The sequence below is a fragment of the Rathayibacter sp. CAU 1779 genome, assembly GCF_054551755.1.
The window spans coordinates 230,024-345,366 of the sequence record NZ_JBTOLK010000002.1 but is presented as its reverse complement, the minus strand read 5'-3'; the positions used below and the strand labels follow the sequence as shown (position 1 = coordinate 345,366).

The following is a 115,343-nucleotide window of genomic DNA, read 5'->3' as shown; positions in this document are numbered from 1 at the left end:
ACGACGGCGACCACCCGTTCGGATGGCGCGCTCGTGACGCCTTCGTCGTCAGCACGAGCATCCGCACGCTCGGGGTCCGATCCTGACCGCTCGTCGTCGAGCCCCGGCACGCGAGCGACCTTGCCGCCCGAACCGTCCTCCGACGACAATCCCGTTCGAGCGGCCGCCCTGCTTCTGCAGCACCGGTCCGCATGCTTCGCCCGTGCGGATTCCGGATGCCTCACCGACGTCGATCAGGCGGACTCGGCCCTGCTCGCATCGGACATGGCCCTCCTGACCCGGGGAGGGGTGCCGGCGGATACGCCGACGGAAGCCCAACTCTCGCTGACCGAGTCGATGGGAGACACATCCGTCATCGCCGTCGCCCCCGATACGGCGGGAACGACGAAGCCGGCTTCGGTCCTGGTGATCAAGACCGAAGCCGGCTGGCGTCTTCGTGCTGTGTTCGAGGACTGACGACCTCGATGTCGCGCTCTGCGATCGGCGTCAGATTCCCAGGTCGGCGTCGAACGCGGCTTCCTCCAGGCGGTTCTTCACGGCAACGAGGAAGCGAGCGGCGTCCGCGCCGTCCACGATGCGGTGGTCGTAGGAGAGCGCAAGATACACCGTCGAGCGGATGGCGATCGAGTCGGTGCCGTCAGCCTGAACGACCACGGGCTTCTTGGCAACGATGCCGGTGCCGAGGATGGCGACCTGCGGCAGGAACACCAGGGGAGTGTCGAACAGGGCGCCACGGGATCCCGTGTTCGTGACGGTGAACGTGCCACCCGCCAGCTCGTCCGGCTTCAGCTTGTTGTCGCGGGTGCGCTGGGCGAGGTCCGCGATCTGCTGCGACAGCTGGGCGATCGTCAGGCCACTCGCGTTGCGCACGACCGGGGTCAGCAGTCCGCGCTCGGTATCGACCGCGATCGAGATGTTCTCGTGATCCGGGTAGACGATGTTGTCGCCGTCGACCGTCGCGTTGATCACCGGGTACGCCTTCAGTGCCTCGGCGGCAGCGAGCGTGAAGAACGGCAGGAACGACAGCTTGGTTCCGGTCGCCTTCTCGAAGTCGCCCTTCACGCGGGTGCGGAGTGCAGCCACCTTGGTGACGTCCACCTCGACGACAGTCGTCAGCTGAGCGGAATTCTGCAGCGAAACGACCGCACGGTCGGCGACGACCTTGCGGAGACGGGACATGGGCTGCACTGTCCCGCGCAGCGGAGAGGTCTCGAGCTTCGTGCTCACTGGAGCGGCTGCGGCAGCCGCCGGAGCCGCAGAGCCTGCGCTCAGCACGTCCTGCTTGCGGATCCGTCCCCCAACTCCGGTGCCGGTGACGGCAGCGAGGTCGACACCCTGCTCATTGGCGAGCTTGCGGACGATGGGCGTGACGTATCCGGATCCAGCATGGGAGCCGGATACAGCGGGCGCCACGGGAGCAGACGCCTCCGGGGCCGGAGCAGCCGGGGCGGGGGTAGCCGGGGCCGGAGCGGCCGGAGCAGCCGGAGCGGGAGCGGCGGGGGCCGGCGCTGCAACCGGCGCGGCCTGCTCGGGTGCCGCCGGCGGCTGCTCGACCTGGGCCGGTGCGGGTGCCTGTGCGGGCGTCTCAGCGGCGGCCGACGGAACCTCGGCTGTCGGCGAAACCTGCTCCTGCACGGGCTCTGTCGCGGCGACCGGCTGTGCCGGTTCGGCCGGCGCCTCCTGAACGACCGGAGCCTCCTGAGCTGCCGGTGCCGGCTCCGCCGGGGTTTCGGCAGCGGCGGGGGCCTCCGCCTGCGCCTCGGCGTCCGGCGCCTCGGCACCTGCACCCGAGCCGTCACCGATCGTCACGAGCGGAGTCCCGACCTCGACGGTCTCGTCCTCCTGAACGAGGATCTGCTCGATGACACCCGCGACAGGCGACGGGATCTCCGTGTCCACCTTGTCGGTCGAAACCTCGAGCAGCGGCTCGTCGACCTCGACGCGGTCACCCACCTGCTTCAGCCAGCGGGTTACCGTGCCTTCCGTGACACTCTCACCGAGTGCCGGGAGGCTGACGGATTCGCTCATGACTATGTCTCCTTTAAGAATGCGATTCGATACGAAAGCTTATTGCAGTGACCGGCCCGGCGCCGTGGTCACAGCGCGTGCAGCGGCTTGCCCGCAAGGTAGAGGAACGCCTCACCGAGAGCCTCGTTCTGGGTGGGGTGCGCGTGGATGAACGGCGCGATGTCCTCGGGGTACGCCTCCCAGTTCACGGCGAGCTGCGCCTCTCCGATGAGTTCCCCGACGCGCGCACCGATCATGTGGATGCCCACGACAGGTCCGTCGTTGACGCGCACGACCTTGATCGAACCCGTAGTGCCGATGATCTCGCTCTTGCCGTTGCCGGCGAGGCTGTAGTCGTACGACGACACGTTCTCCGCGCCGTACTCCGCCTCGGCCTTCGCCTGGCTCAGTCCGATCGACGCGACCTCAGGGTCGCAATACGTGACCTTGGGGATGTTCACATCCGACACGACGATCGGCGACAGGCCGGCGATCTCCTCAGCGACGAAGATGCCCTGCTGGAATCCGCGGTGCGCGAGCTGCAGCCCGGGAACGATGTCGCCGACCGCATACACGCCATCGACGCCCGTGCGAAGGCGCTCATCCGTGATCACGAATCCGCGATCGATCGTGACTCCTGCCTCCTCGTAACCGAGCCCGGCCGTGACGGGACCGCGGCCGACGGCCACGAGCAGCAGCTCGGCTTCGACGGTGTCGCCGTTCTCCAGTGTCACCACGACGCCGTCGTCGTTCTGCGTCACGCCCTGGAATCGGATGCCGAGGCGGAAGTCGATCCCGCGGCGGCGGAACGCGCGCTCCAGCGACTTGCTGATCGACTCGTCCTCGTTGGGGACGAGGTGGGGGAGCGCCTCGATGATGGTCACCTCGGCGCCGAACGACTTCCAGACGCTGGCGAACTCGACGCCGATGACGCCGCCGCCCAGGACGGCGACCTTCTTGGGAACGAAGTCGAGCTCGAGCGCCTGCTCACTGGTGATGACGCGTCCGCCGATCTCCAGGCCGGGCAGCGACCGGGAGTACGACCCCGTCGCGAGAACAACGTTCGTGCCGATGTAGTCGACGTCGCCGACGCGCACCGTCTTCGGTGCGACGAGGCGGCCCTCACCCTCGACCGTCGTGATGCCGCGCGCCTTGACGAGACCTTGAAGGCCCTTGTACTTCTTCGCGACGATGCCTTCGCGATAGGTGGTGACCCCCGCGATGTCGATGCCATCGAACGTGGTGGTCACGCCGAACTTCGACGACTCGCGCGAGTAATCGGCGACCTCGGCGGCATGCAGGAGCGCCTTCGTCGGGATGCATCCGCGATGCAGGCAGGTCCCTCCGACCTTGTCCTTCTCGATAAGGGCAACAGAGAAGCCGAGCTCGCTCGCGCGCAATGCCGCTGCGTAGCCTCCGCTCCCGCCGCCCAGAACCACGATGTCGAAGTTCTGCTCAGACACCCATTCACTCCTCGGGTCGGGATGGTGGACGTCACCGTCTGCGAGCGATCGGTTTTCGGCTGCAGGCGGCCGTCAGTCGGCAGGCGATTCCTGCCCATACGACCCTACTACCGGGCAGTGAAGTCCTCGGCCACGGCGACGAGCGTTCGCACCAGAACGCCGGTGGCGCCCTTCGCCGTGTAGCCGTAGGGCGACCCGTGGTTCTGTGCCGGTCCCGCGATGTCCAGGTGCGCCCATGGCACGTTCCCGGCTGCCGAATCAGCGGATGCCTTGCCCACGAATTCCCGCAGGAAGACGCCGGCCAGCAGCATCCCGCCCGCTGTGTTGCCTGGCGTGGCGTTCGTGAGGTCGGCGACCTCGGACTTGAGCGTCGCGCGCAGCTCGGCGGGCAGCGGCATCGGCCAGACGAGCTCGTCTGAGCGGGCGGCGGCATCCGTGATCCGGGTCACGACATCGTCGTCGCCCATCACGGCCGAGTACCTGGTGCCGAGCGCGACGACCTGAGCACCGGTGAGCGTCGCGATGTCGATGACGACGTCCGGATGCTCGCCAGACGCCGCCTGCAGCCCGTCCGCGAGCACGAGCCGACCCTCGGCGTCGGTGTTGAGCACCTCGACGCGCGTGCCGCCCTTGATGGTGAGCACGTCGTTCGGACGAATGGCGGAACCGGACGGCAGGTTCTCCGCGATGCACATCCACCCGGTGACGTGCACCGGAAGTCCCAGCCGGGCGACGGCCACGACGGCGGCGAGAACGGATGCTGCGCCCGCCATGTCGTACTTCATGCCGACCATCGAGACCGGGGGCTTCAGCGAGAGGCCGCCGGAGTCGAACGTGATCCCCTTGCCGACGAACGCCACGTGCGAGAGTGCCTCGGCCGGCGCGTAGTCGAGGCGCACCAGCCTCGGCGGGCGGACGGATCCCTTGCCAACGCCCACGATTCCGCCGAATCCGTCCGCCTCGAGTGCGGCTTCGTCCCAGACCCGCACGTCGATGGGGAGGTCCGCCGCCGCTGCGACGGCTGCGTCCGCGAGATCCTGGGGTCCCTGCTCCGACGGGGGCGTGTTCGCGAGATCACGGGTGAGGAAGACGGCGTCCGCGAGCACTCGGGCCCGACCGACGAGCTGCTCGGCGGCATCCGTGGATCCGAGTACGACGATCTCGGCGACGGGCGGACGATCGTCGCCGCGTGTGGAGCGCCCCGCGTACGCGTAGCTCCCGATGGCTGCGCCTTCCAGGACCGCGGTGAGCTGCTCATCCGTGTCAGCACCGGGGTCGAGGATCAGACGCCCGTCTCCCGCTGCCGACCGCGCGGCGGCACCCGCCGCGGCGCGGAGCGATGCCGTGCTGACGACAGGCCCGAGGCCGGAGAGCACGACGGGCAGGTCGTCGAGGACGCCGGCGGGGATCCGGATCACCTGGTCAACTGCTCCCGTCGACCTCACCTGCACGAGGACATCACTCGTGACGTCACGGCCGAGCACGGTCGGCGCCCCACCTCCCGAGCGCACGAAGAGAACGAGGACGTCACCCGCCGCCGCTTCGGGACGAGTGGGGGAGAGCGAGAGAGAAGGAGAAGCCATATCGAGGATGCTACGGCCGGCGCGACCTGTTCGCTGTGGGCATGCACCAGCCTCAGGGAGCGCCGGGGGCTGCTGGCTAGCATGGATTTCATGCAGGATCCTCGCGAGCTCTACGACGTTCGGTCGGCACTCGACGGCGTGCCGACCGGGCTGTACCTCGTTGCCGGACTCACCGGCTTCGCCGACGCAGGAAGCGCCGTCTCGCAGCTGAGCACGTATCTGCTCGAGACGATGGACAACGAGGAGATCGCCCGGTTCGACGCGGATGCGCTGCTCGACTATCGCGCGCGCCGCCCGATCATCACGTTCGACCAGGACCACCTCACCGATTACCGTCCGGCCCAGTTGAGCCTCTACCTGATGCGCGACGAGCTCGGGCAGCAGTTCCTGTTGCTCACCGGATACGAGCCCGACTTCCAGTGGGAGCGGTTCTCCACCGCAGTCCTCGACCTCGTCTCTCTGCTCAAGGTGCGGTCGACGATCTGGGTGCACAGCATCCCGATGCCGGTGCCGCACACGCGGCCGATCGGCGTGACGGTGAGCGGAAACCGTGAGGGTCTCGCCGACTCGATGTCGGTGTGGCGGCCGACGACCCAGGCGCCTGCGACGGCGATGCATCTCGTGGAATACCGCCTGCAGGAGGTCGGCGCCTCCACGATCGGATTCGTCCTTCTCGTTCCTCATTACTTGGGTGACACCGAGTATCCGGCGGCGGCAGTGGCCGCGATCGAGAGCATCAGCACCGTGACGGGATTGATCTTCCCGACCGACAAGTTGCGCGAAGAGGACCGCGAGTTCATCGCGAACATCGACGAGCAGGTCGCGGGCAACCCGGAGCTGGAGCGTCTCGTCGGCGCACTCGAACAACGCCATGACGCATACATGCAGGACAGTCCGGTGAAGTCGCCGCTGACGCACCTCGACGGTGCCGTGCCGTCTGCAGACGAGATCGCCGCGGAGCTGGAGAACTTCCTCGCATACCGCCGCAAGGGCGATGAGGACGCGTCCGGCCGGTAGCCGCCGACGCATCCGCCAGAGAGCCGCAGCCTCGCCTCGTACGGCGACGCGGAATGGCCGCGCGGATGCGGTGTCGGGACGTCGTGCATCCGCACGTAACGTAGAAGAGTGAATTCCGTACGCTCGTGGCTGATCTTCGCCGCGGGCGTCTTCGGATACCTCGTCGCCGTGATGGAGCGGTCGACCATCGGTGTCGCCGGCGTTGCTGCGACGGATCGCTTCCACTCCACCGCGTCGCTGCTGTCGACCCTCGCAGTGCTCCAACTGGTCGTGTACGCCGGCATGCAGATTCCGGTGGGCGTGCTCATCGACCGGGTCGGACCGCGAGCACTCATGCTGGTCGGCACCGCGCTGATGGCGGTCGGACAGGCCACCGTCGCGTTCTCGAGCGTCATCGGCATCGCCGTACTCGGCCGTATCCTCGTCGGCGCAGGCGACGCGATGATCTTCACCTCGCTCATCAGACTGGTGAACTCGTGGTTTTCCGGGCGTCAGGTACCGCAGCTGTCGCAGTGGGTCGGCAACATCGGTCAACTCGGTCAGGTGCTCTCAGCGGTGCCGTTCGCGCTTCTGCTGCACCAATCGGGATGGACCGTCGCCTTTCTCTCAGCAGGCGGCGTGGCAGTGGTCGCCTTCGTCGCGATTCTCCTGGCGGTGCGCAACCGTCCTGAAGGGGCTGATGAGGGCGAGCGCCCTGCGACGTGGCGCCAGTCGTTCCATCAGCTCGGGGTGGCCATCGTGCGCCCGGGTACGCAGCTGGGGTTCTGGTCCCACTTCGTCACGCAGTCCTCCGGCACCGTGTTCGCGCTGATGTGGGGTTTCCCGTTCATGGTGTTCGCCCTCGGCTACAGCGCGACGGAGGCCTCCTGGATGCTGACGATCATCGTCGGTGCCGCTCTCGTTGTCGGACCCCTGCTCGGCATCCTCACGGCACGCTTCCCGCTGCGCCGGAGCAACATCGTGCTCAGCATCGTGATCGCGATGGCTGTCGTGTGGACGCTGATGCTTCTCTGGCCCGGATCGCCGCCGCTCTGGCTCGTCGTGCTGCTGCTCGTGGTGATCGGGGCGGGAGGTCCCGGTTCGCTGATCGGATTCGACTTCGCGCGCACGTCGAACCCCATGCACGCGCTTGGATCCGCGAACGGCTTCGTCAATGTCGGCGGATTCGCTGCGAGCTTCCTGATGATCTACCTGATGGGCGTCCTGCTGGACTGGCACAGCCATCTGGCGGAAACGGGGCTGTACACGGTCGACGGGTTCAAGATCGCGTTCGCCGTGCAATACCTGGTCGTCGGCGTCGGGGTGGTCTTCCTGATCGGCGCGCGCAAACGTACCCGCAAGCGCCTGCTCGACGATGAGGGAATAGAAGTGGGTCCGCTCTGGGTTGCACTGGTTGCACGGTGGAACCGGAGCCGTTGATGGACGGCGCTGCGTGGCCGGTGCTCCAACCGTGCAATAATCGATGATTGGACCCGTTCACCTTCGGAACAGTGCGGCGTTCGAGGATCGGCCAGCGGCCGTCCCGGGCTGCGCGACCAGATTCCGGACTTGACATGGGTCCTCATAGTGTCCGCAAGCGACCCGAACCCCCGCGATCCACACCGCTGCGCGTGTGTATCGGGAGGCTGGAAGGTGAACTCCATGGCAACCAAAACGGCTGACGCCCCCACCGTAGAGGAGCCCACGACCGCCGCCGCGAAGAAGGCGCCCGCACGGGCCGCGTCGAAGACGACAGCAGCGAAGTCGAGCGCTAAGACGGCCGCCAAGCCGGCCGCGAGCAAGGCGAAGCCGAGCTCGAAGGCTTCGCCGGCCAAGGCGTCCCGCAAGGCGTCGCCGACGAAGTCGGACGACGAGGAAGAGCTCGATGAAGACGAGCTCGCGGATGCCGAGCCTGGCGACCTCGAGGAGGCCGATGTGCCCGACGACGCCGAGTCCGGTGACGATTCTGCAGACGCGGGCGACGTGAAGACCACGAAGTCGGCGGATGATTCCGACGGCGACACGGCGCAGTCCAGCGAACCACTGCCCACCGGTGCCATCGTGCTTCGCGCGGTGGACGAAGAGGACGACGTTCCCGTCTACTCGACGCAGATCACCGGCGCGACCGCCGACCCTGTCAAGGATTACCTGAAGCAGATCGGCAAGGTCCCGCTGCTGAACGCGGCCGAAGAGGTCGAGCTCGCGATGCGCATCGAGGCAGGCCTGTTCGCCGAGGAGAAGCTCGGCGGCATGACCGATCAGGAGAAGCGGTCCCAGCTGGGACGCGACCTGGGTTGGGTCGCCCGTGACGGGCAGCGCGCCAAGAGCCACCTGCTCGGGGCCAACCTCCGTCTGGTCGTCTCGCTCGCCAAGCGCTACACCGGTCGCGGCATGCAGTTCCTCGACCTGATCCAGGAAGGCAACCTGGGCCTGATCCGTGCCGTCGAGAAGTTCGACTACACGAAGGGCTTCAAGTTCTCCACGTACGCCACGTGGTGGATCCGCCAGGCGATCACACGCGCGATGGCAGACCAGGCCCGCACGATCCGCATCCCCGTGCACATGGTCGAGGTCATCAACAAGCTGGCCCGCGTGCAGCGGCAGATGCTGCAGGACCTCGGTCGCGAACCGACGCCGGAAGAGCTCTCCAAGGAGCTCGACATGACGCCCGAGAAGGTCATCGAGGTGCAGAAGTACGGTCGTGAGCCGATCTCCCTGCACACTCCGCTTGGTGAGGACGGGGACAGCGAATTCGGAGACCTGATCGAGGACACCGAGGCGGTCGTTCCGGCCGACGCGGTGGGCTTCACCATGCTGCAGAAGCAGCTGGAGAGCCTGCTCGACTCCCTGTCCGAGCGTGAGGCCGGAGTGATCCGCATGCGCTTCGGACTCGGTGACGGCATGCCGAAGACGCTCGACCAGATCGGCGACACGTTCGGGGTCACCCGCGAGCGCATCCGCCAGATCGAGTCGAAGACGATGGCGAAGCTGCGTCATCCGTCCCGCTCGCAGTCGCTCCGCGACTACCTCGAGTAGGCCGGCGCGTGCGGCGTTTCTTCGCGATCCTGCTCGGCCGCCTCGCGCGGTTCGCCACACGGCTCAGAGGGGGAGGGTCCGCCTTTCCCGGCTACCTCGTGCGCAAGATCTGGCCTCGATTCATCGAGGACGTCTCGGCGCAGTGGAGCCACGGAGTCGTGTTCGTGCTCGGTTCCAACGGCAAGTCGACCACGACGCACATGGTCTCTGAGCTGCTGCGCGCACACGGCCTGGGCGTGTTCACGAATCCGAGCGGCGCCAACCTTCCGCAGGGCATCGCCTCGGCGATGCTCTCGGAGGTGACGCTGTCGGGAAAGCTGCCGGCCGACGTGGCCGTGCTCGAAGTCGACGAGGCGTTCGCGGTCGACCTGGCGAAGCTGCTCAGTCCGCGCACGGTGCTGATGCTCAACTGCCAGGTCGATCAGCTCTACCGGTTCTACGAGACCGAGCGTGTGGCGGACATGATGCTGGACGCCTCCGTGCTGGCCACCTCGCACATCGTCACGAACCGTGAGGACCCGCTGCTCAGTCGCGTGCAGGAACGCCTCGGATCGAGGTCCGTGCCCGACGTGTCGTACTTCGGAGTGTCGGATGCCGTGCTCGCCGAGAGCAAGCACGGCCTGTTGAACGCTCCCGACTTCCGCGACGGCGAGGCGACGTCCCGGCCGGTCGCGCTGTCCGAGGTGCGGTCCTTCGGCGGCCGCGAGGCGACGATCGCCTTGGCGGGCTCCGGTGCAGGCGGATTGGGTGCAGAGGAGGACGTCCTCAGCGTCGAGCTGCCCGCCCGCGGGCTGCACTACGCGATCGACGCGGCCGCGGCATCCGCTACCGCGAAGCTGGTGATGGCCGCCGACTTCGACCCGTCGAAGGTGGTCGACGCGTTCGCGAACATGCGGCCGGCGTACGGCCGCGGCGAAGTGATCCCGTTCGGCGACGAGTCGGTCGAGTTCATCATGTTCAAGAACGGTCCGAGCCTGCAGCTGAATCTCGACTCGCTGACCACCCCGCCCGAGCAGGTCATGTTCGCCCTCGACGAGGGGACGCCGGACATCTCGTGGATCTACGACGTGAACTTCGACTCGCTCGACCACGTGGACGTGGTGACGGGGGAGAAGGCCTGGCAGGTCGCCCTGAGACTCGTGTACGCCGGCGTTCCGATCACGGCCGTCGAGCCCGACCTCGAGGAGGCGATCGAGATCATGCGTCGTCTTCCCGCCCCGCGAGACGACCGCAAGCTGTGGTTCGTGAATTACGAGCAGATGATGCTCGCCCGCAAGCACCTCGGATTCCCCGACCTGGAGACTCGCCTGTGACGGACACCACCGCAGGAGTGCGGATCCTTCAGCTGTACCCCGACGAGCTCGGTGTCACCGGTGACGCGGGAAATGTGGACGTGCTGCGCACGCGACTCACACGCTCCGGTGTTCCCGTCACGGTCGAGCGCCACCGTTCAGGAGACGCGCTCGGAGCCGAGCCCGACCTCGTCGTGATCGGCAACGGTCCGCTGTCCGCGCTCCGTCGAGTGCTTCCGGATGCCGCGCTCCACCGTACGACGCTCGCTGACTGGGCGCAGCGCGTGCCGTTCTTCGCGGTCGGCGCCGGCCTCGAGCTGCTCTGCGCGCGCATCGAGGATCCGACCGGAACCCTTGACGGACTCGGGATCGTCCCCGCGACGGCACACCGCGGCCGCAAGCGCCGCGTCGGATACGCGATCGCGGAGACCCCGTACGGTCAGGTCACCGGATTCGAGGACCAGGCGACGGAGCTGTCCGGCGTCGAGACCCCGTTCGCGACCATCGTGCGCGACGCGACGGGATCGGTCTCCCGGCCGGACGGCATCCGCACCGAGACCCTCACCGGCACGCTCCTCCAGGGGCCGTTGCTGCCGCTGAACCCCTCTCTCGCCGACCGGCTCGCAGCGGCCGCCGCCACGCACGCCGGAGTGGAGTACACGCCCGACTCCTCGCTCGCCGAATTCGACCGTTTCGCCGCGCGCTCCACGGAACGCATGCGCACGCACGTATCGTCGGTGTTCACGACGATCCAGTGAGCCGACCGATCCGTTCCGCAACGACGAGGAGCACGACGCCGTGACCGAGGACTCCCGCCGGCTTGCCGTTCGGCTCGACAGGCTCGCCGAGAACGTGCGCCGCTACCGCGCGTCGTCGAGCGACCTGATCGCACGGGTGGACCATGACGGATACGGTCTCGGCCTCGTGCCCGTTGCACGAGAATGCGTCGCGGCGGGAGCCCGGATGCTCGCGGTCGCCGACTTCGACGAAGCGCTGAGACTGCGCGCCGCCGGGATCGGCACGCCGGTGCTCGCGCTGCGCCCCACCGGCGAGCGCGTCGACGGGCTGGGAATCGCCGCGGCGGTCGGCACTGTCGCCGAAGCCCATGCCGCGACCGCAGGGGGAGCGGACGGCATCCACGTGGTCGTCGCCTGTGGCGACGTCAGCCGGGGGATCTCGCCGCACGATCGCGGCGCGTTCGAGGCGATCGCGCAGGCCGCACCGCGCGTGCACGCCATCATGGGCGTGACGGATGCCGCGACATCCGCTTCCGCCACCTCGGCCGCTCTCGAGGTCGCGGCCGGGCTCGCTCCCGGCGTGCCGCGCCACGTGCACGGCACGCGCGGGGTCCTCGCCGGATACGGTGCGGATGACGACTTCGTGCGCGTCGGGCGCGGTCTGTACGGCATCCCGCTGCGCGACGGAACGCCGACCGGCGTGTCCGTCTGCCGCTTGTCCGGACAGGTCGTCACGGTGAAACGGATCGCCGCCGGCGAGGGCGTGTCGTACGGATACATCTACCGCGCGCCCGCCGATGGCACGATCGCCCTTGTCACCTGCGGCTACGCGGACGGCGTTCCTCGGAGCATCGGCAATCACGCGACGGTCATCGTGAACGGCGGCAGCGCGCGCGTCATCGGCCGCGTCGCGATGGACGTGGTCGTGATCGATCTGGGGAATGTGGCAGCGAAAGCAGGGGACGAGGTGGTGTTCCTCGGCGACCCCGAGTCCGGTGAACCGGGAGTCGCGGGCTGGTCTGCGGTCACGGGCCTGGACCCGGTCGAGCTGGCGGCCGGCATCGGCCCTCGAGTCGTACGGAGCTATACCCGATGAGCGAATCGCTCCCTCAGACGTACGCGGCCGTCGATCTGGCGCGGTTCGACGCCAATCTGCAGACTGTCCGGTCGCGGGTTGCACCCGCGGAGACCATGTTCGTCGTCAAGAACGATGCGTACGGACACGGCTCCGATGTGCTCGTCCCGCGTGCGGTCGAGCAAGGGGTGCGCTGGATCGGGGCCCTCGACGTCGAGACGGCGCTGCACATTCGAGGGATCGTGGGCTCCGGCGTGCGCACGTTCGCGTGGTTGCTGAGCGCACGCGACGATCTCGCCGCCGCGGCGGACGCCGGCGTCGACCTCGGCGTCGGCGACCGGTCGGTGCTGGAAGCGGCGGCGTCGACTGCGACGGCGCGGCCGGTGCATGTGCACCTCAAGATCGACACCGGGCTCAATCGCAACGGCGTCCGGGGCGAGGACTGGAGCGCGTTCGTCGCTCGTGCCGCCGAGCTCCAGGATGAGGGCCGCATCCTCGTCGACGGCGTGTGGAGTCACATCTCCGAAGCGTCCGACGATGACGACGACGAGGCGCGACGCCGCTTCGACCTTGCCCTCACCGCTGCCGAAGCAGCAGGGCTCTCGCCGGAGTACCGCCATCTCGCAGCGAGTGCCGCCTCGTTCCTGCGGGCGGAGTTCCGCTATGACATGGTGCGTGTCGGCGCCTTCGTCTACGGCATCTCGCCGGCCGGGGGACCACACGAGAACGAACTCGGGATCAGCCCGATCATGTCGCTGCACACGCACGTGGTGGACAAACGCGCCGACTCCGCGATGCTGCCGCTGGGGGCATGGCATGGTGTGCCGAGCACCGCGGCCGGCCTGGCCAGAGTCGGAGTCGACGGTCGCAGTCTTCCTGTTCAACAGATCGGCACCGACTGGATGACCATCGCCGCCGACGAACACGTGCGCGTTGGCGACGAAGTCGCGATCTTCGGACCGGGGGACGCCGGGGAACCGACGGCGACCGGGTGGGCGGAGCTCATCGACACGATCGGTGAAGAGGTCGTGCTGAAGGTGGACAGGCGCATCCCGCGCATCTACCGCTGACCGTCATCGGTCGACACGGCCCGGCACGACGAAGCCCCACCGCTTTCGCGATGGGGCTTCGGACGATTCGTTCCGCGAGAGGATCAGGCTCGCTGCTCCTCGAACAGCCTGTCGGTCTCGTCGTGCCAGCTGGTGGCGATGCTCGAGAGCTTCTCGTGGTGCTTCTTCGCGTGGTGGGCGCAGAACAGCAGCTCGCTGCCGTTCACGGTCACCCGCACGTACGCCTGAGCGCCGCACGCGTCACAGCGGTCTGCCGCCGTGAGCGCGGGGCCCGAGGGGAGCTCGTCGGCACCGGGGGTGGCGACATGGCCTGCGTAATTCGACATGCTGAGCTCCTTTCTGGAAAACCCGAACCCTTTGCGAGTACTTGCATTCCATACAAGCACGTCGGCATTGCCGGTATGCCCGAATGCACGGCATTTCGCTGTGCGCGTATGCGAACGGACAGGCGCATCCCAGGGGAGGGTGTCGGTGCCCTACGCGTCGGCGCTGCCTCGATATCCTGAGAGACGGCCCGGACGGCACTCGCCCTCCATGACGAGTGGACGCACCCGAGGCGCACCGACTGCACGACAGGAGACTCCGTGGCGACGAACGATTACTCCGCCAGACACCTCTCGGTTCTCGAAGGACTGGAGGCCGTGCGCAAGCGCCCAGGCATGTACATCGGATCGACGGACGCACGCGGCCTCATGCACTGCCTCTGGGAGATCATCGACAACTCCGTCGACGAGGCGCTGGCCGGGTTCGGGACCGACATCGAGGTTCTGCTCCACCCGGACGAGAGCATCGAGGTGCGCGACACCGCCCGCGGCATCCCCGTCGACATCGAACCCAAGACGGGGCTCTCCGGCGTCGAGGTGGTCTTCACCAAGCTGCACGCCGGCGGCAAGTTCGGATCCGGCTCGTACTCGTCATCCGGCGGTCTGCACGGCGTCGGCGCGTCGGTGGTGAACGCGCTGTCCGAACGTCTCGATGTCGAGGTGGACCGCGACGGCAAGACGTGGGCCATGTCCTTCCATCGAGGCGAGCCCGGAGTGTTCGCGGACAAGGGCGAGCCCAGCCCCAACTCGACGTTCACCCCCTTCGAGTCGCGCAGCGAACTGCGTGTGGTGGGCAAGGTCGCCAAGGGCGTCACGGGCACGCGCATCCGCTACTGGGCCGATCGCCAGATCTTCGGCAAGAACGTGGAGTTCAGCGCCGATGATCTCATCGGCCGTGCCCGCCAGACTGCGTTCCTGGTGCCGGGGCTCACGATCGGGATCACGGATACTCGTGGCGACGCACCCGAACGCACCGACTTCCTCTACGAAGGCGGCATCAGCGAGTTCGCCGACTACCTGGCACCAGACACGGCCGTCACGGAGACATGGCGACTCACCGGATCCGGATCCTTTGTCGAGACCGTCCCCGTGCTCAACGAGCACGGTGCGATGCTGCCCACTGAGGTCCAGCGCGAGTGCGAGGTGGACGTCGCGCTGCGCTGGGGCACCGGATACGACACCGTGTTCCGCACGTTCGTCAACATCATCGCCACGCCGAAGGGCGGAAGTCACCAGGTCGGTTTCGACCAGGGTCTGATGAAGTTCTTCCGCCAGCAGGTGGAGCAGAACGCCCGCCGTCTGAAGGTCTCTGCGAACGAGAAGCTGGAGAAGGACGACATCCTCGCCGGCCTCACCGGCGTGCTGACGGTCCGTCTCCCCGAGCCGCAGTTCGAGGGCCAGACGAAGGAAGTGCTGGGCACCCCGGCGGTGCGCGCGATCGTCGCGAAGGTCGTGGCGGACGGCCTGGCATCCCGGTTCTCCTCGTCCAAGCGCGATGACAAGGCCCAGTCGGCTCTGCTCCTCGACAAGGTCGTCTCCGAGATGAAGTCGCGCATCTCGGCGCGGGCGCACAAAGAGACCCAGCGGCGAAAGAACGCGCTCGAGACGTCGTCGCTGCCGTCGAAGCTCGTCGACTGCAGGTCCACCGACGTGGCGAACAGCGAGCTGTTCATCGTGGAGGGCGACTCTGCGCTCGGGACGGCCAGGCGGGCGCGCGACAGCGAGCACCAGGCGCTGCTGCCCATCCGCGGCAAGATCCTGAACGTGCAGAAGGCGTCGGTCTCTGACATGCTGTCGAACGCCGAGTGCGCATCCATCATCCAGGTCATCGGCGCCGGTTCCGGGCGCAGCTTCGATATCGACGTCGCGCGCTACGGCAAGGTCATCATCATGAGCGATGCGGATGTCGACGGTGCGCACATCCGCACCCTGCTTCTGACCCTGTTCTTCCGCTACATGCGACCGATGATCGAGGCCGGTCGCGTGTTCGCGGCCGTGCCGCCGCTGCACCGCGTGATCGCGATCAATCCGGGATCCAAGCCCAACGAGACGATCTACACGTACTCGGACAAGGAACTTCACGCCGTGCTCGGCAACCTGAAGAAGGCTGGACGCCGCTGGCAGGAGCCTCCGCAGCGCTACAAGGGCCTCGGCGAGATGGACGCCGACCAGCTCGCCACGACGACCATGGACCGTACGCACCGTCTGCTCCGTCGCGTGCGTCTCGACGACGCTGAGCGGGCGGCCGAGGTGTTCGAGATGCTGATGGGCAACGACGTGGCGCCGCGCAAGGAGTTCATCATCTCCGGCAGCGACCAGCTGAGCCGCGAGCGCATCGACGCCTGATCCCGCGGCCCCGTGTCGCCCTTGAAACCCGCGCATCCGTCGGGGTCCGAGCCGGGCACCGACGGATGCGCGTCACCTCACGCGCCGACCGAGGGTCGCCGGCTCAACGCACAGGGCCACCGATAGCGCCGATGACCCCGTCGAGCGGAGTTCCCGATGCATCGCGCTTGGCACCGCCTTCCGGCAATGTGCGGGTGGTTCCCTCACCGGACACCGCAAGGGCCGGTGCCTCGCCGACCCAGGCGAGTGCGAGCTGGTCTTCCCCCTTGAGGAACCGCTGTGCACGGACGCCGCCCGTCGCGCGTCCCTTCGGCGGGAACTCGGCGAAGTCGGACACCTTGCCGGTGCCCGGGTTAGTGCCCGCGATCGTGTCCCCACTGGTCGCGACGGTGACCACGACCGCGGATCCCGCCGCTTCCTGAGACACCGCACCGAAGTAGACGGCGCTCGCGCCCTCGCTCAGCTTGATGCCCGCCATGCCGCCGGCACCGCGGCCCTGCGGGCGCACGCTCGACGCGGCGAAGCGCAGCAGCTGCGCATCCGTGGTCACGAAGACCAGTTCGTCGGTGTCAGACGTCTCGCACGCGCCGACGACGACATCGCCCGGCTTCAGGGCGATCACCTCGAACTCCGGCTTGTTGGCCCAGTCACCGGGGGTGAGTCGCTTGACGACGCCCTGCGCGGTGCCGAGCGTGAGCGGGACCGGAGAGTCGGATGCCACGAGCGCCAGCACGTGCTCAGCCTTGTCGGTGAGGCCGACGTAGTCGGACGCACGCACGCCGGCCGCGAGCTGCACGGAGTTCGCCGGAACGGCAGGCAGGTCGACCGGGGTGATCTTGACGATGCGTCCCCTGTTGGTCACTGCGCCGATCTCGGCACGACTCGTCGTCGCGATGGACCACGCGATCGCGTCGTGCTTGCTGCGTCGTGCCGGGGGAGTGATGCGCGGAGTAATGCCCTCCGCGTCCGGCTCGAGGTCGACGCGCACCAATCGTCCCGTGGCCGAGAGGAACACGCGACACGGCACATCGGCAACCTCCAGCACCGCGGATGCCTTGGCTCCCGTCGTCGCGCGGGACGGCCGTGCCGACGTGAGCAGGGTGCGCCGCGGCGTGCCGTACTTCTCCGCCACCTCGCCAAGCTCGTCGGAGACGACGCCCTCGATGCGTGCGTCGCTGGCGAGGATCTCCTCCAGCTCGGCGATCTCCGCCAGCAGTGTGTCGCGCTCGGCCTCCAGTTCGATCAGGGAGAACTTCGTCAGGCGGCGCAGGCGCAACTCGAGGATGTACTCGGACTGTGTCTGGCTGAGGTCGAACACCTGCATCAGCCGACTTCGCGCCTGGTCGGAGTCGTCGCTCGTGCGGATGACCTGGATGACCTCGTCGATGTCGAGGATGGCGATCAGCAGACCCTCGACGAGGTGCAGGCGTTCGCGCTTGCGCGCCAGCCGGTACTTCGAGCGGCGCGTCACGACCTCGATGCGGTGGTCGAGGTACACCCGCAACAGCTCGCGCAGTCCGAGCGTGCGTGGGTTGCCGTCGACGAGGGCGACGTTGTTGATCGAGAAGCCGTCCTCCAGCGGCGTGAAGCGATACAGCTGCTCGAGAACCGCCTGCGGGCTGAATCCGGTCTTGATGCCGATAACGAGACGCAGTCCCCTGCTGCGGTCGCTGAGGTCGGTGACGTCGGAGATGCCGGCGAGCTTCTTCGCGTTGACGCCGTCCTTGATCTTCTCGATCACCTTCTCCGGGCCCACCAGGTAAGGCAGCTCAGTGACGACAAGGCCCGTCTTGCGCGCGGTGATCGGCTCCACGGCGACCTTGGCGCGGGTGCGGAACGTGCCCCGGCCGGAGGTGTAGGCATCCTTGACGCCGTCGAGTCCGACGATGATGCCACCACCTGGCAGGTCGGGGCCGGGAACGAACTCCATGAGCTCGTCGAGGGATGCCTCGGGGTTCGCGAGCAAGTGCCGTGCGGCTCCGACCACTTCAACGAGGTTGTGCGGCGCCATGTTGGTCGCCATGCCGACGGCGATGCCGCTGGCACCGTTCACCAGCAGGTTCGGAATGGCCGACGGCAGTACGTCCGGCTGCATCAGCTGGTTGTCGTAGTTGGGGACGAAGTCGACCTCGTCCTCATCGATGCCGTCGGTCATCGTGAGCGCGGCCGGCGCCAGGCGGACCTCGGTGTATCGGGCGGCGGCAGGCCCGTCGTCGAGAGAACCGAAGTTGCCGTGGCCGTCGATGAGGGGCAGGCGCAGCGTGAAGTCCTGCGCCATGCGCACGAGCGCGTCGTAGATGGCGGAGTCGCCGTGCGGGTGGAGCTTGCCCATCACCTCGCCGGTCACGCGGGCCGACTTCACGTGTGCACGATCGGGACGCAGGCCCATCTCGCTCATCTGGTACAGGATGCGACGCTGCACAGGCTTCAGCCCGTCTCTGGCGTCCGGCAGCGCGCGGGAGTAGATGACCGAGTACGCGTACTCCAGGTACGAGCTCTGCATCTCGGCGGAGACGTCGATGTCTTCGATGCGCTCTGGAGTCGCCGACTCTGCGGCGGGCGTACGGCTTGATCTGCGGTTGTCTGCTGCGCTCACTTCGTGCAATCTCACGGGGGTCCCGACGGGTTCTCCCACGCCGACCCGACGACGGATCCCAGTCGACTCGGGTGTGTCAGACTGGCCAAGTGGGGACAATGCTACCGGCCGGATTCCCGTCCACGACGAGCCTGGCCGACGTTCTGACCAGTTGCCTTGCGGCGATGACAGGTGGTCGACCGACTATCCCGCTTCCGGAGGTCCAGAGGGCCGTCGTGGTCGTCGCGGACGGCCTCGGGGCGCACGCTCTCCGGGCACGATCCGGGCATGCCCGCTTCCTGGGACTTCGTCTCACGAGGTCCTCGACGATCGACAGCGGATCGCCGACGACCACGGCAGCCGCCATCGCCACCCTGTGCACGGGACGGATGCCCGGCGAGCACGGCATCGTCGGCTACCGCGGATTCGACCCCGATTCGGATCGCGTCTTCAACCACCTGAGCGGATGGACCGGGACTCCGGCGCCCGCGACCTGGCAGCGTTGCGACACGGTCTTCGAGCAGGCGGCACCCCTCGGGGTGTCCGCTTACGCTGTCGGCCCCGAGCGCTACCGTGCGTCGTCATACACGGCAGCAGTCCTGCGCGGTGCCGAGTACATCGGTGCGAGCAGCATGCAGCGCCGGGTCGAACTCATACGAGAGCTGTTCGATCGCGGAGGCAAGCGCCTCGTCTACCTGTATGTGCCCGAACTGGACGTCGCTGCCCACGGCCAGGGGTCCGAGTCCAGCTCGTGGCTGATCGCGCTCGAGGAGCTCGACTCGGTGATGTCCATGCTGGCCCGCACTCTTCGCGCCGGCGAGGGAGCGTTCGTCACGGCCGATCACGGCATCCTCGACGTTCCCGCGTCGTCGCATGTGATCTACGACGGCGTGCCTGAGCTGACGGACGGGGTGGCGCACGTCGGGGGAGACCCGCGCATGCTCCAGCTCTACCTCCCGGCGGACGCGACGAACGACGAGGAAGCCGCCCTCGCTGCGGCGTGGCGCGACGCTGAGGGACATCGTTCCTGGATCGCCACCCGAGCCGAGGCCATTGAAGCGGGATGGTTCGGACCCGAGGTGGACGCCGCGGTGGCACCACGCATCGGAAACGTGCTGGTCGCCGCCAGAGCCCGGATCGCGTATTACGACTCGAAGCCCGAGAACGCCAAGGCACGGCTGATGGTCGGTCAGCACGGATCGTTCACACCCGAGGAGCAGAAGGTCCCGCTCCTGCGGCTTGGCGCATTCGAATAGCGCTGGCCGGCTTCGAAGAGAACGTCCTTCCAGACGCTCAGGCCAGGTCGTCGTCCGTGCGCGCGCCGAACACGATCTCGTCCCAGCTCGGCATGGACTTGCGTCCTCGCTTCGAGCCCCGCACGGGACCGGTCTGCGTCTGCCGTTCGTTGGCTGCCGAGGGTGCGGGCGCCTGAGGCAGAACGGGAGCGGCCGGTTCGGGCGCATCGAAGGCATCCAGCGGGATATCGACTGCCTGAGGCTGCGAGTCCCGCAAGCCTGCCGCCTCGCGCTCACCCCGACGCTTGCGCAGTGCTTCGAGCAGGTCCGCCGTCTGGTGCACATCGCGCGGCTCATCGTCGTCCGCACGCTTGATGGCCTGGATGGTGATCCCGTTGTTGATGTTCTGAGGCGTTCGCCCGAAGGGCGGCTCCGGACGAGCGGCGGCCTGCGGCGCGTCGTCGAAGGCGAACGCGCCGCTGTCAAACTTCGACTCGTCGGGCACGGGCACCATGGGCGTCACCGCACGCAGCCGGGGGATCAGCCCCGTCTGGAGCTCGCCCTGCTGGGACAGCGTGTGCGCATCCGTGTTGGTCGGAGCGAGTGCGAGTTTGCGTGGCTCGAAGCTCCAGCGCGCGTCGTGGTCGACCTCGTCGGCGGTGAAGGTGAGCTTGACGAGCCAGCCCGCCTCCGGCTCTTTCCAACTCGTCCACCGTTCGCCGGACGCGCCAATGGATGTCAGCCGGTCGCGAATCACCGAGCCGAACGTCGATCCCTCGCTGAGCGGATCGATGTCGGCACCGGTACGCACCGGCACTGAGAGCGCCGACGAGACGATGTGCTCCCGTTCGGCGATGATCGGCCCCTCGAATCGCTCGACGTAGCCGATGGCAGCGCCAGTGAGCGTCGCGACCTCATCCGCCGACATGCCCGAGCGGATGTGCGCCTGGATCTCGCGCGGCGACACCTTCGGCCCGTTCACAGGCTCCGGCTTGAGCTGACGGAGCCGGGACTGCAACATCTCGTCGATGGCGATGCGGAATCGTTCACCACTGTCGTTCGCGGCGAGCAGTGCGCCGTTCTCGACGCCGATGACCTTCAAATCCTGCATGCGAAACGCCTCTTTCGACCTGGTTGCGTTCGCCCCCCACTTTGCCATGTGCGAGCGCCATTGCCCGGGAATAACCGGGGCGTGCCGCGAGTTGATGGGTGCGCAAAGGCAAGATCCGAAGAACCTGAGGGCTTGTTTGCTATTCCAGGGCGCCTGGTGCAAACTATGCCCGCCGATTTCTTCGGTACGCAGTCAATCAAGAAGTGGATGGGCATGGCAACCGATTACGACGCGCCGCGGAAGACCGACGACGACTCCGAGTCGATCGAGGCTCTGAAGGAGCGAGTGCCGGACAAGATGTCCGGGGTGGTCGACGTCGACGATGCCGACAACCCCGGCGGATTCGAGTTGCCCGGCGCCGATCTCTCCGACCTCGATCTAGACGTCGTCGTGCTTCCTCCGCAAGCCGACGAGTTCACGTGTGTGAGCTGCTTCCTCGTGAAGCACCGCTCTCAGATCGACCACGAGACGAAGCTGGGACCGATCTGCGTGGAGTGCGCGGCCTGACGTCATCAGGAACACAAGTAAGAAGAGCCGGCGACTGGTTGTCGCCGGCTCTGTCGTTAAGCCGATAGCGGAACGGTCATCGGCGACTGAGTCACTCCGCGGGCACGTCGCCCGCCCGGTCGTTCAGCGCGCGGGCGAGTTCCGACGGACGCCTGCTCGAGAGCAGCCAGTACGGCGTCGGGTCGTCCTTGTCGAGGATCGGGACGCGCACCACTCCACTTGCCCAGCCTCGGATGAGAAGCCAGGCACGGGCATCCAGGAGACGTCCGCGCTGCAGGGTCGCCTCGGACCCGTCGAAGGCCTCCGCCATCCCGAGATAGCCGCGCTCGATGTGCGCACGGCCGGCGTGCAACTCGTTCGCCGTGAGCTCGATCGTCGGCGAACCGATGATCAGGCCGACCACGCACCCCGCGTAGAGCACGATGGCCACGATGATGCCTGCGGTCATGTTGATCGGCGCGAACACGATGATGCTGGCGGGGATCACGAGCGCTGTCGCGACGAAAAGCCAGGGGGCGGCCCACAGCCGCTCTCGGTACACGGTCATGGGTCTATTCGACCAGAGTTCTGCACTACCCTCGACACGTGACCGAATCCGTCGACGTGCTGACCACGGCGGCCGAGCCCCCTCGGTATGCCCATCACGACGATGCCGGCGCCGACCTGTGCTCGCGGGATGCCATCACGCTGGCCCCCGGAGAGCGCGCGACGGTGGGTACCGGAGTGGCGATCGCCCTTCCCGAGGGGTACGCCGCCTTCGTCGTCCCGCGAAGCGGTCTGGCAGCACGCCACGGCATCACTATCGTCAACTCGCCGGGCACAGTGGATGCCGGCTACCGGGGCGAGATCCGCGTGACGCTGCTCAACACGGATGCCGCGGAGCCGTACGCGATCTCGGCCGGCGACCGCATCGCCCAGCTGGTGATCATGCCGGTGACCCGGGCCGCATTCGTGCCGGTGGAGTCACTTCCCGAGAGCGTGCGCGGTGACGGCGGATTCGGATCCACCGGATACACAGCACTTCAGTCAGGAGACAACCCGTGAGCGACACAGGCGACATCGCCCCCGACGAGTGGGAGAAGTCGGCACCCGAGGATCGCGAGACCGAGGGCCCATTCGACGACAGCGAGGCCAACCCGGTCCGCCCTTACATCGACCTCGGCGGTGTGAAGGTGCTGCCGCGCGATGGACTTCAGCTCCGCCTCGAGGTCGAGGAGGAGACGGGTCGCGTCGTCGCGGTAGGACTGGACTACGCCGGCTCAACGCTGCAGGTCCAGCCGTTCGCCGCACCGCGATCCACGGGTCTGTGGCACGAGATCCGCGCCCAGATCGCCGATCAGATCCAGCGGCAGGGCGGCCGCACGAGCGAGCGCCATGGCCCGTTCGGACCGGAGCTGGTCGCCGAGATCCCCGTCGCTCAGCCCGGTGTCCCCGGCGAGACCCGCATCGCGCGTTTCATCGGTGTCGACGGACCGCGATGGTTCCTCCGTGGCGTGATCGCCGGCGATGGGGCCATCGACGCGAAGGCCGCTGCCGAGGTCGAGGACCTCTTCCGCAGCGTCGTCGTCGTGCGCGGCGGACAGCCGATGCCTCCGCGTGACCTCATCCCGCTGCGGATGCCGGCCACTCCGAGCGACACGTGAGCGACGACGAGCGTCCCGTGCCGCCGAGGGCGGCATCCGACTCAACGGAGCACGGCGCGGACCAGCGTGTTCCCGGATGGGAGCAGGCGATCGCGCAGGCAGCCGGCCAGTCCGGGCTCGGCGCCCTCGCCGACGAGGAGACGCCAACCGGCAAAGCCCTCTTCGCGGCGATGGGCGGCGTTCGCGGGCTGTGCGAGACGATCCTTCCCGGACTCGTGTTCCTCGTCCCGTTCACGGTGCTCACGAGCATCGACCAACCGTGGGCGCAGCGGTGGGCGATGCCCATCTCGCTGGGAGCCTCCGTGCTCATCGCGCTCGTCTTCACGCTGGTACGGATCATCGGGAAGAGCCAGGTCACGCAGGCCGTCGCCGGCCTGATCGGCGTCGCCGCCTCAGCAATCCTCGCCCTGCTCACGGGCAATGCCGCCAACAACTTCCTCCTCGGATTCTTCATCGACGCCGGATACGCGATAGCGGTGCTCGTCTCGATGCTGGTCAGGTGGCCGCTGCTCGGCCTCATCATCGGCTATCTGATGGGCGACGGGGTCGCGTGGCGGCAGGATCGGCGCAAGCTCCGCGCCATGCAGGTGCTCACCGCGTGCTGGCTCGCACTCTTCGCCGGGCGGCTGGCAGTGCAGCTGCCGCTCTACTTCGCGGGGCTCACGGTCGCCCTCGGCTTCACGAAACTGCTGATGGGCCTGCCGCTCTACGCTTCGCTGGTGCTGGTGTCATGGCTCGTCGCGCGGGCGATCTATCCGCCGAAGAAGCCGGAGCAGGCGCCACAGGGCTGAGCGGAGCGACGCGGGAGCCATGCAGTCTCAGGGGCTGACGTCGGCGGAGGTCGCCGAACGTCACGCAAGCGGACGTGCCAACGTCACCAAGCAGCGCACGTCGCGATCCGTCGCGGACATCCTGCGCGAGAACGTCTTCACGCTCTTCAACGGCATCCTGACCGCGTGCTTCGTCGCGATCGTGCTGATCGGCGACCTGCGCGACGGATTCTTCTTCGGGGTCGTCGTCGTCAACGCCCTGATCGGCATCGTGCAGGAGCTGCGGGCCAAACGCGTGCTCGACAGGCTGGCGCTGCTTGCGGCATCCGAGAGCCTCGTCATACGTGATGGCGAACCGCGAACGGTGCGCATCGACGAGGTGGTCGAAGACGATGTGCTGGTGCTGCGGCCAGGCGACCAGCTGCCGGCGGATGCCCGGCTCACCGACTCGAACGGGCTCGCGGTCGACGAGTCCCTTCTCACCGGCGAGTCGGAGCCGATGCTGAAGGGTGCCGGGGACGAGCTGCTCTCCGGATCCCACGTCATCGCCGGAACGGGCACCGCGACGGTGACCGCCGTAGGAGAGAGGTCCTACTCGGGGCGTCTGACGAGCGAGATCCGGCGCCACTCCCTCGTGTCGTCCGAGCTGCGCAACGCGACGAACCGCATCCTCGTCTACATCTCCTGGATCCTGGGCCCCCTGATCGTCATCACGCTGGCTGGGCGGATCGTGGCGTACGGAGGCTTCCGCGCGATGGCCGGAGCTCACTTCTGGCCGTTCGCCGTTCGCGACGCCGTCGCCAGCGTCGTCGGAATGATTCCCGAGGGCCTCGTGCTGCTCATCAGCCTTGCGTTCGGGGTCGCGGCCATCCAACTGGCGACGAAGAAGGTCCTGGTGCAGGAGCTGGCGGCCGTCGAAGTCCTCGCCCGCGTCGATGTGCTGTGCCTGGACAAGACCGGCACTCTCACGACGGGCGAGGTGGCGTTCGATCGTCTCATCGCGCTCGATCGGGTCTCCGAGCGCGATTCGTCCGCGGCCGTCGCGGCCTTCGCGTCGGATGCCGCCGGCAACTCCACGATCGGCGTGCTCGCCCATCACTTCACGGCGTCCGTCGCCGATCCGACGTCCCGTCTGCCCTTCAACTCGACGACCAAGTACAGCGGCGTTCGCTTCGCACTCGACGGCAGGGAGACCACGTGGCTGCTCGGCGCACCCGAACGACTGCTCGCGGCGCATCCGGCGGATCTGGCCGCCGCCCAGACGCAGGCGAGGTCGGGGCTTCGCGTGCTCGCCCTCGTGCGTTCCACTACCGGTTTCCCGGATGCGACCGCCGGCCCGTCCCTGGACGTCGAGGTCGTGCCCGCCGCGCTGCTCACGTTCCGCGAGACACTCCGGTCGGACGCCGCGGAAACGCTGGAGTACTTCGCGGGTCAGTCGGTCCGCGTCGTGGTGATGTCGGGTGACAACCCGATCACAGTCGCTGCACTGGCCCGCACCCTCGGCATGGACTCCCAGGCGATCGACGCCGCGACTCTCACGGACGCCGCAGCCTGGCGCGAGGCGCTCGCGCACCACGCGGTGTTCGGCCGCGTCACGCCCGACCAGAAGCGCGAGGCCATCGGCATCCTGCATGAGCTCGGACACACGGTGGCGATGACCGGCGATGGCGTGAACGACGCGATGGCCATCAAGGATGCGGACCTCGGGATCGCAATGGGCGGAGCGACTGCGGCCACGAAAGCCGTCTCGCGGATCGTTCTCCTGGACAATCGATTCGGCGGCCTGCCCGATGTTCTGGCTCTGGGGCGCAGGGTGATCGCCAATGTGGAACGCGTGGCGAACCTCTTCCTCGCCAAGACCACCTACGGCATCGTCCTGGCGCTGGTGACGGCGTTCGCGGCGCTGCCGTTCCCCTTTCTTCCTCGACAGCTGACGCTGGTGTCCACTCTCGCGATCGGCATCCCGTCCTTCTTCTTGGCGCTCGCGTCGAATCGGCGGATCTACACGCCGGGGGTGCTGCCACGCATCCTGAAGTTCTCGATTCCGGCGGGCGTCATCGCGGCTGCGACGTGCATCCTGGCGTTCCTGCCGTTGCGGCAGGCCGTAGGGCTCGACGAGGCGCGCAGCGTGGCGACGATCTCGCTCTTCGTGGTGTCGCTCTGGATCGTCGTGGTGCTCGCGCGTCCGTTCAGCGTGCCGCGCGCCATTCTGGTCGCCTCCGTCACCATCGCGGGCGCCCTCGTCTGTGTCGTGCCGTTCACCAGATCGTTCTTCATGCTGGAGGTGCACGGGGATCCGGCGCTCGCATACGGGATCGCCGTCGGCGTCGCCGGGGCGATCGTCATCGAGCTTTTCGCCCGGTTCGCGAAGCGCAGGAGCTTCCTCTTCGACCGCGTCTGAACGGATGCCGACTCTCCTCTCTGCTCGGCCGCACGCCGCTCGCGCCGAGCCTGCCTGCCGCGCGCCCAGGCCGATTCGACGCTTCGACGGAGTGCTACAGTTATCTCGACATCAAGATAAATTCGGGCATTCGGGATGCCCCGCGCACGTCGCGGGTAAGGGCGGCCTTGCTAGAGACTCCGCCGAGCCGATCACCAGAATGTTCAGGGGGCGGGAGTTCTCGATCCCCGTGCCGACGAAGGAGAGGGCAGCGTGTCTGCGGACAGCGTTTCTACAGTGAACAGCTTCGGAGCCCGAGACACCATCACGGTGGGCTCGACCGACTACCAGATCTTCCGTATCGACGCGGTACCCGGTTACGACAAGCTTCCGTTCAGCCTGAAGGTGCTGCTGGAGAACCTCCTGCGCACCGAGGACGGGGCCAACGTCACCAAGGATCAGATCTCGGCGCTCGGCAACTGGGAGCCGACCGCTGAGCCGAACACCGAGATCCAGTTCTCGCCGGCACGCGTCGTCATGCAGGACTTCACCGGCGTTCCCTGCATCGTCGACCTCGCCACCATGCGCGAGGCGGTGAGCGCGCTCGGCGGCGACCCGAAGAAGATCAACCCGCTTGCGCCCGCCGAGCTGGTCATCGACCACTCTGTGATCGCGGATGTCTTCGGCACGCTCGACTCGTTCGAGCGCAACGTCGAGCTCGAGTACGAGCGCAACGGCGAGCGGTACCAGTTTCTGCGCTGGGGTCAGACGGCGTTCGACGACTTCAAGGTCGTGCCGCCGGGAACCGGAATCGTGCACCAGGTCAACATCGAGCACCTGGCGCGCGTGACGTTCACGCGCGAGGTGAACGGAGTGCTGCAGGCCTATCCGGACACCCTCGTCGGTACGGACTCGCACACCACCATGGTCAACGGACTCGGCGTGCTCGGCTGGGGCGTCGGCGGCATCGAGGCCGAGGCCGCCATGCTCGGCCAACCCGTGTCGATGCTCATCCCGAAGGTTGTCGGATTCAAGCTCACCGGCACCATCCCGGCCGGCGTGACCGCCACTGACGTCGTGCTCACCATCACGCAGATGCTGCGCAAGCAGGGCGTGGTCGGCAAGTTCGTCGAGTTCTACGGTGCAGGCGTCGCGCAGGTGCCGCTCGCGAACCGCGCCACCATCGGCAACATGAGCCCGGAGTTCGGCTCGACGGCGGCGATCTTCCCGATCGACGACGTCACCCTCGACTACCTGCGCCTCACCGGACGTTCCGAGGAGCAGGTCGGCTTGGTCGAGGCGTACTCGAAGGCTCAGCATCTGTGGCACGACCCGGAGCGCGAGCCGGTGTTCAGCGAATACCTCGAGCTCGACCTCGGCACGGTCGTGCCATCGATCGCCGGTCCTCGTCGCCCCCAGGACCGCATCGAGCTGAGCCGCTCCAAGGATCAGTTCAACACCGACCTGCACGACTACGCACAGATCGACCACGACATCGTCGACCTCACCATCTCCGAGTCGTTCCCGGCATCCGACCCGGGCGAGCTGTCGCCGGCCGACGCGCACAGCGAGCACTCGCACCACCACCGAAGCCACGCGCCGCACACGGCGTCCCGGCCCACCCCGGTGCAGTACAACGGCGACAAGTTCGTCATCGACCACGGTGCCGTCGCGATCGCAGCGATCACCTCGTGCACGAACACCTCCAACCCCGAGGTGATGCTCGCCGCCGGGCTGCTGGCTCGCAACGCGGCTCAGAAGGGCCTCAAGGCGAAGCCGTGGGTCAAGACCACGCTCGCGCCAGGCTCCAAGGTCGTCACCGAGTACTACGAGAAGGCCGGCCTGACCGGATACCTCGAGGACCTCGGCTTCTATCTCGTGGGTTACGGCTGCACCACCTGCATCGGCAACTCCGGTCCACTGCCCGAGGAGATCTCGGCAGCGGTCAACGAGAGTGACCTCGCGGTCACCGCGGTGCTCTCCGGAAATCGCAACTTCGAAGGTCGCATCAACCCCGACGTCAAGATGAACTACCTGGCCAGCCCGCCGCTGGTCATCGCGTACGCTCTTGCCGGGTCGATGAACTTCGACTTCGAAGCGGATGCGCTGGGCACCGACCAGGACGGCAACGACGTGTTCCTCGCCGACATCTGGCCGGACGCCGCCGAGGTGCAGTCCACGATCGACTCGTCGATCAACCAGGAGATGTTCACCAAGGAGTACGCGAGCGTCTTCGACGGCGACGAGCGGTGGCGTTCGCTGCCGACGCCCACCGGATCCACCTTCGAGTGGGATGCCGTCTCCACCTACGTGCGCAAGCCCCCGTACTTCGACGGCATGACGCTGGAGACCACGCCGGTCTCCGACATCGCGGGTGCACGAGCACTGGCCAAGCTGGGCGACTCGGTCACCACCGACCACATCAGCCCCGCCGGATCCATCAAGGCGGACAGCCCCGCCGGTCGATACCTCACGGAGCACGGCGTCGAGCGCAAGGACTTCAACTCCTACGGCTCGCGACGCGGCAACCACGAGGTCATGATCCGTGGAACCTTCGCGAACATCCGTCTGAAGAACCAGCTTCTGGACGGCGTCGAGGGCGGGTTCACCCGCGACTTCACCAAGGATGACGCTCCGCAGTCGTTCATCTACGACGCGTCCGTCAACTACCAGGAGGCTGGCACGCCGCTCGTCATCCTGGCGGGCAAGGAGTACGGATCCGGATCGTCCCGCGACTGGGCGGCCAAGGGCACCTCGCTCCTCGGCGTGCGCGCCGTGATCGCGGAGAGCTTCGAGCGCATCCACCGTTCGAACCTCATCGGCATGGGCGTGGTCCCGCTCCAGTTCCCGGCAGGCGAGTCCGCAGACAGCCTGGGCCTGGACGGAACCGAGGAGTTCTCGATCACGGGTCTCACGCAGTTGAACGATGGCAGCACACCCAAGACGGTGCACGTCGTCGCGACGCCGACCGCTCACTCCGCTGCAGGCAAGACGCCCGTCGAGTTCGACGCCGTCGTGCGCATCGACACACCCGGTGAGGCGGACTACTACCGCAACGGCGGCATCCTGCAGTACGTGCTGCGGAGCCTGGTGGCGTAGCCGTCAGAGCAAGCGGATGACGGGGCCGGAGGGGAACCTCCGGCCCCGTCATCCATGGGGAGACGAACGCGCCGGACCCTCGCGGAGGTCCGGGCGTTCGGCAGGGTGCCATGCGTAGACTCGTGGGGCAGGAGCGAAAGGCGGCCGGAATGACCCTTCTCGAGACGATCCGAGGTCCTCGCGATCTCGACGCTCTCTCGAAGGAGCAACTCGAGCAATTGGCCTCGGAGGTGCGCGAGTTCCTCGTCGCCAACGTGGCGAAGACGGGCGGGCACCTCGGCCCCAATCTCGGCGTCGTCGAGCTCACGATCGCGTTGCACCGCGTTTTCGACTCGCCGCACGATGCCATCGTGTTCGACACGGGGCACCAGGCGTACGTGCACAAGCTGTTGACCGGGCGACAGGACTTCTCGACGCTGCGTCAGACCGGAGGCCTGGCCGGATACCCGCAGCGCACGGAGTCCGAGCACGACATCGTCGAGTCGTCCCACGCGTCGAGCTCCCTGTCGTGGGCGGACGGCATCTCCCGCGCCTTCACCATGACAGGTCAGCGCGACCGTTACGTCATCGCCGTCGTCGGCGACGGCGCCCTCACCGGCGGCATGACATGGGAGGCGCTGAACAACATCAGCGACGACAACGACCGTCGCCTCATCATCGTGGTGAACGACAACGGTCGCTCCTATGCACCGACCATCGGCGGCATGGCCCGATTCCTCAACACCGTGCGCACCCGCCGCGGCTACAAGAGCCTCTACCTCACGTCTCGGGCGGCGTTCGACAAGCTGGGATCGCCGGGACGCGCCGTCTACCGCGGTATCCGCGGGGGAGTGCACGGGTTCCTGTCGCGCTTCTCGAACAACGAGGCGCTGTACTCGAACCTGGACATCAAGTACATCGGGCCCGTCCAGGGTCACGACATCCTTGCGCTCACCGAAGCCCTCGAACAGGCCAAGGAGTACGACGCTCCGGTCATCGTGCACGCGATCACCGAGAAGGGCCGCGGCTACGAGCCGGCGCTGCGCGACGCGGCAGACCAGTTCCACAGCGTGAACCCGATCGACCCCGAGACGGGGGAGCCGATCGCCCAGGCTGCGGGCGTGATGTGGCCGTCGGTCTTCGCCGACGAGATCGTGCGCCTCGCGGAGAAGGATCACACGCTCGTCGGCATCACGGCAGCCATGCTGCGTCCGGTGGGCCTCCACCGGTTCGCCGAGCGCTTCCCCGGACGCGTGATCGACGTCGGGATCGCCGAGCAGCACGCCGCCACCAGCGCGGCCGGAATGGCATTCGGCGGTCTGCACCCTGTCGTGGCGCTCTACGCCACATTCATGAACCGCGCGTTCGATCAGGTGCTGATGGATGTCGGCCTCCACAAGGCCGGCGTGACGTTCGTTCTCGCCAGCGCCGGAGTGACGGGTCCCGACGGTCCGAGCCACCACGGCATCTGGGACCTCGCGACCCTCCAGGTGGTGCCCGGTATCCGGATCGCCGCCCCGCGCGACGGTGAGCGCCTCCGTGAAGAGCTCGGAGAAGCCGTCGTCGTCACCGACGGGCCGACCGTCGTGCGCTACCCGAAGGGCGTCGTACCGGAGCCCATCACGGCTCTTCGTCGCACGGACGATGGGGTCGACGTGCTCAGCGAGGATCCCGCGCGCGACGTGCTGATCGTCGCCGTCGGCGCCATGGCGTCGACCGCGCTCGATGTCGCCCGGCGCCTCGCGGCTCAGGGGATCGGATGCACGGTCATCGATCCGCGCTGGGTGGTGCCCGTCCCCGGATCCGTCGTCGGCATGTCCGCCGGGCACCGGCTCGTGGTGTGCATCGAGGACGGCATCCGCGTGGGTGGCATCGGCACACGCATCCGGCAGGATCTTCGCGAGGCCGGCGTCGACACGGCCGTCACCGAGATCGGACTCCCTGACGAGTTCCTGGAGCACGGTTCACGTGCCGACATCCTCGAAGCAACGCGGATGACGCCGCAGCACATCGCGCACGACGTCATGGGCATGGTGCTCGGATCGAAGCTGCCGTACGCGCGCGGCGTGTCCAGCGACACCGGCAGCCAGCAGATCATCGCCTCACGCGACTGACGCCTCGCTCTGCAACGTCAGCCAGGTTCAACGGCCGCCGCGACCTCGTATCTGAGCGAGACGGTTCCGTCGCCGTGCTTCACGCTGTCGATCAGCCTCAGGTCGATGTGCTCGCGTGCAGCGAGCACAGGAGCACCACCGCCGAGCACGATCGGAATGATCGTCACCTCGATCTCGTCAAGCCGACCGATGGCGGCGAACTGCGCGACGAGATCGCCACCGCCCAGCAACCAGACATCGCGCTCGCCCGCTGTTGTCAGCAGTTCCTCGACAATCGCTGCGACATCGCCGCTGCGGAACCGCACGTCGTGTCCCGTCGCGGACGGGAGGTCGCGGTGAGTAAGGACCCACGCAGGGACGGTGAATCCCCAGTCCGCGTCGGGTTCGAGTCCGAGCAGGAACTCGTATGTCGACGCCCCCATCACCGCGGCGCCGATTCCGGCGATGAACTCCGGGATCCCCGCCTCCGCGGTGTCATCCGCCTCGACGCCGGTCTCGCGTGAGGTGAGCCAGTCGATCCGGTTGTCGCGGTCGGCGATGAACCCGTCGAGACTGGATGCCACGTAGTACCTGAAGCGCGTCATCCGGCCACCATAGAAGGAACCCCCGACAGAATCTGCCGGGGGTTCTCCTGCGTTCGGATGCTTACGCGCCGACGCCCTTGATCACTGGGTGGTGGAACGTGTCGCCGAACACGCGCTCGCTGGCGCCGACCCGATCGAGATACGGCGTGATACCGCCCATCTGGAACGGGAAGCCGGCGCCGAGGATCATGCACAGGTCGATGTCCTCCGGTGCCGCGACCACGTGGTCGTCGGCCAGCATGCGGTGGATCTCGTCGGCCAGTCCGTCCTGCAGCCGGGTGAGGATCTCGTCCTCCGACAGCGGATTCTTACCCGTCGTGATGACTTTCAGCGCGCCCTTGTCGAAGCCCTTGACGTTCCCCTTCGAGTCCTTCTCGAGCAGCTTCCCGTAGTCGGCCAGCTTGTGCAGGTTCTCACTCCGGTAGAAACGCTCGGGGAAGGCGGCATGGTGCGTGTCGAGCACGTGGGCACCCACCTTGAGGCCGACGAGGTCGAGCAGCACCGACGGCGCCATCGGCAGGCCGAGAGGGGCGATCGCCTTGTCCACGACCTCGAACGGCGTGCCGTTGTCGACCGCGTACATCGCCTCGCCGAGCAGCTTGGCCAGCACGCGGTTGACGACGAATCCCGGGGTGTCCGCGGTGATGACCGCGTTCTTCCGCAGCTTCGCGGCGGTGACCATCGCCGTCGACAGCGTCGCATCATCCGTCGCCGGGGCCTTCACCACCTCGATCAGCGGCATCACGGCGACCGGGGTGAAGAAGTGGAATCCAACGAGACGTTCGGGGTGCTCCAACTTCGCGCCGATCTTCTCCACCGACAGGCTCGACGTGTTGGTGGCGAGCACCGCCTCGGGGGAGATGATCTTCTCGATCTCGGCGAAGACATCCTGCTTCACGCCGAGCTCCTCGAAGACCGCCTCGATCACCCAGTCGCAGTCCGCGAACTCGGTCTTGTCGGTGGTTCCGTGGATCAGGGCGCGCAGGCGGTTCGCGTCGTCACCCGAGATCCGACCCTTGCCCTCGAGCTTGGCGATCTCATCGGTGATGTATGCGACACCCTTGTCGACCCGCTCCTGGTCGATGTCGGTGATGACTACCGGCACCTCCAGGCGACGCAGGAAGAGCAGCGCGAACTGGGATGCCATGTATCCGGCCCCCAGAACGCCGACCTTGGTCACCCTCTTGGCGAGAGCCTTGTCGGGGGCGCCTGCCGGCCGCTTGGCACGCTTCTGCGACAGGTTGAACGCGTAGATGGATGCCTGCAGCTGATCGCCGGCGATGAGGTCGGCGAGGGCGTCGTCCTCGAGTGCGAAGCACGCCTCCTTGTCACCGCTCTTGGCTGCCTTGAGCAGCTCGAGCGCCTTGAAGGGAGACTTCGGCACGGTGCCGAGGCGCGAGGAGACGGTGTCGCGCGCGATCTTGATGGCGATGTCCCACTTCGCCATCCGTTCGATCTTGCCCGGTGTGTTCTTGCGATCGACCTTCTCGGTGCCGTTCAGCACCCCGTCGGCGAAGCGGATCGAGTCCTCGAGAAAGTTGACCGGCGAGAAGATGCGGTCCGCAATGCCGAGGTCGAAGGCGTCCTGCGCCCTCAGCATCCGGTTCTGCTTCAACGGGTTCTCGATGACGACCTTGAGCGCGTTCTCGATGCCGATCAGGTTGGGCAGAAGGAACGTGCCGCCCCAGCCAGGGATCAGCCCGAGGAACACCTCGGGGAGGCCGATCGCGGCGGCCGATGCGTCGACCGTGCGGTAGTCGGCATTCAGCGGCAGCTCCAGACCGCCGCCGAGCGCGAGCCCGTTGATGAACACGAAGCTGGGCACGCCGAACTTCGCCTGCTTGCTCAGCACGAAGTGGCCCAGCTGGGCGAGCTTCTTGGCGATGTCACGGCTGGGAACCTCGGCGACCTTGGACAGGTCTGCCCCGGCGGCGAGGATGAACGGCTTTCCCGTCGTCGCCACGGCGTGGATCTCGCCCTTGGCGGCCCGCTCCGTCAGCTCGTCGTAAACCTTGGCCAGCTCGATCAGACCGACCGGTCCGAACGTGTTCGGACGCGTGTGATCACGACCGTTGTCGAGGGTGACGAGAGCGAGGACCTTGCCTGAGGCGAGGCGGACGTCGCGCACGAAGCTGTGCGTGACCACCTCGTCATCGGCGAAAGCCAGCAGATCGGTGAAATCGATGGAGGAATAGTCGGTCACGCCGATGCTCACTTTCCGTACTTCGCGTGGTGCGGGTTCTCCCAGATGACCGAACCGCCCTGACCGAGTCCGACGCACATCGCCGTGAGGCCGTAGCGGACCTCCGGGTGCTGCTCGAACTGGCGGGCGAGCTGGATCATCAGACGAACGCCGCTGGCCGCGAGCGGATGTCCGATCGCGATGGCGCCGCCCCACGGGTTGACACGGGGGTCGTCGTCGTCGATGCCGAAGTGGTCGAGCAGGCTCAGCACCTGCACGGAGAACGCCTCGTTCAGCTCGAAGAGTCCGATGTCGTCGATCGACAGCCCCGCGTTCTTGAGGGCCCGCTCCGTCGAGGGGATCGGGCCGAGGCCCATCACCTCGGGCTCCACGCCCGCGAATCCGAAAGAGACCATTCGCATCTTGGGCGAAAGGCCGAACTCCTTGGCGGCGCGTGAGGATGTCAGCAGCGCGGCTGTCGCGCCATCCGTCAGCGGCGAAGCATTGCCCGCCGTGACACGACCGTGCGGACGGAACGGGGTCTTCAGCGTGGCGAGGCCCTCCATCGTGGTCTCGGGACGCATGCCCTGGTCCTCGGTCGCCAGACCCCAGCCCTCGTCGGTGCGGTAGGACACGGTCACCAGGTCGGGCTGGATGTTGCCGGCCGCGTACGCAGCCGCGACCTTCTGCTGGCTTCGCATGCCGAACCGGTCGGCGCGCTCCTTCGTCAACGCGGGAAAGCGGTCGTGCAGACGCTCTGCCGTGTTGCCCATGTTGAGCGCCGCGGGGTCGACGAGCTTCTCGGACACGAATCGCGGGTTGGGGTCCACGCCCTGTCCCATCGGGTGGTGACCCATGTGCTCGACGCCTCCGGCGATGACGACGTCGTACTGACCGAACGCGATGCCCGATCCCGTCGTCGTCACGGCCGTCATCGCACCGGCGCACATGCGATCGATCGCGAATCCGGGAACCGTCGACGGCAGGCCGGCGAGGATCGCCGCGGATCGACCGAGCGTCAGCCCCTGGTCGCCCTGCTGCGTGGTCGCGGCGATCGCGACGTCGTCGACGCGATCCTTCGGCAGACCGGGATTGCGCTCGAGGAGTCCGACGATCGTCTTCACCGCGAGGTCGTCTGCCCGCGTGTTCCAGTACATACCTTTGTCGCCTGCGCGCCCGAACGGGGTACGAACCCCGTCGACGAACAGGACGTCAGCTCTTTCGGCCACTTTGCCTCCCATGATCAGGTCTCCTCACGATCCTAGAAACGTGACCTGAGTGCGAGGAATCGATTGAGCAACCCTACGAAGCGGGATCGGGCGGCGAGACGAGCGATTGGTCCGCTTCGACAAAGGATTCCGCCACGGTCTCGGCCGTCGCGGCGATCTGCCACGGACGCGCTTCCGATGCCTGCAGTGCCGCGGCGATTCCCGCTGCGTCGTGCTGCTCCGGCGGCGCCCAGGCGAGACGTCGAAGGGTGTCGGGAGCGAGCAGGTTCTCCACGGGCAGGTGCAGCGATCCGGCCACCTCGGTGAGTGCGGCGCGCGCGATCCGCAGACGTTGGTTCGCCTCGGGATTGCGATCCGCCCATGCGCGCGGCGGCGGGATGCTCTCACCGGTCGAACGGAGCACCGGGAGGTCGTCCGTGGTGCGGCCGCGGGAGATGGCATCCCACCAGCGGTCGATCTCCGTACGACTGGCGCGTCCCGTGAAGTCTTTCATCGCGGACAGCTCGCGCTTGCCGGATGGCATGGCCTTGGCTGCGGCCGTGATCGAGGCGTCGGGGAGCAACCGTCCAGGCGCGACGTCCTTCGTGCGGGCGAGGTCGTCGCGCGCGTTCCACAACTCGCGGGCGACAGCGAGATTGCGCAGACCGCGGATAGAGTGCACGCCGGACAGGCGTCGCCACGGCTCGCTTCGTGCCGCCTTCGGCGCCCGATTCAACTCGAAGGAGAACTCCTGCGCCGCGATGCTCTCCTTGCCGGCATCGGCGAGCAGCTTCTCTTCCGCCTCCATCAGGTCGACGAGGAGTTCCACGTCGAGCGCTGCGTACGTCAGCCAGGGCTGGGGGAGTGGCCGCGTCGACCAGTCGGCCGCCGAGTGCTCCTTGGCGAGATGGATGCCGAGCAGTTCCTCCACGATCGTCGCGAGTCCGACGCGAGGGAAGCCGAGGAGCCGGGCGCCGAGTTCCGTGTCGAAGATGGTCGCAGGATCGAGACCCACCTCGCGGAGACAGGCGAGGTCTTGACTGGCTGCGTGCAGGATCCAGGGAACACCGCCAACGGCCGCCTGCAGCTCGGAGAAGTCGCCGATCGCCGGCGGATCGAAGAGGTACACGCCGGATTCGCGGCGGAACATCTGGATCAGGTAGGCGCGTTGCGAGTAGCGGAATCCGGATGCGCGCTCGGCATCCACGGCCACCGGCCCCGTGCCGGAACTCAACGCGTCAACGGCCCGGTGGTACTTCTCAGGGGTGTCGACGACTTCGTATTCAGTCACGCGGTGCTCTTCGCTGGGTCAGGAGCCGCACCCCGTCGGGGAGCGGTGGAATGCCCGCGAGCATACACAGAAGATCGCCCCACGCGCTCACGTGGGCTCTCATATCGAACCCGGTGGGCGTCCAGGACGCGCGCAACTCGATCTGAGCGCCATCGCCCTGCCTCGCGAGCTCGCCGAATCCCGTGGAGATCACCTTCGTCGCGGTTCCGGATGCCGCCACGTAGTCCGCTCCCCGCTCGTCGAGTGCGTCGATGAGCCACGACCACGTCACGTCGGCCAGGAACGGATCCAGGCCGATGTCGGTCTCCAACGGAGCCTGCGCGAAGCAGACCACTCGAAAGCGTCCGCCCCATTCGTCGGATCCGGCCGGGTCGTAAAGCAGCACGAAGCGACCGGTGCCGAGGTCCGAATCGCGGCCGTGCCGTACGGGTGCGACATCCGCTGCGAGAGCGACCGCATACGGCGCGAGACCGGTCGGTGCGGGGATCTCGTCGACGGTCAGCTCCTGGCGAACGTCGATCCGTCTGACCGATTCCGCGGCCGCGCTGAACTCCGCAGGAATGCCGGGAGCAGCGGGAGTAGGGGACACGTTGGCAGACTAGAGTTTCGCCTCGGGAGTTCGAGGAAGGCACGCCGCATCGTCCGCGTGCCTTCGCGCTGAGGGGAGACGACGTGGGCAACCGAGTGGGGCGGATCCTGGTTCCGATCGGCATCCTGGCCGCGGTGGGGGCTGCGGCTGTCACCGCGTACGTCACGGCGGCGACCATGGTCGCACGCACCGTGGTGACGCCCGCTCGGCGCAGGAAGCAGGATGTCGACATCCTGTCGGTTGCACCCGATCTGTCCGCGGTCACGCTCTCCGGCACTGCCGACGCCCTCGCCGTGCCCGGTCGCTACGGTCTGTGGTTCTCGGACGACCGCGGATATGCACTGCTCGGCGATGTCATCGCCGAGGCCGAAGACGGAACCGTCACCCGGGCGGTGGAAAGCGTGCGCTGGGGTGCATTGGGCGAGGCCCGTCGCGGGCGGCTGGGCGGATGGTTCTACACCTCCCCGGCAGAACTCGGGCTCCCCGTCGAGAGCGTCGACATCGTCGTCGACGACGGCACAGCGCCCGCCTGGCTGTTCCCTGCTGCAGAGCCGTCGGATCGATGGGCGATCCACGTGCACGGTCGGGGCGCGCAGCGGCAGGAGACCCTTCGCGCCATCCCGCTCTTCCGCGAGAAGGGTTACACCAGCCTCGCCATCAGCTACCGCAACGACCGGGACGCCCCGGACAGCACGGACCACCGCTACGGGCTCGGCGCGACGGAATGGCACGACGTGGACGCGGCCATCGCCTTCGCTCTGGCGAACGGCGCGAAGGACGTCGTTCTCGTCGGATGGTCCATGGGCGGCGCGATCGTGCTCCAGACGGCGGTGCGCTCACCGCGTGCAGACAGCATCCGCGGGATCGTGCTCGATTCGCCTGTCATCGACTGGGTAGAGACCCTCGGATTCCAGGCAGACGAGATGCGGCTGCCACGGCCCGTGACCGAGGGCGCGCTCATCCTGTTGGACTCGGCGTGGGCGGCGGGTCTTGTCGGACAGGACGCGCCGATCGGCCTCGCCGGACTTGACTTCACCCTGCGCGCCCACGAACTCGCGGTGCCGGTCCTGCTGATGCACAGTGACGACGACGGGTACGTGCCCGCCGGCGGATCCCATCGCCTCGCGCACCTGCGTCCGGACATCGTCACGTTCGTGCCCTTCGCGCAGGCGAAGCACACCAAGCTCTGGAACTACGATCCGGTGCGCTGGTCGAACGCGATAACGGACTGGCTCGACGAGCTTTCGGCCGAACTCGAAGCGCGGGACGCCGACGAAACGTCGCCTGCGGCACGGAGCGGTGAGGGCCGCTGACCTGACCGGCACGACGCGAGCATGCTCAGCGACGCTTGAGCGTGACCTGGTGCTTCGTGCGGCCGAGAAGGGCCGTCATCCCGCGGACGCGCAGCGGTGACACCGCCTCGTTGAGACCGAGCTCCTGCGGGTAGTCGTCGGGAACGGCGAGTACCTCGCCTGCGGTCAGACCGGCGAGACCCTGCGCCAGAATCGACGCGAAGCCCCTGGTCGTCGGCGACTCGCGCGGGGCCGTTGCGTAGAGATGAACGATGTCGTCGTCATCCACCTCGACGAAGATGAACACGGGGGACTGGCACTCGACGACCCGCTCGAACAGATCGGGGTGATCCCGGTACCGCTCAGGGAGCTCCGGGAGTTCGTTGGAGAACTCCAGAAGAAGCTGGAGCCGTTCTCGCAACTCGAGCGCGAGGAACTCCTCTTTGATCTCCTGCAGAGTGGCGGGAAGCGTGTCAGTCGTCATCAGGCATCCATTTTCGCACGGTGGGCTCGGGAGTATCCGTCACAGAGGGGCGGCGGAGACGTGCCCCGCCGCCCCTGTGATCTGTGGCGGTCAGACCGCGGGAACCTCGCCCCGCTCGGTGCCCTTGATGATCGGGACGCGCACCGCGCTGCCCCACTCCGTCCAGGAACCGTCGTAGTTGCGGACGTTCGAGAAGCCCAGAAGGTGGGTGAGCACGAACCAGGTGTGGCTGGAACGCTCGCCGATGCGGCAGTAGGCGATCACGTCGTCGCCGTCCTGCAGGCCGGCCTCGCCCTTGTAGATGGCGTCGAGATCCGTGCGCGACTTGAACGTGGCATCCGGTGCCGCTGCTCGCGCCCACGGCACGGAGGCGGCAGACGGGATGTGGCCGGGACGCAGTGCACTCTCGGTCGGGTAACCGGGAATCTCCGTTCGCTCCCCGCTGTACTCCTCGGGCGAACGGACGTCGATGAGCGGCCCGTGTCCGAGATGGGCGAGGACGTCGTCCTTGAAAGCGCGGATGACGCTGTCGTCGCGCTGCACCACCGGGTAGGCGACGGGCGTCGGGGTCGGCTGCTCCGTCGTGATCTCGCGTCCTTCGGCGATCCACTTGTCGCGACCGCCGTCGAGGAGACGCACATCCTCGTGGCCGAACAGCGTGAAGATCCACAGGGCGTACGCGGCCCACCAGTTGTTCTTGTCGCCGTAGATGACGACGGTGCTGTCGCGCGAGATGCCCTTCTCACCCAGGAGCTGGGCGAAGCGCTCGGCCGAGACGAAGTCTCGGAGCACCGGGTCGTTGAGGTCGGTGTGCCAGTCGATCTTGACGGCCGTCGGGATGTGGCCCGTCTCGTAGAGCAGTACGTCTTCGTCTGATTCCACCACCACGAGGCCTTCGTCGCCGAGGTGTTCGGCGAGCCATTCGGTGCTCACCAGCCTCTCCGGATGTGCGTACTCGGCGAACTTTGCGGAATCGTCGAATCCCACGCTCATGGTTTCCTCCTTGTTGGCGCGTGCTGCGGGGGCGAATGGGCCGGAGCCTGCCGGTTAAGCTTGACGCCTGTCCCTCACGCGAACTTACGCACGGCCCGGCTGCTGCGCAGGGGGAACAGTAAGACTTCGACACAAAGGAACAGATGTCCGCGAGCCCGCTTCCGGAAGCCGATCGTCTCACCGCGGTGACGCCGTCGATCACGGGTCGCGAGATCGCGGCCGAGTTGGTTCCGCCGCCTCAGTTCCACACTGCCACGTTCGACTCGTATCGACCCGATCGGGATTTCCCCTCGCAAGCCGCCGCGGTGAGCACGTTGCAGTCGTTCGTCCGAACCTGGGCGCCGCAACAGCCAAGCGGATTCTTCGGGTGGGGTCGCAAGAAGGTGGTCGAGCACAAGCCGGGCGTCTACCTCGACGGTGGGTTCGGCGTCGGCAAGACCCACCTGCTCGCAGCTCTGTGGCACGCGGCGCCCGGTCCCAAGTACTTCGGGACGTTCATCGAGTACACCGCCCTGGTCGGTGCGCTCGGCTTCCAGCCGACCATCGACCTCCTGCGCGGGTCTCGCCTCATCTGCATCGACGAGTTCGAGCTCGATGATCCCGGCGACACCATGATGATGACGCGCCTGCTCGGCGCGCTGGTCGCCAGCGGCACTCGCATCGCGGCCACCTCGAACACGCCACCGCAGGCACTCGGCGAAGGACGCTTCGCTGCGTCGGACTTCCTGCGCGAGATCCAGTCGCTCTCCTCGCACTTCGAGACGATCCGGATCGACGGCCTCGACTACCGTCGCCGCGACGTCTCAGGGGAGGCGGCATCCGTGGACGACGACACGCTCGCGCGCGTGGTCGAGGCGATCCGCGGCCGCGGCGAGCACGTCACCGCCGACCGCTTCCGTGACGTCGTCGACCACCTGGCAACGGTGCATCCCTCGAAGTACATCAAGCTCGTCGCGGGAATCGACGTGATCGCTCTCGTCGATGTCGAGCAGCTCCACGACCAGATGGAGGCGCTGCGCTTCGTCGCGTTCATCGACCGCGTCTACGACGCCGAGATCCCCATCGTCGCGAGCGGAGTGCCGTTGAGCGACGTGTTCGACCCCGAGATGCTGCAGGGCGGATACCGCAAGAAGTACCTGCGGGCCACCTCGCGTCTCATCGCGCTCACGTCGGGCGAGCTCCCGCCGCACGACTGACGACGGCGCTGCGGATGCTTGTGCACGGCATCCGCATTCCTCTCGAATGCCCGCACGCGGCATCCGCGGACCGAATCGGCAGCGACCTCACCGCACCCGGAAACACGATGTTTACACCGGGGTGCGCGCCGTAACGGCCCCGAAACAACTCAACCTCTCACGCGAAATCTGCCGGCAGGAGACTGACGGCACCTCACCAAGAAGACCGGCACCCGAGCCGGATGGTGACGGCGACACCGGCTTTCATCGAGAGGGAGACCCTATGTTGCACCACGCAGCCGCGTACGACGCGGCCACCAGCGTGAACTCGCTGTGGCTGCTCGTCGCAGCGGCGCTTGTTCTGATCATGACGCCCGGTGTGGCGTTCTTCTACGGCGGCATGGTGAAGGCGAAGAGCGTCATCAGCATGATGATGATGAGCTTCGGCGCCATCGCGATCGTCGCCGTTCTCTGGGTGCTGTACGGATACGGCCTGTCGTTCGGCAAGCCGCTCATCCCGCACGTGCTGGGCACGCCCGACTGGGGTCTGTCGAGCCTTCTCGGCAAGGACGGCGCCACCCCCGACCTGAACACGCTGGCGTTCGCCGGCTTCCAGGCGACGTTCGCCATCATCACCGTCGCACTGATCTCCGGCGCCATCGCCGACCGTGCCCGGTTCGGTGCATGGATGGTGTTCGCCGGCATCTGGGTGACCGTCGTCTACTTCCCCGTCGCTTACTGGGTGTTCAACCTGCAGGACGGCTGGATCGCCTCGATCCTGCACGTGAACGACTTCGCAGGCGGCACGGCGGTGCACATCAACGCCGGTGCTGCCGGCCTCGCACTTGCGCTGGTCCTCGGCAAGCGCGTCGGGTTCCAGAAGGGGATGAGCAAGCCGCACAACGTTCCGCTGACGCTGCTCGGCGCCGCGCTCCTGTGGTTCGGCTGGTTCGGCTTCAACGCGGGCTCCGAGGCCGGAGTCGACGGAATCGCCGCCCTTGCCTGGATCAACACGCTCGCAGCACCGGCCGCCGCAACCATCGGCTGGCTCATCGTCGAGCGGATCAAGGACGGCAAGCCCACGTCCATCGGCGCAGCATCCGGTGCGGTGGCCGGTCTGGTCGCCATCACACCGGCCTGTAACATCCTGACGCCGTTCTGGGCGATCATCCTCGGCCTGCTGGTCGGTGCGGTGTGCGCCTTCGCGATCGACCTCAAGTTCAAGCTCGGCTTCGACGACTCGCTCGACGTGGTCGGCATCCACCTCATCGGCGGTCTGATCGGAACGCTCTACATCGGCTTCTTCGGTCTCACCCACGTGGACGGCGACGCGAGCAAGCCGTACTCGAGCCTGCTCTACGGCGGAAGCTTCCAGCAGCTCGGCGCCCAGGCCATCGGCGCATTCAGCGTGATGATCTACTCCTTCGTGCTGGCGTACGCGATCGGCTGGGTCATCCAGAAGACGATGGGATTCCGCATCAAGACCGAGGACGAGATCGCCGGCGTGGACACCTTCGTGCATGGCGAGGAGGGCTACGCGCTCGAGAACGCCTGATCAGTTCGATCGGAGTGAAGGGGCGTCGCGAAAGCGGCGCCCCTTCATCGTCGGTTCGGCGCACCGCGCCAGCCCGAATAACGCACCGCGCAGCCCCGAACGATCTGTCTACCCACCGATCGGCTGATCGTGAACCGACCGGAATACGGATGCCGCGGCCACGCTGCCACGGGACCGTAGAAGTATGAACGCTCCATTGAAGACAGCTCGTGTTTTGGTCGCCTGCTACGCAGGCTTGAGCGCGTGCTCGCTCGTCGTACTCATCGCCCTCACCATCGCGAACTCGCCGGTCGCGACCATCGCGGCGTGGATCCGGCTCTGCATCGTCTTCGCCACGTCGCTCCTGATGCTCGCCTTCGCACGCGGCGCGGTGCGCGGCTCCAGCCGTGCGTTGCTGCGCTGGCGTATCGTCGTCGCCATCATGATCGTGGCGATCGCCGTGGTCGTCTCGATTCCCGGGCTGTTCCCGCTCTGGCTACAGCTGGAACAGATCGTGTGCGGGCTTCTGCTCATCGCCGTGGCCGCGCTCATCTTCAGGAGGCAGACGACCGCATGAGCGCCGCGCCGGCGAGCACCTCGCGCCTCGGACCTGCAGTGGTCGCCTACGGACCATACGTGGTGGTCATCCTCGCCTCGATCTTCACGATTGCGACAGTGGCGCCGACGCCGGCCAAGACCGCCCAGCTGGTGCTCCTCGGGGCGGCGGTCGTCTGGATGCTCCTCGGGTACACGTTGCGTCCCGCTGGACGTAGAAGCATTCGGACGATGGCCGTCTTCGTCGCGGTCCTCCTCGCCATCTTCACGTCACTCGTGTTCTTCGCTCCCTGGTACGGGGTGCTCGCCGTCGCCGGCTACATCTACTCGTTCGCCGTCGTCCCGTGGCCCTGGCGACTCCTGTCGGTGTCGGTCTGCGCGGTGCTGGCCGGGACGGCACAAGCATCCGCTGCTCCGAAGAACACAGTCGCAGGGCTTCTCGTCTATGCCGCCGTGGTCGGGCTCAACGTCGTCGCGCTGTGTCTCTTCGCGTGGATCTACTGGCGAGCGGGAGTGCAGAGCGAGCAGCGCCGACTCGCGCTGGAGGAGAACGAGCGACTTCGCGAGCAGGTGGTGGGGCAGGCACGCGAGGCAGGCATCCAGGCAGAGCGCCAGCGCATGGCGGGGGAGCTGCACGACACCGTCGCCCAGGGACTCGTCGGAATCGTCACGCAGCTGGAGGCAGCGGTCCAGGTGCCGTCGGACCGCAGCGATCACGCACGTCATCTCGAAGCCGCGACCGTGCTCGCCCGCTCCAGTCTGGTCGAGGCGCGCAGGGCGATGCTCGCATTGGACCCGGGTGTCGGCCCTGGTGTCAGCCTCGCGAAGGCGCTGGAGGCCGCGGTCGACGAATGGGCGACCACGCACACCGTGCGCGCCGACTACACGGCAACGGGATCCGAGCGGGCATTGAATCACGATGCGGAGCATGCGCTGCTGCGCGTCGTGCAAGAGGCGCTGTCGAATGTGGCGAAGCACGCCCGCGCGAGTCGCGTCGGCGTAACGCTGACCTACCTGGACGATCGGGTACTCGTTGATGTGCGCGACGACGGGGTCGGATTCGACCCCGGCTCGGGATCCGAGCGCAACCCGCTCGACGGCGGTTATGGCCTGCCTGCGATGCGGAACCGCATCTGCCAGATCGGCGGACGCGTCGAAATCGAGTCGGAGCCTGGCCGCGGGACGGCGTTGTCGGTGGCGCTGCCAGTGGATGTGACAGAGCGGACACCCTCCAGTGAGTCGTCGGAAGTGGGCGAGGGGAGCGTTCATGATGCCTGACCAGGCGATCTCAGTGCTGGTGGTGGACGATCATCCCGTCGTTCGCGACGGTCTGATCGGAATGATCGCCTCCGATCCGGGTCTCGTCGTCGTCGGCGAGGCCGGCAACGGGGACGAGGCCGTCGAGGCGTGCGAAGCCCTCCGACCAGACGTCATGCTGCTCGACCTCAGGATGCCCGGCAGCGGGGGAGTGGACGCCATCCGGGCGCTCCGAGAACGAGGCGACGGCGTCCGCATCTTGGTCCTCACCACGTACGACGGCGATCGGGATGTCTCGCAGGCCCTGGAATCGGGCGCCACCGGATATCTCTTGAAGGATGCGACACGTGGCGAGCTGCTGGCGGGCATCCGTGCGACCGCACGCGGCGAGACGACGCTGGCCCCGTCGGTGACCTCGAAACTGGTGGGGCGATTCCGCGGGTCATCGAACGGCAGACTCAGCGAGCGCGAGCTGGACGTGTTGCGTCTCGTCGCCGACGGCCGCACGAACCGGATGATCGCCGATGCGCTTTTCGTCAGCGAAGCCACGGTGAAGAGCCACCTGCTCAACATCTACGCGAAGCTCGAGGTCGCCGACCGCGCAGCCGCCGTCGCGCAGGGGTATCAGCGCGGGATCTTGCGGTGAAAACCGACGCAACGTTCGACGCCTTCGGCGGAGACTTCGCGGTCGGATGGTCCGCGGCCCGCATGGGCAGGATCGTTGAAGATCCGGGGTCGGCACTCTCGTTCAGGCGCCGGCCGCGTTCCGCGATGCCCGGTCAGGCTCAGTGGGTGGCCCGAGTCACACAGCGGTGGTCGACAACCCGGTCACAGTCCCGCGTGAGCGGGTCAGTGGCCGGCCTACGTGTCGCCGATCGTGCGCGGCGAGGGCTCGAGCCGCTTCGTGGGACTCCGCGTTGGTGAGCGGCCCGACATCGGCTGCGCCGGCGCTGACCCCGCGCGTCGCAGTGCCCTCGACCGTTGACCCGACCTCGGAGGGCAGTCGGCTCTCAGGAAGGCTCGGATCGGGCGGAACTCGGGGTCGGCACGTGGTGGCTCGACGAGGCCACGCGCGTGGCCGCGCCACGTGAAGACGAGAGAGCCCCTGGTGCAACCAGGGGATCTCAATGGTGGGCGATACCAGACTCGAACTGATGACCTCTTCCGTGTGAAGGAAGCGCGCTACCAACTGCGCCAATCGCCCGCAGACACTCGATCTCTCGACCGCCGCGGGTACCGATACTAGCGGACGTTCGGACTCCGCCGCACATCCGTATGGACGTCCGGGCGCGTCGAAGTCGACCGACGCGCCCGGGATGCGACCCGCTGGCGCTCGGTTTGAATATCCGCAGGATCATCGGCTACAGTTTCAAAGCACGCAGAAATGCGAAGCAAAATGCGGATGTGGCGCAGTTGGTAGCGCATCACCTTGCCAAGGTGAGGGTCGCGAGTTCGAGTCTCGTCATCCGCTCGAGTGTGAGTCGGCCGCCGGCCGATGCAAGGATGTGGGAAGCCACACACGAACCCACACGGTGGCGTGGCCGAGAGGCGAGGCAGCGGCCTGCAAAGCCGTATACACGGGTTCGAATCCCGTCGCCACCTCCGCTCTCGATCTCGGTCGATACAACAAGAGCCTTCACAGGCGCGATTGGCGCAGCGGTAGCGCGCTTCCCTGACACGGAAGAGGTCACTGGTTCGATCCCAGTATCGCGCACAAGAGAAAACCCCCGGTCAGCCGGGGGTTTTCGCGTATCCGGGGAGCACGTTTCTGTTCAGCTCGTGGGGCTTATCGGCCTGGGGTTATCCGCCAGAACGTGTTGATCGTTCGGGTGTGTCATCCGCGTCCCAGCCAACTGCTGTCGGCGGGGTGCTCGTGGCGTCCAGGCTCGTGTCACAGCGCGAGAGCGCGGGCGTTCTTCGGGTGTGAGTGGGTGCGGGCGTGCTCGTCGCGCGTGCGAACGTTTGCTCGACATCCCGTTCGTAGCGGGCGGGAAACCGCGATGCCGAGATGACCCGCTCCTCTAGGCTGAAGACGTGACACGGGGTGCGCCGTCACGGCGCTGAGATCACACCCGTTGAACCTGCTCTAGTTCGTACTAGCGAAGGGATGTCGCGCATGCGCGTTGACACATCTGCGTCCGTTTCCACATCGGCACCGTCGACAACCGCGGAGGAGACCGATTGGGTCGCCGCTTCGGCCGAGGCACTTGAGCACGTTCGGGCTCGCGCCCCGCTGGTCCAGTGCGTGACCAATGCGGTCGTGACGGGCTTCACGGCGAATGTGCTCCTGTCGCTCGGGGCATCCCCAGCCATGGTCGACATCCAGGTCGAGGCCGGAGTGTTCGCCAGAGTCGCCGACGGTGTGCTGGTGAATCTCGGCACGCCGCATGCGGAGCAGCGAGCGGCGGCACGCGAGGCAGTCGCGTCCGCCATCGATGCGGGAACCCCCTGGGTGCTCGACCCCGTCGCCATCGGCGTTCTCCCTGTCCGGACGGAACTGGCGCGACACCTCGTCGAGAGGCGGCCTTCGATCATCCGCGGAAACGCGAGCGAGATCGTCGCTCTCGCGGGTGCGGGCTCTGGTGGACGCGGTGTCGATGCTGTGGACACGCCCGAGGACGCCGCCGATGCTGCCACGTCGATAGCCCTGGCGTCGCGCTCTGTCGTCGCGATCAGCGGCGAACTCGACCTGATCACCGACGGCGATCGGGTGGTGCGCGTCGGCAACGGCACTCCGCTGCTGACGCGGGTGACCGGCGGCGGATGCGCGCTCGGCGCCGTCATGGCGGCGTTCGCGGGCGTCTGTTCCGATCCCATGGTGGCCGCCGTCGCCGCGACCACCATCTACACCGTGGCCGCCGAGCAGGCGGCGACAGGATGCGCCGGCCCCGGTTCGTTCGCAGTCGGCCTCCTCGACCGGCTCGCCGCGGTATCCGCTGACGACATCCTCGCGAGCGCGGTGCTGTCGTGATCCGGTCCACGCCGGTGGTCGGCCCCTATCTCGTCACCGATACCGCACTGTCCGGTGAGCGAGGCGTGCTCGAGGTGATTCGCGCAGCGGTGGCGGGCGGCATCCGGACGGTGCAGATTCGGGACAAGACGGCGAGCGGCCGCAGCCTGTGCGAGCTGGTCACGGCGGCGGGCCGGATCACGAAAGGGCGCGCGCTGCTGCTCGTGGACGACCGCGTGGACGTCTACCTCGCCGTCCGGGCATCCGGTGGGGACGTGGCGGGTGTCCATCTGGGGCAGGGCGATCTGCCCGTGTCCGCTGCACGTGCCGTCATCGGCCCGGATGCCGTGCTGGGTCTGACGGCGAACACCTCGGAGCAGCTCAGGAAGATCGGAGAGCTGCCGCCCGGGACCGTCGACTACCTCGGCGTCGGGGTGATCCGTCCCACTGCCACGAAGCCGGATCATCCCGCTCCACTGGGTGTGAGCGGATTCGCACGCATCGCATCCGCCACACGACTGCCCTGCGTCGCGATCGGGGGCATCGTCCTCGATGACGTCGCAGGGCTCCGTGCAGCGGGTGCAGCGGGGGTCGCCGTGGTCTCCGCGATCTGCGCGGCTCCCGATCCGGAATCCGCGGCCCGTGCCTTCACAGACACATGGGACTCAGCGAATCCGACGACGGCCGATACGAGCTCTCGCGCGGTGGTGCGATGATTCCCCGAGTTCTCGTCATCGCGGGTTCCGATTCCAGCGGAGGCGCAGGCATCCAGGCCGATCTCAAGTCGATCGCGGCATGCGGCGGGTATGCGATGACCGCCATCACCGCGATCACGGCGCAGAACACTCGTGGGGTCACGCGCGTGCACCCGGTTCCGGCGGAGATGCTGCGGGCACAGCTCGATGCGATCGCCGACGACATCCGGGTGGATGCGGTCAAGATCGGGATGCTCGGCTCGTCCGAGCTCATCGCCACCGTGAGCGAGTGGCTGGTCGAGCACCGCCCGCCGCTCGTCGTTGTGGATCCGGTCATGGTCGCGACGAGCGGCGATCGCCTGCTGGACCCGAACGCGGAGTCGGCGCTCCGCCGCCTGTGCGCCGTCGCCGACCTCGTGACTCCGAACCTCCCCGAGCTGGCCATGCTCGCCGATGAGCCTCCCGCTGAGAACTGGGATGCCGCACTCGCTCAGGCGGTGCGGTTCTCCACACAGACATCCGCGGCGGTCGTCGTCAAGGGTGGCCACCTGGAAGGCGAGGAATGCCCGGATGCCCTAGTCGATGCAGCGTCGCCGACCCGCGTGATCGAGGTGCCGGGGGAACGCATCACGACGTCGAGCACCCACGGCACCGGATGCTCGCTGTCCAGCGCCCTGGCCGTGCTGATTCCACTGCGCAGTGATCGGGCACGGGCCCTCCGCGAGGCGAAAACGTGGCTGGCGAAGGCCATCCAGGGCGGGCCGGCACTGGGCGTAGGGCAGGGCCACGGACCCGTCGATCACTTCGCTGCCGTCCGGGCGCTGCTCCCCGGAGCGGACAGAGAGGCAGAGGGCGCGCGGGACACCTTGGACCCGACGGTGATCGCGGCGCAATGGTGGGAGGACATCACCGACGTCCGTGACGCCATCGATGAACTGCCCTTCGTTCGCAGACTCGCGGACGGGACTCTGTCCGAGGACGTCTTTCGCCACTACCTCCGACAGGACGCGCTCTACCTGCGCCACTACTCGCGAGCGCTGTCCCGAGCGAGCCGACTCGCACCGACCCGAGACGAGCAAGCGTTCTGGGCCGGTTCCGCGTTCGGGGCCCTGGAAGAGGAGTCGCGACTCCACCAGACCTGGCTCGGTGACGAGTCTGCGGCGATCGTTCCGTCCGAGGCGACACGTGCGTATCTCGACCACCTCGACCGAGCGGGAGCGGACTACAGCGTGCTGGTCGCCGCACTCCTGCCGTGTTTCTGGATCTACCAGGATGTCGGCACACGGCTCGCCGCGCACGCGCATGACGCGCACCCCTTCAACGCGTGGCTGCGGACGTACGCGGACCCCGCGTTCGAGGTCGCAACGCATCACGCGATCGAAGTCGTCACCCGGACCGCGGCAGGATCAGGCGCGGAGCGCAGGGCGCGCATGCAACGGGCGTTCCGCAGCTCCAGTCGGCACGAGTTGGCGTTCTTCGCGCAAGAGCCGGGTCCGCTGGGCTCCCGGGTGTTCTGACGAGGGCTCGGTGTTCACCCTGAGAACGGCTATCCGGTGGTGATCGAACTCTCAGCGTCGGGCGCTTCTGGCCACGGCGCTGCGCGACAGACGCGCCGTAGCGTGAGCACCGAGCCGAGAGGGGATCCGGATGGACGCGCTGCTGACCACGCAGATCATCGGCGGACCCGTTCCGTGGGTGCTCAGCGTTCTCTCGGCAGCCCTCGTGCTGGCGCTCGTCCTGCGGCGACCGCATGCCAGGTGGATGACTCTCGCCGGGGCCGGGATCCTCGCCGGGGCAGCGATCGCCCTGGTGCTCGTCATCGTCGCGGATGCCACGGCCGTGTTCGAGATCCCGCTGCCCCTCGACGCCGCCGCCTGGTCGATCGCGACCTTTGCCGCCGTCGGGCTCGGCGTGGTCAGCCTCTGGAAGACGAACTGGTGGCGCCGCACGCTGGCGGTCGTCGGGCTCGGCGTGTTCGTGGTCACCGGGGTGATCCAGGTCAACGCAGCGTTCGACCTCGACCCGACGGTCGGCGATCTGCTGGGGCTCGTGGTGCGACATCCGATCGCCCTGCCGAACAGCCATGGGACGGCTGCCCCCGCCGACGGTCAATCGCTCGCAGCGGGCTGGGTGGCACCGCGCGGCATGCCTTCGCAGGGCAAGACGGGCACCGTCGCCATTCCCGCGACGGTGTCCGGCTTCCAGGCCCGGCCGGCCGGGCTCTACCTGCCGCCGGCAGCCCTCGTGAAGAACGCTCCCCAGCTTCCGCTGGTCATCATGATGATGGGGTACCCGGGCACTCCGAGCCCCGAGCCGATCTCCACGGTGATGAACTCCTTCGCGAGCCGCCATGACGGCCTCGCGCCGATCGTGATCGTCGCCGACCAGATCGGCTCGGGAGGCGATCCCGCCTGCGCGAACTCCACGGCGCGGGGCGACGCGGCCACCTATGTGGAGACCGACGTCGTGAACTGGGCGACAAAGCACCTGCGGATCATCAAGGACCCGCGCTCCTGGACACTGGCCGGATACTCGAACGGCGCGACCTGCGCCGTGAAGTTCGCCGCGGAGAAGCCGGACCTGTTCCGCAACGTGCTCGCGGTCTCTCCGGAGGCGTATCCCGGGATGCACTACACGCAGAGCGTCATCGACTCGGTCTACAACGGCAGCACGTCGGCGTGGACTGCCGACAAGCCGGAGACGATCCTCGCGGCACACGCCGGAACGTACGGCAGTGTCGACGCGGTCTTCACGACCGGTGCGCTGGACACGGCCTTCGGACCCGCGACGCGATCGCTCGCTGCCGCGGCGAAATCCGCCGGCATGCACGTGACGCTGCTCACCCTGCCCGGCGTCGCGCATGTCGGGAAGAACCTCACGACCGGGCTCACCGCGGGGTTCGCGAAGCTCGCACCGACGCTCGGCCTCACGAACGCCTGCGCGCGCTGCTCGACGGCATCCCACTGACGCCGTCTTCTGCGCCCTGCTGCCGTCGGCGGGCGCCCGTTCCGGCGGATAAAGTGGGAAGACATCCCTTTTCCTTCATCGATCCAGGAGTGGACAAGTGCCGGACGGTTTCGAGCTGTTTCCCGACCGTTCCGTTGTCGCCATGCGCGTCAACGGCGAGTTGAAGGATCTGGCGACGACCGTGACGACGACGGATGACGTGATCCCCGTGACCATCGACTCGCCTGACGGGTTGAACATCCTTCGACACTCGGCAGCGCACGTTCTGGCGCAGGCCGTGCAGTCGATCAACCCCGAGGCGAAGCTCGGTATCGGCCCCCCAATCACCGACGGCTTCTACTACGACTTCGACGTGGACGCCTCGTTCACGCCCGAAGATCTGAAGGCGCTGGAGAAGGCGATGGATCGCATCGTCCGCCAGGGCCAGCGCTTCGTGCGTCGCGTCGTCACCGACGACGAGGCACGAGCCGAGCTGGCGAACGAGCCGTACAAGCTCGAGCTCATCGGGCTCAAGGGCGGTTCGGCGTCGTCGGCGAACGACGGTGAGCACGCGCTCGGTACCGACAACGAGAACGTCGAGGTCGGCGGCGGGGAGCTGACGATCTACGACAACGTCAACCCGAAGACCGGCGAGGTGCTCTGGAAGGACCTCTGCCGCGGTCCTCACCTGCCCAACACGCGACTCATCGGCAACGGGTTCGCGCTCACGCGCGTCGCGGCCGCGTACTGGAGGGGCAGCGAGAAGAATCCGCAGCTGCAGCGCGTCTACGGCACGGCATGGCCGTCGAAGGACGAGCTCCGTGCCTACCAGGAGCGGATGGCGGAGGCCGCGCGCCGCGACCACCGCAAGCTCGGCGCCGAACTCGACCTCTTCTCGTTCCCCGACGAGATCGGATCCGGACTGTCGGTGTTCCACCCCAAGGGCGGGATCATCCGCTACGAGATCGAGAACTACCTGCGGTCGCAACTGCTGCGCAACGGGTACGAACTCGTCAACACGCCGCACATCACCAAGGCGCACCTGTACGAGATCAGCAAGCACCTCGAGTGGTATGCCGACGGCATGTTCCCGCCCATGCATGTGGACGAGGAGACGGATGACGAGGGCAACGTCGTCAAGCCCGGCCAGGACTACTACCTGAAGCCGATGAACTGCCCGATGCACAACCTGATCTTCCGTGCGCGCGGGCGCAGCTACCGGGAGCTCCCGTTGCGCCTCGCGGAGTTCGGCACCGTGTACCGGTATGAGAAGAGCGGAACGCTCTCCGGTCTCACCCGCGTTCGCGGTCTGACGCAGGACGACGCACACGCGTACGTCGCGCCCGAGCAGGTCAAGGGCGAGATCGCGACGCAGCTCGAGCTCGTGCTGGAGACCCTGCGCGGATACGGTCTCAGCGACTTCTACCTCGAGCTGTCCACCAAGGATCCCGACAAGTACGTCGGTGACGACGCCGTCTGGGAGGAAGCGACCGAGACGCTGCGCCAGGTCGCGCTCGAGTCCGGACTGGAGCTCGTGGACGATCCGGGCGGAGCCGCTTTCTACGGCCCCAAGATCTCCGTGCAGGCGAGGGACGCCATCGGCCGCACCTGGCAGCTCTCCACCGTGCAGCTCGACTTCTTCGAGCCGGAACTCTTCGAGCTCGAGTACACGGCCGCCGACGGCACCCGCAAGCGTCCGGTCATGATCCACCGCGCCCTGCTCGGATCCATCGAGCGGTTCTTCGCGATCCTGCTCGAGCACTATGCCGGCGCATTCCCGGTGTGGCTCGCACCCGTGCAGGTGATCGGGATCCCGGTGGCCGACGAGTACGCGCCGTACCTGGAGGAAGTGGCACGTCGCCTGCGCGGACACGATGTCCGCGTCGAGGTGGATCGCTCCGACGACCGCATGCAGAAGAAGATCCGCAACGCGACCACGCAGAAGATCCCGTTCCAGCTGATCGTGGGGGAGCAGGACCGCGCAGGCGGCACCGTCAGCTTCCGGTTCCGCGACGGGTCCCAGTTGAACGGCGTGCCCGTCGACGATGCCGTGGAGCGCATCGTGCGGTCCATCCGTGAGCACGAGCAGGTCGTCACGGCATGGCCCGCCTGACGCTCGACTCGTACGAGTCGGGGGAGGGCGACGACCGGGACGCCGTGCAGATCGACGATCCATCGCACCTCGTCGGTGTTCCGGACGAGTTCCAGCGGCTCTGGACGCCGCACCGCATGGTGTACATCCAGCAGGGACAGCAGTCGCCGCACGGCGACGAGTGCCCGTTCTGCGTCGCACCCACACTGACGGACGAGCAGGCACTGATCGTGCACCGCGGAACGCACGCGTACGCCCTGCTGAACCTGTTCCCCTACAACAGCGGTCACCTGCTCGTGTGCCCGTACCGTCACGTCTCGTTGTACGACGACGCGACGCCGGAGGAGACGGAGGAGATCGCGACGATCACGCAGACCGCGATGCGTGTCATCCGCTCGGTCTCCCGCAACGACGGCTTCAACATCGGCATGAACCAGGGCGAGATCGCGGGAGCCGGCATCGCCTCGCACCTGCACCAGCACCTCGTGCCGCGGTGGCGGGCGGACGCGAACTTCCTGCCGATCGTCGCGAAGACGAAGGCGCTGCCCCAGCTCCTCGGCGAGGTGCGCACAGCGATCGCGGACGCCTGGCCCCGCTGATCGGGCGAGCGGATGCGCGACCGCGCTCAGCGCACCTGCGTGACGGCGAACTGCATGCGCGGGTGAGCGTAGAACACCTGCGACTCCACGAGGAGCAGCTCGCGCGAGCCGTTCTCATACGTGTTCGTCAGAAGGTCGAAGACGCTCGAGACCGTGCTTGCGAGCGCGTCGGCAGCACTGCCCGTCGAACGGTAACGGGCCGTGAACAGGGCTGCCGTGACGTCACCCGATCCGTTCGCCTTCATCGGGATGAGCGGCGTCTGCACGATCCAGGCGCCCTTCCCGTCCACAGCCAGCATCTCGATCGTGTCGGCCGGGCGATCGGGGCGCTCCACGCTGGTGACGAGCACGGTGTCGGGTCCGGATGCGCGCAGCAGGTCGACGGATGCCAGCGTCGACTCGAGCGAGTCCGGCTCGGTGTCCGTGAGATACCCCAGCTCGAACTGGTTGGGCGTGACGATGTCCGCGGCGGGAACGACGCGGTCGCGCAGCAGTATGGGGATTTCGGGCGCCACGAAGCATCCGGACTTCGCGTTCCCCATCACCGGATCACAGGCGTACACGGCTGCCGGGTTGGCGGCCTTCACACGGGCGACGGCGTTCAGGATCACGTCACCGATGCCGTCGCTGCCCTGGTATCCGGAGAGCACGGCGTCGATGTCGCCGAAGACGCCGCGCTCCTCGATGCCGGTGATCACGTCGGCGACGTCGGCCGGGGCGATGAGCGGGCCGCGCCAGGCACCGTAGCCGGTGTGGTTCGAGAAGTTCACCGTGTAGACCGGAAGCACCTCGACCCCGATGCGCTGCAGCGGGAAGACGGCCGCGGAATTGCCGACGTGGCCGAATGCGACAGCGGACTGGATCGACAGGATCTTCACCGATCGATCATGTCACGGACGGACGGACGCCTCGATCCGGCCACGTTCGCGGTGGCTGTTGACAACTCCTCGGCTCCGCCCGATGTGATCTTCCTCAGTGCCGTGACGGTACGATCCTTTGCGTGACTGAGAACACCACCGGCCTTGTCGGATCGAGCCGCGTCAAGCGCGGACTGGCGGAAATGCTCAAGGGCGGCGTCATCATGGACGTCGTCACCCCTGAGCAGGCGAGGATCGCCGAGGATGCCGGCGCCGTCGCCGTGATGGCGCTCGAGCGCGTCCCGGCGGACATCCGCGCCCAGGGTGGAGTTGCCCGTATGAGCGACCCCGACCTCATCGAGGCGATCATCGCCGAGGTCTCCATCCCCGTGATGGCGAAGGCGCGCATCGGACACTTCGTGGAGGCGCAGGTCCTGCAGGCGCTCAACGTCGACTACATCGACGAATCCGAGGTGCTCTCGCCCGCCGACTACGTGAACCACATCGACAAGTGGCAGTTCACCACTCCCTTCGTGTGCGGCGCGACCAACCTGGGTGAGGCGTTGCGTCGCATCAACGAGGGCGCTGCGATGATCCGCTCCAAGGGCGAGGCCGGCACGGGCGATGTCTCGGAGGCGACCAAGCACATCCGCAAGATCACCAGCGAGATCAACGCGCTCAAGTCGATGACGAAGGACGAGCTGTACGTCGCGGCGAAAGAGCTGCAGGCACCGTACGAGCTCGTCGCCGAGATCGCGGAGACGGGCAAGCTCCCCGTTGTGCTGTTCACGGCCGGCGGTGTGGCGACTCCGGCGGACGCAGCCATGATGATGCAGCTCGGCGCGGACGGCGTCTTCGTCGGATCCGGCATCTTCAAGTCGGGCGACCCGGCCAAGCGCGCCGCGGCGATCGTCAAGGCGACCACCTTCTACGATGACCCGTCAGTGATCGCGGAGGTCTCGCGCGGCCTCGGTGAGGCGATGGTCGGCATCAACGTGGCCGACCTCGCGGCACCGCACCGTCTCTCCGAGCGCGGCTGGTGACGCTCCGCGACGAATCGGAGTTCTCTGCGGACTCCGGCCCTCGGGTCGGAGTCCTCGCTCTCCAGGGCGACTTCCGTGAACATGCGCGGGTGCTGGCATCCCTCGGTGCACGGGTGTCGCTCGTGCGACGCCCCGAAGATCTCGACGCCGTGGCCGGTCTCGTCATTCCCGGCGGCGAGTCCAGCGTGATGGACAAGCTCGCCCGCACGTTCGGTGTGTTCCAGCCGCTGCGCGACCGCATAGCGGGAGGGATGCCGGTGTACGGCACCTGCGCGGGCCTCATCATGCTCGCAGACCGCATCGAGGACGGCATCGCCGGCCAGCAGACGCTCGGCGGGCTCGACATCACCGTGCGACGCAACGCCTTCGGATCGCAGAACCAGTCGTTCGAGACCGACCTGGACGTGCCGGCGCTGGGCGAGCCGCCCGTGCACGCGGTCTTCATCCGCGGACCGGTGGTGGATGCCGTCGGCCGGCACGCATCGCCGCTGGCGACCCTGTCAGACGGTCGCGTGGTGGCCGTCGAACAGGGCAACCTGATCGGAACGAGTTTCCACCCCGAGATCACGGGCGAGCACCGGTTCCACGAGTACTTCCTCGCGAAGGTCGCCGCGACGACCGCTGAGTAACGCTCTGCCGCTCATCGTGCCCGCACCAGTCCGTTCTCGTACGCGTAGACGACCACCTGCACGCGACTGCGCAGGGCCAGCTTCTGCAGGATCGATCTGACGTGGCTCTTCACTGTCGCCTCGCTCAGATAGGTGGCCGAGGCGATCTCGGCGTTGCCCAGCCCCTTCGCGAGGAGCAGGAAGAGTTCCTTCTCCCGCGCGCTGAGGGCGTCGATGGCGTCCTCGTGCGCTGCCGCCGGCCGCGTGCTCGCCTGCACCAAGCCGATCGGGTCGCCGCCCGTCGTCGTCAACTCGCCGTGGTGCGCATCGCGGATCGCGGTCATCACCTGTCCGGGCGTGGCGTCCTTCGTAAGGAATCCCGCGGCCCCCGACCGGAGAGCGTGATAGACGGCCTCGTCCTGTCTGATCGTCGTGAGCACGATCACCGCTGGCGCGCCGTCTTCCGTCGTGATGCGGCGAGTCGCCTCGATCCCGTTCACGCCAGGCATCCTGATGTCCATCAGCACCACATCGGGCGCGAGCTCGTGCACCAGGTCGACGGCGCCCTCCCCGTCGGCCGCGACGCCGACGCACGTGATGTCCGGCTGTGCTTCGAGCTGCATCCTGAGGCCATCGGCGAAGAGCGGCTGGTCGTCCGCGATGAGCACCCTGATCCGCCCCCGTGTGTCAGGCATCCGCAGCCTCCGCGACTCGCACCGACTGCACGTCGACGGGGATGTATGCGGTCACCAGGAACACGCCGTCCTCCGACGGGCCGGCACTCAGCCAGCCGCCTGCCAGCCGCGCTCGTTCGCGCATCCCGGCGAGGCCGGCCCCGCCTCCCTGGCCGCTTCCCTCCAGGTCGGATCGGGATGCGATGAGCAGCGCGAGCCCCGCACCCCGCCAGTCCGCCGTGACAGTGACGACGGAATCCGACCCGCCGTGCTTGAGCGCGTTCGTGAGCGACTCCTGGGTGATGCGGTAGAGCGCGAGCTGACGGGACGCGGACAGCGGTTGCGCGTCTCCGAGCTCTTGGTAGGCGACGTGCATGCCGAGGCCGCGCATCCGCTCCAGCAATGCCGGGATGTCGGAGGCCGTGGGTTGCGGTCGTTCTGTTCCCGTCTCGTCCTGGATGCGCTCCACCAGCGAGCGGCAATCGATCAGGGCCTCGCGACTGACCTCCGCGATGACGGCGAGCGAACGGGTGGCGGCTTCGCCGTCGGATGCGGCTGCCGCGATCCCGCCCTCCGCCTGAGCCACAACGACGGCGAGCGAGTGCGCGAGCGTGTCGTGCACATCGCGCGCGATCGCGGCTCGTTCCTGCTCGCGGCGCAGTTCGCCGTCGGCGCGACTCAACTGCGCCCTTGTCCAATCGACGGCGCGTTCGACACCGCGGAGGCTGAGCGCCTGTCCTGCCGCCCACGCGAGCAGGTAGAGCACGCTGCCCACGGCGATGAGAAAGAGGGTCTCCCCGATGACGACGGCGTACATCGATGCGGTATCGCGAAGACCCATCGGCTCGAAGATCCGGCCCTGTCCGATCCAGCTCACCCAGCCGTATCTCGGAGACAGCGGGAACCCCGTGAGGGAGGGCGCGACGCCGCCGACCGACGGCGGCCAGAGCGAGTGGGGGAACACCATGTTCATCGCGGCGAGCATCGTGGCCACGATCCCTGTTCCGATCGCGTACGGCCACGCCACGATGTCACGTCGCACACCCGCGAAGAAGCCGACGATGGCGAATGCCTCGTACATGGGCCACGTCGTCGATTCCGGGGGTGGGACCACGCCCAGGAACTGCAGCAACGGAACCAGCACGATGATGGCCAGCGCGATCCGGGGGAGTCGGCCGGCAATGCCGATCGCCAACGCGAGCGCAGCGAACACCACGACCTTCGCGCCGAGTCCGGATCTGCCGGTCTCGGCGAGGATCCAGAGCACGAGATAGACCACGCCGATCACCGGTGGCGCAATCGCCAATGCGATACGGGTCACGCGAGGGCTCCGCTCCGCGAGACTGCTGTGCGCGGCGTCTGGTGTCATGCCGTCACCCTAGGGCGGCTCCGAGCCCCGCGATCCTCGGTTCGAACCGTTTTCATCCGAAGGTATGAGAGGCGCGCGGTCGGCCGCGGGCATCCGTTCGAGGGCAGGTCGTCGCGCGCACCCTACAATTGGTAGGCGGTGCGGCAGAAGCACCCAGGTTTTCTTTCTCGTACGGGAGCACTATGTCCGGGCATTCCAAATGGGCGACCACCAAGCACAAGAAGGCGGTCATCGACCAGCGGCGCGCAAAGTCGTTCGCCAAGCTGATCAAGAACATCGAGGTCGCCGCCAAGATCGGGGGTGCAGACCTCTCCGGCAATCCGACCCTCGTCGACGCCGTGCAGAAGGCGAAGAAGACCTCGGTCCCCAATGACAACATCGATCGCGCGATCAAGCGCGGCGCCGGTCTCACGGGCGAGTCGATCGACTACACGACCATCATGTACGAGGGTTACGGCCCCAACGGCGTGGCGTTCCTCATCGAGTGTCTGACCGACAACAAGAACCGGGCGGCTGCGGATGTTCGCACCGCCATGACCCGCAACGGCGGCACCATGGCAGACCCGGGCTCGGTCTCGTACAACTTCCACCGTAAGGGCGTCATCGTGGTCCCTGGCGAGGGGACGACCGAGGACGACGTGCTCACTGCCGTGCTCGACGCCGGCGCCGAGGAGGTCACCGCCCAGGGCGAGTCCTTCGAGGTGCTGACCGAGGCCACGGATCTCGTCGCGACGCGCACCGCTCTCCAGGAAGCCGGGATCGACTACGACTCCGCCGACGTCGAGTTCGTGCCGCAGGTCAAGGTCGAGGCCGACGCCGAGACGGCCCGCAAGGTCTTCCGGCTCATCGATGCGCTCGAGGATTCGGATGACGTGCAGAACGTCTACACGAACATCGACCTGACCCTTCAGGTGCAGGCCGAGCTCGAGGACGACGAGTAGGTCGAGGACGACGGGCAGGTCGAGGACCGTGCGGGTACTCGGGATCGACCCGGGCCTTACCCGCTGCGGTGTCGGCGTGGTCGATGTCGCAGCCGACCGGCGGGCGACGCTCGTGGCGGTCACCGTGATCCGCACCTCCCCGGATCTCGCGCTGGAGCGTCGGCTCCTGACGATCGGCGACGGTATCGCGGCGCTGATGGACGAGCACCGTCCGGATGTCGTGGCGATCGAGCGCGTCTTCGCCCAGCAGAACGTGCGCACCGTGATGGGTGTCGCCCAGATCAGCGGCGTGGCGCTCCACGCCGCCGCGAAACGTGGCCTGTCCGTCGCCCTGCACACGCCGAGCGAGGTGAAGGCGGCGATCACCGGATACGGCACGGCCGACAAGCGTCAGGTCCAGAACATGGTCGCCAAGGTGCTGGGCCTGGCGGATATCCCGAAGCCGGCCGACGCCGCCGATGCACTGGCCATCGCGATTTGCCACGCGTGGCGGGCGCCGATCGCGACGGCGGGCGAGAATCCAGCCGGGCTGACCCCCGCTCAGCGCGCGTGGCGCGCCGCCGAGAGGGCCTCCGGAAGGTAGGACGCCGCCCCTGTCGCGCCGAAGGACGCTCAGGGGCGCAAACGCCTCGGCGGTTGAGCGCGGGCTCAACCGCTCTCGCCCCTAGGCTTGGACGGTGATCTCCTCCCTCCGCGGAACAGTGCTTCAGGCATCCGACGGCGTCGCCGTCATCGACGTTGGGGGAGTCGGCTACGCCGTGCAGGTCACGCCCGATCACGCCCGGTCGCTTCGGATCGGCGACGAGGCGACGATCCACACGTCGATGATCGTGCGCCAGGAGTCGATCGCCCTGTTCGGATTCCCGGCCCGCGAGCACCTGGGCGTCTTCGAGGCGCTCATCGGCGTCTCGGGCGTCGGGCCGAAGTCGGCACTCGGCGTGCTCGCGGCGCTCGCTCCGGACGAGATCGCGCTTGCCGTCGCATCCGACGACGACACGGCCTTCCGCAAGGTGAGCGGCATCGGTCCGAAGACCGCGAAGCTCATCGTCGTCTCGCTCACGGGCAAGCTGTTCGCACCGGCCAAACCGGTGCAGAACGTCACGCAGATCCCGCGGTCCGACGTCTCGGACAGCGTCGTGATCGCGCTGGTGGGTCTCGGCTGGGCGGAGAAGACCGCAGCAGATGTCGTGCGCGAGCTCGTCGACGAATACGACGAGTCCGAACGCGACACCGTGCAGGGCCTGCTCCGGCTCGCCCTCTCACGCCTCGGCCCGACAGCGAGGCAGCAGGCATGAGCGACGACCTCACGACGCCGGAGGCGCAGCCCGAGGAGCTCGCGTTCGAGGGTGCGCTGCGTCCGAAGTCTCTCGCCGAGTTCGTCGGCCAGTCGAAGGTGCGCGGTCAGCTCCAGCTGCTGCTCACAGCGGCACGGATGCAGGAGCGCACGCCAGACCACATCCTGCTGGCCGGCCCTCCCGGCCTAGGCAAGACCACTCTCGCGATGATCGTGGCGCACGAGAGCGGTCGCACGCTGCGGATGTCGAGCGGACCCGCCATCCAGCACGCGGGCGACCTCGCCGCGCTGCTGTCGTCGCTCGTGCCGGGCGAGGTGCTCTTCATCGACGAGATCCACCGGATGGCGCGCTCGGCCGAAGAGATGCTGTACCTCGCCATGGAAGATTTCCGCATCGACATCATGGTCGGCAAGGGCGCGGGCGCCACGTCGATCCCGTTGGATCTCGCTCCCTTCACCCTCGTCGGCGCGACCACACGCTCCGGCCTGCTCCCGAATCCGCTCCGCGACCGTTTCGGCTTCACCGCGCACCTCGAGTTCTACGACGAGGCCGAGCTGGAGCAGGTACTGACGCGAGCGGCCGTCATGCTCGACTTCGAGATCGACAAGGAGGCGATCGCGGAGATCGCCGGCCGCTGCCGCGGCACCCCGCGCATCGCCAACCGCTTGCTGCGCCGCGTGCGCGACTACGCACTGGTGCACGGAGATCGAGCGGATCGACGCGCCGTGCGTGCCGCTCTCGAGCTCTACGACGTCGACGAGCTCGGACTGGACCGGATCGACCGCGCGGTCGTGCAGGCCATCCTGACGCGCTTCGACGGCGGTCCGGTCGGGCTCAACACGCTGGCGGTCTCCGTGGGGGAGGAGGCGGACACGATCGAGTCCGTCGTCGAGCCGTTCCTCGTGCGGATCGGGCTGCTCTCACGCACTCCGCGCGGTCGCGTGGCGACTCCCATGGCCTGGGATCACTTGGGAATACCAAGGAAGCGTCCGGCCGACGCGCAGCAAGCGCTCTTCACGGATGACCTATAATTCTTTATCAGCCTGCAGCCCCCATGTATGAGGTGGTTGTCCATGCGCCCCCTCATCTTCGGAAGGTATCCCCACGTTGGATAACAACATCCTGACCATCGGCATGGTCGTCGTTCTGGCGATCCTCATCTTCTTCATGTTCCGCAGCAGCCGTAAGCGGCAGAAGCAGCAGTCGGAGCTTCAGAAGCAGGTCGTTCCCGGTGCGTCTGTCATGACCAACTTCGGCGTGTACGGCACGATCGTGTCGATCGACGAGGAGAACAACAAGGTCGAGCTCGAGACGAGCCCGGGCCACATCCTCACCGTGCACCGCCAGACGATCAGCCGTGTGGAGACCTCGCCCGAGGTCGTGGAGGAGAGCGCCGATGCGGATGCCACGGCATCCGACACCAGCGCGGCATCGGTCGACGACAAGCCGCAGTTCGGCGAGCGCATCGAGAACGACGCCGACTCGTCGCCGAAGAAGACCGACGAGTAAAAACCTTCCCCGCGCGACCGCCCATGGCGGCGGTCGCGCGAGCACAGAAAGCTGAGTTCTTCCGTGGCAAAGTCGTCTCCCGTGAAGAGTGCTTCGCGATCGCTGATCTGGCTCGGCGTCATCGTGGTCGCCCTGGTGCTCGTGCTCGGCGGAGGCGTGCTGTTCTCGAACGCCAGCTGGCTGCCGAAGCTCGGCCTCGATCTCGAGGGCGGCACGGAGATCATCCTCACGCCGCAGCTTTCGAACGGCGAGTCCATCAGCAGCGACGAGCTCAACCAGGCCGTCTCGATCATCCGCGAGCGCGTCGACGCGTCCGGTGTGTCCGAGGCGCAGGTCAGCACCCAGGGCAGTGACAACATCGTCGTGTCGATCCCCGGTCAACCTGACCAGGCGACGCTCAACCGCATCAAGTCCTCGTCGAAGATGGAGCTGCGTCCCGTACTGCTGACGGGATCGCCGACCAACACGTTCGTCGGTTCGAACGGCAAGACGACGCCGTATCCGTCGCCGGCACCGACGCTGCAGTCGACCCCGACGTCGAAACCGACGGACGGCAGTGACACTGCATGGGTCACACCTGCTCTGCAGGCGGAGTACGACGCATTCGACTGCTCGTCCTTGAAGAGTGGCGCGACGAACGTCGCTCCGGCAGACCAGCCGCTCATCACCTGTGACGACAACCTCTCGGCGAAGTACCTGCTCGGTCCCGTCGAGGTCGAGGGTTCCGACATCACCAACGCGACAGCCGGCATCGCCACGGACTCGAGCGGGAACACCACCGGCCAGTGGGTGGTCAACCTCACGTTCGACGACAAGGGCACGAAGGCCTTCGCCAAGGTGAGCACGCGTCTCTACGGCTACTACAGCGCCGACTCGACGGATCCGCGTTCCCGTTTCGCGTTCGTGCTCGACGGCAAGGTGCTCGAGGCGCCCGCCATGCAGGGTGCGATCACCAACGGCGAGGCGCAGATCAGCGGAAGCTTCAACCAGACCAGCGCCCAGTCGCTCGCGGACTCGCTGAAGTTCGGCGCGCTTCCGGTGAGCTTCAAGGTGCAGAGCTCCGACACCATCTCGGCGACCCTCGGATCCGCACAGCTGCTCAGCGGCCTCATCGCAGGCGCCATCGGTCTGCTCCTGGTGGTCATCTACACGCTGTTCCAGTACCGTCTGCTCGGCTTCGTGACCATCACGTCGCTCGTGGTGGCGGCGCTCCTCACGTACCTCGTGATCACGATCCTGTCGTGGCGCATCGACTACCGGCTGTCGCTGGCCGGTGTCGCGGGACTCATCGTCGCCATCGGATTCACCGCCGACTCGTTCATCGTGTACTTCGAACGAATACGCGACGAATTGCGCGACGGGCGAAGTCTCGAATCCGCAGTCGAGGCCGGCTGGAAACGGGCGCGACGAACGATCTACGCCTCGAAGTCCACCAACCTGCTCGCTGCGATCGTCTTGTACGTGCTCGCGGTCGGCAACGTGCAGGGCTTCGCCTTCACGCTCGGCGTGACGACGGTGCTCGACGTGCTCATCGTGATCATGTTCACGCATCCCACGTTGCAGTTGCTCGCCCGCACGAGGTTCTTCTCCAGCGGCAACAAGTGGTCGGGCCTCGATCCGACGGCACTCGGCGCCGTGTATCGCGGTGCAGCGCAGTTCCGTACCGCATCGTCCGTGAGCGACTCGAAGCGTGCATCCAGCAGCCGTGAGGCGGCCAAGCGTCAGACCATCGCCGAGCGTAAGCAGGCGGAACTCGTCGCCGCCGGCAACAAGTCCGACAAGGACGAGAAGGAGTCCTGATGGCTGCCACACGCTTCCAGAAGTTCGGCAACGACCTCTACACCGGCGCGCGGTCCATCGACTTCGTCGGCAAGCGCAAGATCTGGTACGCGATCGCCGCCGTGCTGATCATCGCGTCGGTGATCATCCCGATCGCCAAGGGCGGGTTCAACTTCGGCATCGACTTCCGCGGAGGATCCCAGTTCACGGTCTCCGACGTGAAGACCACCGATCAGTCGCTCGCCGAGCAAGCCGTCCACGATGTGAAGCCCAACGCCACCGTGCAGGTCAGCGTGACCCGCGGCACGGGTGGTGACGGCATCCGCGTGCAGACGGATCAGTTGACGACAGACCAGACGAAGTCCGTCGCCGCGAACCTCGGGCGCGCCTACGGCGTCCCGCAGAGCAAGGTCGCTTCCACCTACATCGGACCGAGCTGGGGAGCGGATGTCTCGCGACAGGCGATCCAGGGCCTCGTGGTCTTCCTGCTGCTCGCGTTCATCGCGATGGCGCTCTACTTCCGAACATGGAAGATGTCCGCAGCCGCGATCATCTCGCTCTTCCACGACCTGATCATCACCGCCGGCATCTACGCACTCGTCGGATTCGAGATCACGCCGGCCACCATGATCGGCTTCCTCACGATCCTCGGCTACTCGCTCTACGACACGGTCGTCGTCTTCGACAAGATCCGCGAGAACACGCGACAGGACAAGGAGGCCGTGAACCACACGTTCCCCGAGTCGGTGAACCTTGCCGTCAACCAGACACTCGTGCGGTCGATCAACACGGCCGTCGTCGCAGCGCTCCCGGTTGCCGCGATCCTCTTCATCGGGGCGTTCGCGCTCGGGGCGGACACGCTGCGGGACATCTCGCTCGCTCTGTTCATCGGAATCCTGATCGGCACGTACTCCACGATCTTCATCGCGGCTCCGCTCTATGCGGACTTCCGCCGCGGTGAGAAGGAGATCGTGAAGCACGACCGCAAGGTCATCGCGGCGCGGTCCAAGGCGCCTGTCACGGAAGTGGTCCCGGCGAAGTGACACTCGAGCCAGGTGCTTCGATTCCGGCAGGCGATGCCATCGCCCTGACCGAATCCGAGAGCGTCTGGCTGCTGGACGTCCGCGAGCATCACGAGTGGAACGCCGGGCACGCACCCGGCGCGCATCACATCCCGATCGGGGAGCTCGGACTGCGTCAGGACGAATTGCCCGACGACGGCACGGTCATCGCCGTGATGTGCCACCTGGGATATCGCTCACGTCAAGTGACGGACGCCCTCGTGCGAGCCGACTATCCGGCCGTCGACATCGACGGCGGACTCGTGGCGTGGCAGGCATCCGGCGGCGACGTGGTGATGGACGGGCCGGAGCCGGGCCGCTGAGCGACGTGCGCTGTGAGCGGACCGCCCGACAGGACCCGAACCCACCCGCGATAATGAGTGTCGGGAGGGGATGCTGATGGTCGACGCGACAACGCAGCAGACAGCATCCCTGCGCCGTCTGGTGCCCAGGCTCTTCTCACGCGCCCAGCAGCCGGCCGGCGCCGTCGACACGCTGCTGAAGACCGTGCGGATGCACCATCCCAAGGCCGATCTTGCGCTGATCGAACGCGCGTACACGACGGCCGAACGCGCGCACTCCGGCCAGACGCGACGCAGCGGAGAGCCGTACATCACGCATCCCGTGGCGGTGGCGCAGATCCTGGCCGACCTCGGCATCGGATCGAAAGCACTTGCCGCAGCGCTCCTGCACGACACCGTCGAAGACACCGACTACTCCCTCGACGAGCTGCGCGCCGACTTCGGCGACGAGATCGCCATGCTCGTCGACGGCGTGACCAAGCTCGACAAGGTCAAGTACGGCGAGAGCGCACAGGCCGAGACCGTGCGCAAGATGATCGTCGCGATGTCGAAGGACATCCGCGTGCTCATCATCAAGCTGGCCGATCGGCTGCACAACGCGCGCACCTGGGGTTTCGTGCCGGCGGCCAGCGCGACGCGCAAGGCCACGGAGACGCTGGAGATCTACGCTCCGCTCGCTCATCGCCTCGGCATCCAGGCGATCAAGTGGGAACTGGAAGACCTCTCCTTCGCCGTGCTGTACCCGAAGCTCTACGTGGAGATCGAGAACCTCGTGAAGCAGCGTTCCCCCGAGCGGGAACGCGTCGTGCAGCAGGTGACGGATGCCATCAACGACGACCTCAAGTCGGCGAAGATCCGCGGCAAAGTGGTCGGCCGTCCGAAGCAGTTCTACTCGATCTACCAGAAGATGGTCGTCCGAGGACGCGAGTTCGACGAGATCTACGACCTGGTCGGCATCCGCGTCATCGTGAACTCGGTGCGCGACTGCTATGCCGTGCTTGGGCAGATCCACGCCAGGTGGACGCCGATGCCCGGCCGCTTCAAGGACTACATCGCCACCCCGAAGTTCAACCTCTACCAGTCGCTGCACACCACGGTGATCGGACCGGAAGGCCGTGCGGTCGAGATCCAGATCCGCACGGAGGAGATGCACCAGCGCGCCGAGTTCGGCGTCGCCGCGCACTGGAAGTACAAGGAGCGCGTCGCGGGCTCCAAGTCGGACGACATCGGCAAGGTCGACACCGACATGGCGTGGCTTGCGCACATCTCGGACTGGCAGGCCGAGACCGCGGATCCGAGCGAGTTCCTCGACTCGCTGCGCTTCGAGATCGGTGCGAAAGAGGTCTACGTCTTCACGCCGAAGGGCCGGGTGATCGGTCTACCCTCCGGTGCGACGCCCGTCGACTTCGCCTATGCGGTGCACACCGAGGTCGGCCACCGCACGATGGGCGCCAAGGTGAACGGCCGCCTCGTCCCGCTGGAGTCTCCGCTGTCGACGGGTGATGTCGTCGAGGTCTTCACGTCGAAGAACCCCGATTCCGGCCCGAGCCAGGACTGGCTCAACTTCGTGAAGAGCCCCCGCGCGCGCAACAAGATCCGCCAATGGTTCACCAAGGAACGACGCGACGAGGCGATCGAACAGGGCAAGGATGCCATCGCCCGCGCGATGCGCAAGCAGAACCTCCCGCTGCAGCGGCTGATGACCCAGGACTCGCTGGGCGAAGTCGCCGCGCAGATGAAGTACGACGATGTGTCCGCGCTCTACGCGGCCATCGGCGAGGGACACATCAGCACCCAGTCGGTGCTCGAGAAGGTGGTCGCTTCGCTCCAGTCGGAGACCGAGAGCGACGTCACCGAGCTGCCGCCGCCGGCCCGCGTCCGTGGCCACCGGCTGCGCAACAGCGATTCCGGGGTGCTCGTGCGCGGGGCTCCGGACATCCTCGTCAAGCTCGCGAAGTGCTGCACGCCGGTGCCGGGTGACCCGATCGTCGGGTTCATCACGCGCGGCTCGGGAGTGAGCGTGCATCAGGCGGACTGCCACAACGTGCAGGACCTGATGCGCGAGCCCGAGCGGATGATCGACGTCGAGTGGGCTCCGTCGTCGAAGAGCGTCTTCCTCGTGCAGATCCAGGTCGAGGCGCTCGACCGTGCAGGCCTCCTCTCGGATGTCACGCGCGTGCTCTCGGAGCACCACGTGAACATCCTCTCCGCGACGGTGTCGACGTCGAGCGACCGCCTGGCGCTGAGTCGCTTCGTGTTCGAGATGGGCGACACAACGCACCTGGACCGCGTGCTCAACGCCGTGCGCCGCATCGACGCGGTCTACGACGTCTATCGCGTCAGCGCCGGCTGAGCCCTCGACGACCAGCGCCGCCGGCGACCGAAATCGCTCCGACCAGCACGGTCACCGGCCGGACCGTCACCACCCGCTCGTTCCGATGCCCGCCGCGTCGACGCTCCGCTTCCACTCGATGAGCCGCGCCATGGCTGCCGTCTTGCCCGGCACCTTGGGCGAATCCGCCACGCGGCCGAGACAGGCGGACATCAGTTCGGGATGAGCCGCAAGAAGACGCATGGCCTCCGCCGAGGCGTCGCGCCCCTCCATGAAGGCGAGGTCGAACAACACTCGCGAGGTGGTGGTCACGCGTAGGCCGGCGATCACCTCGAGATCACCCGGCGCGTGCGCGATCTCGCGAACGGCGACCCGTGGTGAGGGAGCGAACTTGATGCGATCGGCGCGCGTGACGCACATCGTGTGCATCGGCGGTGGCGACGGGTGCAGGCCATGCACCCATAGGGCGCTGTCCAGTTCCGCGATGAACCGCCCGCCGACGAGTGCGCGCAAAGCGGCAGCCCGCAACCAGACCCCGTCCGGTTCATCGACGGGTGCGAATCGCTCGTCGATGGCGAACAGCTCGCCGTCCAGTCGTGCAGCGCACAGTTCGGCCAGGGGGAGCACGCCGGGTCCGAGGACCGCGGCCATCGCGTTCGACATGGCATCCATGGTGCCGCTCGCACGGCACCCGCAGCGGGTCTCAGCGCGAACCGTGGATAAGCATCCGGATACCGGTCCCGTGGAGGACGAGCAGGCGGTCGATCAGCGGATGGCGGAGAGCCACGCCTTCCGTGCGTCCAGCGCCTCCTGCGCCTGCGCGATAGCCTTCGAGTCCCCGGTGGCCTTCGCCGCCTCGAGTTCCTCTTCGAGCTTCGCGATGGCATCCGTCAGCTGTGCAGCAAGGCCCTCGGAGCGTGCCTTCTTCTCCGGGTTGCTGCGCTCCCAGTGCTCGTCGTCCAGCCTGCGCACGGCGGACTCGACCTTGCGCAGACGTTCTTCGACGGACTTCACCTGGTCGCGCGGAACGCGACCGACGGCATCCCAGCGGGTCTGGATGGACAGCAGCGCGGCCCTGGCAGACGTGCGGTCCGTCGCCTTCAGCAGTGGCTCTGCCTCGTCGAGGAGAGCGAGCTTCTGCTCGAGATTGTGCTGGTACTCCTCGTTCTCGACGGCGTCGGTCTCCGCCTTCGCGGCGTAGAGCACGTCGCCGGCAGCCTTGAATCGGGCCCAGAGCGCGTCATCCGTGCGTTTGCCGGCGCGTCCGGCGCGCTTCCAGTCGTCGAGAAGCGACCGGTACTGCGGAACGCCGTCCGCGCCGAGCGGAGCCAGCGCCTCCGCCTGCTCGATGAGCTCCGTCTTGCGCGACCGCACGTCACGGTGTTGCGAGTCCAGCTCGGCGAAGAACGCCTTGCGGTTGCGTTCGATCGTCGTTCGGGCGGCACGGAACCGCTTCCACAGCTCGTTGGCCTCGTTCTTGGGGAGACGAGGGCCTTCGTGCTGATGGGTCTGCCATGCGGTGAAGAGCTCGTCCAGGCGTGCGCTGGTCTGCTTCCACTGCGTCTTCGCCGGATCTTCCGCCGCGAGAGCCTCGGCCTGCTCCACGATGGCGGTGCGCTGGGCAACCGCGTCATCCAGCGCGGCCTTGGCCTCCGCGCTCTGCTGCTCGGTGAGCTCTTCAACGGTGCCGCCGAGCTTCGCGAGCCGCTCGTCGAGGGCTGCGAGGTCGCCGACGGCGTTGGCGGTCGCGACGGATTGGCGGAGCGACGCGACGGCCTTGGCGACATCCGACGCCGGAGTTCCGCGACGCACGCGCTGCTCGAGGAGTCCCACCTGCCCGGCGAGATCGGCGTACTTGCGCTCGAAGTACGCGAGCGCCTCGTCCGCGGAGGCATCCGGATACTCTCCGACGACGCGCTCTCCGTCGGCAGTGCGGACGTAGACGACTCCCGCGTCGTCGACGCGTCCCCACGGGTGCTGATCAGAAGTTGACACGAGCCTCACCTGTTCGTAGACGACCCCGATTCGGTCGTCGATTGCCTACAAAAGCCTATTGCACGTCCCGGCCAGGGCCATCCGGCCGCCGACGAGCGTTACTTGAGTGTGAAGGACGTGATCTTCGGCGTGACGGCGGGGACGCCATCCGCGCTTCCGTCCTTCGTGCCCTTGTCGGTGACATCGGTCTTCAGCTGGCTCAGCCCGCTCGTGACTTTGCCGATGACGCTGTATCCGCCTGCCGAGTCATTGGGAATGGTGGTGTCTCCGTACACGATGAAGAACTGGCTGCCGTTGCTGTCGGCGTTGCCCGTCTGACGGGCCATCGCGATCGTGCCTTCCGGGTACTTCTCGTCGCTCGGCGCATTCTCGATCGGGCCGAAGCTGTACCCGGGACCGCCCGTGCCGTCGCCCTTCGGATCGCCGCACTGCAACACCTTGAACGTGTCACCGGTCGTCAACCGGTGACACACGGTGTTGTCGAAGAACTTCTTCTGGGTCAACGAGACCATCGACGAGACGGCCTGCGGTGCCTTCGCGCCGTCGAGAGACACGCCAAGGGCGATGCCGTTGATCGTCAGGGTGCCCGCCCACGTGCGGTTCTCGGCGAGCGACTTCGGGGGAGCGGTCGCGGCGGGCGTCGGCGTCGCCGAAGCGGATGCAGCGGGCTTGCCCGGACCGGCAGAGAAGTAGGTGAGCTGGAGCACAACGGCCAACGCGAGCACGACGACGACGACTCCGGCGGCGATCGCGTTGTCCCTGATCCGTCGACGACGCGCATGCTCGTGTACCGCCTGACGCGCCTGATAGGCACGCAAACGTTCGCGTGCCTGGCGCGCTTCGCGGTCGTTCTGCTTCTTCGCGGACACGGGCGTCCTCCACGGGGTGCTGCACGGCACCGAGTCAGGGGTGTACGGGGTTCCGATCGTCGGACGACACGGAATCCAGGATCGAGGCCGGGCCGATCCCAGGCTGAACTTTACGCACCGAGTCCATGTGGTCCAAATGAAGACGGTGACGATCGAACCGCGCCGCTCGCCCGCCTCGCGGCGGTCCGTGACGACGAATGCCGAAGCGTCTACCCGTGACGTGGACCACGTGCGTTGCATCCCGGCCCCCGTCGCCATTCACTGTCGGCGCCACCTCTTATCCTGGACGTCATGGTGAGCACACAGCAGGGGCTGCGCGCGGGCGCGACGCCGCTGGCGGTGCGGATGCGTCCACGTCGACTCGACGAGATCGCCGGACAACGCCATCTGCTCACACCCGGCTCGCCGCTGGTCAGTCTCGCCGCCGACAAGACGGGGGAGCGCGGCTCGGTGTCCGTCATCCTCTGGGGGCCGCCCGGCACGGGCAAGACCACTCTCGCGCAGGTGATCGCGCACTCGTCGGGACGGCGTTTCGTCGAGCTCTCCGCCGTGAGCGCCGGGGTGCGCGACGTTCGCACGGTCATGGAGGAGGCGCAGACCACCCGCGATCTGTACGGCGTCTCGACGGTGCTCTTCCTCGACGAGATCCACCGCTTCACGAAGGCGCAGCAAGACGCACTGCTTCCCGGCGTGGAGAACGGCTGGGTCATCCTCGTGGCCGCCACGACGGAGAATCCGTCGTTCTCGGTCATCTCGCCGCTGCTGTCGCGCTCACTGCTGCTCACGCTCGAGCAGCTCTCCGACGACGACCTCGGCATCCTCATCGATCGTGCGGTGAAGGACGAGCGAGGACTGAAGGATGCCGTCGTCGTCGACTCCGAGGCGCGCGCCGCTCTCATCCGCCTCGCGTCCGGCGACGCACGCAGGGCGCTCACCGCACTCGAGGCCGCCGCCAACTCCGCTCAGGACAACGCCGCGACCAGCGAGGATGCCGAGCGGCGTTCGGAGAAGCAGGGCGCGGAAGAGTCGGATGCCAAGCCGGTCGTCACGGCCGAACTCGTGGCATCCGCCGTGGATCGCGCCCTGCTGCGCTACGACCGCAACGGCGACGAGCACTACGACGTGATCAGCGCGTTCATCAAGTCCGTGCGCGGATCGGACGTCGACGCTGCACTGCACTACCTGGCGCGGATGATCGAGGCGGGGGAAGATCCGCGATTCATCGCACGGCGCATCATCGTGCTCGCCTCAGAGGACATCGGCATGGCGGATCCGACAGCGCTCGGCGTCGCGGTCGCTGCCGCGGATGCCGTGCAGTACATCGGGATGCCGGAGGGTCGCATCCCGCTGGCACAGGCCGTGGTGCACCTGGCGACAGCGCCGAAGTCGAACGCCGCGTACATGGCGCTCGATGCGGCGATCGCGGATGTGCGTGCCGGCAAGATCGGACGGGTTCCGAAGCACCTGCGCGACGCGCACTACCCCGGCGCGAAGCGTCTCGGACACGGAAGAGGGTACAAGTACCCGCATGACGACGACCTCGGCGTCGTGCGGCAGGACTACCTGCCCGACGTGCTGAAGGACTCCGTCTACTACTCGCCGACGGAGCACGGCAACGAGCGGGACATCGCGGCGCGGCTCGCCAAGCTGCGGCGCATCACGCGCGGCAAATAGGGATGGTGCCCGCATACCGCTGGTTTCGGTGAGCTCTACCGGCGGTGGGGGCGAACGAACGGCCAGCCGCTCTCTGGTACCATTGACGGGCCGAGATCTGGATTCCGTGCGGCTGCGGGCATCCGATCGTCAGGGCTGCTCCTCGCAAGACTCGATCTTCGAGGGCAGTGCTCTTTAGCCGAGCAACCCCGGCCATCCCTCCCATTGCGAAAGCGACCACGGCGGTGCTGTGCGTGAGCACGGTTCCGTGCGCGTCATCCGACGTGCGTCGCCGGATCAGCCAATGGCTGCCCACCGAACCGATCGTTCCGCGATCAGTCACGGCAGGGGGCAGCACAAGTGAGAAGAACCTACGAAAGGACAAACGTGTCTTCACGTTCCCGCAGCAAGACCCGCCTCTCCCGGTCGCTGGGCATCGCCCTGACCCCGAAGGCAGCTCGCATCCTCGAGAAGCGCCCCTACGCTCCGGGCGAGCACGGCCGCACCAAGCGCAAGGCCGACAGCGACTACGCCGTTCGTCTGCGCGAGAAGCAGCGTCTGCGCGCCCAGTACGGCATCCGCGAGAAGCAGCTCCGCATCGCGTTCAACGAGGCCCGTCGCACCCAGGGCCTGACCGGTGAGAACCTCGTCGAGCTGCTCGAGATGCGTCTCGACGCGCTCGTGCTCCGCGCCGGCTTCGCCCGCACGACCGCGCAGGCCCGCCAGTTCGTCGTGCACCGCCACATCCTCGTCGACGGCAAGATCGTCGACCGTCCGTCGTTCCGCGTGAAGCCCGGACAGCTTGTCCACGTCAAGGCCCGCTCCGAGGGCTCCGAGCCGTTCCAGGTCGCGGCCGCCGGTGGTCACGCCGACGTGCTCGCCAAGACCCCGGCCTACCTCGAGGTCGAGCTCGACAAGCTGCAGGCGCGCCTCGTGCGTCGCCCGAAGCGCGCCGAGGTCCCGGTGACCTGTGACGTGCAGCTCGTTGTCGAGTATTACGCAGCGCGCTAGCGCGCTGCCTAATACTCAGCCGCGCTAGCGGCCAGAAAGCAGAGCCTACGCAGCACCTGGAATACAGTCGCGAAGCGTCCGATCTGTTTTAGTGGCCGTATGCGCCCGAGCAGCGGCGAAAAGTACCGATACGCTGAAGGGCGAGTCGTCTTGTGACGGCTCGCCCTTCGACGTATTCCCCGAGCGGAATGGATGGTGCGCCCTTGTCTGGTGGAGACATCGCCGGTCTGATCGCTGCAGGCGTCTTCGCCGTGCTCGTCGCCCTGCTGGCGGTCCCGCTGGTCAAGCTGGGCAAGGTCTTCGACCAGACGACCGACTCCATCAAGGAGGTCAGCGACGGGATCACTCCGATCCTGGAGGAGACCACGGAGACGCTGCGCGAGACGAACAAGCAGCTTGCCAGGGTCGACGCGATCACCCGCAACGTGCAGGATGTCACGGGCAACGTCTCGGCACTCGTCGCGCTGTTCGCGGCGACGGTCGGCGGTCCGCTGATCAAGCTGGCCGGCTTCAGCGCCGCCGTTCGTGCCGCGTTCCGCTTCGGGCGAGGAGGCGGGTCCGGCGCAGCCGGTCGTGGCGGCGCGGCCGGAGCCGACGGAGCCGAGTGAGCCGGTCGCACCTCGGCGTCCCGGCACGTGCCTCCGACTGCCGCACTAAACTGGATCGGGTTGTGCGGATGCCGCGCGCGCGACCACATCGGCGCCCACTCGTCCGAACGCTCGAACGATCGCTTCCGACCTGATCCGACGGCGTTCCAGGCACTGGCGTCCCATGCACTCCGAGCCCGACACCGAACACTGCATCACGTACTCAGCACCACCCAGCACCATGTTCAGCCACCGACCACAGGTCAACGACCCTAGGAGATCCGCCATGAAGAGCTTCCTCTGGTTCGTCGTCGGCATCGCAGCCGGCTTCGCGATCGCGCACCAGGTGAACAAGACCGAGCAGGGCAAGCAGTTCTTCGACGAGCTCGACCGCAAGGCGCACGACTTCGGCTCCGCCGTGAGCGACGGATACCGCAAGCGCGAGGCCGAGCTGCGCTCAGCCATCGACGAAGCAGAAGACACCATCGCCGGACTGTCCTGAGCGCGGATGCGGCGGCTGAAGCAGTCGACCGCATCCGGATCGGGATATCCCTTTCACCACCCTCCACGTAACGAACGGAACCATGCAGACCGCCGAGATCCGCCGTCGATTCCTCGACTACTTCGCCGAGCGCGGCCACACGATCGTGCCGTCAGCATCGCTCGTCAGCGATGACCCCACGCTTCTCTTCACCATCGCCGGCATGGTGCCGTTCGTGCCGTACCTGACCGGGCTCGTCCCGCCGCCGTATCCGCGCGTGGCGGACTCGCAGAAGTGCATCCGAACGCTGGACATCGAAGAGGTCGGCAAGACCCCGCGTCACGGAACGTTCTTCCAGATGCTCGGCAACTGGTCGTTCGGCGACTACTTCAAGAAGGACGCCATCCGGTTCGCGTGGGAGCTCCTGACCTCTCCGGAAGACGAGGGCGGCCTCGGGTTCGATCCGAAGGACCTCTGGGTCACGGTCTACGAGGACGACGACGAGGCGCGCCGCTACTGGCGCGAGGTGGCCGGGCTTCCGGATGAGCGCATCCAAGGCCTCGGCAAGGACACCAACTACTGGTCGACCGGCGTGCCCGGCCCAGCAGGACCATGCTCGGAGATCTTCTTCGACCGCGGCCCCGCGTACGGCATCGACGGCGGACCGGCGACCGACGACGACCGCTACGTGGAGATCTGGAACCTGGTCTTCATGCAGTACCTCCGCGGTGAGGGCACGGGCAAGACGGACTTCGAGATCATCGGCGAGCTGCCGAAGAAGAACGTCGACACCGGCATGGGTCTGGAGCGCGTGGCGTTCATCAAGCAGGGTGTCGAGAACTTCTACGAGATCGACGAGGTGCGACCGGTCCTCGACAAGGCCGCCGAGATCAGCGGCAAGACCTACGGCGCGAACCATGAGGACGACGTGCGGATGCGCGTCATCGCGGACCACGTGCGCAGCGCCCTCATGCTGATGTCCGACGGCGTGACGCCGTCGAACGAGGGACGCGGCTACATCCTGCGCCGCCTGCTCCGCCGCACGGTTCGTGCGATGCGTCTGCTCGGTGTCGAGACGGCGACGTTCCCCGCACTCTTCGCGGAGTCCCGCGACGCGATGAAGGCCACGTATCCGGAGGTCGCCACCGACTACGACCGGATCTCGCACCTCGCGTTCTCGGAGGAGGATACGTTCCTGCGCACCCTGGTCAGCGGTACGAGCATCCTCGACACGGCCGTCGCGAACACGAAGTCGTCCGGGCGGAAGGAACTCGCGGGTGACACCGCGTTCCTCCTGCACGACACCTACGGGTTCCCGATCGATCTCACGCTCGAGATGGCCGATGAAGCGGGGCTCACGGTCGACCGTGCCGCGTTCGACTCCCTCATGTCCCAGCAGAAGGCGCGGGCCAAGGCGGACGCCAGGGCCAAGAAGCGCGCGCTGGCGGACCTGTCCGTGTACAGCGACCTGCGCGGCAAGGGCGAGACGGTGTTCACCGGATACTCCGAGCTGCAGACCGAATCGCGCGTGCTGGGAATCATCGTCGACGGGGTCGCCGTGCCACGGGCATCCGAGGGGCAGATCGCGGAGATCATCCTCGCCGAGACGGCGCTGTATGCGGAGTCCGGCGGACAGGATGCCGATCAGGGCGTCATCGTCGGTCCCGGCTACGAGCTCGAGGTGCTCGACGTGCAGAAGCCCGTCAAGGGATTGATCAGCCACACGGTGCAGGTCGCGAGGGGCGAGGTCGGTGTCGACGACATCGCGACGAGCGTCGTGGACGCCGACTACCGTCGGGGCGCGCGACAGGCGCACTCGGGCACGCACATCATCCACGCGGCGCTTCGCCAGGTGCTCGGTCCCAACGCGCACCAGTCCGGCTCGTACAACAAGGCCGGCTACCTGCGCCTCGACTTCTCCTGGAACCAGGGTCTTTCGCCTGAGACGCGAACCGAGATCGAGGAGATCTCGAACAACGCGATCCGCGACGACCTCGAGGTGGTCACGCGTGAGATGCCGCTCGACGAGGCGAAGTCGCTCGGCGCCATGGCGCTGTTCGGCGAGAAGTACGGCGAGGTCGTGCGGGTCGTCGACATCGGCGGCCCGTGGTCGCGCGAGCTGTGCGCGGGCACGCACGTGTCGTCCAGCTCCGAGATCGGCATGATCAACCTGGTCAGCGAGTCCTCGGTGGGCTCCACGAACCGTCGCGTCGAGTCGCTCGTGGGCATCGAGGCGTTCCGCGACCTCGCGGTCGAGCGCACGATCGTGTCCCAGCTGAGCGGCACGTTGAAGACGCCGCGCGAGCAGCTCCCCGAGCGCATCAACGATCTTCTCTCCAGCCTGAAGGCCGCGGAGAAGAAGATCGCCGCGTTCGAGGCGCGGGCCGTGCTCGACCGCGTGCCGACACTTCTCGAGAAGGCGGAGCGAATCGGCTCCACCCGTCTCGTCGCGCAGAGCGTCGGCTCGCTCGGCTCCGCCGACGACCTGCGGATGCTCGTCACGACGTTGCGCGAACGCCTCGGCTCCGATCCCGCCGTCGTGGCTCTGGCCGCGGTGGTCTCCGACCGACCGATCGTCATCGTGGCCACGAACAAGGCGGCGCGAGATGCCGGAACGAAGGCCGGTCCGCTTGCGAAGGGCGCGGCATCCGTGCTCGGTGGAGGCGGAGGCGGCAAGGACGACCTGGCGCAGGGCGGCGGATCGGATGCCTCGGCGATCGATGCCGCGCTGGCATCCGTTCGGACCGCGATCGGATAGCGGCGTGCGCCCCGGAGTTCGCGTCGGCGTCGACGTGGGAAAGGCCCGGATCGGCGTGAGCCGGAGTGACCCCGACGGGATGCTCGCCCTCCCCGTCGAGACGGTCGCGCGTGCCGAAGACGGGAGCGACATCGCTCGCATTCAGGCGCTTGTGACGGAATTCGGAGCCGTCGAGGCTATCGTCGGACTTCCGTTGTCCCTCTCAGGAGCCCACACGCTCTCGACGGATGACGCCGTGGGATTCGCCGAGCGCCTCGCCGAGGCGAGCGGCATCCCGGTGAGGCTCGTGGACGAGCGCCTTTCCACCGTGACCGCGCAGTCTGCGCTCCGAGCATCCGGTCGGACCACGAAGAATTCGCGTTCGGTGGTCGATCAGGCGGCGGCCACGGTAATTTTGCAGCACGCGCTCGACGCAGAGCGTGCGAGCGGGAACCCCCCGGGAACGCTCGCGAACTAGGGCATGTCTGAGAATTCGGGGGTCGGCGAGGATGTGCTCGGGGTGGTCGATCGCAAAGAGCAGGAGGACGGTCTCACTGGTGGTGAGGCAGACGACGGCTCTGCAGCGAGCGGCTGCGCCGAGTGCACCGCAGCCAGCCCCGACTTCTCAGACCTGCCCTGGGTCGATTCCCGGCCCGTGAACAGAGTCGACCCGAGAACATTGGACTTCTGACGTGACGCATCCGAACCCGCCCGGCACGCCCCAGCCGGATCCGTCGCTCGATGACGAGCGACCGCCGATGACCCGGCGGGAGGCCCGCGAGCGCGAGGCACGTCTCGCCAAGGAGCGCGGCGAGGTCGTCGACCCGCCGAGCGGCGCGGTGCCGGTGTCCTATCCGCCGAGTGGCCAGATTCCGGTCTCGTATCCACCCAGCGGCCAGATCCCGGTCGCGGGAGACGCTTCGGACGGCGGACGCCAGAGCGTGGCCGAACCCGCGGGCTGGGACGGAGCACACCCCGTCACATCGCCGATCTCGGTGGAGTCCGTGCACACGGCATCCATCCCCATCGTCACGACGCCGACGGAGCTGCAGACCGCCCAGGGCGGCCGTCGGATCGCCGACGGCTACGCGGACAACGGGAACGATTCATCAGGCGAGGGCGATCTCGAGAACACCTTCTGGGGGAACCTCGGGGACAGCCCAGACGACGCTCGCCACAACGACGATCAGCGTCCGGCGCGGCCCAACACCTGGTCGAGCCTTGAGTATCCGACGGACGGCAAGGCCGCCAAACCGAAGAAGAAGCGCCGCTGGCTCACGACCACCATCGTGCTCGTCGTGATACTCGGTCTCATCGGCGCCGGTGGCGTCTACGTGTGGAACGCCTTCCAGCCGGAAGTGCGCAAGCTGCTCGCGCTGAACGAACCGACCGACTACACCGGCTCCGGCACGTCTCCCGTGACGATCACCATCAAGGACGGCGACAACGGCAGCGACATCGCGTCGACGCTGCAGAAGGCCGGAGTCGTCATGACATCGGATGCCTTCTACACACTGCTGCTGCACACCAAGCCGGATCCCGTGTTCCAGCCAGGCGTCTACCAGCTGAAGAAGCGCATGAGCGCGAAGTCGGCGCTGGCCGCACTGCAGGATCCGAAGAACAAGCTGGCGCGCACGCTCACCATTCCCGAGGGCGACACGGAAGCCGACATCCTTCCCGCGCTGGCCAAGACCACTGGTGTCTCGCTGCAGGATCTGCAGGCGGCGGCCGCGACCCCGACGGACTACGGACTGCCGTCGCAGGCGAAGAACCTCGACGGCTACCTGTTCCCTGCCACCTACACGTTCGATCCCGGCGTCGACGCGAAGACCGTCATCAAGACACTCGTCGATCGCGCGTTCAAGGCCTTCGACGCCGACGGCGTTCCCAAGGACAAGGTGTGGAACACCGTGATCCTCGCCTCCATCGTGCAGCGGGAATCCGGGAGCGTCGACGACATGGGCAAGGTGGCTCGCGTGTTCCAGAACCGCCTCGACCAGGGCATGCCCCTGCAGTCGGATGCCACGGTCACGTACGGCGCCGGTGCGAACACGATCTTCACCACGCAGGAGCAGCGGGATGACGCCGGCAACCTGTACAACACGTACGCCCACGATGGCTTGCCCATCGGTCCGGTCGGCAATCCCGGGGACGACGCGCTCAAGGCGGCGATGAACCCGACGCCCGGCGGCTGGCTGTACTTCGTCACGGTAGACCTCAAGAACGGCACCACCGTGTTCTCCAACACGGAGGCCGAGCACGATCAGGCCGTTCAACAGTTGCAGGACTGGTGCAAGGCGAGTGCGGCGAACGATGCTTACTGCCAGTGACGGCCCGCGCGAGCTCGCGGTCCTGGGCTCGCCGATCGCACATTCCCAGTCTCCGGCGCTGCATGCTGCGGCCTATCGAGCGCTCGGCCTTCCGTGGAGCTACGACCGCGCCGAGGTCACCTCTGCGACGCTCGGCGACTACGTGGCGAGCCGATCGGATGACTGGCGCGGCCTGTCCCTGACCATGCCGCTCAAGCAGTCCGTGCTGCCGCTCGTGTCGTCGCTCGACGAGATCGCCCGCGTGACGGGCGCCGCGAACACCATCCTGTTCGACACGGATGCGTCGGGTCGCCGGGTCCTCCGCGGATTCAACACGGACGTCATCGGGATCGTGCGCGCCCTGGCCGCCACCGGCACCACGCATGCCACGTCCGTGCTCGTGTGGGGCGGGGGGGCCACGGCGGCGTCCGCGGTCGTGGCGGCGGCCCAGCTCGGGGCGGAGCTCGTCACGGTGCAGGTCCGCGAGCCGGCTCGCGCCAAGCAGCTGATCGGACTCGGTCACGCGGTGGGGCTGCGCATGCAGATCCGTTCCTTCGAGGATCCGGTGACGGAGCGTCCGGACCTGGTGATCAGCACGCTGCCGGGCTCCGCGGGGAGCGGCGGCGCGGCGGCGCGGATCGTCAGGGGCGAGGCGACCGCGCGCGCGGCAGCCGAAGGCATCCTGCTGCTCGACGTCGCGTACGATCCCTGGCCGACGGAGATCGTCAGGGTATGGGACATGCGCGGTGCTGCATTCGGACGCAGCGCACCCCACAACGTGCTCTCCGGCCTGGCGATGCTCGTGCATCAGGCGCTGCTGCAGGTGCGCATCTTCGTGACGGGGGATCCGGAATGCGAGCTGCCGGACGAGCCGGTCGTGCTGGGCGCGATGCTGACGGCGGTCGGTCTGGACGCATCGGGACGCCCCGTCTGACGCCTCCGTGCGTGGCCGGGCGCCCCGCGCCCGCATGCCAGAATTGACACCATGCTTCGTTGGCTCACCGCTGGGGAATCGCACGGCCCCGAACTCGTCGCGCTCCTGGAGGGCCTGCCCGCGGGCGTGCCCGTCTCGATGGATGCCGTGCGCGCCGATCTCGCGCGCCGCAAGCTCGGCTATGGGCGCGGCGCCCGCATGAAGTTCGAGCAGGACGAGCTGGCGTTCTCCGGTGGCGTGCGTCACGGCCTCAGCATGGGAAGCCCCATCGCGCTGCGGATCGGCAACACGGAGTGGCCGAAGTGGGTCGACGTGATGAGCCCCGAGCCCGTTGACCCGTCCGTCCTTGCGACGGGTCGTGGTGCCGCGCTCACCCGCCCGCGTCCCGGTCACGCCGATCTCGTCGGCATGCAGAAGTACGGCTTCGACGAGGCGCGTCCCGTGCTCGAGCGTGCCAGCGCCCGCGAGACCGCTGCGCGGGTGGCGCTCGGCGCCATCGCGAAGGCCTTCCTCGCCGAGCTCGGCATCACCCTGGTCAGCCACACGCTGTCCATCGGACCTGTGCGTGTTCCCGACGGATCGCCGCTGCCGAGGCCGTCGGACGTGGACACTCTCGACGCGGATCCGCTGCGCTGCTTCGATCCCGCCACGTCCGAGCTGATGGTGGCCGAGGTGGATGCGGCGCACAAGGACGGCGACACGCTCGGCGGCATCGTCGAGGTGCTGGCGTACGGCGTGCCGGCAGGTCTGGGCTCTCACGTGCAGTGGGACCGCAAGATCGACGGCAAGCTCGCCCAGGCTCTGATGAGCATCCAGGCCATCAAGGGCGTGGAGATCGGCGACGGATTCGAGACGACGAGACGACGCGGATCCGCTGCGCACGACGAGCTGGTCACCGACGGCACGACCATCTCCCGCACCAGCGACAAAGCGGGCGGAACGGAGGGCGGCATGACGACCGGATCCCTCCTGCGCGTGCGCGCCGGCATGAAGCCCATCGCGACGATTCCGCACGCTCTGCGCACGATCGACGTCGCGACCGGCGACGCGGCGCCCGCACACCACCAGCGTTCCGATGTCTGTGCCGTCCCGGCCGCCGGGGTCGTGGCCGAGGCCATGGTCGCGCTCGTGCTCGCCGATGCCGTGCTGGAGAAGTTCGGCGGCGACTCGCTCGCGGAGACGCAGCGCAACCTGCGGGGCTACGTGGATGCCATTCCCGCGGCCCTGCACACCGAGACCGTGCGCGCGTGACCGTCGTTCTCATCGGCCCGCCTGCCGCCGGCAAAACGCGGGTCGGCAAGCGGCTCGCACGACGACTGGGCGTCTCGTTCATCGACACGGATGCCGTCATCGTGGCCAAGCACGGACCCATCTCGGGCATCTTCGCCGACCACGGCGAGTCGGAGTTCCGTGCCATCGAACGCACGGTGGTCAGCGAGGCGCTCTCGCTCGGTGGTGTGATCTCGTTCGGCGGGGGAGCTGTGCTCGATCCGCGCACGCAGGATGACCTGCACGATGTCCCGGTCGTGCTGCTGACCGTGACGCCCGAGGCCGCCGCGGCACGGATCACGGATGGCAAGCGTCCACTGGTGCAGGGCATCGAGTCGTGGCGCGAGCTGGTCGGCAAGCGCCTCCCGCTGTACGAGTCGCTGGCGGACTACACCGCGGACACGTCGCATCGCCCGATGTCGACGGTCGTCGAGGAGATCGCCGAATGGTACGAGGAACAGGAGCGCCCGGAAGCATGAGCGAGACGACGACCGAGTTACGGGTGACGGGAGCGAACGAGTACCCGATCCGGGTGGGCCGCGGGATCCGCTTCGACGCCGCGGAGCTGCTCGGCACCGGGGTTCGGAAGGTGCTGATCGTGCACCAGCCGACGCTCGCGGCAGCGGCATCCGAGTTGCGGACATCGCTCGCCGGCAGTTACGAGGTTCTGCTGGCCGAGATACCGGACGCGGAGGCCGCCAAGCGTGTCGAGGTCGCCGCATTCTGCTGGCAGATCATGGGGCAGGCGGACTTCACGCGGAGCGACGCGGTGATCGGTTTCGGCGGGGGAGCAGCAACGGATCTCGCCGGCTTCGTCGCCGCGACGTGGCTGCGCGGCGTGCGGCTCGTGCAGATCCCGACGACCGTGCTCGGCATGGTCGACGCGGCCATCGGCGGCAAGACCGGAATCAACACTGCTGAGGGCAAGAACCTCGTCGGTGCGTTCTATGCACCAGCAGGAGTGCTCTGCGACCTGGACACGCTCGATGCGCTGCCGCGGAACGACGTGCTCGCCGGCTACGCGGAGATCATCAAGGCCGGGTTCATCTGGGTTCCGGAGATCCTCGACAACGTGGAGGCGGATCTCGAGACCGCCATCGATCCGCACAGCGCCGTCTTCCGCCGCAACCTCGAGCTCGCCATCGACATGAAGGCGAAGGTCGTCAGCGAGGACTTCCGCGAGGCCGGGCTGCGCGAGATCCTCAACTACGGACACACGCTGGGGCACGCGATCGAGCACGCCGAGCGCTACCAGTGGCGCCACGGTGCGGCGGTCTCCATCGGCATGGTCTACGCCGCGGAGCTCGCACGGTTGAGCGGGCGGCTGTCGGATGCCGTCGCGGACCGGCACCGCAGCATCCTCGAGTCCCTGACGTTGCCGGTGAGCTACCCGGTGGGCCGCTGGCAGACGCTGCTGACCACCATGCAGCGTGACAAGAAGGCGCGCGGCGGCACGCTCCGCTTCATCGTGCTGGACGACCTCGCCCGGCCGACGGTGATGCAGGCTCCGGATCCGAGCCTCATGTTCGCCGCGTATCAGGAGATCGGCTCATGATCGTGCGGCGCATCGAACGCGGAGAGTGGCTTCAGGTGCGTGACCTCCGGCTGGACGCGCTGCAGGATCCGGATGCCGCGATCGCCTTCCTCGACACGTACGAGCAGGCCGCGGCCAAGCCGGACGACTTCTGGGTGATGCGCACGGAGAACTCCGCGCGCGGCGACCAGGCAGCACAGTTCGTGGCGGTCCGCGATGCCGGCGAGGATCACGAGGCGTGGGTGGGAACCGTGACCGTGCTCGTGCGGCAGGCGGGCACCCTGGACCATCTCGGTCGCGACGTGGACGCCGCCCGGGCCGACGTCGTCGGCGTGTACGTTCACCCGACGCACCGCGGCGACGGCACGATCGATCGGCTGTTCGAGGCCGCTGCCGCCTGGGCGGCGGAGATCGGTGCACGTGCACTGACCCTCGACGTGCACGCCGACAACCACCGCGCTCTGGGTGCGTATCGCCGCGCCGGGTTCGCGCCGACGGGCGAGACGATCACCGGGCCGATCGGTGCCGAGATCGTGATGTCCCGCGCGCTTGCGACGGCGTGATGACATCCGCTATCCGCATCGGGCGCGGAGCCTTGGCCACGTAGCCTCTCGCTTTCACGGGTCATCGGACGTGTACCACCGAAAACTGCAGTGGTACACTGGGGGCATGCCGACAACGCTGAGCCGAATCCAGGTCACGCAGACGCCTCCTGTGGCGCATGCCCTGGCCGTTGCCGAGAAGGAATGGCCGGGTGTCGCCAGAGCGGAACTCGTAGCGCGACTGATGGAGCGAGGAGCAGAGTCCGTCGAGACCTCTCGAGCACAGCGCCGGGAAGCGCGACGCAAGGCTCTCGAAGAGACACGGGGGACCATCGACTATCCACCGGGGTACCTCGAGGAACTCCGCAAGGACTGGCCCGAATGATCGTGTTGGACGCCAGCGTGGTCATTGCGCACTTCGCCATCACGGACAGCCATGCGGCCGAGGCGCTCGAGATTCTCGACACCGAAGAGGAGCTCGTCATCCATCCGATGAATCTGGCGGAGGCGCTGGTCCGGCCCGCCCAGACAGGCTCGGAGGTGACGGCATCGACACACATCAAGTCGATCGGAATCGAGCCGCTTGCCTCGCCCATGGATGAACCATTGGCGTTGGCACGACTCCGGGCCGACACTGGTCTGAAGCTTCCAGATTGTTGCACATTGGCGGCAGCTATCCGGGAAGGGGCCACGCTCGCGACGTTCGATGTGCGACTTGCTGCAGCTGGTCGAGCTCATGGTGTCGAGGTCGTCGGCGTGCCGACATCCTGAACCGCGATCTCATCCGGCACACGGAATCCCGTAGGGTGCCAACGTGACTGAAACGCCCCGCAGACTCCTGCTCGTGAACGGACCGAACCTCAACCTCCTCGGCGTTCGCCAGCCGGAGATCTACGGCACGGATGCTCTCGAAGACGTCGTCGCACTCGTCGAGCGCACGGCTGCGCAGCACGGGTTCGAGGTGCGCGCGGTGCAGAGCAACCACGAGGGCATCTTGATCGACGCGATCCATGAGGCCCGTACGGACTGTGCAGGCATCGTCATCAACCCCGGCGGCCTCACGCATACCTCCGTGGTGCTGCGGGATGCCCTCTCCAGCGTCGCCTTGCCCGTCGCCGAGGTGCACATCTCCGACGTGAACGCCCGCGAGGAGTTCCGTCGTTTCTCGTACGTGCGCGATGTGGCGGTGGTGCACGTGATCGGCGAGGGCGTTGCGGGGTACGGCATCGCGGTCTCCAAGCTCGTCGACGTCATCACCGGACAGGTCGACGGCTGAGCGCCGCCCGGCGAATTCCCTGCCGGCACCCGGTAGAATCGCCTGGTGGTCGGCGCCGTTGCGCGCCTTGACCGTCCGACTTCCCGCTCCCTCACTCGTACTTCGAAGGATCTTCACGCATGGCATCCGATACCGCTGACATCCGCAACGGCGCCGTTCTCAACATCGACGGCCAGCTCTGGACCGTCATCGAGTTCCAGCACGTCAAGCCGGGCAAGGGCGGTGCGTTCGTGCGCACCAAGCTCAAGAATGTGGTCAGCGGCAAGGTCGTCGACCGCACGTACAACGCGGGCACCAAGCTCGAGTTCGAGAACGTGGACCGCCGGGAGTACCAGTACCTGTACAGCGACGGCGACGGCTTCGTCTTCATGGACACGAGCGACTACGACCAGTTCACCGTTCCCGGCACCATCGTGGGCGACGCCGCGAACTTCATGCTCGAGAACCAGAACGTGACCATCGCCATGAACAACGGCAACCCGCTCTACGTCGAGCTGCCGGCATCCGTCGTGCTCGAGATCACGTACACCGAGCCCGGCCTGCAGGGCGACCGCTCCACCGGAGGCACCAAGCCCGCCACTGTGGAGACCGGCTACCAGATCCAGGTTCCGCTGTTCCTCGAGACCGGCACCAAGGTCAAGGTCGACACCCGCTCGGGCGACTACCTCGGTCGCGTCAACGACTAGTGGGGGCGCGCACCAAGGCACGCAAGCGCGCCATCGACATCCTCTTCAGCGCCGACGTGCGCGGCATCTCGTTCGCCCGTGCACTCGCCGACGAGGCGCAGCGCGCGGCCAACGAGCCGGCGCGTGAGGCGTCGTGGCTGTACGCCAGGGAGATCGTCGACGGCGTGATCGACCACAGCGACGAGATCGACGAGCTCATCCAGACGTATGCACAGGGCTGGACCCTGGAGCGGATGCCCGCCGTCGACCGCGCGATCCTGCGGATGGGCGTATGGGAGCTGCTCTACAACCCGGCGATCCCGGATGCGGTCGCCATCTCGGAATCGGTCGAACAGGCTACGATTTTGTCCACCGATGATTCCGCGAAGTTCGTCAACGGCCTGCTCGGAAAGATCGGTACCGCAGTTTCGCACTGATCCTGCTGAAGCGGATTCGAAAGCGCTCGGTCATGGTCGCACGACTCGCACTACGCATGGCCTTCGTGCTGCTGAGTGCGGCCGCGGCGCTCGTGCTCGCAGGATGCGCGTCACCCAATTCGCCGCTCTTGGCGCACCAGACGCAGACCGCTGTTCCGACGAGTTCGGGCGGGGTCCTTGACCTGAACGCCGGCGCGATCGTCGTGGGATCCGGTCCGACGATCGTCGACACGTACATCGATCCGCTGTGTCCGTACTGCGGAGCATTCGAGCGTGCCAACGGTAAAGCGCTCACCGCGCAGGTCAATGACGGCGCGATCACCCTTCGCGTGCATCCGATGAACTTCCTGGACCGCAACTCGCGCGGGACCTCGTACTCCTCTCGCGCCTCGAGCGCACTCGCTTGCGTGGCGGAGTCGACTCCGAAGGCCACGCTCGCCTACCTCGGCGAGTTGTACGACAACCAGCCGCAGGAGGGCACGGGCGGCCTGAGCGACAAGGGGCTCACGTCGCTCGCTCACGTCGTGGGGGCCGATGCCGCTGACGGCTGCATCACGTCGTATCGATACGCGCAGTGGGTCACGCAGATCACACAGAACGCGGTGAACGGACCCATTCCAGGGGCGGACATCAGAACGATCACCCAGACCCCGACGGTTCTGGTGAACGGGCACGTGTACGCGGGCGATATCACGTCCACGTCGACACTGCTGCAGTTCATCGCCGCAGGCGGCAAGTAGGGCCGACAGGGCACGGATGCCGTCCGCCCAGCATCGATCACGGCGTACGGTCGTACGCATGACGCACGACGAGGTTGCCGAGAAGGCACTGCTGAGCCGGTACCTCCAGGGCGCACGCGACGCATTGGCCTGGAAGCTCGACGGTCTCGGCGAACGCGCGGCCCGCATCCCGATGACCAGAACCGGCACCAATCTGCTCGGCCTGGTGAAGCATGTCGCGAGCATGGAATACGGATACTTCGGCGAGGTGTTCGGCCGCGATCCCGGCGTGCAGATGCCGTGGCTCGACGACGGGGCCGAGGCGAACGCCGATATGTGGGCCACTGCGGATGAGTCGATCGAGTGGATCCGATCCTTCTACAGGAGCGCGCAAGCCTTCAGCGACGAGACCGTCGCCGAACTCGACCTGGACGCGCCGGGCGTCGTCCCGTGGTGGCGCCCGGAACGGCAGAATGTCACGTTGCGACAGATCATGGTGCACCTCATCGACGAGACGGCACGCCACGCGGGCCACGCCGACATCGTGCGGGAGCTCATCGATGGCGCTGCAGGGCTGCGCCGCGGCGTCACGAATCTCCCGGACCAGGACGACGAGTGGTGGACGCTATACCGCGCTCGACTGCAGGCGGTGGCGGACGGATTCGGAGAGTAGACGCCGGAACTCGGAGCTCTCGGGGCGAAGGGGATGACCCGTCACGAGGGGCCGGATCCGTTGATAGGTTGATCGGGTCCGGTCGGCCGCGCGATCCTGCGGATGCGTCTCCCTCGACGATCGGCACGACCGCCGCACACTGAACGACGCACCCGACCACGGCTGCACCGTGCCGACCCGAAAGCATCCGATGTCCCGAACCCTCGCACGCCGCATCGGCGCCGTCCTCCTCGGGGCTGCGCTCGTCGCCGGGCTCGCAGCCTGCACCCCGTCCGCTCCGAACGCCGCGACGGATGGCAGCCCCGAGCAGCAGAAGATCACCCTGCCGACCGGAGTGAGGGGCGCGGCGGACTTCGACAAGGGCGCACTCGTCGTCGGCGACGGCAAAACCGTCGTCGACACGTACATCGACCCGATGTGTCCGTTCTGCGGAGAGTTCGAGAAGGCGAACGGACGGTCCCTCGCCCAGAAGGTCGACGACGGGACGATCACGCTGCGCGTGCATCCGCTGAACTTCCTCGACCGAAACTCCCAGGGCACGAACTACTCGTCCCGGGCGGGCAGCGCGCTCACCTGCGTCGCGGCATCCGATCCGAAGGCAACGCTGACGTACCTCGCCGCGCTTTACGCGAATCAGCCGGAGGAGGGATCGTCCGGGCTGACCGATTCCAAGCTGAAGTCGCTCGCGCACTCGGTGGGAGCGACATCCGCCGACTCGTGCATCACCTCGCACCGCTACGCGAACTGGATCTCGGTCAACAACGATGCGGCACTGCAGGGACCGATCAAGGGCGCCGACATCAAGGCCGTCACGCAAACGCCGACGGTGCTGATCGACGGACACCAGTACAAGGGCAGCATCACGGACACCTCCGCGTTGATGAAGTTCATCGCCGCCGGCGGCAAGTAGCCACGAACTCACGCCGCGCGGTTTCGTCGGCCCTGTCATCGGACGACTCGTCGCAGGACGACCTGCCGCCAGACTCCGACACGCTTCGAGACACCGGCCGAACCACGCCGCGGCAGCGAGGCAGCCGGTATCGTCCTGGCATGGCAGCGCAGTCCAACCCCTCCCGCGCGGCGACCTCCCGCGGAGATGCGCTGCGTGAGCGGATCGTGGACGCCAACGACGGCATCATCGCCACAGCCGGCATCATCGAGGGCTTCCTCGGCGCGGGGGCCGGCGACGCCGCCGTCATCTTCGCGGCACTCATCGGGATGATCGTCGGCGGCCTCGGACTCGCTGCTGCCAAGTACGCCGAGGTTGCGATGCAATCGGACGCCCACCGCGCGATCATCGAGGGGGAACGCCGACTCCTCGCACTCTCACCGGACGAGGAACAGGCCGAGCTGGCCGCCCTGTTCCGCGAGAAGGGGGTGTCGCCCGAGCTCGCCGCCCGCGTAGCGGAGGAGCTCTCGACGAGCGACGCCCTCGCCTCACAGCTCGAGCTGGAGTACGGCATCACGCTGGGTGACGAGCCGCGACCACTGGTCACGGCGGGGGCCGCGTTCGGCGCGTTCCTGCTGGGCGCAGTCATCCCGTTGGCCGCCGCACTGTTGGCGCCGGACGACGTGCGCGCCGTCGTGACGCTGGGCGCCGTCGTGATCGCACTCACGCTCACCGCTGCCATCGCCGCCAGGTGGGGCGGCATCCGGTTGTGGCGCACCGTCACGCGCACCGTCCTGATCGGCGTGTTCGCGATCGGTGCGAGCCTCGGCGCGGGATACCTGCTCACGCACTGACTGCCTGCCGCACGAACGCGCTGTGCCCTCGCGTGTGCTGATAGGGTTGGTGGAGTTTGGCAACCTTTAAGGGCCGTCCTGTGAGGCGGGGAAGGGGGTCGGCATGACGGCACGTACAGTGCTGCAACAGGCTGACATCGCCCGGGCGTTGACTCGGATCGCACACGAGATCCTGGAGTCCAACCGGGGTTCAGGCGATCTCGTGCTCCTGGGCATTCCGACGCGCGGCGTCGCTCTCGCCCAGCGCATCGGATCCACCATTGCGCGCATCGAAGACGGCTCGGCGCCGCCGGTGGGTGCGCTCGACGTGACCATGTACCGGGACGACCTGGCGAAGCATCCGACGCGTTCTCCCGCGCCCACGAGCGTGCCGGTGTCGATCGACGGCAAGACGGTCGTCCTGGTCGACGACGTGCTGTTCTCCGGACGCACGATCCGTGCTGCACTCGACGCGCTCAGCGACCTCGGCCGCGCGAAGGCCGTGCGGCTCGCCGTGCTGGTAGATCGCGGGCATCGCGAGTTCCCGATCCGGGCGGACTTCGTGGGCAAGAACCTGCCGAGCTCCACCCGTGAACGCATCAACGTGCGAGTGAGCGAGGTGGACGGCGAGGACGCCGTCACCATCGACGGCGGCGACGCCGACTCCTCGATCGCGGAAGGAGACGACGCCTGATGCGCCACCTGCTTTCCACGCGCGACCTCGATCGCGACACGGCCGTCGGCATCCTCGACGTCGCTGAGGACATGGCGGATGTCGCCACCCGCGAGGTCAAGAAGCTCCCGACCCTGCGCGGCAAGACCGTGGTCAACCTCTTCTTCGAGGATTCGACGCGCACACGCATCTCGTTCGAGGCGGCCGCCAAGCGGCTCTCGGCGGACGTGATCAACTTCAGCGCGAAGGGATCCAGCGTCTCCAAGGGCGAGAGCCTCAAGGACACGGCGCAGACGCTTGCGGCGATCGGCGCCGACGCGGTGGTCGTCAGGCACTCGGCATCCGGAGCCCCGCACACGCTCGCCGCCAGCGGATGGATCGACGCGGGGATCCTGAACGCAGGCGACGGAACGCACGAGCATCCGACGCAGGCCCTGCTCGACGCCTTCACGATGCGCAAGCGCCTGCACGGCGGCGCCAGCCGCGGCAAGGCGCTGGACGGCCTGCATGTGGTGATCGTGGGCGACATCCTGCACTCCCGCGTCGCCCGCTCGAACGTCTGGCTGTTGGACACGCTAGGGGCCGAGGTCACGCTCGTCGCACCGCCAACGCTGCTGCCGGTCGACACCGGACTGTGGCCGGCACGGATCGGTTACGACCTCGACGCGGCAATCGACGCCGATCCGGACGTCGTGATGATGCTGCGCATCCAGGCGGAGCGCATGAACGCGGCGTTCTTCCCGAACACGCGCGAGTACTCGCGCACCTGGGGACTGGACGCCGAGCGGTTGGTCAGGTTGCGCCCGGATACGATGGTCATGCATCCGGGCCCCATGATCAGAGGCCTGGAGATCTCCGCCGCAGCCGCCGATTCGCCGCGCTCGCTCGTGCGCGATCAGGTCGCGAGCGGTGTCTCTGTGCGCATGGCTGCGCTCTATCTGCTGCTGTCGGGCGATCGGGAGGTCGGTTAGGTGTCACGCGAAAAGTTCTTCATCCAGGGCGCGACACTCGCCGACGGCACGCGCACGGACATCCTCGTCGCAGACGGTGTTCTGACGGTCGGAGTTGACGCCGCGGATGCCGCTCAGGACGCGACCCGCATCGACGCGTCCGGCCTCATCGCGCTGCCCGGCCTCGTCGATCTGCACACGCACCTCCGCGAGCCCGGCTTCGAGCAGAGCGAGACCGTCCTCACCGGCACGCGCGCCGCGGCCGCGGGCGGATTCACGACGGTCTTCGCGATGGCGAACACCTCGCCGGTGGCCGACACAGCTGGCGTTGTCGAGCAGGAGCTCTCGCTCGGCCTCGCCGCCGGATACGCAACCGTTCAGCCCATCGGGGCCGTCACCGTAGGACTGGCAGGGGAGCGGCTGGCGGAGCTCGGCGCCATGGCTGCATCCCGCGCGCGGGTGAGGGTGTTCTCGGACGACGGCATGTGCGTCTTCGACCCGTTGCTGATGCGTCGCGCGCTCGAATACGTCAAGGCGTTCGACGGCGTCATCGCCCAGCACGCGCAGGAGCCTCGACTCACCGCGGGGGCTCAGATGAACGAGGGCGCGCTCTCCGGCACGCTCGGCCTCGCCGGGTGGCCCGCCGTCGCCGAGGAGTCGATCATCGCCCGCGACGTGCTCCTCGCCGAGCACGTCGGCAGCCGCCTGCACGTGTGCCACGTCTCCACAGCAGGATCCGTCGACATCATCCGCTGGGCCAAGGCACGCGGCATCGATGTCACCGCCGAGGCGACGCCCCATCACCTCCTCCTCACCGAAGATCTCGTCGCCGGCTACGACGCCAGGTACAAGGTCAACCCGCCGCTGCGGCGCGCCGAGGACGTGCAGGCCCTGCGCGAAGCGCTCGCCGACGGCACCATCGACATCGTCGCGACGGACCACGCGCCTCATCCCATCGAGGCCAAGGACTGCGAATGGGATGCCGCGGCCAACGGCATGGTCGGCCTGGAGTCGGCCCTCAGCGTCGTGCACAAGGCGATGGTGGAGACCGGGCTGATGGAATGGTCGGATGTGGCCCGCGTGCTGTCCGAGACGCCGGCCAGGATCGGCCGTGTGAACCGCGGGACGTCCGTCGCCACCGGCAATCGCGCCGACCTCACGCTCTACGACCCAGCAGGTGGCGGCGTCTTCGACGCCGACCGGCTGGCAGGCAAGGGCGTCAACTCGCCGTACCTCGGACGTGAGCTGCCAGGACGCGTGCGCTGGACCTTCCACGACGGCACGGCAACGCTGCGGGATGGCGAGCTCATCGCCCCCGACGAGGCAGCATCACTGGCCCGAGGAACCGGACCGGCCCCCGACAACGGAGCCACGAGCGCGGAGGTGCTCCATGGATAAGCTCTGGCCGACCCTGCTGATCCTCGTGGTCCTCGTGCTGGTCTTCCTCGGCATGTGGCTCGGCTGGCGACGGCGGGCACGACGAGACTCGGCGCTCGAGGTTCCCACCGTGCTCGAGGATGCCGGCACGACGCTCGTCACCGTGCAGGCGCTGCACGTGGCGACCACGTACCACGACAAACCGCTGGACCGCGTGGTCGTTGCCGGCCTCGCGTTCCGCTCGACGGCATCCGTCACGGTCTCCGATGGCGGCGTCACCCTGACGGCGCCGGGGGAGAGCAGCGTGGCGATAGCGGCATCCGCGATCCTGGGCGCCGGAGCGGCGACGTGGACCATCGACCGCACCGTCGAACGCGACGGTCTCCTGATGATCGCGTGGCGAACGGTCCCCGCCGATGCCGAAGGGCCGGTGCTCGACACATACCTGCGCGTGACGGATCCCGATGAGCGACGACGACTCGTGGCGGGCATCCGCAGCATCAGCACGACGACAGACGGCGCCGACGATGTCGCCACGGATGAGACAACTGACAAGACCACCGGAAGCGAGGCCTGACATGTCAGACGACCAGAACCTGCCACAGGAGCAGGAGCAAGCAGCACAGGCGTCGGAAACGCAGCACGACGCAGCTCAGGACGGCGCGCACGCCGCGGAGGTGCCCGAAGCGCCGCAAACGCCGCAGGTCGAGTTCTCCGCCCCGTCGGCGGCAGCGGCCGGCGCCCGACGCGAACCGGCAGTGCTCGTCCTGGAAGACGGCTCCCGCTTCGAGGGACGCGGATACGGCGCCCTCGGCCGCACGCTCGGCGAGGCGGTCTTCGCCACCGGCATGACCGGCTACCAGGAGACGCTCACCGACCCGTCGTACGCCGGCCAGATCGTGCTCATGACGGCGCCGCACATCGGCAACACCGGCATGAACGACCTCGACATGGAGTCGAAGCGCATCTGGGTCGCCGGATTCGCGGTGCGCGAGCCGTCCCGCGTGGTCTCCAACTTCCGCTCTCAGCGCAGCCTCGACGACGACCTCGCCGCGAACGGCATCGTGGGCATCAGCGGCATCGACACCCGCGCGGTCACCCGTCACCTGCGCTCGGCGGGCGCCATGCGCGCCGCCATCTTCTCCGGAGCGGATGCCTTGACCAGCGCGAGCGAGCAGCTCGAGTTCGTGCGCAGCGGCGCCGACATGCGCGGGCTGAACCTCTCCGCCGTGGTCTCCACACCGCAGCCGTACACGATCCCGGCGCGCGGGGAGCGGATCGGATCCGTCGCCGTGCTCGACCTCGGCGTCAAGACGAGCACACTGAACTACCTCGCGGAGCGCGGATTCGACGTGGTCGTTCTGCCCGAGTCCGCCACGGCCGACGACATCATGGCGCTGCAGCCGAGCGCCCTGTTCTACTCGAACGGACCGGGCGACCCCGCGGCATCCGACCAGCATGTCGAGCTGCTGCGCACCGTGCTGCGCAACGACGTTCCGTACTTCGGGATCTGCTTCGGCAACCAACTCCTCGGCCGAGCGCTCGGCTACGGAACGTACAAGCTGCCGTTCGGCCACCGCGGCATCAACCAGCCGGTGCTCGACCGTGCGACCGGCCGCGTGGAGATCACGGCCCACAACCACGGATTCGCGGTGGACGCGCCGATCGACGCCGTGAGCGAATCCGCAGCCGGATTCGGACGCGTCGAGGTCAGCCACTACGACCTCAACGACAACGTCGTCGAGGGCCTGAACTGCCTCGACATCCCCGCGTTCAGCGTGCAGTACCACCCGGAGTCCGCGGCCGGACCGCACGACGCCAACTACCTGTTCGACAGGTTCCGCGACATGGTCATCGAGTCACAGGGCGGCGGGGGCCGCAAGAAGTCGAAGAAGAATAAGGGAGCCGCCTGAGCCATGCCCAAGAGACAAGACATCTCCAGCGTCCTCGTCATCGGCTCCGGCCCCATCGTCATCGGGCAGGCGTGCGAGTTCGACTACTCGGGAACCCAAGCGTGCCGCGTGCTGCGCGAGGAGGGCGTGCGCGTCATCCTGGTCAACTCCAACCCGGCGACGATCATGACCGACCCGGACTTCGCCGACGCCACCTACGTCGAGCCCATCACGTGGCAGGTGATCGAGACGATCATCGCCAAGGAGAAGCCGGATGCCATCCTGCCCACCCTCGGCGGCCAGACCGCCCTCAACGCCGCCATGCAGCTGCACGAGCACGGCATCCTCGAGAAGTACGGGGTCGAGCTGATCGGCGCCAAGTTCGAGGCCATCCAGAAGGGCGAGGATCGCCAGATCTTCAAGGAGCTGGTCATCGAGTGCGGAGCGGATGTCGCAGACTCCCGCATCTGCCACACCATGGACGAGGTGCTCGCAGGCGCCGCCGAGCTCGGATATCCGCTCGTCGTCCGCCCCAGCTTCACCATGGGCGGGCTCGGATCCGGCTTCGCGTATGACGAGACCGACCTGCGCCGCATCGCGGGCGCCGGCCTGCACGACTCGCCGACGCACGAGGTGCTCCTCGAGGAGTCCATCCTCGGCTGGAAGGAGTACGAGCTCGAGCTGATGCGCGACACGGCCGACAACACGGTCGTCGTCTGCTCCATCGAGAACGTCGACCCGGTCGGCGTGCATACGGGCGACTCCATCACCGTCGCACCGGCGCTCACGCTCACGGACCGCGAGTATCAGCGGCTGCGCGACATCGGCATCGACATCATCCGCGCGGTCGGCGTGGACACCGGCGGCTGCAACATCCAGTTCGCGGTGAACCCCGTGACGGGTCGCGTGATCGTCATCGAGATGAACCCGCGCGTGTCGCGCTCGAGCGCGCTGGCCTCGAAGGCGACGGGCTTCCCGATCGCGAAGATCGCAGCGAAGCTGGCGATCGGCTACCGGCTCGACGAGATCCCGAACGACATCACCCGGGTCACGCCGGCGAGCTTCGAGCCGACGCTCGACTACGTGGTCGTCAAGGTGCCGCGGTTCGCGTTCGAGAAGTTCCCGGCCGCCGACCCGACGCTGACCACGACCATGAAGTCGGTCGGCGAGGCGATGGCGATCGGCCGCAGCTTCGCGAGTGCGCTGCAGAAGGCGCTGCGATCCCTGGAGAAGAACGGATCGTCGTTCCACTGGGGCGAGGAGTCGCGCGGCCTCGAGGAGCTGCTGCAGACATCCGCGATCCCGACGGACGGCCGGATCGTCACCGTGCAGCAGGCACTGCGCAAGGGCGCGAGCATCGAGGACGTCTACGCGGCGACGGGCATCGACCCATGGTTCCTCGACCAGATCGTGCTGATCAACGAGGTCGCCGACCAGATTGCGGGCGCCGGCATGCTCGACACCGACACGATGCTGCTCGCGAAGGACCACGGCTTCTCGGACGCCCAGATCGGCCAGCTGCGCGGCTTCGGCGAGGCCGAGGTGCGCGAGGTGCGTCACATCCTCGGCGTGCGTCCCGTGTACAAGACGGTGGACACGTGCGCGGGGGAGTTCCCGGCGCTCACGCCGTACCACTACTCGAGCTACGACAGCGAGACCGAGGTGGAGCCGAGCGACAAGCGCAAGGTCGTCATCCTCGGCTCCGGTCCGAACCGCATCGGCCAGGGCGTCGAGTTCGACTACTCGTGCGTGCACGCGTCGTTCGCACTGCACGACGCAGGGTTCGAGACGATCATGATCAACTGCAATCCGGAGACGGTCTCGACGGACTACGACACGAGCGACCGCCTCTACTTCGAGCCGCTCACGCTCGAGGACGTGCTGGAGGTCATCCACGCCGAGTCGCAGTCCGGTGAGCTCGTCGGCGTCGTCGTGCAGCTCGGCGGGCAAACGGCTCTTGGCCTCGCCAAGGGGCTCGAAGCGGCAGGGGTTCCCATCCTCGGCACGACACCGTCCGCCATCGACCTGGCCGAGGAGCGCGGGCTCTTCAGCGAGATTCTGGAGAACGCCGGCCTGCTCGCACCCCGGAACGGCACCGCGTACGACGTGCTCGGCGCACAGGCCGTCGCTGCCGAGATCGGCTTTCCCGTGCTCGTCCGGCCGAGCTACGTGCTCGGCGGTCGCGGCATGGAGATCGTGTACGACGCGCCGTCGCTCGACGACTACTTCGTGCGCGTTGCGGACCAGGCGATCATCGGACCAGGGCATCCGCTTCTCGTCGACCGGTTCCTGGACGACGCCACCGAGATCGACGTCGACGCACTGTACGACGGCGAGCAGCTGTACATCGGCGGTGTCATGGAGCACATCGAGGAGGCCGGCATCCACTCCGGCGACTCCAGCTGCACGCTGCCGCCGGTCACGCTCGGCCGCGCCGAGATCGACAGGGTCCGCGAGGCGACGCTGAAGATCGCCGAGGGCATCGGCGTGCGCGGCCTGCTCAACGTGCAGTTCGCCATCGCGGCCGGCGTGCTCTACGTGCTCGAGGCGAACCCTCGCGCGAGCCGCACGGTGCCGTTCGTGTCGAAGGCGCTGGGCATCCCGCTCGCGAAGGCGGCCAGCCGCATCATGGTGGGCGAGTCGATCGCTTCGCTCAAGGATGTCGGTCTGCTGCCCGCACAGGACGGATCGGTCGTGCCGCTCGACGCCCCCGTCTCGGTCAAGGAGGCCGTGCTGCCGTTCAAGCGGTTCCGCACCCGCGACGGCCAGATGGTCGACTCGGTGCTGGGACCCGAGATGCGCTCCACCGGCGAGGTGATGGGCATCGACCGCGACTTCCCGCGCGCCTTCGCGAAGAGCCAGACCGCCGCGTACGGCGGGATGCCACTGACCGGCACCGTCTTCGTCTCGGTGAGCGACCGTGACAAACGGTCCATCGTGCTCCCGGCACTTCGCCTCGCCCAGCAGGGCTACCGCCTGGTGGCCACGGAGGGCACCGCCGAGGTGCTGGCCCGCAACGGCATTGCCGCGGACACCGTGCGCAAGTTCAGCGACGAGCCCGCCGGCGACGAGCCGAGCATCGTCGACCTGATCAACAGAGGCGAGATCGACATCGTCGTGAACACCCCGAGCGGTCGGTCCGCGCGCGCCGACGGATACGAGATCCGCGCTGCGGCCGTCGCCGCGGACATCGCGCTGTTCACCACCATCGCCGAGCTGAGCGCGGCTGTGGCCTCGATCGACGCGATCCGCGAGGGCTTCGACGTGCGATCACTCCAGGAGTACGCGATCGACAGGGCAGGAAGGGCGTGACCATGGCGCAGCCGGGGGGAGTGCAGGCAGCGGACAACGAGGACCCGCCCGCGGCGGACGGATTCGGAACTCGTCTCGGGCGCACCGTCGCGGAACGCGGCGGCCTCTGCGTGGGGATCGACCCGCACTCCTACCTGCTGGCCGACTGGGCGCTGCCCGACGACGCCTCAGGCGCTCGTGAGCTCGGCCTCAGGGTCGTGGAGGCGGCGGCAACGGGCGGCGCAGGAATCGTCAAGCCCCAGGTCGCGTTCTTCGAACGCTTCGGCGCCGCCGGGTATGCAGCGCTGGAGGAGGTGCTCGCCGCGGCTCGCACCGCAGGACTCCTCGTGATCGCGGACGTCAAGCGGGGCGACCTCGGCACCAGCGTCGAGGCCTACGGAGAGGCCTGGCTCACGCCGGGCGCCCCGCTCGAGGCGGACGCGATGACGGTGTCCGCGTTCCAGGGCGTCGGATCCCTGGCCGCGCCGATCAGACTCGCCGCGGACTCCGGCAAGGGACTGTTCGTGCTCGCCGCGACGAGCAATCCCGAGGCCGCCGCGATCCAGACATCCGTGGTCCGTGATTCGGGACGATCGGTGGCCCGTGCCATCATCGATGATGTGACGGTTCAGAACCAGGCGATCGGGCACGAGGCCGGCCCGCTCGGTGTCGTGCTCGGCGCGACGCTCGACCTGTCCGTCTTCGGCATCGACGTGTCATCGGCACCCTCACCGACACTGCCTGTGCTCGCACCGGGCTTCGGACACCAGGGCGCACGCCTCGACGACGCAGCGAGCATCTACGGCGAGTACGCCAGGATGCTCGTGGTCAGCGAATCGCGCAGCATCCTGTCCGCCGGACCCGATGGCCTCGCCCACACCATCGCCACTCGCGCCGCCGAGGTGCGAACCGCACTTGCCTGACCATCCGACGCCGCAGCCCCCGCTGCATACCACCCCCGAGACAATGCCCGACACCGCAACCCGTTCCCAGCGCATCCGTCCCCCCGAGGTCGACCGCGTCGCAGCATCGCGCGCCGCCGTCGCCGCCCGCCGCGCGCGTGCCGCGGTGAAGACCGAGATAGCGGCCGGCACGCGGTCGCCCGTCGAGGTGCTCGACACCGCCACCCGGAATCCGTCAGGGCCGGAGGGCACCATGCGGATCACCGACTTCCTGATGAGCCTCAAGGCCATCGGGGCGACGAAGACCGCCGACATCCTGTCCCGCCTCGAGATCGCGCCCGTCAAGCGGCTGGGCGGCCTCGGCAAGCACCAGCGCGCGCGTCTCCGCGAGTTCCTGATCGAGCGTTTCGAGCGGCCCGCGACGAACCATCGCACGCGGCTCACGGTGCTCGCCGGTCCGACCGCCGTCGGCAAGGGCACTGTGGCGCGGCACATCCGGGAGAACTACCCCGACGTGCTCCTCTCCGTCTCCGCCACGACACGCACGCCGCGACCCGGGGAGGTCGACGGCGTCGACTACTACTTCGTCGACGACGCCGAGTTCGATCGCATGATCGCCGAGCACGAGCTGCTCGAGTGGGCCAAGGTGCACAACAGCCACCGATACGGCACGCCGCGCGCTCCGATCGAGACCGCGCTGGCCGACGGCCGCAGCGTGCTGCTCGAGATCGATCTGCAGGGTGCACGCCAGGTGCGCGCCGCCATGCCGGATGCCGTGCTCGTCTTCCTGGCTCCGCCCAGCTGGGACGAGCTGGTGCGCCGACTCATCGGCAGAGGCACCGAATCGCAGGAGGAGCAGCACAGGCGCCTGGCGACGGCGAAGGTGGAGCTGGCCTCCCAGGACGAGTTCGACGCCCGTGTCGTGAACAGCACCGTGGCCGACGCAGCGCGCGAGGTCGTAGACTTGATGGAAGTGCGCGCGCGCCTGCCGCGCCGCGCCGCAACGTCATCCGGTCGCTGAACGTCGAAGTCATCAGCTTCGCCGTCCGCCGACTCCACCGTCTCGGCGGCCCCGTCACGACCGCGGCCGCAACAGAAGGAGCATTCATGGCAATCGCAGCCAAGGGCATCATCGACCCGCCGATCGACGAGCTGCTGTCCCGCGTGGAGTCGAAGTACGCGCTGGTCATCTTCGCGTCGAAGCGCGCCCGTCAGATCAACGACTACTACGCCGACCTCCATGAGGGCAGCCTGTTCGACAACGTCGGACCGCTCGTGGACTCCACGATCGATGACAAGCCCCTCTCGGTCGCGCTGCACGAGATCAACGAAGACAAGCTCGTCGCCCGTCCCATCGACGAGTGACGCACGCGGCAGCGTCCCGTGAACAGCAGTGCCGCCGTGAGCACGCCCCTGACCATCGTCGTCGGCGTGACCGGCGGCATCGCCGCGTATAAGGCCGTCTCCGTCATCCGCTCCTTCGTGCTGCTCGGGCACGATGTGCACGTCATCGCGACGGATGCCGCACTCCGGTTCGTCGGCGCCCCCACGTTCGAGGCGATCAGCCGCAATCCGCTCAACACGGACCTCTACGAGGGCGTGTCCGAGGTACGCCACGTGGGGATCGGCAAGAGCGCCGACCTCGTCGTCATCGTGCCGGCGACGGCCAATACGCTCGCGAAGATCGCTAACGGCCTCGCGGACGACCTGCTCACCAACACGATCCTCGCGACGACCGCCCCCATCGTCGTCGCTCCGGCAATGCACACCGAGATGTGGCAGAACAAGGCCACGCAGGCGAACGTGCAGACCCTGCGCTCCAGGGGCGTGACAGTGGTCGGCCCCGCGACGGGACAACTCACCGGATCCGACTCGGGCCCGGGACGCCTGGAGGAGCCAGAGGCGATCGTCGAGGCCGCCCTGGCGCTGGTCAGGAAACCGTCCGCGCGGCGTGGCCGCGGATCGTCCGCATCGGGCGAGGATTCCGCGCACCCCTCGCGGCAGGACCTCGCGGGTCACCGGATCGTCGTCACGGCCGGCGGCACACGCGAGCCGCTCGATCCCGTGCGCTTCCTAGGCAACCGGTCGAGCGGCAAGCAGGGCATCGCGATCGCGACGGCGGCGCGCGACAGGGGAGCGGAGGTCGTGCTCATCGCCGCACACCTCGACGTTCCCGTGCCCGACGGAATCGAGACCCGATCCGTCTCCAGTGCGCTCGAACTACAGAAGGCCGTCACGGATGCCGCATCCGGCGCCGATGTCGTGGTCATGGCGGCGGCCGTCGCCGACTTCCGCCCAGCGAAGCTGCAGGAGGGCAAGATCAAGAAGGATGACGTCGGCGAGGGTCTGCAGCTCTCGCTGGTCGCCAACCCCGACATTCTCGCCGGCCTGTCCGCCCGCAAGCAGCCCGACCAGGTCGTCGTGGGCTTCGCCGCCGAGACCGAGAGCGACCCGCAGGCGCTCATCGAGCTCGGCCGTCGCAAGCTGAAGCGCAAGGGCTGCGACTTCCTCGTGATCAACAACGTGGGATGGAAGACCGGGTTCTCCACCGATGACAACGAGGTCGTCGTGCTGGATTCGCACGGCGATATAGTGATGGAGGCCGCCGGCAGCAAGACGTCGGTGGCCGATCGTATTCTCGACGTCATCACCTCCGCCTGACCCGCGACCAGAACGTGGATGGGGCGAGGGGCGTGTCGCGGACTCCGTAATCCTCGGGTCGGCGCGCGCCCTGAGGATCAGCTGGAGCACTCATGACTTCTTTGCGCCTTTTCACGTCCGAGTCGGTGACCGAAGGGCATCCCGACAAGATCTGCGACCAGATCTCCGACAGCATCCTCGATGCGCTGCTGCGGGTCGATCCGCACAGTCGCGTCGCCGTTGAGACCCTGGTCACCACCGGCCTCGTGCACGTCGCGGGCGAGGTGACCACGAGCGGCTACGTGGAGATCCCCGCGATCGTGCGGGAGACCGTCACCGGCATCGGGTACACATCCTCCGACGTCTGGTTCGACGGCCGGTCCTGCGGCGTGTCCGTGTCCATCGGTGGCCAGTCGCCCGACATCGCCCAGGGCGTCGACTCCGCATACGAGACCCGAGAGGGCTCGTCGCACGACCTGCTCGACCAGCAGGGTGCAGGCGATCAGGGCATCATGTTCGGTTACGCGACCACCGAGACCTCCGAGCTCATGCCCGTGCCGATCTGGATCGCGCACCGGCTGGCCGAGCGCCTCGCCGAGGCACGCAAGACTGGTGAACTCGACTTCCTCCGTCCGGACGGCAAGACGCAGGTCACCATCGGATACGACGGCATCACGCCCGTCACGATCGACACGGTCGTGCTGTCCACGCAGCACTCGACCACCATCTCCACGGATGCGCTGCGCACGGCGGTCGCCGAGCACGTCATCCGCCCCGTCCTCGACCGGGTCGACCTCGACTCGCGCGACGTGAAGCTGCTCATCAACCCCACCGGACGCTTCGAGATCGGCGGACCGCAGGGCGACGCCGGCCTCACCGGACGCAAGATCATCATCGACACGTACGGCGGGGCATCCCGGCACGGCGGAGGGGCGTTCAGCGGCAAGGATCCGTCCAAGGTGGACCGCTCCGCCGCGTACGCCATGCGCTGGGTCGCGAAGAACGCCGTCGCAGCTGGCCTCGCGGACCGCCTCGAGGTGCAGGTCGCCTACGCGATCGGCACGGCGTCGCCGGTGGGTCTGTACGTCGAGACGTTCGGCACAGCGCACCTGCCGGAGGACCGCATCACGTCGGCCATCCGCGAGGTCTTCGACCTGAGACCGGCCGCGATCATCCGCGACCTCGACCTGCTGCGTCCGATCTACGCGAAGACGGCGACGTACGGCCACTTCGGCCGCGAGCTGCCCGACTTCACCTGGGAGCGACTGGACCGCGTCAACGACCTGCGGTCGGCCGCGGGACTGTAGGCGCCATGCCCGCTGCGCGGGTCGCCCGCGTGATCGTCGACACCCCGCTTCCGCAGCTGGATCGACTGTTCGACTACGCGATCCCGGAGCGGCTGGCCGAGGATGCCGTCCCCGGCGTGCGCGTCAACGTCCCCCTGCGCACGGCGGGGAGGCTCGCCGGCGGCTACATCGTCGAGGTCGCCGATCACGCCGACTTCGAGGGCGAACTCAGCGAGCTCGAGTCCGTCGTCTCGGCAGCCCGGGTGCTGACGCCGTCCGTGGCGACGCTCGCGAGACGGATCGCGGACCGCTCCGCGGGCAGCGCCAGCGACGTGCTGCGCCTGGCGATCCCGCCGCGCATGGTGCGCGTGGAGAAGGCATGGCTGGCCGCGGAGCATCCGCGAGCCGACGCTGCCGACGTGATCCCGGCCGCCGACCGGCGACCCGTTCGCGGGTATCAGGACGACCTCGCACGTGCCGTCGATCAGGGCGGCCGCGTGGCGGTGGATGCCATGCCACGGCTCGCGCGCACGGGCGACGGCACCTGGGTGGGCGCGTGGGCGGTGACACTGGCCGAGATCGCGGCGCGGTGCGTGGCATCCGGTCGCAGCGCGATCCTCGCGGTGCCCGACTACCGCGACCTCGATCAGCTCCAGGCGGCCCTCTCCGATGCCGTGGAAGCAGATGCCGTCGCCCGCGTCGATGCCGGCCAGCCGAATCCGGACCGCTACCGCGCCTTCCTGCGCTGCCTCGAGCCGCGTCCGGTGATCGTGATCGGCAACCGGTCGGCGGTGTACGCGCCGGCGCATCGACTCGGACTCATCGCGCTCTGGGACGACTCGGATCCGCTGCACGCCGAACCCCTTGCGCCGTATGCCCACTCCAGGGACGTCGCCCTCGTGCGCGCCGAGGCCGAGGGATTCGGACTGGCCTTCGTCGGACACACGCGCAGCATCGAGGTGCAGCGACTCGTCGATGTCGGATGGCTGACCGCACACGCGCCGGCGCGCGCCAAGAGCCCCCGCGTGGTCGGCACCGCCGCCCAGGCGGGGGAGGGCGCACCGTCGCGGGTTCCCGCCGGAGCCTGGCGAGCCGCGCGGGAGGGGCTGGACGCGGGTCCCGTGCTCGTGCAGGTTGCACGACCCGGTTACGCGCCGGTCGTTGCCTGCGCGCAGTGCCGCCAGGCCGCGCACTGCGCACGCTGCGGCGGCCCGCTCGGCCAGGACCGCGCGGGAGCGGCGCCGTCGTGCCGCTGGTGCGGTGCCATCGCCACCGGCTGGACCTGCTCCCACTGCGGCGGCACACGCGTGCGACTCGTCTCGCGCGGATCGTCCCGCACCGCCGAGGAGCTCGGTCGCGCGTTCCCCGGAGTCAGAGTGGTGGTTTCCGACGGTGAACGCCGCGTGACCGCCGTCGACGACAGGTCTGCGCTGGTCGTTGCGACCCGCGGCGCCGAGCCGATCGCGGCTGGCGGATACCGCGCCGTGCTGCTGCTGGACGGCGAACGGATGCTCGCCCGCGAGTCCCTGAACGTGGCGGAGGACTGCCTGCGGTGGTGGTCGAACGCGGCATCCCTCGCCGCTCCCGGCGCTCCCGTGGTGCTCGTCGGCGTCTCCGGGCCGCTCGCCCAGGCACTGGCCACCTGGCGGCAGCCCGAGTACGCGAGCGCTCAGCTGAGGGATCGGCGCGTCCTCCGCTTCCCGCCCGCAGTGCGGGTCGCGACGGTGACGGGCACGCCGAAGGCCGTCGGTGACGCCGTCGCCGCGCTCGATCCGAACACCGTCATCGACGTGCTCGGTCCGACGCCGGTCGATCCGCACGCGACATCCGCAAGACAGGCGAGCGTGCCGTCGGACGCGGTGCGCGCCATCGTGCGTTTCGAGTACGCACACGGCGCGGCGGTGGCATCGGCACTGCGGTCGGCGATCGTGCGCTCCGCGACGAAGGGACGCAAGCCGCGCAGCGACCGCGGGTACCGTCCGCCGCCTACACTCAGAGTCAGGCTCGACGACCCGGAGGTCGTGTAGGGACGCCCCACCCACCGCCCGCGAAGGAGACCGAACCGGATGAGGATCGTGTTCGCCGGAACCCCGAACGCCGCCGTCCCCACCCTGCGCACCCTTGCGGGCGGGGATCACGAGATCGTGTGCGTCGTCACCCGGCCGGATGCCCCGCTCGGGCGCAAGCGCGTCCTCACACCGTCCCCTGTTGCCCAGGCCGCGGCGGAGCTGGGGCTGCCCGTGCTGAAGACGGCACGGCTCGACGCGGAGGCGACCGACGGCATCCTGCAGACACGGCCGGAGCTGGGCGTCGTCGTCGCCTACGGCGGGCTGGTGCGCGAACCCCTGCTCTCCGCGCCGGATCACGGCTGGATCAACCTCCACTTCTCCCTTCTGCCGCGTTGGCGAGGAGCCGCACCCGTGCAGCGTGCGCTCATCGCGGGCGACGACCGCACGGGAGCCGCCGTCTTCCGGCTCGTGCCCGAGCTCGACGCCGGCGCCGTCTACGACGTCATCGAGCGACCTGTCGGCGCCGACGAGACGGCGGGAGAGCTGCTGGACTCGCTCGCGGTCGCCGGAGCCGAACTCGTCTCGCGCGTCGTGGACGCCATCGCGAGGGGCACGGCCGTCGCGACGTCCCAGCAGGGCGAGCCGACGCTCGCCCCCAAGCTCACCCTCGATGACGCACGACTCGACGTCCGGCAGGACGCCCGTGCCGTGTACGCGCGCATCCGCGGTGTGACCCCGGAACCCGGGGCGTTCGTGACCGTCGGCGGAACCCGGGTGAAGGTGCTCGCGGCGGCGCGCTCCGCTGTCGAGCAGCTGTCGCCGGGGGAGTTGCGACTGCACGGCTCCCGCGCGTACCTGGGCACGGCATCCGCCCCACTCGAACTCGTCACCGTGCAGCCTGCTGGCAAGCGGGCGATGGCCGGTGCCGACTGGCTGCGCGGTCTACAGGGCGGCGCCCGGGTCGACGACGCCTCCGATGCGGAGGCGACGCCGACTCACGACACGGGAGTCGCCTCGTGAGCGGCGTGCGGTCCTCAGCACGCTCGGTGGCGTTCGATGTGATCCGCGCGGTGACCGATTCGGATGCCTACGCGAACCTCCTCCTCCCCGCCCGCCTCGAGCGTGCCCACCTGACGCGCGCAGACGCGGCCCTCGCGACCGAGCTCACGTACGGCACGCTGCGGATGCAGGGGTACTACGACCGTGTGATCGAACTCGCCGCCGATCGCTCCGTCGACCGCATCGACGGGCCCGTCCTCGACGCGCTGCGGCTCGGCTGCCATCAGCTGCTCACCATGCGCACGGCGACGCACGCCGCGGTGTTCGAGACCGTCGAGCTGGTGCGAGCCATCGGGTCACGCTCGGCCGTCGGATTCGCGAACGGCGTGCTGCGCGGTATCGCGCGCGCGAAACCGGACGTGTGGCGCACGAGGGTGCTCGACGCGGCACGCGACGAGGACGACCAGTTGGCCGCCCTGCACTCGCATCCCAGCTGGGTGGTACGTGCGTTCCGACACTCGCTCGCCGCCGAGCATCGCGAGGACGAGCTGGAGGAGCTGCTGACCGCGGACAACGAGGCACCGCGCGTGAACCTCGCGGCCCTTCCCGCCCTCGCGCACCGCCCGGAGGATTCCGACCTCGACCGCTACTCGCCGATCGGATTCGTCTGGAACGGCGGCGACCCACGAGCGATCGTGGAGGAGACGGAGGGTGCGGTGCGGGTACAGGACGAAGGCTCGCAGCTCGCCGTGCAGACACTGCTGGCCGCACGCGAGATCGCCGAGGGCGAGCTGTGGCTCGACATGTGTGCGGGGCCGGGCGGAAAGGCGGCCATCCTCGCCGCCACTGCGCTCATCTCCGGCGCACGGCTGGTCGCCAACGAGATCGTGCCCGCCAGGCTCGAACTGGTGAAGCGCGCGGTCGCGCCCGCGGCATCCGCTGTCGACTTCTCCGAGCGGGACGGCACCACGATCGGCATCGACGAGCCCGGCAGGTACGACCGCATCCTGCTCGACGCGCCGTGTACCGGGCTCGGCGCCCTGCGTCGCCGGCCGGAGGCGCGCTGGCGCAAGACACCCGGCGACGTTCCAGAGCTCGCCAGGCTTCAGGCGGCGCTGCTCGACTCGGCAGTGAAGGCGCTGCGTCCGGGCGGACTGCTCTGCTACGTGACGTGCTCGCCGCACCTGGCGGAGACCCGCGTGCAGGTGAGCGACGCGCTGAAGCGGCATCCGGGAGAGCTCAAGGAGCTGCCGACCCAGGACGTGCTGCAGGGGCTGGCGGTGAATCCGCTCGACCTTGCAGGCGACCCGGCCCAGGTGCAGCTGTGGCCGCATCGGCACGGAACGGACGCCATGTTCATCACGCTGCTGGAGAAAGAGAAGTGACGCCCATGCCGCGCATCAACCCGAGCATCCTCGCCGCCGACTTCGTCAACATGCAGCGTGACCTCGAGCGGATCTCCTCGGCCGATCTCGTGCACGTCGACGTCATGGACAACCACTTCGTGCCGAATCTCACGTTCGGGCCGCAGATGGTGGGGCGCATCCAGGACGTCTCCGCGATTCCACTCGACGTGCACCTCATGATCGACGACCCTGACCGGTGGGCACCCGGATACGCGGAACTCGGGGCGTACTCGGTCACGTTCCACGCCGAGGCGGCCTCCGACCCGGTCGCACTGGCGCGCCGGCTCCGCTCGATGGGCGCCCGTGCCGGCATCGCCCTCAAGCCGGGAACCTCCGCGGATGCCTACCTCGACCTTCTCGACGAGTTCGACCAGGTGCTCGTGATGACCGTCGAGCCGGGTTTCGGCGGCCAGAGCTTCATGCCGGAGACGATGCCGAAGCTGACTTCACTGCGTGAAGCCGTCACCGCTCGCGGACTGGATGTCTGGCTTCAGGTCGACGGCGGCATCACCGAGGAGACGATCGTCGTGGCAGCCAAGGCGGGCGCCGACACGTTCGTGGCCGGTTCGAGCGTCTTCCGTGCCGCCGACACGTCCGCCCAGATCGCGCTGCTGCGCGACACGGCCGCCCGGCACACGCACTGATCCCTGGCGCGTCTCGTCGCTTCGCGTCGAAGGTCGAGAGTTTCCTGACCCGTCTTGTCTCTTCACGCGACGGAAGCGACATCATGCGCCAGGAACTCACCGTGGAGCGGCGCCACCGCCGAGCCCGCTAGCCTAGAACGCGTGAAGACTTTCGACGAGCTGTTCGCCGAACTGACGTCCAAGGCCGAGACCCGTCCCGCGGGTTCCGGCACGGTGCGCGAGCTCGATGCGGGCATCCATGCCATCGGCAAGAAGATCGTCGAAGAGGCCGCCGAAGTGTGGATGGCGGCCGAGTTCCAGAGCGACGACGAAACCTCCGAGGAGATCTCGCAGCTCCTCTACCACCTGCAGGTGCTGATGCTCGCGAAGGGCCTCACGCTGCAGGACGTCTACCGACATCTGTGATGACGATCCCGACATCCGTTCGTTCGCAGACCACAGGAAGACCAGCCGCATGCTGAAGATCGCCGTGCCCAACAAGGGCTCGCTCTCCGAGACCGCCGCCCAGATGCTCGCCGAGGCGGGCTACACGGGCCGCAAAGACCCCAAGGAACTCATCGTCGCCGATCCGGCGAACGACGTGGAGTTCTTCTACCTCCGCCCACGCGACATCGCGACCTACGTCGGAAGCGGCGCCCTCGACGTGGGCATCACCGGGCGCGACCTGCTGCTCGACTCCGGATCGCCGGCGCGCGAGATCGACGAGCTCGGTTTCGCCGCCTCGACGTTCCGGTTCGCCGGTCCCGCCGGCCGTTTCACCGATGTGAAGGAGCTCGAGGGCCTTCGCGTTGCCACGAGCTACGACGGGCTGGTCGGCGCCTGGCTGCGCGAGGCGGGGGTGAACGTCACGCTGGTGCGCCTCGACGGCGCTGTCGAATCGGCGGTGCGTCTCGGAGTGGCGGATGCCGTCGCCGACGTCGTGGAGACCGGCTCCACGCTCCGCAAGCAGGGCCTGGACATCTTCGGCCCGGTGATCCTGCAATCGCAGGCGGTGCTGATCGGAGCCCCTGACGGGGCGGGGGACGGCGAGCCGGCGTCCGGGATCGCGACGCTCCACCGCCGTCTGCAGGGCGTCATGGTGGCCAGGCAGTACGTGCTGATCGACTACGACCTGCCGTCGCACCTGATCGAGAAGGCCGTCGCGCTCACGCCCGGCGTCGAGTCCCCGACCATCTCGCCGCTGCGGGATTCCGGATGGGTCGCCGTGCGCGCCATGGTGCCGCGCACCTCGACGAACCGCATCATGGACGATCTGTACGAGCTGGGTGCTCGCGCCATCCTGGTGACGCCCATCCACGCGGCACGGCTCTGAGGAAGGGCGGGCGACCGACATGAGTCTCGCGATCCGCGTTATCCCGTGCCTCGACGTGGCGGACGGCCGCGTCGTCAAGGGCGTCAACTTCCTGAACCTTCGGGACGCAGGCGATCCGGTCGAGTTGGCCGCGCGCTACTACGAGCAGGGCGCCGACGAACTGACCTTCCTGGATGTCACCGCCACCGTCGAGGGACGCGCGACCACCTACGACGTGGTGCGCCGCACAGCGGAGCAGGTCTTCATCCCACTCACCGTTGGCGGAGGAGTGCGCTCCACCGATGACGTCGCCCGCCTGCTCGCCAGCGGCGCCGACAAGGTCGGCGTGAACAGCGCGGCGATCGCGCGTCCGGCGCTGCTCGGGGAGATCGCCGACCGGTTCGGCGCGCAGGTGCTCGTGCTGTCGCTCGACGTCAAGAGGTCACCGCGCACGGCGTCGGGCTTCGTCGTGACGACCCATGGCGGCCGCACCGAGACCGACCTGGATGCCCTCGCCTGGGCCGCGCAGGCCGCCGAGCTCGGAGCCGGCGAGCTCCTCGTCAACTCGATCGATGCGGACGGCACGAAGCAGGGCTTCGACTTGGAGCTCGTGCGACGGATGCGAGAGATCAGCTCCGTGCCGGTCATCGCGTCCGGCGGCGCGGGATCCGTCGAGGACTTCGCACCGGCCGTCGAGGCGGGAGCGGATGCCGTGCTCGCCGCGAGTGTGTTCCACGACGGACTCATGACGATCGGCGACGTGAAGGACGCCCTGCGCGAGGCAGGCGAGGAGGTTCGACGGTGAGCGCAACGGAGAACGGAACGAGCGGAAGCGCCGACGCGAACGCGACCGTTGGCACGAGCGCCGACGTGAGTGTCGCGGACTCGCGCCAGGAGGCATCCCGCATCCTCGATCGCGTGCGGTTCGACGACAAGGGCCTCCTCACAGCGGTGATCCAGCAGTGGGACTCCAAAGAGGTGCTCATGGTTGGCTGGATGGACCGCGAGGCGTTCCTGCGCACCATGACCGAGGGACGCGTCACCTTCTGGTCGCGCTCCCGCCAGGAGTACTGGCGCAAGGGCGACACGTCGGGCCACGCGCAGTACGTGCGCGGGGCGGCACTCGACTGCGACGGCGACACGCTGCTGGTGCGTGTCGAGCAGATCGGCGCAGCGTGCCACACCGGGACTCGCACGTGCTTCGATGCCGACCAGCTGGATCCTGTCGAGATCGACGTCCCGTCGATCGTCACCTCACCTGTCTCACCGTCCGAGGGCGACGCATGAGTCAGCCGGGGACGACCACGCGCGCGCAGTTCGACGAGCTCCTGGGCTCCCGTCGCGTCATCCCGGTGACCCGCGAGCTCTTCGCGGACGGCGAGACGCCCGTCGGCATCTACCGCAAGCTCGCGGCCGCGAAACCCGGCACCTTCCTGCTCGAGTCGGCCGAACAGGGCGGCATCTTCTCCCGCTACTCGTTCGTGGGCGTTGCATCCTTCGGCGTCCTCACCCAGCAGGGCGACCGCTCGGTCTGGCTCGACTACGGTCTGCCTGCCGAGCGCGCGTTCGGAGCGGATGCCACGCCTCGGCTCGCCGAGACCCCGTCCCTCGACCTGCTCGCGCGCCTGTACGAACGGTGGCGTTCCGAGCCGGTGGACGGCATGCCGCCGCTCACCGGCGGTCTCGTCGGGTTCATCGGCTGGGAGGCCGTCCGCCAGCTGGAACGGCTCCCGGATCAGCCGCCCGCCGATTTCGACGTGCCGGGCCAGGCGCTGTGCTTCGTCGCCGACCTCGTCTCGGTCGACCATCGGTTCGGCACGGTCCGCCTGATCGCGAACGTGCTCGTCGACGACGATGCCGGCACCGACGCCGATGCCCTTTGGTCGGACGCCCAGTCGCGCCTCGACACGATGCAGGCGGCGCTGTCCCGCCCGGCCGAGGCACACCTCGAGTCGGCGGACTTCACCGTCGCACCTGACGCCGCCTCGCGCACGAAGCGCGAGGACTTCCTGGCATCCGTGGAGACGGCGAAGGAGCACATCCGCGCCGGCGACGTCTTCCAGGTGGTCATCTCGCAGCGCTTCGAACTGCCGACGGATGCGGATCCACTCGACGTGTACCGGGTGCTGCGCAGTCTCAACCCGAGCCCGTACATGTACCTGCTCACGCTGGAGCGATCCGGCGGGGCTCCGTACACCGTGGTCGGTTCCTCTCCCGAGGCGCTCGTCAAGGTGCAGGACAGGCGCGCGTACACGCATCCGATCGCCGGATCCCGGCCCCGCGGCGCCACGCCCGAAGAGGACGCCGAGCTCGAGACGGAGCTCCTCGCGGACGAGAAGGAGCGCGCGGAGCACCTCATGCTGGTCGACCTCGCCCGCAACGACCTCGCGCGCGTCTGCGTCGCGGGCACCGTCGAGGTGACCGAGTTCATGCGCGTGGAGCGGTTCAGCCACATCATGCACATCGTGTCGTCGGTCGAGGGCGACCTCCGCGAGGAGGCGACGGCCATCGACGTGTTCCGTTCGACGTTCCCGGCCGGCACGCTCTCCGGAGCGCCGAAGCCGCGCGCGCTGGAGATCATCGACGAGCTCGAACCGGCGCAACGCGGTGTCTACGGGGGAGTGGTGGGCTACTTCGGCTTCGGCGGTGACGCCGACCTCGCCATCGCCATCCGCACCGCCACGATCATGGACGGCATCGCCCGCGTGCAGGCAGGAGGAGGTCTCGTGGCCGACTCCGTTCCGGTCAGCGAGTTCATCGAATCGCAGAACAAGGCGGCGGCCCCTCTGCGCGCCGTCGCCATCGCGAACGCTCTGGAACGCGTGGTCTGAACATGGCTGCCTCTTCGCGTCGCACCGGCCCGCGTCTCAAGTACTCGATCATCCTGGTCGCCGTGCTGGCGAGCGGGCTCGTGCTGACCGCGTCCACGCAGACGTGGTACACGCTCCACCTCAGTGCCACGTCGGGGCACTCCGGCGCGCTGACGGTGTCGGGAGCGGATGCCGCGCCCGCCATCGCCGCGCTCTCCCTCGCCGGTGTCGCGTTCGGCGGCGCACTCGCCCTGGCCGGCCGGGTGCTGCGCTACGTGCTCGCCGTGCTCGGGATCGTGCTCGCCGCGAGCATCATCGGATCCACGGCATCCGCCATGGCCGATCCGGCCGCCACCGGCATCACCGTCGTCACCAAGGCCACGGGCATCGCAGGGGATGCCAGCGTGCGCGCCGTCATCGCCCGCACGGATGCCACGGCCTGGCCGGCCGTCGCCCTCGTAGCCGGCATCGTGCTCGCCCTCGCCGCTGTCGCAGCCGGCGTCACCGCCCACCTCTGGCCGACGGCCTCCCGACGCTACGGTGCCACCCAGGATGCCTCGGCGCCGATCCAGCAGGACGGTGCCGCTCCGAAGACCGACGGCGATGACCATCTCTCGGCGGCCGACCAGCGTGCGCGCGCAAGGGACGCGGCCATCGACGACTGGGACGAGCTGAGCCGAGGCGACGACCCGACGGAATCCGAGGAGATTGCCGCCGATGACGTCGACGTCGACGCATCCGAACCGGACGGTGGCGCCGACGGTGGCGACCCGTCGGTTCGATAGAATGACAAGCATCCCCACCACAGAGCGAAAAGAGAGTCATGAGCGCTGAGTCCTCGGATCCTGGCCACGGTCACTCGCCGGCCGCGTGGACGGCCGTCATCATCATGCTGATCGGCGTCATCGCCGGCACGTTCGCCTTCTGGTTCGAGCAGCCGTGGGTGGTCGTCGCCTCCGCGGTCGTCGTGATCATCGGACCGATCGTCGGCGCCATCATGGCCAAGGCCGGCTACGGCGTGAAGGGCCCCAAGTACCAGCCGAAGGGCCACTGAGCTCCGTGTTGCTCGCTGAACTCGTCGGCGGATCCGTGGAGGATGCCCGCGCAAGGGCCGCCGAGCTTCCCATCGACCACGTGATGGCTGCCGCAGCAGCAGCGGCGCCGGCGATCGACGCCCTGTCTGCCTTGGCGCCCGCCGATCGGGTCAAGATCATCGCGGAGGTGAAGCGCGCCAGCCCGTCCCGCGGACGCCTGGCGGACATCCCCGATCCCGCTGCACTGGCATCCGTGTACGAGCAGGCCGGCGCAAGCGCGATCAGCGTGCTGACGGAGCAGCGCCGGTTCCTCGGCTCGCTGGACGACCTCAGGGCCGTCAGGGCAGCCGTCGACATCCCGGTTCTGCGCAAGGACTTCATCGCCGATCCGTATCAGGTGTACGAGGCGCGTGCGGCAGGCGCGGACATCGTGCTGCTCATCGTGGCCGCACTCGACCAGGCGACGCTCGTGTCGTTGCACCAACTCGTCACGACCCTCGGCATGACGGCGCTCGTGGAGACCCACTCCGCCGACGAGGTGTCGCGGGCGCTCGACGCCGGCGCGTCGCTCGTTGGCGTGAACGCCCGCGATCTCGACACGTTCGAACTCGATCGCGACCTGTTCGGCACGCTCGCCGACAGCATCCCCTCCGGCGTCACCCGCGTCGCCGAGTCCGCGGTGCTCGGCCCGGCCGACGTGGCGCACTATCGCGAGGCAGGAGCCGACGTCGTGCTCGTCGGCGAAGCGCTCGTCACGGGCGATCCGATGGCTCGGCTCGCCGAATTCCTCTCCGTGTGAGGGGAACCCCCGCACGTTCCGTGCCGGCCGTGATGGCCGGCCCATCCCCCAGGAAGTGACCATGGCCCTACGCGACCAGAGCGGTCCCGACTTCGGCGACTACGGCGGCAGGTACATGCCGGAGTCGCTCATCGCCACGCTCGACGAACTGTCCGCCGAGTACGAGGCTGCGCAGCAGGATCCGGGCTTCGCCGAGGAGCTCGCCCGCCTGCACGCCACGTACACGGGTCGTCCGTCGATCATCACCGAGGTTCCGCGGTTCGCCGAGCATGCCGGTGGTGCACGGATCATCCTCAAGCGCGAGGATCTGAACCACACCGGCTCGCACAAGATCAACAACGTGCTCGGCCAAGCACTCCTCGTGCGCCGTCTCGGCAAGACACGACTCATCGCAGAGACCGGAGCAGGCCAGCACGGCGTCGCCACCGCGACCGCTGCCGCCCTGTTCGGCATGTCGTGCACCGTCTACATGGGCGAGGTCGACACCAAGCGCCAGGCGCTCAACGTGGCTCGCATGAGGCTTCTCGGCGCCGAGGTGGTTCCCGTCACGACGGGTTCGCGCACCCTGAAGGATGCCATCAACGAGGCCTTCCGGGACTGGGTGGCCAACGCCGACACCACGCACTACCTGCTCGGCACCGTGAACGGACCGCATCCGTTCCCCACCATGGTTCGCAACTTCCACAAGGTGATCGGCGAGGAGGCCCGTCAGCAGGTGCTCGACCTCACCGGACGCCTTCCGGATGCCGTCGCGGCCTGCGTGGGCGGCGGATCCAACGCGATCGGCATCTTCCACGCCTTCCTCGACGACCCGGACGTGCAGCTCTACGGCTTCGAGCCGGGCGGCCACGGCATCGAGAGCGGTGAGCACGGCGCAACCCTCAGCGAGGGCACCCCCGGGATCCTGCACGGCACCAAGACGTATGTGCTGCAAGACGAAGACGGTCAGACCATGGAGTCGCACTCCATCTCGGCCGGACTCGACTACCCCGGTGTCGGACCGGAGCACGCGTGGCTCCGCGACATCGGACGGGCCAGCTACCTGCCGATCACCGACGACCAGGCGATGCAGGCGTTCCGTCTGCTCAGCCGCACCGAGGGCATCCTGCCGGCGATCGAGTCCTCGCACGCTCTGGCGGGCGCCATCGATCTCGGAAAGCGGCTCGGACCGGACTCCGTCATCCTGGTGAACCTGTCCGGTCGCGGCGACAAGGACGTGCAGACGGCCGGCGCCTACTTCGACCTTCTCGATGAGAACGGAAGCCAGTCATGAGCGACGCCACGGTGCTCGCCCACGCCGAGACGGCGATCCACGCGGCGAAGTCCGCCCGTGGTGGCGCCCTGGTCGGATACCTTCCGATCGGCTTCCCCGACCTCGCCACCAGCATCGACGCCGCCGTGGCCATGGCCGAGAACGGCGCCGACGTGCTCGAGCTCGGCCTGCCGTACTCCGACCCGGTCATGGACGGCCCGGTCATCCAGGCCGCAACGCAACAGGCGCTGCACGCCGGATTCCGGGTTCGCGACGTCTTCACGGCCGTGCGCGAGATCCGCTCCAGGGTGGACGTGCCCGCGCTCGTCATGACGTACTGGAATCCCGTCGTGCAGTTCGGCCTCGACCGCTTCGCCGACGAGCTCGCGGCGGCAGGCGGCAGCGGACTCATCACGCCCGACATCACGCCGGACTCCGCTGCAGACTGGATCGCCGCCAGCGATCGGGCCGGTCTCGACCGGGTGTTTCTCGCGGCACCGACCTCGAGCGACGAGCGGCTGCGGATGGCGGCGGACTCGTCCCGCGGATTCGTCTACGCGGTGTCGACGATGGGCATCACGGGCGAGCGGTCCGACGTGGACGCCGCGGCGCGCACGCTCGTGTCGCGTCTCCGCACGGCCGGCGCACAGACCGTCTGCGTCGGCATCGGCATCTCGAACGGCGACCAGGTGCGCGAAGTGGTCGGCTACGCCGACGGCGCCATCGTGGGAACGGCGCTGGTCCGCGCGCTGGGCGAAGGCGGAGTGGCCCGCGTCACCGACGCCACGAAGGATCTCTCCGCTGGCATCGCCGGCTGAGAATGGCCACAGGGACCGGCATCCCGGATCGACGAGACGGGTCGTTCACGACCTCGTCGGGACCGGCCCGGCCGGCCCTCTTCTCGTAACCTCCTAGACTATGTTCGCCGAGGCCGTGGCCTCAGCATGACGTCGAGACGGATGACACCAGTCATCCGAACGAAAGGGAACCCGACAGGTGATCGCACCGCTCAGCATTCCGAGCCCGCCGCCGTCCTGGCAGTCGATCCCGATCGACCTGTTCGGGTTGCACTGGGACATCAAGACGTACGCGCTGATCATCCTGGTCGGCATCATCGTCGCGACTCTCTGGACGTCGC

Annotated in this window: 107 protein-coding genes, 4 tRNA genes and 1 riboswitch (2 of these 112 running past the window's edge); of the genes, 90 read left to right on the top strand and 21 right to left on the bottom strand. The window is 67.8% G+C overall.

The window, feature by feature from the left end:
- Nucleotides 1–456 carry the 3' portion of a protein kinase domain-containing protein gene (locus ACX9R5_RS12535; protein WP_459409365.1) on the top strand. 1,059 nt of this gene lie to the left of the window's left edge, so 456 of the gene's 1,515 nt are visible here — the last part of the coding sequence; the start codon falls outside the window, past its left edge; the stop codon is at nucleotides 454–456.
- A gap of 30 nt (nucleotides 457–486) precedes the next feature.
- Here the strand turns inward: ACX9R5_RS12535 and sucB are convergent, their stop codons facing one another.
- The 3 genes from sucB to ACX9R5_RS12520 all read right to left on the bottom strand — a co-directional run bounded on the left by sucB (nucleotide 487) and on the right by ACX9R5_RS12520 (nucleotide 5,053).
- Nucleotides 487–2,028: a 2-oxoglutarate dehydrogenase, E2 component, dihydrolipoamide succinyltransferase gene (sucB, locus tag ACX9R5_RS12530; protein ID WP_459409364.1), complete on the bottom strand. Its 1,542-nt coding sequence runs from the start codon at nucleotides 2,026–2,028 to the stop codon at nucleotides 487–489.
- 68 nt (nucleotides 2,029–2,096) lie between these two features.
- Nucleotides 2,097–3,470 carry a dihydrolipoyl dehydrogenase gene (gene lpdA, locus ACX9R5_RS12525; protein WP_459409363.1) on the bottom strand — a complete coding sequence of 458 codons (1,374 nt, stop codon included), beginning with the start codon at nucleotides 3,468–3,470 and terminating at the stop codon, nucleotides 2,097–2,099.
- A 107-nt stretch (nucleotides 3,471–3,577) separates the two neighbouring features.
- Nucleotides 3,578–5,053 (bottom strand): leucyl aminopeptidase, encoded by a 1,476-nt coding sequence (locus tag ACX9R5_RS12520; RefSeq protein WP_459409362.1) that lies wholly within the window; start codon nucleotides 5,051–5,053, stop codon nucleotides 3,578–3,580.
- Between the two features lie 90 nt (nucleotides 5,054–5,143).
- Between ACX9R5_RS12520 and ACX9R5_RS12515 the strand changes: the two genes are divergently transcribed.
- The 7 genes from ACX9R5_RS12515 (at nucleotide 5,144) to ACX9R5_RS12485 (ending at nucleotide 13,259) form a co-directional block, all read left to right on the top strand.
- On the top strand, nucleotides 5,144–6,070 hold the full coding sequence (locus ACX9R5_RS12515; protein WP_459409361.1) for a proteasome assembly chaperone family protein: 927 nt from the start codon (nucleotides 5,144–5,146) through the stop codon (nucleotides 6,068–6,070).
- A 108-nt stretch (nucleotides 6,071–6,178) separates the two neighbouring features.
- The gene (locus ACX9R5_RS12510) at nucleotides 6,179–7,489 is read left to right on the top strand and encodes an MFS transporter (protein ID WP_459409360.1); all 1,311 of its coding nucleotides are present in this window, start codon (nucleotides 6,179–6,181) and stop codon (nucleotides 7,487–7,489) included.
- Between the two features lie 222 nt (nucleotides 7,490–7,711).
- Nucleotides 7,712–9,085: an RNA polymerase sigma factor gene (locus tag ACX9R5_RS12505; RefSeq protein WP_459409359.1), complete on the top strand. Its 1,374-nt coding sequence runs from the start codon at nucleotides 7,712–7,714 to the stop codon at nucleotides 9,083–9,085.
- An 8-nt stretch (nucleotides 9,086–9,093) separates the two neighbouring features.
- Complete coding sequence (locus tag ACX9R5_RS12500) at nucleotides 9,094–10,398, top strand: MurT ligase domain-containing protein (protein WP_459409358.1); 1,305 nt, start codon at nucleotides 9,094–9,096, stop codon at nucleotides 10,396–10,398.
- Nucleotides 10,395–11,135, top strand: a complete 741-nt coding sequence (locus ACX9R5_RS12495; RefSeq protein ID WP_459409357.1) for a type 1 glutamine amidotransferase — start codon at nucleotides 10,395–10,397, stop codon at nucleotides 11,133–11,135. Before ACX9R5_RS12500 ends, ACX9R5_RS12495 begins: the two co-directional genes overlap by 4 nt.
- A 40-nt stretch (nucleotides 11,136–11,175) precedes the next feature.
- Complete coding sequence (locus tag ACX9R5_RS12490) at nucleotides 11,176–12,210, top strand: alanine racemase (protein ID WP_459409356.1); 1,035 nt, start codon at nucleotides 11,176–11,178, stop codon at nucleotides 12,208–12,210.
- A complete protein-coding gene (locus ACX9R5_RS12485; protein WP_459409355.1) occupies nucleotides 12,207–13,259 on the top strand; it encodes an alanine racemase in 1,053 nt (350 codons plus the stop codon). The genes ACX9R5_RS12490 and ACX9R5_RS12485 overlap by 4 nt, the downstream gene beginning before the upstream one ends.
- 83 nt (nucleotides 13,260–13,342) lie before the next feature.
- Here the strand turns inward: ACX9R5_RS12485 and ACX9R5_RS12480 are convergent, their stop codons facing one another.
- Nucleotides 13,343–13,585 carry a DUF7455 domain-containing protein gene (locus ACX9R5_RS12480; protein WP_459409354.1) on the bottom strand — a complete coding sequence of 81 codons (243 nt, stop codon included), beginning with the start codon at nucleotides 13,583–13,585 and terminating at the stop codon, nucleotides 13,343–13,345.
- A gap of 258 nt (nucleotides 13,586–13,843) precedes the next feature.
- Here ACX9R5_RS12480 and ACX9R5_RS12475 point away from each other — a divergent pair, with 258 nt between their 5' ends.
- Complete coding sequence (locus tag ACX9R5_RS12475) at nucleotides 13,844–15,928, top strand: DNA gyrase/topoisomerase IV subunit B (protein WP_459409353.1); 2,085 nt, start codon at nucleotides 13,844–13,846, stop codon at nucleotides 15,926–15,928.
- 103 nt (nucleotides 15,929–16,031) lie between these two features.
- Here the strand turns inward: ACX9R5_RS12475 and ACX9R5_RS12470 are convergent, their stop codons facing one another.
- Nucleotides 16,032–18,431 carry a DNA gyrase/topoisomerase IV subunit A gene (locus ACX9R5_RS12470; RefSeq protein ID WP_459409682.1) on the bottom strand — a complete coding sequence of 800 codons (2,400 nt, stop codon included), beginning with the start codon at nucleotides 18,429–18,431 and terminating at the stop codon, nucleotides 16,032–16,034.
- A 191-nt stretch (nucleotides 18,432–18,622) separates the two neighbouring features.
- On the opposite strand from ACX9R5_RS12470, the gene ACX9R5_RS12465 reads away from it, so the two are divergent.
- The gene (locus ACX9R5_RS12465) at nucleotides 18,623–19,759 is read left to right on the top strand and encodes an alkaline phosphatase family protein (protein WP_459409681.1); all 1,137 of its coding nucleotides are present in this window, start codon (nucleotides 18,623–18,625) and stop codon (nucleotides 19,757–19,759) included.
- Between the two features lie 37 nt (nucleotides 19,760–19,796).
- Here the strand turns inward: ACX9R5_RS12465 and sepH are convergent, their stop codons facing one another.
- Complete coding sequence (sepH, locus tag ACX9R5_RS12460) at nucleotides 19,797–21,011, bottom strand: septation protein SepH (protein WP_459409352.1); 1,215 nt, start codon at nucleotides 21,009–21,011, stop codon at nucleotides 19,797–19,799.
- A gap of 51 nt (nucleotides 21,012–21,062) precedes the next feature.
- On the opposite strand from sepH, the gene ACX9R5_RS12455 reads away from it, so the two are divergent.
- Nucleotides 21,063–21,356, top strand: a complete 294-nt coding sequence (locus tag ACX9R5_RS12455; protein ID WP_170023872.1) for a DUF4193 domain-containing protein — start codon at nucleotides 21,063–21,065, stop codon at nucleotides 21,354–21,356.
- 91 nt (nucleotides 21,357–21,447) lie between these two features.
- Here ACX9R5_RS12455 and ACX9R5_RS12450 read toward each other — a convergent pair whose 3' ends face one another.
- Nucleotides 21,448–21,903, bottom strand: a complete 456-nt coding sequence (locus ACX9R5_RS12450; RefSeq protein ID WP_459409351.1) for a DUF3093 domain-containing protein — start codon at nucleotides 21,901–21,903, stop codon at nucleotides 21,448–21,450.
- A gap of 38 nt (nucleotides 21,904–21,941) precedes the next feature.
- Here ACX9R5_RS12450 and dut point away from each other — a divergent pair, with 38 nt between their 5' ends.
- The 6 genes from dut to dxs all read left to right on the top strand — a co-directional run bounded on the left by dut (nucleotide 21,942) and on the right by dxs (nucleotide 31,341).
- Complete coding sequence (gene dut / locus ACX9R5_RS12445) at nucleotides 21,942–22,400, top strand: dUTP diphosphatase (RefSeq protein ID WP_459409350.1); 459 nt, start codon at nucleotides 21,942–21,944, stop codon at nucleotides 22,398–22,400.
- Entirely contained in the window at nucleotides 22,397–22,999 is a 603-nt protein-coding gene (locus ACX9R5_RS12440; protein WP_459409349.1) for a DUF3710 domain-containing protein, read from the top strand. Before dut ends, ACX9R5_RS12440 begins: the two co-directional genes overlap by 4 nt.
- On the top strand, nucleotides 22,996–23,790 hold the full coding sequence (locus ACX9R5_RS12435) for a DUF3159 domain-containing protein (protein WP_459409348.1): 795 nt from the start codon (nucleotides 22,996–22,998) through the stop codon (nucleotides 23,788–23,790). The genes ACX9R5_RS12440 and ACX9R5_RS12435 overlap by 4 nt, the downstream gene beginning before the upstream one ends.
- Before the next feature lie 19 nt (nucleotides 23,791–23,809).
- Entirely contained in the window at nucleotides 23,810–26,170 is a 2,361-nt protein-coding gene (locus ACX9R5_RS12430; protein WP_459409347.1) for an HAD-IC family P-type ATPase, read from the top strand.
- A gap of 276 nt (nucleotides 26,171–26,446) precedes the next feature.
- Nucleotides 26,447–29,248 carry an aconitate hydratase AcnA gene (gene acnA / locus ACX9R5_RS12425; protein ID WP_459409346.1) on the top strand — a complete coding sequence of 934 codons (2,802 nt, stop codon included), beginning with the start codon at nucleotides 26,447–26,449 and terminating at the stop codon, nucleotides 29,246–29,248.
- Nucleotides 29,249–29,397: 149 nt separating this feature from the next.
- A complete protein-coding gene (gene dxs, locus ACX9R5_RS12420; RefSeq protein ID WP_459409345.1) occupies nucleotides 29,398–31,341 on the top strand; it encodes a 1-deoxy-D-xylulose-5-phosphate synthase in 1,944 nt (647 codons plus the stop codon).
- A gap of 17 nt (nucleotides 31,342–31,358) precedes the next feature.
- On the opposite strand, the gene ACX9R5_RS12415 is transcribed toward dxs, so the two are convergent.
- The 5 genes from ACX9R5_RS12415 to ACX9R5_RS12395 form a co-directional block, all read right to left on the bottom strand.
- A complete protein-coding gene (locus tag ACX9R5_RS12415; RefSeq protein WP_459409344.1) occupies nucleotides 31,359–31,925 on the bottom strand; it encodes a dihydrofolate reductase family protein in 567 nt (188 codons plus the stop codon).
- A gap of 61 nt (nucleotides 31,926–31,986) precedes the next feature.
- Complete coding sequence (locus ACX9R5_RS12410) at nucleotides 31,987–34,128, bottom strand: 3-hydroxyacyl-CoA dehydrogenase NAD-binding domain-containing protein (RefSeq protein WP_459409343.1); 2,142 nt, start codon at nucleotides 34,126–34,128, stop codon at nucleotides 31,987–31,989.
- Nucleotides 34,129–34,136: 8 nt separating this feature from the next.
- Nucleotides 34,137–35,336, bottom strand: coding sequence for a thiolase family protein (locus tag ACX9R5_RS12405; RefSeq protein ID WP_459409680.1), 1,200 nt, complete (start codon nucleotides 35,334–35,336; stop codon nucleotides 34,137–34,139).
- 73 nt (nucleotides 35,337–35,409) lie between these two features.
- Entirely contained in the window at nucleotides 35,410–36,606 is a 1,197-nt protein-coding gene (locus ACX9R5_RS12400) for an HRDC domain-containing protein (RefSeq protein WP_459409342.1), read from the bottom strand.
- Nucleotides 36,599–37,195 carry a DUF3000 domain-containing protein gene (locus ACX9R5_RS12395; protein WP_459409341.1) on the bottom strand — a complete coding sequence of 199 codons (597 nt, stop codon included), beginning with the start codon at nucleotides 37,193–37,195 and terminating at the stop codon, nucleotides 36,599–36,601. Before ACX9R5_RS12395 ends, ACX9R5_RS12400 begins: the two co-directional genes overlap by 8 nt.
- 83 nt (nucleotides 37,196–37,278) lie before the next feature.
- Between ACX9R5_RS12395 and ACX9R5_RS12390 the strand changes: the two genes are divergently transcribed.
- Complete coding sequence (locus ACX9R5_RS12390; RefSeq protein ID WP_459409340.1) at nucleotides 37,279–38,508, top strand: alpha/beta hydrolase family protein; 1,230 nt, start codon at nucleotides 37,279–37,281, stop codon at nucleotides 38,506–38,508.
- 25 nt (nucleotides 38,509–38,533) lie between these two features.
- Here the strand turns inward: ACX9R5_RS12390 and ACX9R5_RS12385 are convergent, their stop codons facing one another.
- Together ACX9R5_RS12385 and ACX9R5_RS12380 are read right to left on the bottom strand one after the other, a co-directional pair.
- On the bottom strand, nucleotides 38,534–38,971 hold the full coding sequence (locus tag ACX9R5_RS12385) for a SufE family protein (protein ID WP_459409339.1): 438 nt from the start codon (nucleotides 38,969–38,971) through the stop codon (nucleotides 38,534–38,536).
- A 90-nt stretch (nucleotides 38,972–39,061) separates the two neighbouring features.
- Entirely contained in the window at nucleotides 39,062–39,964 is a 903-nt protein-coding gene (locus ACX9R5_RS12380) for a sulfurtransferase (protein ID WP_459409338.1), read from the bottom strand.
- Nucleotides 39,965–40,107: 143 nt separating this feature from the next.
- Here ACX9R5_RS12380 and zapE point away from each other — a divergent pair, with 143 nt between their 5' ends.
- From zapE to ACX9R5_RS12355, 5 genes are all read left to right on the top strand, one after another.
- Entirely contained in the window at nucleotides 40,108–41,160 is a 1,053-nt protein-coding gene (gene zapE / locus ACX9R5_RS12375; RefSeq protein ID WP_459409337.1) for a cell division protein ZapE, read from the top strand.
- Nucleotides 41,161–41,422: 262 nt separating this feature from the next.
- Nucleotides 41,423–42,694 carry an ammonium transporter gene (locus ACX9R5_RS12370; RefSeq protein WP_459409336.1) on the top strand — a complete coding sequence of 424 codons (1,272 nt, stop codon included), beginning with the start codon at nucleotides 41,423–41,425 and terminating at the stop codon, nucleotides 42,692–42,694.
- Between the two features lie 184 nt (nucleotides 42,695–42,878).
- The gene (locus tag ACX9R5_RS12365; protein WP_459409335.1) at nucleotides 42,879–43,250 is read left to right on the top strand and encodes a hypothetical protein; all 372 of its coding nucleotides are present in this window, start codon (nucleotides 42,879–42,881) and stop codon (nucleotides 43,248–43,250) included.
- Nucleotides 43,247–44,506, top strand: coding sequence for a sensor histidine kinase (locus tag ACX9R5_RS12360; RefSeq protein WP_459409334.1), 1,260 nt, complete (start codon nucleotides 43,247–43,249; stop codon nucleotides 44,504–44,506). Before ACX9R5_RS12365 ends, ACX9R5_RS12360 begins: the two co-directional genes overlap by 4 nt.
- Nucleotides 44,496–45,131, top strand: coding sequence for a response regulator (locus ACX9R5_RS12355; protein ID WP_459409333.1), 636 nt, complete (start codon nucleotides 44,496–44,498; stop codon nucleotides 45,129–45,131). The genes ACX9R5_RS12360 and ACX9R5_RS12355 overlap by 11 nt, the downstream gene beginning before the upstream one ends.
- Nucleotides 45,132–45,613: 482 nt before the next feature.
- Here the strand turns inward: ACX9R5_RS12355 and ACX9R5_RS12350 are convergent.
- A tRNA-Val gene (locus tag ACX9R5_RS12350) sits at nucleotides 45,614–45,689 on the bottom strand.
- A 194-nt stretch (nucleotides 45,690–45,883) separates the two neighbouring features.
- On the opposite strand from ACX9R5_RS12350, the gene ACX9R5_RS12345 reads away from it, so the two are divergent.
- The 9 genes from ACX9R5_RS12345 to ACX9R5_RS12305 all read left to right on the top strand — a co-directional run bounded on the left by ACX9R5_RS12345 (nucleotide 45,884) and on the right by ACX9R5_RS12305 (nucleotide 53,767).
- A tRNA-Gly gene (locus ACX9R5_RS12345) sits at nucleotides 45,884–45,956 on the top strand.
- Nucleotides 45,957–46,016: 60 nt separating this feature from the next.
- Nucleotides 46,017–46,087, top strand: a tRNA-Cys gene (locus tag ACX9R5_RS12340).
- Nucleotides 46,088–46,127: 40 nt separating this feature from the next.
- Nucleotides 46,128–46,199: transfer RNA gene (locus ACX9R5_RS12335), tRNA-Val, on the top strand.
- Nucleotides 46,200–46,515: 316 nt separating this feature from the next.
- A riboswitch (TPP riboswitch) is annotated at nucleotides 46,516–46,610 on the top strand.
- Nucleotides 46,602–47,456, top strand: coding sequence for a hydroxyethylthiazole kinase (thiM, locus tag ACX9R5_RS12330; RefSeq protein ID WP_459409332.1), 855 nt, complete (start codon nucleotides 46,602–46,604; stop codon nucleotides 47,454–47,456). (Overlaps the previous riboswitch by 9 nt.)
- A complete protein-coding gene (gene thiE, locus ACX9R5_RS12325; protein WP_459409331.1) occupies nucleotides 47,453–48,151 on the top strand; it encodes a thiamine phosphate synthase in 699 nt (232 codons plus the stop codon). The genes thiM and thiE overlap by 4 nt, the downstream gene beginning before the upstream one ends.
- Entirely contained in the window at nucleotides 48,148–49,647 is a 1,500-nt protein-coding gene (locus tag ACX9R5_RS12320) for a bifunctional hydroxymethylpyrimidine kinase/phosphomethylpyrimidine kinase (protein WP_459409330.1), read from the top strand. The genes thiE and ACX9R5_RS12320 overlap by 4 nt, the downstream gene beginning before the upstream one ends.
- 130 nt (nucleotides 49,648–49,777) lie before the next feature.
- Entirely contained in the window at nucleotides 49,778–51,097 is a 1,320-nt protein-coding gene (locus ACX9R5_RS12315) for an alpha/beta hydrolase (protein WP_459409329.1), read from the top strand.
- 142 nt (nucleotides 51,098–51,239) lie between these two features.
- Nucleotides 51,240–53,189, top strand: coding sequence for a threonine--tRNA ligase (gene thrS / locus ACX9R5_RS12310; RefSeq protein WP_459409679.1), 1,950 nt, complete (start codon nucleotides 51,240–51,242; stop codon nucleotides 53,187–53,189).
- A complete protein-coding gene (locus tag ACX9R5_RS12305) occupies nucleotides 53,177–53,767 on the top strand; it encodes an HIT family protein (RefSeq protein ID WP_459409328.1) in 591 nt (196 codons plus the stop codon). Before thrS ends, ACX9R5_RS12305 begins: the two co-directional genes overlap by 13 nt.
- 26 nt (nucleotides 53,768–53,793) lie before the next feature.
- On the opposite strand, the gene pdxY is transcribed toward ACX9R5_RS12305, so the two are convergent.
- On the bottom strand, nucleotides 53,794–54,645 hold the full coding sequence (gene pdxY, locus ACX9R5_RS12300; RefSeq protein ID WP_459409327.1) for a pyridoxal kinase PdxY: 852 nt from the start codon (nucleotides 54,643–54,645) through the stop codon (nucleotides 53,794–53,796).
- A gap of 122 nt (nucleotides 54,646–54,767) precedes the next feature.
- Between pdxY and pdxS the strand changes: the two genes are divergently transcribed.
- On the top strand, nucleotides 54,768–55,667 hold the full coding sequence (gene pdxS / locus ACX9R5_RS12295; RefSeq protein WP_459409326.1) for a pyridoxal 5'-phosphate synthase lyase subunit PdxS: 900 nt from the start codon (nucleotides 54,768–54,770) through the stop codon (nucleotides 55,665–55,667).
- Complete coding sequence (gene pdxT / locus ACX9R5_RS12290; protein ID WP_459409325.1) at nucleotides 55,664–56,296, top strand: pyridoxal 5'-phosphate synthase glutaminase subunit PdxT; 633 nt, start codon at nucleotides 55,664–55,666, stop codon at nucleotides 56,294–56,296. The genes pdxS and pdxT overlap by 4 nt, the downstream gene beginning before the upstream one ends.
- Before the next feature lie 11 nt (nucleotides 56,297–56,307).
- Here pdxT and ACX9R5_RS12285 read toward each other — a convergent pair whose 3' ends face one another.
- On the bottom strand, nucleotides 56,308–56,970 hold the full coding sequence (locus tag ACX9R5_RS12285; protein WP_459409324.1) for a response regulator: 663 nt from the start codon (nucleotides 56,968–56,970) through the stop codon (nucleotides 56,308–56,310).
- Entirely contained in the window at nucleotides 56,963–58,318 is a 1,356-nt protein-coding gene (locus ACX9R5_RS12280) for a sensor histidine kinase (protein WP_459409323.1), read from the bottom strand. The genes ACX9R5_RS12285 and ACX9R5_RS12280 overlap by 8 nt, the downstream gene beginning before the upstream one ends.
- A gap of 182 nt (nucleotides 58,319–58,500) precedes the next feature.
- Between ACX9R5_RS12280 and ACX9R5_RS12275 the strand changes: the two genes are divergently transcribed.
- From ACX9R5_RS12275 to ACX9R5_RS12235, 9 genes are all read left to right on the top strand, one after another.
- Nucleotides 58,501–59,259: a YebC/PmpR family DNA-binding transcriptional regulator gene (locus ACX9R5_RS12275; protein ID WP_459409322.1), complete on the top strand. Its 759-nt coding sequence runs from the start codon at nucleotides 58,501–58,503 to the stop codon at nucleotides 59,257–59,259.
- Nucleotides 59,260–59,287: 28 nt separating this feature from the next.
- Complete coding sequence (gene ruvC, locus ACX9R5_RS12270; protein WP_459409321.1) at nucleotides 59,288–59,842, top strand: crossover junction endodeoxyribonuclease RuvC; 555 nt, start codon at nucleotides 59,288–59,290, stop codon at nucleotides 59,840–59,842.
- A gap of 94 nt (nucleotides 59,843–59,936) precedes the next feature.
- A complete protein-coding gene (ruvA, locus tag ACX9R5_RS12265; protein ID WP_459409320.1) occupies nucleotides 59,937–60,554 on the top strand; it encodes a Holliday junction branch migration protein RuvA in 618 nt (205 codons plus the stop codon).
- Complete coding sequence (gene ruvB / locus ACX9R5_RS12260; protein ID WP_459409319.1) at nucleotides 60,551–61,585, top strand: Holliday junction branch migration DNA helicase RuvB; 1,035 nt, start codon at nucleotides 60,551–60,553, stop codon at nucleotides 61,583–61,585. The genes ruvA and ruvB overlap by 4 nt, the downstream gene beginning before the upstream one ends.
- Nucleotides 61,586–61,661: 76 nt before the next feature.
- A complete protein-coding gene (gene yajC, locus ACX9R5_RS12255; protein WP_459409318.1) occupies nucleotides 61,662–62,063 on the top strand; it encodes a preprotein translocase subunit YajC in 402 nt (133 codons plus the stop codon).
- A gap of 63 nt (nucleotides 62,064–62,126) precedes the next feature.
- The gene (secD, locus tag ACX9R5_RS12250) at nucleotides 62,127–63,863 is read left to right on the top strand and encodes a protein translocase subunit SecD (RefSeq protein ID WP_459409317.1); all 1,737 of its coding nucleotides are present in this window, start codon (nucleotides 62,127–62,129) and stop codon (nucleotides 63,861–63,863) included.
- Nucleotides 63,863–64,885: a protein translocase subunit SecF gene (secF, locus tag ACX9R5_RS12245; RefSeq protein ID WP_459409316.1), complete on the top strand. Its 1,023-nt coding sequence runs from the start codon at nucleotides 63,863–63,865 to the stop codon at nucleotides 64,883–64,885. Before secD ends, secF begins: the two co-directional genes overlap by 1 nt.
- Nucleotides 64,882–65,226, top strand: a complete 345-nt coding sequence (locus ACX9R5_RS12240; RefSeq protein WP_459409315.1) for a rhodanese-like domain-containing protein — start codon at nucleotides 64,882–64,884, stop codon at nucleotides 65,224–65,226. The genes secF and ACX9R5_RS12240 overlap by 4 nt, the downstream gene beginning before the upstream one ends.
- 76 nt (nucleotides 65,227–65,302) lie before the next feature.
- Nucleotides 65,303–67,558 carry a RelA/SpoT family protein gene (locus ACX9R5_RS12235; RefSeq protein WP_459409314.1) on the top strand — a complete coding sequence of 752 codons (2,256 nt, stop codon included), beginning with the start codon at nucleotides 65,303–65,305 and terminating at the stop codon, nucleotides 67,556–67,558.
- A gap of 66 nt (nucleotides 67,559–67,624) precedes the next feature.
- Here ACX9R5_RS12235 and ACX9R5_RS12230 read toward each other — a convergent pair whose 3' ends face one another.
- The 3 genes from ACX9R5_RS12230 to ACX9R5_RS12220 all read right to left on the bottom strand — a co-directional run bounded on the left by ACX9R5_RS12230 (nucleotide 67,625) and on the right by ACX9R5_RS12220 (nucleotide 70,401).
- Entirely contained in the window at nucleotides 67,625–68,200 is a 576-nt protein-coding gene (locus ACX9R5_RS12230) for a type IV toxin-antitoxin system AbiEi family antitoxin (protein ID WP_459409313.1), read from the bottom strand.
- Between the two features lie 102 nt (nucleotides 68,201–68,302).
- Nucleotides 68,303–69,532 (bottom strand): DUF349 domain-containing protein, encoded by a 1,230-nt coding sequence (locus tag ACX9R5_RS12225; protein ID WP_459409312.1) that lies wholly within the window; start codon nucleotides 69,530–69,532, stop codon nucleotides 68,303–68,305.
- A gap of 98 nt (nucleotides 69,533–69,630) precedes the next feature.
- The gene (locus ACX9R5_RS12220) at nucleotides 69,631–70,401 is read right to left on the bottom strand and encodes a peptidylprolyl isomerase (RefSeq protein ID WP_459409311.1); all 771 of its coding nucleotides are present in this window, start codon (nucleotides 70,399–70,401) and stop codon (nucleotides 69,631–69,633) included.
- Between the two features lie 291 nt (nucleotides 70,402–70,692).
- Here ACX9R5_RS12220 and ACX9R5_RS12215 point away from each other — a divergent pair, with 291 nt between their 5' ends.
- The 47 genes from ACX9R5_RS12215 to lgt form a co-directional block, all read left to right on the top strand.
- Entirely contained in the window at nucleotides 70,693–72,075 is a 1,383-nt protein-coding gene (locus ACX9R5_RS12215; protein WP_459409310.1) for a replication-associated recombination protein A, read from the top strand.
- Nucleotides 72,076–72,441: 366 nt separating this feature from the next.
- Nucleotides 72,442–73,065 carry a 30S ribosomal protein S4 gene (rpsD, locus tag ACX9R5_RS12210; protein WP_459409309.1) on the top strand — a complete coding sequence of 208 codons (624 nt, stop codon included), beginning with the start codon at nucleotides 72,442–72,444 and terminating at the stop codon, nucleotides 73,063–73,065.
- A gap of 203 nt (nucleotides 73,066–73,268) precedes the next feature.
- Complete coding sequence (locus ACX9R5_RS12205) at nucleotides 73,269–73,673, top strand: DUF948 domain-containing protein (protein ID WP_459409308.1); 405 nt, start codon at nucleotides 73,269–73,271, stop codon at nucleotides 73,671–73,673.
- Nucleotides 73,674–73,938: 265 nt separating this feature from the next.
- Nucleotides 73,939–74,154 carry a hypothetical protein gene (locus ACX9R5_RS12200; protein WP_459409307.1) on the top strand — a complete coding sequence of 72 codons (216 nt, stop codon included), beginning with the start codon at nucleotides 73,939–73,941 and terminating at the stop codon, nucleotides 74,152–74,154.
- Nucleotides 74,155–74,236: 82 nt separating this feature from the next.
- Nucleotides 74,237–76,891 (top strand): alanine--tRNA ligase, encoded by a 2,655-nt coding sequence (gene alaS, locus ACX9R5_RS12195; protein ID WP_459409306.1) that lies wholly within the window; start codon nucleotides 74,237–74,239, stop codon nucleotides 76,889–76,891.
- Nucleotides 76,892–76,895: 4 nt separating this feature from the next.
- Nucleotides 76,896–77,348, top strand: a complete 453-nt coding sequence (gene ruvX / locus ACX9R5_RS12190; protein WP_459409305.1) for a Holliday junction resolvase RuvX — start codon at nucleotides 76,896–76,898, stop codon at nucleotides 77,346–77,348.
- Nucleotides 77,349–77,562: 214 nt separating this feature from the next.
- Nucleotides 77,563–79,200: an endolytic transglycosylase MltG gene (gene mltG, locus ACX9R5_RS12185; protein ID WP_459409304.1), complete on the top strand. Its 1,638-nt coding sequence runs from the start codon at nucleotides 77,563–77,565 to the stop codon at nucleotides 79,198–79,200.
- Nucleotides 79,184–80,113 carry a shikimate dehydrogenase family protein gene (locus ACX9R5_RS12180; RefSeq protein ID WP_459409303.1) on the top strand — a complete coding sequence of 310 codons (930 nt, stop codon included), beginning with the start codon at nucleotides 79,184–79,186 and terminating at the stop codon, nucleotides 80,111–80,113. The genes mltG and ACX9R5_RS12180 overlap by 17 nt, the downstream gene beginning before the upstream one ends.
- Before the next feature lie 51 nt (nucleotides 80,114–80,164).
- Entirely contained in the window at nucleotides 80,165–81,364 is a 1,200-nt protein-coding gene (aroC, locus tag ACX9R5_RS12175) for a chorismate synthase (protein WP_459409302.1), read from the top strand.
- Entirely contained in the window at nucleotides 81,361–81,861 is a 501-nt protein-coding gene (locus ACX9R5_RS12170; RefSeq protein WP_459409301.1) for a shikimate kinase, read from the top strand. Before aroC ends, ACX9R5_RS12170 begins: the two co-directional genes overlap by 4 nt.
- A complete protein-coding gene (gene aroB, locus ACX9R5_RS12165) occupies nucleotides 81,858–82,937 on the top strand; it encodes a 3-dehydroquinate synthase (RefSeq protein ID WP_459409300.1) in 1,080 nt (359 codons plus the stop codon). The genes ACX9R5_RS12170 and aroB overlap by 4 nt, the downstream gene beginning before the upstream one ends.
- A complete protein-coding gene (locus tag ACX9R5_RS12160) occupies nucleotides 82,934–83,479 on the top strand; it encodes a GNAT family N-acetyltransferase (protein ID WP_459409299.1) in 546 nt (181 codons plus the stop codon). Before aroB ends, ACX9R5_RS12160 begins: the two co-directional genes overlap by 4 nt.
- A gap of 106 nt (nucleotides 83,480–83,585) precedes the next feature.
- Nucleotides 83,586–83,843 carry a hypothetical protein gene (locus ACX9R5_RS12155; protein WP_459409298.1) on the top strand — a complete coding sequence of 86 codons (258 nt, stop codon included), beginning with the start codon at nucleotides 83,586–83,588 and terminating at the stop codon, nucleotides 83,841–83,843.
- Complete coding sequence (locus ACX9R5_RS12150) at nucleotides 83,840–84,229, top strand: type II toxin-antitoxin system VapC family toxin (RefSeq protein WP_459409297.1); 390 nt, start codon at nucleotides 83,840–83,842, stop codon at nucleotides 84,227–84,229. Before ACX9R5_RS12155 ends, ACX9R5_RS12150 begins: the two co-directional genes overlap by 4 nt.
- Before the next feature lie 43 nt (nucleotides 84,230–84,272).
- Nucleotides 84,273–84,734, top strand: coding sequence for a type II 3-dehydroquinate dehydratase (locus tag ACX9R5_RS12145; protein WP_459409296.1), 462 nt, complete (start codon nucleotides 84,273–84,275; stop codon nucleotides 84,732–84,734).
- 119 nt (nucleotides 84,735–84,853) lie between these two features.
- Nucleotides 84,854–85,420, top strand: a complete 567-nt coding sequence (gene efp / locus ACX9R5_RS12140; protein WP_170023821.1) for an elongation factor P — start codon at nucleotides 84,854–84,856, stop codon at nucleotides 85,418–85,420.
- Nucleotides 85,420–85,836, top strand: a complete 417-nt coding sequence (gene nusB / locus ACX9R5_RS12135; protein WP_459409295.1) for a transcription antitermination factor NusB — start codon at nucleotides 85,420–85,422, stop codon at nucleotides 85,834–85,836. The genes efp and nusB overlap by 1 nt, the downstream gene beginning before the upstream one ends.
- Before the next feature lie 32 nt (nucleotides 85,837–85,868).
- The gene (locus tag ACX9R5_RS12130; protein WP_459409294.1) at nucleotides 85,869–86,576 is read left to right on the top strand and encodes a DsbA family protein; all 708 of its coding nucleotides are present in this window, start codon (nucleotides 85,869–85,871) and stop codon (nucleotides 86,574–86,576) included.
- A 58-nt stretch (nucleotides 86,577–86,634) separates the two neighbouring features.
- Nucleotides 86,635–87,228, top strand: coding sequence for a DinB family protein (locus ACX9R5_RS12125; RefSeq protein ID WP_459409293.1), 594 nt, complete (start codon nucleotides 86,635–86,637; stop codon nucleotides 87,226–87,228).
- Between the two features lie 190 nt (nucleotides 87,229–87,418).
- Nucleotides 87,419–88,138, top strand: a complete 720-nt coding sequence (locus tag ACX9R5_RS12120; RefSeq protein WP_459409292.1) for a DsbA family protein — start codon at nucleotides 87,419–87,421, stop codon at nucleotides 88,136–88,138.
- 140 nt (nucleotides 88,139–88,278) lie between these two features.
- A complete protein-coding gene (locus ACX9R5_RS12115) occupies nucleotides 88,279–88,971 on the top strand; it encodes a VIT1/CCC1 transporter family protein (RefSeq protein ID WP_459409291.1) in 693 nt (230 codons plus the stop codon).
- Between the two features lie 103 nt (nucleotides 88,972–89,074).
- Nucleotides 89,075–89,644, top strand: coding sequence for a bifunctional pyr operon transcriptional regulator/uracil phosphoribosyltransferase PyrR (gene pyrR, locus ACX9R5_RS12110; protein WP_459409290.1), 570 nt, complete (start codon nucleotides 89,075–89,077; stop codon nucleotides 89,642–89,644).
- Entirely contained in the window at nucleotides 89,644–90,594 is a 951-nt protein-coding gene (locus ACX9R5_RS12105) for an aspartate carbamoyltransferase catalytic subunit (RefSeq protein WP_459409289.1), read from the top strand. The genes pyrR and ACX9R5_RS12105 overlap by 1 nt, the downstream gene beginning before the upstream one ends.
- Nucleotides 90,595–91,971 carry a dihydroorotase gene (locus ACX9R5_RS12100; protein ID WP_459409288.1) on the top strand — a complete coding sequence of 459 codons (1,377 nt, stop codon included), beginning with the start codon at nucleotides 90,595–90,597 and terminating at the stop codon, nucleotides 91,969–91,971.
- On the top strand, nucleotides 91,964–92,527 hold the full coding sequence (locus ACX9R5_RS12095; RefSeq protein WP_459409287.1) for a PH-like domain-containing protein: 564 nt from the start codon (nucleotides 91,964–91,966) through the stop codon (nucleotides 92,525–92,527). Before ACX9R5_RS12100 ends, ACX9R5_RS12095 begins: the two co-directional genes overlap by 8 nt.
- Nucleotides 92,528–92,708: 181 nt before the next feature.
- A complete protein-coding gene (gene carA / locus ACX9R5_RS12090; protein WP_459409678.1) occupies nucleotides 92,709–93,863 on the top strand; it encodes a glutamine-hydrolyzing carbamoyl-phosphate synthase small subunit in 1,155 nt (384 codons plus the stop codon).
- Nucleotides 93,864–93,866: 3 nt separating this feature from the next.
- Nucleotides 93,867–97,154 (top strand): carbamoyl-phosphate synthase large subunit, encoded by a 3,288-nt coding sequence (carB, locus tag ACX9R5_RS12085; protein ID WP_459409286.1) that lies wholly within the window; start codon nucleotides 93,867–93,869, stop codon nucleotides 97,152–97,154.
- Between the two features lie 2 nt (nucleotides 97,155–97,156).
- Nucleotides 97,157–98,056, top strand: coding sequence for an orotidine-5'-phosphate decarboxylase (gene pyrF, locus ACX9R5_RS12080; protein WP_459409285.1), 900 nt, complete (start codon nucleotides 97,157–97,159; stop codon nucleotides 98,054–98,056).
- A 43-nt stretch (nucleotides 98,057–98,099) separates the two neighbouring features.
- On the top strand, nucleotides 98,100–99,056 hold the full coding sequence (gene gmk / locus ACX9R5_RS12075) for a guanylate kinase (RefSeq protein WP_459409284.1): 957 nt from the start codon (nucleotides 98,100–98,102) through the stop codon (nucleotides 99,054–99,056).
- Between the two features lie 86 nt (nucleotides 99,057–99,142).
- Complete coding sequence (rpoZ, locus tag ACX9R5_RS12070) at nucleotides 99,143–99,400, top strand: DNA-directed RNA polymerase subunit omega (RefSeq protein WP_170023809.1); 258 nt, start codon at nucleotides 99,143–99,145, stop codon at nucleotides 99,398–99,400.
- A 48-nt stretch (nucleotides 99,401–99,448) separates the two neighbouring features.
- A complete protein-coding gene (coaBC, locus tag ACX9R5_RS12065) occupies nucleotides 99,449–100,696 on the top strand; it encodes a bifunctional phosphopantothenoylcysteine decarboxylase/phosphopantothenate--cysteine ligase CoaBC (RefSeq protein ID WP_459409677.1) in 1,248 nt (415 codons plus the stop codon).
- A 92-nt stretch (nucleotides 100,697–100,788) separates the two neighbouring features.
- Nucleotides 100,789–101,982, top strand: a complete 1,194-nt coding sequence (metK, locus tag ACX9R5_RS12060) for a methionine adenosyltransferase (RefSeq protein ID WP_459409283.1) — start codon at nucleotides 100,789–100,791, stop codon at nucleotides 101,980–101,982.
- Between the two features lie 5 nt (nucleotides 101,983–101,987).
- Nucleotides 101,988–103,988: a primosomal protein N' family DNA-binding protein gene (locus tag ACX9R5_RS12055; RefSeq protein ID WP_459409282.1), complete on the top strand. Its 2,001-nt coding sequence runs from the start codon at nucleotides 101,988–101,990 to the stop codon at nucleotides 103,986–103,988.
- Nucleotides 103,989–104,027: 39 nt separating this feature from the next.
- Complete coding sequence (gene fmt, locus ACX9R5_RS12050; RefSeq protein ID WP_459409281.1) at nucleotides 104,028–104,990, top strand: methionyl-tRNA formyltransferase; 963 nt, start codon at nucleotides 104,028–104,030, stop codon at nucleotides 104,988–104,990.
- A gap of 5 nt (nucleotides 104,991–104,995) precedes the next feature.
- On the top strand, nucleotides 104,996–106,354 hold the full coding sequence (locus tag ACX9R5_RS12045) for an RsmB/NOP family class I SAM-dependent RNA methyltransferase (RefSeq protein WP_459409676.1): 1,359 nt from the start codon (nucleotides 104,996–104,998) through the stop codon (nucleotides 106,352–106,354).
- 5 nt (nucleotides 106,355–106,359) lie between these two features.
- The gene (rpe, locus tag ACX9R5_RS12040) at nucleotides 106,360–107,019 is read left to right on the top strand and encodes a ribulose-phosphate 3-epimerase (RefSeq protein ID WP_459409280.1); all 660 of its coding nucleotides are present in this window, start codon (nucleotides 106,360–106,362) and stop codon (nucleotides 107,017–107,019) included.
- 141 nt (nucleotides 107,020–107,160) lie between these two features.
- On the top strand, nucleotides 107,161–107,424 hold the full coding sequence (locus ACX9R5_RS12035) for a phosphoribosyl-ATP diphosphatase (RefSeq protein ID WP_170023804.1): 264 nt from the start codon (nucleotides 107,161–107,163) through the stop codon (nucleotides 107,422–107,424).
- Between the two features lie 49 nt (nucleotides 107,425–107,473).
- A complete protein-coding gene (gene hisG, locus ACX9R5_RS12030; protein WP_459409279.1) occupies nucleotides 107,474–108,331 on the top strand; it encodes an ATP phosphoribosyltransferase in 858 nt (285 codons plus the stop codon).
- 19 nt (nucleotides 108,332–108,350) lie between these two features.
- The gene (gene hisF / locus ACX9R5_RS12025; RefSeq protein ID WP_459409278.1) at nucleotides 108,351–109,115 is read left to right on the top strand and encodes an imidazole glycerol phosphate synthase subunit HisF; all 765 of its coding nucleotides are present in this window, start codon (nucleotides 108,351–108,353) and stop codon (nucleotides 109,113–109,115) included.
- The gene (gene hisI, locus ACX9R5_RS12020) at nucleotides 109,112–109,597 is read left to right on the top strand and encodes a phosphoribosyl-AMP cyclohydrolase (RefSeq protein ID WP_459409277.1); all 486 of its coding nucleotides are present in this window, start codon (nucleotides 109,112–109,114) and stop codon (nucleotides 109,595–109,597) included. The genes hisF and hisI overlap by 4 nt, the downstream gene beginning before the upstream one ends.
- Complete coding sequence (locus tag ACX9R5_RS12015) at nucleotides 109,594–111,141, top strand: anthranilate synthase component I (RefSeq protein WP_459409276.1); 1,548 nt, start codon at nucleotides 109,594–109,596, stop codon at nucleotides 111,139–111,141. The genes hisI and ACX9R5_RS12015 overlap by 4 nt, the downstream gene beginning before the upstream one ends.
- Before the next feature lie 2 nt (nucleotides 111,142–111,143).
- Complete coding sequence (locus tag ACX9R5_RS12010) at nucleotides 111,144–111,905, top strand: Trp biosynthesis-associated membrane protein (protein WP_459409275.1); 762 nt, start codon at nucleotides 111,144–111,146, stop codon at nucleotides 111,903–111,905.
- Between the two features lie 38 nt (nucleotides 111,906–111,943).
- The gene (locus ACX9R5_RS12005; protein ID WP_459409274.1) at nucleotides 111,944–112,174 is read left to right on the top strand and encodes a DUF6704 family protein; all 231 of its coding nucleotides are present in this window, start codon (nucleotides 111,944–111,946) and stop codon (nucleotides 112,172–112,174) included.
- An 8-nt stretch (nucleotides 112,175–112,182) separates the two neighbouring features.
- Nucleotides 112,183–112,953: an indole-3-glycerol phosphate synthase TrpC gene (gene trpC / locus ACX9R5_RS12000; protein ID WP_459409675.1), complete on the top strand. Its 771-nt coding sequence runs from the start codon at nucleotides 112,183–112,185 to the stop codon at nucleotides 112,951–112,953.
- Nucleotides 112,954–113,014: 61 nt separating this feature from the next.
- Entirely contained in the window at nucleotides 113,015–114,226 is a 1,212-nt protein-coding gene (trpB, locus tag ACX9R5_RS11995) for a tryptophan synthase subunit beta (protein ID WP_459409273.1), read from the top strand.
- Nucleotides 114,223–115,023 (top strand): tryptophan synthase subunit alpha, encoded by an 801-nt coding sequence (gene trpA, locus ACX9R5_RS11990; protein ID WP_459409272.1) that lies wholly within the window; start codon nucleotides 114,223–114,225, stop codon nucleotides 115,021–115,023. Before trpB ends, trpA begins: the two co-directional genes overlap by 4 nt.
- Nucleotides 115,024–115,201: 178 nt before the next feature.
- Nucleotides 115,202–115,343: the start of a prolipoprotein diacylglyceryl transferase gene (lgt, locus tag ACX9R5_RS11985; protein WP_459409271.1), read on the top strand. The gene runs 851 nt beyond the window's last position; only the first 142 of its 993 coding nucleotides appear in the window; its start codon is at nucleotides 115,202–115,204; the stop codon falls past the right edge of the window.

Bases quoted from the DNA above. Each gene is read 5' to 3' on its own strand.
- sucB (WP_459409364.1), bottom strand. From the start codon at position 2,028: ATGAGCGAATCCGTCAGCCTCCCGGCACTCGGTGAGAGTGTCACGGAA.
- ACX9R5_RS12520 (WP_459409362.1), bottom strand. From the start codon at position 5,053: ATGGCTTCTCCTTCTCTCTCGCTCTCCCCCACTCGTCCCGAAGCGGCG.
- ACX9R5_RS12515 (WP_459409361.1), top strand. From the start codon at position 5,144: ATGCAGGATCCTCGCGAGCTCTACGACGTTCGGTCGGCACTCGACGGC.
- ACX9R5_RS12505 (WP_459409359.1), top strand. From the start codon at position 7,712: ATGGCAACCAAAACGGCTGACGCCCCCACCGTAGAGGAGCCCACGACC.
- ACX9R5_RS12485 (WP_459409355.1), top strand. From the start codon at position 12,207: ATGAGCGAATCGCTCCCTCAGACGTACGCGGCCGTCGATCTGGCGCGG.
- ACX9R5_RS12480 (WP_459409354.1), bottom strand. From the start codon at position 13,585: ATGTCGAATTACGCAGGCCATGTCGCCACCCCCGGTGCCGACGAGCTC.
- ACX9R5_RS12470 (WP_459409682.1), bottom strand. From the start codon at position 18,431: ATGCAGAGCTCGTACCTGGAGTACGCGTACTCGGTCATCTACTCCCGC.
- ACX9R5_RS12465 (WP_459409681.1), top strand. From the start codon at position 18,623: ATGCTACCGGCCGGATTCCCGTCCACGACGAGCCTGGCCGACGTTCTG.
- ACX9R5_RS12455 (WP_170023872.1), top strand. From the start codon at position 21,063: ATGGCAACCGATTACGACGCGCCGCGGAAGACCGACGACGACTCCGAG.
- ACX9R5_RS12450 (WP_459409351.1), bottom strand. From the start codon at position 21,903: ATGACCGTGTACCGAGAGCGGCTGTGGGCCGCCCCCTGGCTTTTCGTC.
- ACX9R5_RS12430 (WP_459409347.1), top strand. From the start codon at position 23,810: ATGCAGTCTCAGGGGCTGACGTCGGCGGAGGTCGCCGAACGTCACGCA.
- dxs (WP_459409345.1), top strand. From the start codon at position 29,398: ATGACCCTTCTCGAGACGATCCGAGGTCCTCGCGATCTCGACGCTCTC.
- ACX9R5_RS12415 (WP_459409344.1), bottom strand. From the start codon at position 31,925: ATGACGCGCTTCAGGTACTACGTGGCATCCAGTCTCGACGGGTTCATC.
- ACX9R5_RS12385 (WP_459409339.1), bottom strand. From the start codon at position 38,971: ATGACGACTGACACGCTTCCCGCCACTCTGCAGGAGATCAAAGAGGAG.
- ACX9R5_RS12380 (WP_459409338.1), bottom strand. From the start codon at position 39,964: ATGAGCGTGGGATTCGACGATTCCGCAAAGTTCGCCGAGTACGCACAT.
- zapE (WP_459409337.1), top strand. From the start codon at position 40,108: ATGTCCGCGAGCCCGCTTCCGGAAGCCGATCGTCTCACCGCGGTGACG.
- ACX9R5_RS12370 (WP_459409336.1), top strand. From the start codon at position 41,423: ATGTTGCACCACGCAGCCGCGTACGACGCGGCCACCAGCGTGAACTCG.
- ACX9R5_RS12365 (WP_459409335.1), top strand. From the start codon at position 42,879: ATGAACGCTCCATTGAAGACAGCTCGTGTTTTGGTCGCCTGCTACGCA.
- ACX9R5_RS12360 (WP_459409334.1), top strand. From the start codon at position 43,247: ATGAGCGCCGCGCCGGCGAGCACCTCGCGCCTCGGACCTGCAGTGGTC.
- ACX9R5_RS12355 (WP_459409333.1), top strand. From the start codon at position 44,496: ATGATGCCTGACCAGGCGATCTCAGTGCTGGTGGTGGACGATCATCCC.
- thiM (WP_459409332.1), top strand. From the start codon at position 46,602: ATGCGCGTTGACACATCTGCGTCCGTTTCCACATCGGCACCGTCGACA.
- ACX9R5_RS12320 (WP_459409330.1), top strand. From the start codon at position 48,148: ATGATTCCCCGAGTTCTCGTCATCGCGGGTTCCGATTCCAGCGGAGGC.
- ACX9R5_RS12315 (WP_459409329.1), top strand. From the start codon at position 49,778: ATGGACGCGCTGCTGACCACGCAGATCATCGGCGGACCCGTTCCGTGG.
- thrS (WP_459409679.1), top strand. From the start codon at position 51,240: ATGCGCGTCAACGGCGAGTTGAAGGATCTGGCGACGACCGTGACGACG.
- ACX9R5_RS12305 (WP_459409328.1), top strand. From the start codon at position 53,177: ATGGCCCGCCTGACGCTCGACTCGTACGAGTCGGGGGAGGGCGACGAC.
- ACX9R5_RS12285 (WP_459409324.1), bottom strand. From the start codon at position 56,970: ATGCCTGACACACGGGGGCGGATCAGGGTGCTCATCGCGGACGACCAG.
- ACX9R5_RS12280 (WP_459409323.1), bottom strand. From the start codon at position 58,318: ATGACACCAGACGCCGCGCACAGCAGTCTCGCGGAGCGGAGCCCTCGC.
- ACX9R5_RS12275 (WP_459409322.1), top strand. From the start codon at position 58,501: ATGTCCGGGCATTCCAAATGGGCGACCACCAAGCACAAGAAGGCGGTC.
- ruvB (WP_459409319.1), top strand. From the start codon at position 60,551: ATGAGCGACGACCTCACGACGCCGGAGGCGCAGCCCGAGGAGCTCGCG.
- secF (WP_459409316.1), top strand. From the start codon at position 63,863: ATGGCTGCCACACGCTTCCAGAAGTTCGGCAACGACCTCTACACCGGC.
- ACX9R5_RS12235 (WP_459409314.1), top strand. From the start codon at position 65,303: ATGGTCGACGCGACAACGCAGCAGACAGCATCCCTGCGCCGTCTGGTG.
- ACX9R5_RS12230 (WP_459409313.1), bottom strand. From the start codon at position 68,200: ATGTCGAACGCGATGGCCGCGGTCCTCGGACCCGGCGTGCTCCCCCTG.
- ACX9R5_RS12215 (WP_459409310.1), top strand. From the start codon at position 70,693: ATGGTGAGCACACAGCAGGGGCTGCGCGCGGGCGCGACGCCGCTGGCG.
- ACX9R5_RS12200 (WP_459409307.1), top strand. From the start codon at position 73,939: ATGAAGAGCTTCCTCTGGTTCGTCGTCGGCATCGCAGCCGGCTTCGCG.
- alaS (WP_459409306.1), top strand. From the start codon at position 74,237: ATGCAGACCGCCGAGATCCGCCGTCGATTCCTCGACTACTTCGCCGAG.
- ACX9R5_RS12180 (WP_459409303.1), top strand. From the start codon at position 79,184: ATGCTTACTGCCAGTGACGGCCCGCGCGAGCTCGCGGTCCTGGGCTCG.
- aroC (WP_459409302.1), top strand. From the start codon at position 80,165: ATGCTTCGTTGGCTCACCGCTGGGGAATCGCACGGCCCCGAACTCGTC.
- aroB (WP_459409300.1), top strand. From the start codon at position 81,858: ATGAGCGAGACGACGACCGAGTTACGGGTGACGGGAGCGAACGAGTAC.
- ACX9R5_RS12160 (WP_459409299.1), top strand. From the start codon at position 82,934: ATGATCGTGCGGCGCATCGAACGCGGAGAGTGGCTTCAGGTGCGTGAC.
- ACX9R5_RS12155 (WP_459409298.1), top strand. From the start codon at position 83,586: ATGCCGACAACGCTGAGCCGAATCCAGGTCACGCAGACGCCTCCTGTG.
- ACX9R5_RS12150 (WP_459409297.1), top strand. From the start codon at position 83,840: ATGATCGTGTTGGACGCCAGCGTGGTCATTGCGCACTTCGCCATCACG.
- efp (WP_170023821.1), top strand. From the start codon at position 84,854: ATGGCATCCGATACCGCTGACATCCGCAACGGCGCCGTTCTCAACATC.
- ACX9R5_RS12130 (WP_459409294.1), top strand. From the start codon at position 85,869: ATGGTCGCACGACTCGCACTACGCATGGCCTTCGTGCTGCTGAGTGCG.
- ACX9R5_RS12125 (WP_459409293.1), top strand. From the start codon at position 86,635: ATGACGCACGACGAGGTTGCCGAGAAGGCACTGCTGAGCCGGTACCTC.
- ACX9R5_RS12120 (WP_459409292.1), top strand. From the start codon at position 87,419: ATGTCCCGAACCCTCGCACGCCGCATCGGCGCCGTCCTCCTCGGGGCT.
- ACX9R5_RS12115 (WP_459409291.1), top strand. From the start codon at position 88,279: ATGGCAGCGCAGTCCAACCCCTCCCGCGCGGCGACCTCCCGCGGAGAT.
- pyrR (WP_459409290.1), top strand. From the start codon at position 89,075: ATGACGGCACGTACAGTGCTGCAACAGGCTGACATCGCCCGGGCGTTG.
- ACX9R5_RS12105 (WP_459409289.1), top strand. From the start codon at position 89,644: ATGCGCCACCTGCTTTCCACGCGCGACCTCGATCGCGACACGGCCGTC.
- ACX9R5_RS12095 (WP_459409287.1), top strand. From the start codon at position 91,964: ATGGATAAGCTCTGGCCGACCCTGCTGATCCTCGTGGTCCTCGTGCTG.
- carB (WP_459409286.1), top strand. From the start codon at position 93,867: ATGCCCAAGAGACAAGACATCTCCAGCGTCCTCGTCATCGGCTCCGGC.
- pyrF (WP_459409285.1), top strand. From the start codon at position 97,157: ATGGCGCAGCCGGGGGGAGTGCAGGCAGCGGACAACGAGGACCCGCCC.
- gmk (WP_459409284.1), top strand. From the start codon at position 98,100: ATGCCCGACACCGCAACCCGTTCCCAGCGCATCCGTCCCCCCGAGGTC.
- rpoZ (WP_170023809.1), top strand. From the start codon at position 99,143: ATGGCAATCGCAGCCAAGGGCATCATCGACCCGCCGATCGACGAGCTG.
- metK (WP_459409283.1), top strand. From the start codon at position 100,789: ATGACTTCTTTGCGCCTTTTCACGTCCGAGTCGGTGACCGAAGGGCAT.
- ACX9R5_RS12055 (WP_459409282.1), top strand. From the start codon at position 101,988: ATGCCCGCTGCGCGGGTCGCCCGCGTGATCGTCGACACCCCGCTTCCG.
- fmt (WP_459409281.1), top strand. From the start codon at position 104,028: ATGAGGATCGTGTTCGCCGGAACCCCGAACGCCGCCGTCCCCACCCTG.
- rpe (WP_459409280.1), top strand. From the start codon at position 106,360: ATGCCGCGCATCAACCCGAGCATCCTCGCCGCCGACTTCGTCAACATG.
- hisG (WP_459409279.1), top strand. From the start codon at position 107,474: ATGCTGAAGATCGCCGTGCCCAACAAGGGCTCGCTCTCCGAGACCGCC.
- hisF (WP_459409278.1), top strand. From the start codon at position 108,351: ATGAGTCTCGCGATCCGCGTTATCCCGTGCCTCGACGTGGCGGACGGC.
- ACX9R5_RS12015 (WP_459409276.1), top strand. From the start codon at position 109,594: ATGAGTCAGCCGGGGACGACCACGCGCGCGCAGTTCGACGAGCTCCTG.
- ACX9R5_RS12010 (WP_459409275.1), top strand. From the start codon at position 111,144: ATGGCTGCCTCTTCGCGTCGCACCGGCCCGCGTCTCAAGTACTCGATC.
- ACX9R5_RS12005 (WP_459409274.1), top strand. From the start codon at position 111,944: ATGAGCGCTGAGTCCTCGGATCCTGGCCACGGTCACTCGCCGGCCGCG.
- trpB (WP_459409273.1), top strand. From the start codon at position 113,015: ATGGCCCTACGCGACCAGAGCGGTCCCGACTTCGGCGACTACGGCGGC.
- trpA (WP_459409272.1), top strand. From the start codon at position 114,223: ATGAGCGACGCCACGGTGCTCGCCCACGCCGAGACGGCGATCCACGCG.